Source organism: Mesorhizobium sp. M1403, from assembly GCF_040317695.1.
Lineage (GTDB): Bacteria > Pseudomonadota > Alphaproteobacteria > Rhizobiales > Rhizobiaceae > Mesorhizobium.
In genome coordinates this window covers 1-114,249 of record NZ_JAMYKY010000013.1, presented here as the reverse complement: position 1 = coordinate 114,249, position 114,249 = coordinate 1, and the positions used below count along the sequence as shown (strand labels likewise).

Annotated in this window: 105 protein-coding genes, 2 tRNA genes and 1 pseudogene (1 of these 108 only partly in view); 45 read left to right on the top strand and 63 right to left on the bottom strand. The window is 62.5% G+C overall.

Annotation, left to right across the window (positions count from 1 at the left end):
- The 3 genes in view from speB to NKH01_RS20890 are tightly spaced (at most 22 nt apart) and all read left to right on the top strand, a layout consistent with a single transcriptional unit that may run on beyond the window.
- Positions 1-772: the 3' portion of an agmatinase gene (gene speB, locus NKH01_RS20900; RefSeq protein WP_352481211.1), read on the top strand. The gene continues 236 nt to the left of window position 1, outside the view; 772 of the gene's 1,008 nt are visible here — the last part of the coding sequence; its start codon lies beyond the left edge, outside the window; it ends in the stop codon at positions 770-772.
- Between the two features lie 22 nt (positions 773-794).
- The gene (argC, locus tag NKH01_RS20895) at positions 795-1,721 is read left to right on the top strand and encodes an N-acetyl-gamma-glutamyl-phosphate reductase (RefSeq protein ID WP_352587776.1); all 927 of its coding nucleotides are present in this window, start codon (positions 795-797) and stop codon (positions 1,719-1,721) included.
- A complete protein-coding gene (locus tag NKH01_RS20890; RefSeq protein ID WP_352481213.1) occupies positions 1,722-2,561 on the top strand; it encodes an aminoglycoside phosphotransferase family protein in 840 nt (279 codons plus the stop codon).
- Here NKH01_RS20890 and NKH01_RS20885 read toward each other — a convergent pair.
- Positions 2,551-3,645, bottom strand: coding sequence for a COX15/CtaA family protein (locus NKH01_RS20885; RefSeq protein WP_352481214.1), 1,095 nt, complete (start codon positions 3,643-3,645; stop codon positions 2,551-2,553). The two genes, NKH01_RS20890 and NKH01_RS20885, sit on opposite strands and share 11 nt — an antisense overlap.
- Positions 3,646-3,796: 151 nt before the next feature.
- Here NKH01_RS20885 and NKH01_RS20880 point away from each other — a divergent pair, with 151 nt between their 5' ends.
- Positions 3,797-4,024, top strand: coding sequence for a DUF2842 domain-containing protein (locus NKH01_RS20880; protein WP_352465564.1), 228 nt, complete (start codon positions 3,797-3,799; stop codon positions 4,022-4,024).
- Here the strand turns inward: NKH01_RS20880 and NKH01_RS20875 are convergent.
- Positions 4,021-5,079, bottom strand: coding sequence for a polysaccharide deacetylase family protein (locus NKH01_RS20875; protein ID WP_353022144.1), 1,059 nt, complete (start codon positions 5,077-5,079; stop codon positions 4,021-4,023). The genes NKH01_RS20880 and NKH01_RS20875 overlap by 4 nt on opposite strands.
- Positions 5,080-5,168: 89 nt before the next feature.
- Here NKH01_RS20875 and NKH01_RS20870 point away from each other — a divergent pair, with 89 nt between their 5' ends.
- Positions 5,169-6,398, top strand: coding sequence for a GNAT family N-acetyltransferase (locus tag NKH01_RS20870; protein ID WP_352895308.1), 1,230 nt, complete (start codon positions 5,169-5,171; stop codon positions 6,396-6,398).
- A 21-nt stretch (positions 6,399-6,419) separates the two neighbouring features.
- On the opposite strand, the gene NKH01_RS20865 is transcribed toward NKH01_RS20870, so the two are convergent.
- Positions 6,420-8,675, bottom strand: a complete 2,256-nt coding sequence (locus NKH01_RS20865; protein ID WP_353022143.1) for a GumC family protein — start codon at positions 8,673-8,675, stop codon at positions 6,420-6,422.
- A gap of 255 nt (positions 8,676-8,930) precedes the next feature.
- Here NKH01_RS20865 and NKH01_RS20860 point away from each other — a divergent pair, with 255 nt between their 5' ends.
- From NKH01_RS20860 to NKH01_RS20840, 5 genes are all read left to right on the top strand, one after another.
- Positions 8,931-9,494: a polysaccharide biosynthesis/export family protein gene (locus NKH01_RS20860; protein ID WP_023717305.1), complete on the top strand. Its 564-nt coding sequence runs from the start codon at positions 8,931-8,933 to the stop codon at positions 9,492-9,494.
- Between the two features lie 12 nt (positions 9,495-9,506).
- Entirely contained in the window at positions 9,507-10,631 is a 1,125-nt protein-coding gene (locus tag NKH01_RS20855; RefSeq protein ID WP_023717304.1) for a glycosyltransferase family 4 protein, read from the top strand.
- A gap of 123 nt (positions 10,632-10,754) precedes the next feature.
- Positions 10,755-12,290, top strand: coding sequence for an undecaprenyl-phosphate glucose phosphotransferase (locus tag NKH01_RS20850; protein ID WP_353022142.1), 1,536 nt, complete (start codon positions 10,755-10,757; stop codon positions 12,288-12,290).
- On the top strand, positions 12,287-13,576 hold the full coding sequence (locus NKH01_RS20845) for an O-antigen ligase family protein (RefSeq protein ID WP_353022140.1): 1,290 nt from the start codon (positions 12,287-12,289) through the stop codon (positions 13,574-13,576). Before NKH01_RS20850 ends, NKH01_RS20845 begins: the two co-directional genes overlap by 4 nt.
- A 36-nt stretch (positions 13,577-13,612) precedes the next feature.
- Positions 13,613-13,689: transfer RNA gene (locus tag NKH01_RS20840), tRNA-Pro, on the top strand.
- 713 nt (positions 13,690-14,402) lie between these two features.
- Here NKH01_RS20840 and NKH01_RS20835 read toward each other — a convergent pair.
- A complete protein-coding gene (locus NKH01_RS20835) occupies positions 14,403-14,702 on the bottom strand; it encodes a DUF1236 domain-containing protein (RefSeq protein WP_023717301.1) in 300 nt (99 codons plus the stop codon).
- Positions 14,703-15,202: 500 nt separating this feature from the next.
- On the opposite strand from NKH01_RS20835, the gene NKH01_RS20830 reads away from it, so the two are divergent.
- Both NKH01_RS20830 and NKH01_RS20825 read left to right on the top strand, forming a co-directional pair.
- Entirely contained in the window at positions 15,203-15,436 is a 234-nt protein-coding gene (locus tag NKH01_RS20830; protein ID WP_031193496.1) for a hypothetical protein, read from the top strand.
- Positions 15,437-15,589: 153 nt separating this feature from the next.
- Positions 15,590-15,784 carry a hypothetical protein gene (locus tag NKH01_RS20825; RefSeq protein WP_023717300.1) on the top strand — a complete coding sequence of 65 codons (195 nt, stop codon included), beginning with the start codon at positions 15,590-15,592 and terminating at the stop codon, positions 15,782-15,784.
- Positions 15,785-15,822: 38 nt separating this feature from the next.
- Here the strand turns inward: NKH01_RS20825 and NKH01_RS20820 are convergent, their stop codons facing one another.
- Together NKH01_RS20820 and NKH01_RS20815 are read right to left on the bottom strand one after the other, a co-directional pair.
- On the bottom strand, positions 15,823-16,281 hold the full coding sequence (locus NKH01_RS20820) for a YbaK/EbsC family protein (protein WP_023717299.1): 459 nt from the start codon (positions 16,279-16,281) through the stop codon (positions 15,823-15,825).
- A gap of 117 nt (positions 16,282-16,398) precedes the next feature.
- Positions 16,399-16,641, bottom strand: a complete 243-nt coding sequence (locus NKH01_RS20815) for a helix-turn-helix domain-containing protein (protein ID WP_502912661.1) — start codon at positions 16,639-16,641, stop codon at positions 16,399-16,401.
- A gap of 353 nt (positions 16,642-16,994) precedes the next feature.
- On the opposite strand from NKH01_RS20815, the gene NKH01_RS20810 reads away from it, so the two are divergent.
- A complete protein-coding gene (locus tag NKH01_RS20810; protein ID WP_023717295.1) occupies positions 16,995-17,186 on the top strand; it encodes a hypothetical protein in 192 nt (63 codons plus the stop codon).
- A gap of 121 nt (positions 17,187-17,307) precedes the next feature.
- On the opposite strand, the gene NKH01_RS20805 is transcribed toward NKH01_RS20810, so the two are convergent.
- The 7 genes from NKH01_RS20805 to NKH01_RS20775 form a co-directional block, all read right to left on the bottom strand.
- Positions 17,308-17,640, bottom strand: coding sequence for a hypothetical protein (locus NKH01_RS20805; RefSeq protein WP_352815971.1), 333 nt, complete (start codon positions 17,638-17,640; stop codon positions 17,308-17,310).
- A gap of 75 nt (positions 17,641-17,715) precedes the next feature.
- Complete coding sequence (locus NKH01_RS20800; protein ID WP_023717293.1) at positions 17,716-18,258, bottom strand: MerR family transcriptional regulator; 543 nt, start codon at positions 18,256-18,258, stop codon at positions 17,716-17,718.
- Positions 18,259-18,505: 247 nt separating this feature from the next.
- The gene (locus NKH01_RS20795; RefSeq protein ID WP_023717292.1) at positions 18,506-18,829 is read right to left on the bottom strand and encodes an integration host factor subunit alpha; all 324 of its coding nucleotides are present in this window, start codon (positions 18,827-18,829) and stop codon (positions 18,506-18,508) included.
- Between the two features lie 104 nt (positions 18,830-18,933).
- Entirely contained in the window at positions 18,934-19,905 is a 972-nt protein-coding gene (locus NKH01_RS20790) for a beta-ketoacyl-ACP synthase III (RefSeq protein WP_353022138.1), read from the bottom strand.
- 9 nt (positions 19,906-19,914) lie between these two features.
- A complete protein-coding gene (gene plsX, locus NKH01_RS20785; RefSeq protein WP_353022137.1) occupies positions 19,915-20,985 on the bottom strand; it encodes a phosphate acyltransferase PlsX in 1,071 nt (356 codons plus the stop codon).
- Between the two features lie 123 nt (positions 20,986-21,108).
- Complete coding sequence (locus tag NKH01_RS20780) at positions 21,109-21,657, bottom strand: YceD family protein (RefSeq protein WP_023717289.1); 549 nt, start codon at positions 21,655-21,657, stop codon at positions 21,109-21,111.
- 22 nt (positions 21,658-21,679) lie between these two features.
- Complete coding sequence (locus NKH01_RS20775; protein ID WP_023717288.1) at positions 21,680-22,237, bottom strand: ubiquinol-cytochrome C chaperone family protein; 558 nt, start codon at positions 22,235-22,237, stop codon at positions 21,680-21,682.
- Between the two features lie 114 nt (positions 22,238-22,351).
- Between NKH01_RS20775 and NKH01_RS20770 the strand changes: the two genes are divergently transcribed.
- Complete coding sequence (locus tag NKH01_RS20770) at positions 22,352-22,885, top strand: outer membrane protein assembly factor BamE (protein ID WP_353022136.1); 534 nt, start codon at positions 22,352-22,354, stop codon at positions 22,883-22,885.
- A 118-nt stretch (positions 22,886-23,003) separates the two neighbouring features.
- Here the strand turns inward: NKH01_RS20770 and NKH01_RS20765 are convergent, their stop codons facing one another.
- Positions 23,004-25,145 (bottom strand): sodium-translocating pyrophosphatase, encoded by a 2,142-nt coding sequence (locus tag NKH01_RS20765; RefSeq protein ID WP_353022135.1) that lies wholly within the window; start codon positions 25,143-25,145, stop codon positions 23,004-23,006.
- A 253-nt stretch (positions 25,146-25,398) separates the two neighbouring features.
- Positions 25,399-25,899, bottom strand: a complete 501-nt coding sequence (locus NKH01_RS20760) for a DUF2165 family protein (RefSeq protein ID WP_352587782.1) — start codon at positions 25,897-25,899, stop codon at positions 25,399-25,401.
- Positions 25,900-25,978: 79 nt separating this feature from the next.
- Here NKH01_RS20760 and NKH01_RS20755 point away from each other — a divergent pair, with 79 nt between their 5' ends.
- Complete coding sequence (locus NKH01_RS20755; protein WP_023717284.1) at positions 25,979-26,212, top strand: hypothetical protein; 234 nt, start codon at positions 25,979-25,981, stop codon at positions 26,210-26,212.
- 25 nt (positions 26,213-26,237) lie between these two features.
- Here the strand turns inward: NKH01_RS20755 and NKH01_RS20750 are convergent, their stop codons facing one another.
- The 16 genes from NKH01_RS20750 to NKH01_RS20675 all read right to left on the bottom strand — a co-directional run bounded on the left by NKH01_RS20750 (position 26,238) and on the right by NKH01_RS20675 (position 41,022).
- Entirely contained in the window at positions 26,238-26,987 is a 750-nt protein-coding gene (locus NKH01_RS20750) for an ABC transporter permease (protein WP_353022133.1), read from the bottom strand.
- Positions 26,984-27,922 carry an ABC transporter ATP-binding protein gene (locus NKH01_RS20745; RefSeq protein WP_353022132.1) on the bottom strand — a complete coding sequence of 313 codons (939 nt, stop codon included), beginning with the start codon at positions 27,920-27,922 and terminating at the stop codon, positions 26,984-26,986. The genes NKH01_RS20750 and NKH01_RS20745 overlap by 4 nt, the downstream gene beginning before the upstream one ends.
- A 5-nt stretch (positions 27,923-27,927) precedes the next feature.
- Positions 27,928-29,094: an ABC transporter permease gene (locus NKH01_RS20740; RefSeq protein WP_353022130.1), complete on the bottom strand. Its 1,167-nt coding sequence runs from the start codon at positions 29,092-29,094 to the stop codon at positions 27,928-27,930.
- A gap of 42 nt (positions 29,095-29,136) precedes the next feature.
- Positions 29,137-30,048, bottom strand: coding sequence for a glycine betaine ABC transporter substrate-binding protein OsmF (osmF, locus tag NKH01_RS20735; RefSeq protein ID WP_352845113.1), 912 nt, complete (start codon positions 30,046-30,048; stop codon positions 29,137-29,139).
- A gap of 159 nt (positions 30,049-30,207) precedes the next feature.
- The gene (locus NKH01_RS20730) at positions 30,208-31,425 is read right to left on the bottom strand and encodes an MFS transporter (RefSeq protein WP_353022128.1); all 1,218 of its coding nucleotides are present in this window, start codon (positions 31,423-31,425) and stop codon (positions 30,208-30,210) included.
- The gene (gene nusB, locus NKH01_RS20725) at positions 31,422-31,922 is read right to left on the bottom strand and encodes a transcription antitermination factor NusB (RefSeq protein WP_023717279.1); all 501 of its coding nucleotides are present in this window, start codon (positions 31,920-31,922) and stop codon (positions 31,422-31,424) included. The genes NKH01_RS20730 and nusB overlap by 4 nt, the downstream gene beginning before the upstream one ends.
- Positions 31,919-32,413: a 6,7-dimethyl-8-ribityllumazine synthase gene (gene ribH, locus NKH01_RS20720; protein WP_023717278.1), complete on the bottom strand. Its 495-nt coding sequence runs from the start codon at positions 32,411-32,413 to the stop codon at positions 31,919-31,921. Before ribH ends, nusB begins: the two co-directional genes overlap by 4 nt.
- Before the next feature lie 130 nt (positions 32,414-32,543).
- Positions 32,544-33,161: a riboflavin synthase gene (locus NKH01_RS20715; RefSeq protein WP_353022125.1), complete on the bottom strand. Its 618-nt coding sequence runs from the start codon at positions 33,159-33,161 to the stop codon at positions 32,544-32,546.
- 30 nt (positions 33,162-33,191) lie between these two features.
- Positions 33,192-34,322, bottom strand: coding sequence for a bifunctional diaminohydroxyphosphoribosylaminopyrimidine deaminase/5-amino-6-(5-phosphoribosylamino)uracil reductase RibD (gene ribD / locus NKH01_RS20710; protein WP_023717276.1), 1,131 nt, complete (start codon positions 34,320-34,322; stop codon positions 33,192-33,194).
- Positions 34,323-34,324: 2 nt separating this feature from the next.
- Positions 34,325-34,834 (bottom strand): transcriptional regulator NrdR, encoded by a 510-nt coding sequence (gene nrdR / locus NKH01_RS20705; protein WP_352481231.1) that lies wholly within the window; start codon positions 34,832-34,834, stop codon positions 34,325-34,327.
- A 153-nt stretch (positions 34,835-34,987) separates the two neighbouring features.
- On the bottom strand, positions 34,988-35,566 hold the full coding sequence (locus tag NKH01_RS20700; RefSeq protein WP_352481232.1) for an invasion associated locus B family protein: 579 nt from the start codon (positions 35,564-35,566) through the stop codon (positions 34,988-34,990).
- A gap of 68 nt (positions 35,567-35,634) precedes the next feature.
- The gene (gene glyA, locus NKH01_RS20695) at positions 35,635-36,948 is read right to left on the bottom strand and encodes a serine hydroxymethyltransferase (protein ID WP_352845118.1); all 1,314 of its coding nucleotides are present in this window, start codon (positions 36,946-36,948) and stop codon (positions 35,635-35,637) included.
- Between the two features lie 300 nt (positions 36,949-37,248).
- Positions 37,249-38,502 (bottom strand): L,D-transpeptidase family protein, encoded by a 1,254-nt coding sequence (locus NKH01_RS20690; RefSeq protein WP_353022122.1) that lies wholly within the window; start codon positions 38,500-38,502, stop codon positions 37,249-37,251.
- Positions 38,503-38,840: 338 nt separating this feature from the next.
- Positions 38,841-39,356: a transcriptional regulator LdtR gene (ldtR, locus tag NKH01_RS20685; protein ID WP_023674486.1), complete on the bottom strand. Its 516-nt coding sequence runs from the start codon at positions 39,354-39,356 to the stop codon at positions 38,841-38,843.
- Positions 39,357-39,559: 203 nt separating this feature from the next.
- Positions 39,560-39,982: a DUF6163 family protein gene (locus NKH01_RS20680; RefSeq protein WP_023717270.1), complete on the bottom strand. Its 423-nt coding sequence runs from the start codon at positions 39,980-39,982 to the stop codon at positions 39,560-39,562.
- Positions 39,979-41,022 (bottom strand): enoyl-CoA hydratase/isomerase family protein, encoded by a 1,044-nt coding sequence (locus NKH01_RS20675; RefSeq protein WP_353022119.1) that lies wholly within the window; start codon positions 41,020-41,022, stop codon positions 39,979-39,981. Before NKH01_RS20675 ends, NKH01_RS20680 begins: the two co-directional genes overlap by 4 nt.
- On the opposite strand from NKH01_RS20675, the gene NKH01_RS20670 reads away from it, so the two are divergent.
- The 3 genes from NKH01_RS20670 (at position 40,961) to NKH01_RS20660 (ending at position 44,206) form a co-directional block, all read left to right on the top strand.
- Positions 40,961-42,040, top strand: coding sequence for a DUF2066 domain-containing protein (locus NKH01_RS20670; RefSeq protein ID WP_353022118.1), 1,080 nt, complete (start codon positions 40,961-40,963; stop codon positions 42,038-42,040). The genes NKH01_RS20675 and NKH01_RS20670 overlap by 62 nt on opposite strands.
- Positions 42,041-42,127: 87 nt before the next feature.
- Positions 42,128-43,159, top strand: a complete 1,032-nt coding sequence (gene hemB, locus NKH01_RS20665; protein ID WP_023717267.1) for a porphobilinogen synthase — start codon at positions 42,128-42,130, stop codon at positions 43,157-43,159.
- Between the two features lie 399 nt (positions 43,160-43,558).
- Positions 43,559-44,206, top strand: coding sequence for a dihydrofolate reductase family protein (locus NKH01_RS20660; protein WP_353022116.1), 648 nt, complete (start codon positions 43,559-43,561; stop codon positions 44,204-44,206).
- Between the two features lie 284 nt (positions 44,207-44,490).
- Here the strand turns inward: NKH01_RS20660 and ppk2 are convergent, their stop codons facing one another.
- Positions 44,491-45,411 (bottom strand): polyphosphate kinase 2, encoded by a 921-nt coding sequence (gene ppk2, locus NKH01_RS20655; protein ID WP_352491852.1) that lies wholly within the window; start codon positions 45,409-45,411, stop codon positions 44,491-44,493.
- A gap of 280 nt (positions 45,412-45,691) precedes the next feature.
- Between ppk2 and NKH01_RS20650 the strand changes: the two genes are divergently transcribed.
- Both NKH01_RS20650 and NKH01_RS20645 read left to right on the top strand, forming a co-directional pair.
- Complete coding sequence (locus NKH01_RS20650) at positions 45,692-46,735, top strand: aldo/keto reductase (RefSeq protein ID WP_023717264.1); 1,044 nt, start codon at positions 45,692-45,694, stop codon at positions 46,733-46,735.
- A 123-nt stretch (positions 46,736-46,858) separates the two neighbouring features.
- A complete protein-coding gene (locus NKH01_RS20645) occupies positions 46,859-47,017 on the top strand; it encodes a hypothetical protein (RefSeq protein ID WP_292656176.1) in 159 nt (52 codons plus the stop codon).
- A gap of 52 nt (positions 47,018-47,069) precedes the next feature.
- Here the strand turns inward: NKH01_RS20645 and NKH01_RS20640 are convergent, their stop codons facing one another.
- Positions 47,070-47,327, bottom strand: a complete 258-nt coding sequence (locus tag NKH01_RS20640; protein WP_023674477.1) for a DUF982 domain-containing protein — start codon at positions 47,325-47,327, stop codon at positions 47,070-47,072.
- Positions 47,328-47,423: 96 nt separating this feature from the next.
- On the bottom strand, positions 47,424-48,086 hold the full coding sequence (locus tag NKH01_RS20635; protein ID WP_023717262.1) for a GntR family transcriptional regulator: 663 nt from the start codon (positions 48,084-48,086) through the stop codon (positions 47,424-47,426).
- Between the two features lie 180 nt (positions 48,087-48,266).
- Between NKH01_RS20635 and NKH01_RS20630 the strand changes: the two genes are divergently transcribed.
- Positions 48,267-49,526 carry a multidrug efflux MFS transporter gene (locus NKH01_RS20630; protein ID WP_352495299.1) on the top strand — a complete coding sequence of 420 codons (1,260 nt, stop codon included), beginning with the start codon at positions 48,267-48,269 and terminating at the stop codon, positions 49,524-49,526.
- Positions 49,527-49,579: 53 nt separating this feature from the next.
- A complete protein-coding gene (locus tag NKH01_RS20625; protein WP_352845125.1) occupies positions 49,580-49,951 on the top strand; it encodes a DUF423 domain-containing protein in 372 nt (123 codons plus the stop codon).
- 51 nt (positions 49,952-50,002) lie between these two features.
- Here the strand turns inward: NKH01_RS20625 and NKH01_RS20620 are convergent, their stop codons facing one another.
- The gene (locus NKH01_RS20620; RefSeq protein WP_353022113.1) at positions 50,003-50,146 is read right to left on the bottom strand and encodes a hypothetical protein; all 144 of its coding nucleotides are present in this window, start codon (positions 50,144-50,146) and stop codon (positions 50,003-50,005) included.
- Positions 50,147-50,210: 64 nt separating this feature from the next.
- A complete protein-coding gene (locus tag NKH01_RS20615) occupies positions 50,211-50,354 on the bottom strand; it encodes a hypothetical protein (RefSeq protein ID WP_353022111.1) in 144 nt (47 codons plus the stop codon).
- A gap of 164 nt (positions 50,355-50,518) precedes the next feature.
- On the opposite strand from NKH01_RS20615, the gene NKH01_RS20610 reads away from it, so the two are divergent.
- Positions 50,519-51,601, top strand: a complete 1,083-nt coding sequence (locus NKH01_RS20610; protein WP_352640053.1) for a LacI family DNA-binding transcriptional regulator — start codon at positions 50,519-50,521, stop codon at positions 51,599-51,601.
- A gap of 24 nt (positions 51,602-51,625) precedes the next feature.
- Here NKH01_RS20610 and NKH01_RS20605 read toward each other — a convergent pair whose 3' ends face one another.
- Positions 51,626-52,801, bottom strand: coding sequence for an OpgC family protein (locus NKH01_RS20605; RefSeq protein WP_352640052.1), 1,176 nt, complete (start codon positions 52,799-52,801; stop codon positions 51,626-51,628).
- 28 nt (positions 52,802-52,829) lie between these two features.
- Here NKH01_RS20605 and NKH01_RS20600 point away from each other — a divergent pair, with 28 nt between their 5' ends.
- A complete protein-coding gene (locus NKH01_RS20600) occupies positions 52,830-53,681 on the top strand; it encodes an alpha/beta hydrolase (protein WP_353022109.1) in 852 nt (283 codons plus the stop codon).
- 9 nt (positions 53,682-53,690) lie between these two features.
- Here the strand turns inward: NKH01_RS20600 and sthA are convergent, their stop codons facing one another.
- The gene (gene sthA / locus NKH01_RS20595; protein ID WP_352845133.1) at positions 53,691-55,079 is read right to left on the bottom strand and encodes a Si-specific NAD(P)(+) transhydrogenase; all 1,389 of its coding nucleotides are present in this window, start codon (positions 55,077-55,079) and stop codon (positions 53,691-53,693) included.
- Here sthA and NKH01_RS20590 point away from each other — a divergent pair.
- From NKH01_RS20590 to NKH01_RS20575, 4 genes are all read left to right on the top strand, one after another.
- A complete protein-coding gene (locus tag NKH01_RS20590; RefSeq protein ID WP_353022107.1) occupies positions 55,078-55,263 on the top strand; it encodes a hypothetical protein in 186 nt (61 codons plus the stop codon). The genes sthA and NKH01_RS20590 overlap by 2 nt on opposite strands.
- A gap of 26 nt (positions 55,264-55,289) precedes the next feature.
- Positions 55,290-55,760: an RDD family protein gene (locus tag NKH01_RS20585; protein WP_352789619.1), complete on the top strand. Its 471-nt coding sequence runs from the start codon at positions 55,290-55,292 to the stop codon at positions 55,758-55,760.
- Between the two features lie 136 nt (positions 55,761-55,896).
- Entirely contained in the window at positions 55,897-56,661 is a 765-nt protein-coding gene (locus NKH01_RS20580) for an arginyltransferase (RefSeq protein ID WP_023717252.1), read from the top strand.
- 122 nt (positions 56,662-56,783) lie between these two features.
- Positions 56,784-57,680 carry a DMT family transporter gene (locus tag NKH01_RS20575; protein ID WP_023717251.1) on the top strand — a complete coding sequence of 299 codons (897 nt, stop codon included), beginning with the start codon at positions 56,784-56,786 and terminating at the stop codon, positions 57,678-57,680.
- Here the strand turns inward: NKH01_RS20575 and NKH01_RS20570 are convergent.
- Both NKH01_RS20570 and parC read right to left on the bottom strand, forming a co-directional pair.
- A complete protein-coding gene (locus tag NKH01_RS20570; RefSeq protein ID WP_353022104.1) occupies positions 57,668-58,888 on the bottom strand; it encodes an AI-2E family transporter in 1,221 nt (406 codons plus the stop codon). The two genes, NKH01_RS20575 and NKH01_RS20570, sit on opposite strands and share 13 nt — an antisense overlap.
- A 303-nt stretch (positions 58,889-59,191) precedes the next feature.
- Entirely contained in the window at positions 59,192-61,444 is a 2,253-nt protein-coding gene (gene parC, locus NKH01_RS20565; protein ID WP_353022101.1) for a DNA topoisomerase IV subunit A, read from the bottom strand.
- A gap of 367 nt (positions 61,445-61,811) precedes the next feature.
- Between parC and NKH01_RS20560 the strand changes: the two genes are divergently transcribed.
- Complete coding sequence (locus NKH01_RS20560) at positions 61,812-63,005, top strand: aq_1923 C-terminal domain (RefSeq protein WP_352587811.1); 1,194 nt, start codon at positions 61,812-61,814, stop codon at positions 63,003-63,005.
- 75 nt (positions 63,006-63,080) lie between these two features.
- Here the strand turns inward: NKH01_RS20560 and aspS are convergent, their stop codons facing one another.
- From aspS to NKH01_RS20540, 4 genes are all read right to left on the bottom strand, one after another.
- On the bottom strand, positions 63,081-64,871 hold the full coding sequence (aspS, locus tag NKH01_RS20555; protein WP_353022185.1) for an aspartate--tRNA ligase: 1,791 nt from the start codon (positions 64,869-64,871) through the stop codon (positions 63,081-63,083).
- 212 nt (positions 64,872-65,083) lie between these two features.
- The gene (locus NKH01_RS20550; RefSeq protein ID WP_353022183.1) at positions 65,084-65,908 is read right to left on the bottom strand and encodes a carbohydrate ABC transporter permease; all 825 of its coding nucleotides are present in this window, start codon (positions 65,906-65,908) and stop codon (positions 65,084-65,086) included.
- Between the two features lie 19 nt (positions 65,909-65,927).
- Positions 65,928-66,800 (bottom strand): carbohydrate ABC transporter permease, encoded by an 873-nt coding sequence (locus NKH01_RS20545; RefSeq protein WP_353022181.1) that lies wholly within the window; start codon positions 66,798-66,800, stop codon positions 65,928-65,930.
- A gap of 68 nt (positions 66,801-66,868) precedes the next feature.
- The gene (locus NKH01_RS20540; protein WP_353022098.1) at positions 66,869-68,137 is read right to left on the bottom strand and encodes an ABC transporter substrate-binding protein; all 1,269 of its coding nucleotides are present in this window, start codon (positions 68,135-68,137) and stop codon (positions 66,869-66,871) included.
- A 281-nt stretch (positions 68,138-68,418) separates the two neighbouring features.
- Here NKH01_RS20540 and NKH01_RS20535 point away from each other — a divergent pair, with 281 nt between their 5' ends.
- Entirely contained in the window at positions 68,419-69,681 is a 1,263-nt protein-coding gene (locus tag NKH01_RS20535) for an MFS transporter (protein WP_352845138.1), read from the top strand.
- Between the two features lie 57 nt (positions 69,682-69,738).
- A complete protein-coding gene (rnd, locus tag NKH01_RS20530; protein ID WP_023717241.1) occupies positions 69,739-70,890 on the top strand; it encodes a ribonuclease D in 1,152 nt (383 codons plus the stop codon).
- A gap of 12 nt (positions 70,891-70,902) precedes the next feature.
- On the opposite strand, the gene NKH01_RS20525 is transcribed toward rnd, so the two are convergent.
- Genes NKH01_RS20525 through guaB form a run of 3 tightly spaced genes read right to left on the bottom strand, consistent with a single transcriptional unit; the run spans position 70,903 to position 73,424 of the window.
- Positions 70,903-71,322, bottom strand: a complete 420-nt coding sequence (locus tag NKH01_RS20525) for an MAPEG family protein (RefSeq protein WP_023717240.1) — start codon at positions 71,320-71,322, stop codon at positions 70,903-70,905.
- A 28-nt stretch (positions 71,323-71,350) separates the two neighbouring features.
- Positions 71,351-71,890, bottom strand: coding sequence for a hypothetical protein (locus tag NKH01_RS20520; RefSeq protein ID WP_353022180.1), 540 nt, complete (start codon positions 71,888-71,890; stop codon positions 71,351-71,353).
- Between the two features lie 31 nt (positions 71,891-71,921).
- On the bottom strand, positions 71,922-73,424 hold the full coding sequence (gene guaB / locus NKH01_RS20515) for an IMP dehydrogenase (RefSeq protein ID WP_352458563.1): 1,503 nt from the start codon (positions 73,422-73,424) through the stop codon (positions 71,922-71,924).
- Between the two features lie 296 nt (positions 73,425-73,720).
- Between guaB and NKH01_RS20510 the strand changes: the two genes are divergently transcribed.
- A complete protein-coding gene (locus NKH01_RS20510) occupies positions 73,721-75,142 on the top strand; it encodes an MFS transporter (RefSeq protein WP_023717237.1) in 1,422 nt (473 codons plus the stop codon).
- A gap of 211 nt (positions 75,143-75,353) precedes the next feature.
- On the opposite strand, the gene NKH01_RS20505 is transcribed toward NKH01_RS20510, so the two are convergent.
- Both NKH01_RS20505 and NKH01_RS20500 read right to left on the bottom strand, forming a co-directional pair.
- Positions 75,354-76,064 carry an RlmE family RNA methyltransferase gene (locus NKH01_RS20505; protein ID WP_352587820.1) on the bottom strand — a complete coding sequence of 237 codons (711 nt, stop codon included), beginning with the start codon at positions 76,062-76,064 and terminating at the stop codon, positions 75,354-75,356.
- 58 nt (positions 76,065-76,122) lie between these two features.
- Positions 76,123-77,523: a Ppx/GppA phosphatase family protein gene (locus tag NKH01_RS20500; protein ID WP_353022093.1), complete on the bottom strand. Its 1,401-nt coding sequence runs from the start codon at positions 77,521-77,523 to the stop codon at positions 76,123-76,125.
- Positions 77,524-77,820: 297 nt separating this feature from the next.
- Between NKH01_RS20500 and NKH01_RS20495 the strand changes: the two genes are divergently transcribed.
- Positions 77,821-78,753 carry a lysylphosphatidylglycerol synthase domain-containing protein gene (locus NKH01_RS20495; RefSeq protein WP_353022090.1) on the top strand — a complete coding sequence of 311 codons (933 nt, stop codon included), beginning with the start codon at positions 77,821-77,823 and terminating at the stop codon, positions 78,751-78,753.
- 118 nt (positions 78,754-78,871) lie between these two features.
- Positions 78,872-78,945: transfer RNA gene (locus tag NKH01_RS20490), tRNA-Gln, on the top strand.
- 749 nt (positions 78,946-79,694) lie between these two features.
- Here NKH01_RS20490 and NKH01_RS20485 read toward each other — a convergent pair.
- From NKH01_RS20485 to NKH01_RS20475, 3 genes are all read right to left on the bottom strand, one after another.
- Positions 79,695-80,654 (bottom strand): hypothetical protein, encoded by a 960-nt coding sequence (locus NKH01_RS20485; RefSeq protein WP_353022088.1) that lies wholly within the window; start codon positions 80,652-80,654, stop codon positions 79,695-79,697.
- 67 nt (positions 80,655-80,721) lie between these two features.
- Positions 80,722-81,072: a hypothetical protein gene (locus NKH01_RS20480; protein ID WP_353022084.1), complete on the bottom strand. Its 351-nt coding sequence runs from the start codon at positions 81,070-81,072 to the stop codon at positions 80,722-80,724.
- A gap of 187 nt (positions 81,073-81,259) precedes the next feature.
- Positions 81,260-81,538 (bottom strand): hypothetical protein, encoded by a 279-nt coding sequence (locus NKH01_RS20475; RefSeq protein WP_353022081.1) that lies wholly within the window; start codon positions 81,536-81,538, stop codon positions 81,260-81,262.
- A 205-nt stretch (positions 81,539-81,743) separates the two neighbouring features.
- Here NKH01_RS20475 and NKH01_RS20470 point away from each other — a divergent pair, with 205 nt between their 5' ends.
- Positions 81,744-82,166 (top strand): CBS domain-containing protein, encoded by a 423-nt coding sequence (locus NKH01_RS20470; RefSeq protein ID WP_353022078.1) that lies wholly within the window; start codon positions 81,744-81,746, stop codon positions 82,164-82,166.
- Between the two features lie 1,358 nt (positions 82,167-83,524).
- On the opposite strand, the gene NKH01_RS20465 is transcribed toward NKH01_RS20470, so the two are convergent.
- Both NKH01_RS20465 and NKH01_RS20460 read right to left on the bottom strand, forming a co-directional pair.
- Positions 83,525-84,016: an acyl-homoserine-lactone synthase gene (locus NKH01_RS20465; RefSeq protein ID WP_353022179.1), complete on the bottom strand. Its 492-nt coding sequence runs from the start codon at positions 84,014-84,016 to the stop codon at positions 83,525-83,527.
- A gap of 260 nt (positions 84,017-84,276) precedes the next feature.
- Positions 84,277-84,999 carry a LuxR family transcriptional regulator gene (locus NKH01_RS20460; RefSeq protein ID WP_353022076.1) on the bottom strand — a complete coding sequence of 241 codons (723 nt, stop codon included), beginning with the start codon at positions 84,997-84,999 and terminating at the stop codon, positions 84,277-84,279.
- Positions 85,000-85,148: 149 nt separating this feature from the next.
- Between NKH01_RS20460 and NKH01_RS20455 the strand changes: the two genes are divergently transcribed.
- Genes NKH01_RS20455 through NKH01_RS20445 form a run of 3 tightly spaced genes read left to right on the top strand, consistent with a single transcriptional unit; the run spans position 85,149 to position 87,888 of the window.
- Entirely contained in the window at positions 85,149-85,796 is a 648-nt protein-coding gene (locus NKH01_RS20455) for a cysteine hydrolase family protein (RefSeq protein WP_353022073.1), read from the top strand.
- Positions 85,793-87,112, top strand: coding sequence for a type I glutamate--ammonia ligase (locus NKH01_RS20450; protein WP_353022068.1), 1,320 nt, complete (start codon positions 85,793-85,795; stop codon positions 87,110-87,112). The genes NKH01_RS20455 and NKH01_RS20450 overlap by 4 nt, the downstream gene beginning before the upstream one ends.
- Positions 87,112-87,888, top strand: a complete 777-nt coding sequence (locus NKH01_RS20445; RefSeq protein ID WP_353022065.1) for an N-formylglutamate amidohydrolase — start codon at positions 87,112-87,114, stop codon at positions 87,886-87,888. The genes NKH01_RS20450 and NKH01_RS20445 overlap by 1 nt, the downstream gene beginning before the upstream one ends.
- Positions 87,889-87,951: 63 nt before the next feature.
- On the opposite strand, the gene NKH01_RS20440 is transcribed toward NKH01_RS20445, so the two are convergent.
- On the bottom strand, positions 87,952-88,734 hold the full coding sequence (locus tag NKH01_RS20440; protein WP_353022062.1) for a hypothetical protein: 783 nt from the start codon (positions 88,732-88,734) through the stop codon (positions 87,952-87,954).
- 149 nt (positions 88,735-88,883) lie between these two features.
- Between NKH01_RS20440 and NKH01_RS20435 the strand changes: the two genes are divergently transcribed.
- From NKH01_RS20435 to NKH01_RS20410, 6 genes are read left to right on the top strand one after another with little or no spacing between them, the layout of a single operon-like run.
- Positions 88,884-89,510 carry a DUF4129 domain-containing protein gene (locus tag NKH01_RS20435; protein ID WP_352587875.1) on the top strand — a complete coding sequence of 209 codons (627 nt, stop codon included), beginning with the start codon at positions 88,884-88,886 and terminating at the stop codon, positions 89,508-89,510.
- A complete protein-coding gene (locus tag NKH01_RS20430; protein WP_353022059.1) occupies positions 89,507-90,706 on the top strand; it encodes a DUF4350 domain-containing protein in 1,200 nt (399 codons plus the stop codon). The genes NKH01_RS20435 and NKH01_RS20430 overlap by 4 nt, the downstream gene beginning before the upstream one ends.
- Positions 90,693-91,649 (top strand): AAA family ATPase, encoded by a 957-nt coding sequence (locus NKH01_RS20425; protein ID WP_353022057.1) that lies wholly within the window; start codon positions 90,693-90,695, stop codon positions 91,647-91,649. Before NKH01_RS20430 ends, NKH01_RS20425 begins: the two co-directional genes overlap by 14 nt.
- On the top strand, positions 91,646-92,956 hold the full coding sequence (locus tag NKH01_RS20420) for a DUF58 domain-containing protein (RefSeq protein ID WP_353022055.1): 1,311 nt from the start codon (positions 91,646-91,648) through the stop codon (positions 92,954-92,956). Before NKH01_RS20425 ends, NKH01_RS20420 begins: the two co-directional genes overlap by 4 nt.
- A complete protein-coding gene (locus NKH01_RS20415; RefSeq protein ID WP_353022052.1) occupies positions 92,953-93,984 on the top strand; it encodes a stage II sporulation protein M in 1,032 nt (343 codons plus the stop codon). Before NKH01_RS20420 ends, NKH01_RS20415 begins: the two co-directional genes overlap by 4 nt.
- On the top strand, positions 93,971-94,837 hold the full coding sequence (locus NKH01_RS20410; protein ID WP_353022049.1) for an RDD family protein: 867 nt from the start codon (positions 93,971-93,973) through the stop codon (positions 94,835-94,837). The genes NKH01_RS20415 and NKH01_RS20410 overlap by 14 nt, the downstream gene beginning before the upstream one ends.
- 750 nt (positions 94,838-95,587) lie before the next feature.
- Here the strand turns inward: NKH01_RS20410 and NKH01_RS20405 are convergent.
- A complete protein-coding gene (locus NKH01_RS20405; protein ID WP_023674428.1) occupies positions 95,588-96,274 on the bottom strand; it encodes a D-lyxose/D-mannose family sugar isomerase in 687 nt (228 codons plus the stop codon).
- 145 nt (positions 96,275-96,419) lie between these two features.
- Here NKH01_RS20405 and NKH01_RS20400 point away from each other — a divergent pair.
- A pseudogene (locus tag NKH01_RS20400) lies at positions 96,420-97,477 on the top strand (D-TA family PLP-dependent enzyme).
- Positions 97,478-97,714: 237 nt separating this feature from the next.
- Here NKH01_RS20400 and NKH01_RS20395 read toward each other — a convergent pair.
- The 7 genes from NKH01_RS20395 to hutG form a co-directional block, all read right to left on the bottom strand.
- Positions 97,715-98,479: a heme ABC transporter permease gene (locus NKH01_RS20395; RefSeq protein ID WP_353022046.1), complete on the bottom strand. Its 765-nt coding sequence runs from the start codon at positions 98,477-98,479 to the stop codon at positions 97,715-97,717.
- A 263-nt stretch (positions 98,480-98,742) separates the two neighbouring features.
- Positions 98,743-99,405 carry a glutathione S-transferase family protein gene (locus NKH01_RS20390; RefSeq protein ID WP_352588442.1) on the bottom strand — a complete coding sequence of 221 codons (663 nt, stop codon included), beginning with the start codon at positions 99,403-99,405 and terminating at the stop codon, positions 98,743-98,745.
- A gap of 597 nt (positions 99,406-100,002) precedes the next feature.
- Positions 100,003-101,772 carry a glucan ABC transporter ATP-binding protein/ permease gene (locus tag NKH01_RS20385; protein WP_353022044.1) on the bottom strand — a complete coding sequence of 590 codons (1,770 nt, stop codon included), beginning with the start codon at positions 101,770-101,772 and terminating at the stop codon, positions 100,003-100,005.
- Between the two features lie 364 nt (positions 101,773-102,136).
- Positions 102,137-110,707: a glycoside hydrolase family 94 protein gene (locus NKH01_RS20380; RefSeq protein ID WP_353022041.1), complete on the bottom strand. Its 8,571-nt coding sequence runs from the start codon at positions 110,705-110,707 to the stop codon at positions 102,137-102,139.
- A 268-nt stretch (positions 110,708-110,975) separates the two neighbouring features.
- Positions 110,976-111,563 (bottom strand): HutD/Ves family protein, encoded by a 588-nt coding sequence (locus NKH01_RS20375; RefSeq protein WP_352791654.1) that lies wholly within the window; start codon positions 111,561-111,563, stop codon positions 110,976-110,978.
- A gap of 8 nt (positions 111,564-111,571) precedes the next feature.
- On the bottom strand, positions 111,572-113,242 hold the full coding sequence (hutU, locus tag NKH01_RS20370; protein WP_352791652.1) for a urocanate hydratase: 1,671 nt from the start codon (positions 113,240-113,242) through the stop codon (positions 111,572-111,574).
- 32 nt (positions 113,243-113,274) lie between these two features.
- Positions 113,275-114,084 carry an N-formylglutamate deformylase gene (gene hutG, locus NKH01_RS20365; protein ID WP_352895297.1) on the bottom strand — a complete coding sequence of 270 codons (810 nt, stop codon included), beginning with the start codon at positions 114,082-114,084 and terminating at the stop codon, positions 113,275-113,277.
- Between the last annotated feature and the right edge of the window lie 165 nt (positions 114,085-114,249).

Sequence of the window (114,249 nt, the reverse complement as noted above, 5' to 3'; positions counted from 1 at the left end):
GCAATATCCGTTTTCGCGCGACCTGTTCGAACAGCTTGCCGTGGTCGATTTTGGCGATTGCCTGCTCGACAGCGGCAATCACCAGAAGACCCCTGCCACGATCGAACGCGAAGCGGCGAGGATCCTGAAATCCGGCGCCTTTCTGCTATCGCTCGGCGGTGACCATTTCGTCACCTGGCCGCTGCTCAAGGCGCATGCCGCCATCTACGGCCCGCTGGCCCTGGTGCAGTTCGACGCTCATCAGGACACCTGGCCCGACGACGGCAAGCGCATCGATCACGGCTCCTTCGTCGGCCGTGCGGTCAAGGAGGGCATCATCGACCCCGACCGGTCGATCCAGATCGGCATCCGCACCCACGCGCCCGATACGTTCGGCATCAAGATCCTGTATGGCCATGAAGTGGAGGAAATGCGGGCGTCCGACATCGCCTATGCCATCGTCGACCGTACGGGCGGCAAGAAGACCTACGTCACTTTCGACATCGATTGCCTGGATCCGGCTTTTGCGCCCGGCACCGGAACGCCGGTAGCGGGAGGCCCGTCTTCGGCAAAGATCCTGTCGGTGCTGCGCCAGATCAACCAGGTCGATATCGTCGGCGCCGACGTCGTCGAGGTTGCGCCAGCCTATGATCACGCCGATATAACGGCAATTGCCGGCTCGATGGTGGCCATGCACTATCTCGGGCTGCTGGCGGAACGAAAGGCCCGGCTCGAGGAAATGAACCAGGGCAATCACAGCGTTGCCGGATTGAATCAGGCAAGCGGCATATAGCTAACAGGAATTTTGGCAGGCAATGAAACCGAAAATCTTCATCGACGGCGAGCACGGCACCACCGGTCTGCAGATCAGGGCGCTGCTTGCCGAGCGCGGCGACCTGGAAATCATCTCCATCCCGACTGAGCGCCGCAAGGAAACGGCAGCGCGCGCCGAGTTCCTCAATGCCGCCGATGTCGCGATCCTCTGCCTACCGGACGCGGCAGCCAAGGAAAGCGTTTCGCTGATCGCCAATGACACCACCAAGGTGATCGACGCCTCGACGGCACATCGCGTCGCCGAGGGCTGGGAATATGGTTTCGCCGAAATGGACAAGGACCAGGCGAAGAAGATCGCTTCGGCGAAGCGCGTCGCCAATCCGGGCTGCTGGCCGCAAGGACCGATCGCGACGCTGCGGCCGCTGGTTGCGGCGGGGCTGTTGCCAGCCGATTTTCCGGTCACCGTCAACGGCATTTCTGGCTATTCCGGCGGCGGCCGGCCGATGATCGAGGATTATGTCGCCAAGGGCGAGGATGCGTCGGAATTCCTGCCCTACGGGCTGACGCTGCAGCACAAGCACGTGCCGGAGCTCAGGACCTATGCCAGGCTTTCGCACGATCCGATCATGCAGCCGGCAGTCGGCAATTTCGCGCAAGGCATGATCACGGTAGTGCCGCTGCAACTCGGCGGTCTCGACCATGTACCGACCGGCGCTGAGCTTCACGCGGCGATCGCCGACCATTTTGCTTCCATTGATCGTGGCGTGGTCGAGGTGGCGCCGTATCTGCATCAGGAACGCATGCCTGACATCGATCCGGAGATCTACAACGGCACCAACCGGATGAAGCTCTATGTCTTTGCCAATGACGACAGGGCGCAGGCGCTGCTGCTTGCCGTCTACGACAATCTCGGCAAGGGTGCCTCGGGTGCAGCCGTGCAGAACATGGATCTGATGCTCGGCCTCTGAATGGATGCGCCGGCATTTCCGAAGCGCTGGAAGGTCGGCGCGCCCGAACTCATCGCCGAAACCTTCAGCAGCCGCATCTGGAAGGTTGCTCGCGAGGACGACTCACCGGCAATCGTCAAGGATCTAAAGCCTTTCGACGATGTCGAGGACGAGTTGCGTGGCGAGCATTTCCTCGCCTGGCGACGCGGCGAAGGCGCGGTGCGGCTGCTCGGCCGCGACGGCCACCGCATGCTGCTCGAATACGCCGGCGACAGGATGCTGTCACACCATCTTGCCGAACAAGGCGACAATGCCGCCACCGCGATCGCGGCCGAGGTAATGGCAAGACTGGTCTCGCCGTCGAAGCACCCTGCCCCGCCGGATCTCCAGCCGTTGCGGACCCGGTTCTCCAGCCTGTTCAAAAAGGCCAAGGCCGATCGCGCCGCCGGCGAAAAGAGCCTGTATGTCGAAGCAGCCGAAATCGCGGAACGGCTGCTGTCCAATCCGCATGACGTGCGGCCGCTGCATGGCGACCTGCACCACGACAACGTCATGCACGGTCCGCGCGGCTGGCTGGCGATCGACCCGAAGGGCGTTCTCGGCGACCCCGGCTTCGACGCGGCCAACATGTTCTACAACCCACTTGACCGAGACGATCTTTGCCTCGATCCGCGGCGGATCCGCCATATGGCGCAAGTCTTTGCCGCAACGCTCGGCCAGTCGCCGCCCGCGATACTGGACCACGCCATCGCCTATGGCTGCCTGTCGGCTGCATGGCACCATGAAGATCGCAATGCGGTCGACGAGGACCGCGAGGTGGCGATCGCCATGGCGATCCGGACGGAGCGGCTCAGCCTCTGAGAGCAATCTCGTGGGGCAGCGGATAAGCGCCCTTGGTGCCGCGCCAGTGCGCGGCGGCAAAACCCAGCAGGAACAGCGCGAATGCCTGATGCGTCAGGGCCATGTGCAGCGGCACATGCATCAATAGGGTGCCGATGCCGATCGACGCCTGCACCACGACAATCAGGAACAGCAGCGTCGCGCGTCGGGCATGCGTCGTGTCCGGCAGACGCCGGCGTGTCGCAATCATGTGCCAGAGCGCGACTGCGAAGATCGTGTAGGCGCCGACCCGGTGGATGAACTGCACCGTCTTCGGGTTTTCGAAGAAATTGCGCCATGCCGGCTCGAGCAGCAGCAGGTCGCCGGGGACCAGTTTGCCGTCCATCAGCGGCCAGGTGTTGTAGCTCAAGCCGGCGTCGAGCCCTGCGACCAGCCCGCCGAGATAGATCTGGACCAGCGCCAGCAGCACCAGAAAGCCGGCCAGACGTTGCGTCGATCGGTCGGCGGCCGGTTCTGAGTGTGGGGCCAATCCGCGTGCGACCACCATGGTCGCCGTGAAGATCAGCGCCGCCAGCGTCAGATGCGTCGCCAGCCGGTATTGGCTGACCGAAACCCGGTCGGCCAACCCGGACGCCACCATCCACCAGCCTATCGCGCCCTGCAGGGCGCCGAGAAGGAGGATGCCCGACAATTTCGTGCCGAGGCCGCGCTCGATGCGGCGCGTCGCCCAGAAGAACAGCAACGGCAGGGCGAAGACCACGCCGACACTACGCGCCAGGACGCGGTGCACCCACTCCCACCAGAAGATCGACTTGAACGCCTCGATGCTCATGCCCTTGTTGAGTTCGGCATATTGCGGGATCTGCTGGTAGCGCAGGAACTCCTCCTGCCACTCGGCATCATTGAGCGGCGGGATGACGCCGTGAATCGGCTGCCATTCGGTGATCGACAGGCCGGAATCGGTGAGCCTCGTAGCGCCGCCGACCACCACCAGCGCAAACAGCACGAGGAGCACGACATAGAGCCAACCACGTACCAGCGCGCGGTTGCGAAGGTCGCGATCGCGGGCTGCGAAAGGCGCGGCATCGGATATGGCAGCAGCCATGGCTTTGTCCCGGCAGTTGAAGTCGCGGATTGGTGAACCATCGCAACCCGGCTTGCAAGACCGGACAGCGCGGCACGCCGTCGCGCCGTTTCTGGCGGCTTGCGCGCATCGGCTGTTCGGCCTAAGCGATAGCGATCAACGAGATCGCGCCGTGCCCATTCGCCTGAAAAAGCTGATCGGAAGCTTCCTGCTGGTAGTGCTGGTCGTCGTCTATGCGCTGGTCGCCTCGATCGTGGCGGTCGCCCAATTGTCACAGTCCGGGCCACTGGCGCATTTCATCTTCTTCCTGCTGAGCGGGCTTTTGTGGGTGCTGCCGGCGATGGGCATCATCAAATGGCTGATCCTGGAGCCGCGGCCGAAGAGCCGAGGCAACAGTTAGATCGTCACCACCGTCTTGCCGGCATTGGCCAGCGGCGTCGTCACGCCCGACAACATTGTTCGGATGTGGGCGACGCTCTGATAGCGGCCATTGACCGAAATACGAGGCAGGGCATGCAGGAACCCGGCATGCTCGGCGCGGAGTATGCCGTGGCGGGTCGTCACCGCCGAGGCATAGCCGGCATCGCGGACAAGGCCCACTTCGCGACGGCCGACGGCGCTGACATAACCGTAGGGATAGGCGAAATGGCGCGGCTCCTCGCCGAGTTTGGCCTGCAATATGCGCTTGACGTCGCCGATCTCATGCCGCGCGTCGCTCTCGGAAAGCCGCTTCAGATTGCAATGATTGACGCTATGCGCTCCGATCGTCACCAGCGGGTGCGCGGCCATGGTGCGGAGCTCGTCCCAGTTCATCAGCGTGTTCGGGCGCGAACCGCCCAACTCGATGCCGTTCGAACGCGCCAGATCGCGCAACACCGCATGCTGGTCCTGCTCGCGCACCTTCAGCGTCAGATGAGCGTGCAGGCGCGCATTGGCCTGGACCTTTTTTCCCGGGTTCGAGCAATCGATCGTCACCGGGCCGTCCGGCGTCGTCAGCGTCAGGCGATCGCGCGCATTGACGATGTCCTCGACCACGTCCCACCACAAATCGGCAGCGCCGTCGATCAGTCCCGGCGCGACGTAGATGGTGATCGGCGCGCCGTGCTTCTCCAGCACCGGCAGCGCCTCGGTCATGTTGTCTCGATAGGCGTCGTCGGCGGTGATCGTCGCGAACTGGCCGTCCTTGTCGCCAGCCTTGATGCGCTCGATCGCCTCGTCCAGAGTAACGAACCTGTAGCCGTTCGCCGTCATGTCGGCGATCACGATGTCGAGGAACCCAGGCGCGATGTTCAAGTGACGGTTGACGCCGTTCGGCTTTTCCGGCGTCGCGGTGACCCGATGCAGCATCAGGATGGCGCCAAGGCCGCCGATGAACGGCTTGGCCAGCGGCGCAAGACCGGAATAGCGGGCGAGATTGAGCGCCAGTTTGCGGATTGCCTCGCCCCCGTCGATCATTCATTCACCTTTTGCGCCTAAGCTCATCAAGCATGGAATGCGCCTGCGCGGACCCCCAATCGCGACGAATACGCCCTAAGGATTGAGGTATGGTTGACGCCACCGCGTCATTTGACGGCAATCGGCTGGCAAGCAGCGAGGCGTCGCCGTGTGCCTTGCCGGCCGGCAACGCCGGCCTGTCGACCTCGGTTGCCGATAGTGCGGCGCTGGCGGCGTACGCCGAATTCTGCCGTTCGGCGCTTTTTGCCCCGGCGCAGAGCGCAGGCTGGATCCTGAACTGGGCCGCACATACCGGCGCCGACGTTGTCGTTGCGACGCTGCGCGCGGACGACAGGCCGGTTTTCTCGTTGGCGCTGGAGGTCACCCACAGCGGGGCATTCCGCATCGCCCGCTTTATGGGCGGCCGCCATGCCAACGGCAATTTTGCCGCCTCCGACCCGCAATGGCTGGCGAATGCCGATATCGCGGCGATCCGCTCTATGCTGGCCGCGATTGCCAAGGCGCGGCGCGACATCGATCTTGTCGCGCTAGAGCGGCTGCTGCCTGATCTCGACGGCGTTGCCAACCCGCTCTCCGCCTTGCCGCATTTTTCGAGCCCCAATCTGTCGCTGGCCGCCGGTCTTGTCGGAGGGTTTGATGCACTGCTCACCCGGGTGAGCGGCAAGCGCAGGCGCAAGAAGCATCGCTCGCAGGCGCGCAAGTTCGAGGCCGTCGGCAGCTATCGTCGCATCGAGGCGAGGACTGCGGACGAGGTGAACAGGCTGCTCGACGCCTTTTTCGAGATGAAGGAATTCCGCTTCCGCAAGATGGGCATCGTCAATGTTTTCGGTGAAGCGGAGGTACGCGCTTTTTTCCGCTCGCTGTTTGCCGAAGCGCTTCAAGAGGAAAACCCGTGCTTCGTGCTGCATGGGCTGGAAGTCGCCGGCAAGCTTCGTGCGGTCACCGGGTCGAGCCGCTCGGGCAAGCGGCTGATCTGCGAATTCGGGGCGATCGCCGAGGACGACCTCGCACACACCAGCCCGGGCGACTTCCTGTTCTTCGAGAACATCCAGGAAGCCTGCGAAACGGGTTTTGAAATCTATGATTTCTCAGTCGGCGACGAACCCTACAAGCGATTGTGGTGCGATGTCGAAACGCAGCATTTCGAAGTGCTGGTTCCGCTGACGCTGAAGGGCCGCGCGCTGGCGCTTGCGCTCAGGCACGGCGCAAGCCTGAAAGCATTCATCAAGCACAGCCCAATGGTCTGGAAGCTGACCAAGCTGCTGCGCCGCAAGGCTGTGGGACAGACAGCACCGGCCGCAGGCGAAGACGACAGCTGATTTCGATTTGAGAAAACTGCCTCAGGCGGCCGAGCGCCGCCCCGGCATTGGCCCCGGCGCCACATGGCCGATTGGCGTGACCAGCGTCAGGTCGGGATAGCCGCTCTCGATGAGCGCGACTGCGGCTTGCGTCACCTCGTCGTCCGGCTCCAGCATGGAGAGCAGCACCTCGGTGCCCTCGCCCACTAGGCGGCTGATGCCTTGCGCGTCCGCTGGTCCGCATTCGACAACGACCAGGTCATAGGCGGTGGTCAGCGACTGCATGATGATCGGCAGCCGGTCGGCGGCGCGCATGGCACGGACCGGATCGGCTGTGCCGACGGGAATCACGTGGCAGTCCGAATAGAGATCGGGGTGGATCACATCGCTGAACTGCGCTTGCGAGGCGAGCAGATCGGTGATGCCCGGAAACAGCCCGCTGTCCAGCATCGGCCGCGAGGCAGCACCCGAAGCGGTGAGATCAAGCAGCAGCACGCGTAGCCCGGCGTCAGAGACTGCGCGCGCCACCAGCACCGCCGAGGCAGCCGCCTCGTCGCCTTCCGGCGACACGAATATGGCGCGGGCGGCACCGGTGGCGATCAGTTTTTCCGCGGCCTTGTCGATGTCGACCTCACCGAGGGTGGAACGTGCCGGTTCAATGTCTGCAGCAGCCATCTCAGAGTACTCCGGTTCGATTTTCTCGGCAGCCGCTTCCGCCACCGCGACGGGTTCCGGCTCCAGTTTGGTTTCAGTGACACTGTTGTCGGACTCACCGAGCTGGTCGATCTCGGCGACTGCCGGTTCGGGCCGGGCAACCGGCGGGCCGGGCTCGGCCACTACGCGTTCGGCTTGGACAGCCGGCATCGCAACCTGCTCGATGCGTTCGAAATGGGCACCGGCGGCCGGACGCATGGCGCGGCCGGAAAACAGTTCCTGCAGCAACGTGACGATCGCCATGAGGAGCAACGAGCCGACAAAGGCCGCACCGACAATCGGACCAATCTTGGGGAAATAGGGTTCGGTCGGCGCCCGGGCCTCCGAAAATAGGCGAGCGTCGACAGGCAGGTAGTTACGATCCTTGCGTGCGGCCGCCTGGAGATAGCTGGACGAGTAGAGATCGAGTTGCTGGCGCTTGGTCGCGGCATCGCGCTGCAGGGCATCGAGTTCCACCTGCTCTTCGCCGGCGCGGGCGGACGCCGCCTTCAGGGTGTTGACGTCGGCCACGAGTTGAGCCTCTCGTGCCTTCGCCGTCTCGGCCTGCGCCATCAGACCCTTCATGATCTTTTCCGCTTCGTTGCGGATCTGGCGGTCGAGATCGGCGAGCTGCGACTTCAGCGCACGGATGCGCGGATGATTGTCGAGCAAGGTGGTGGAAAGGTCGGCGATGTTGTTCTTGAGTTCGACTTGCCGCTCGCGCAGGCGCTGGATCAGGTCGGAAGACAACACCTCTGGAACGGCATCCAGCGAGCCGCCATTGCGCAACGCCCTGCGCACGCTGTCAGCGGTCGCTTCCGCCGAAGCGCGGTTGGCGCGCACCCGTGATAGTTCGCTCGACAATTCGGACAGCTGCTGGGTGGCAAGCACCGAATTGTTGCCGCCCATCAAAAGATCGGACTGGGCACGGAATGCGGCAACCTTGGCTTCCGCCTCCTTCACTCGATTCTGCAGATCCGCGATTTCCGGCGCCAGAAAGTCGGTGGCGGCGGAATTCGATTCGAGCCTGGCGTTGCCCTTGGAGGCGATATAGGCGTTTGCAATGGCGTTCGGGATCGCGGCGGCAAGCTGTGGATCCTCTGACGAGAACTCGATAGCGATCGCGCGGGTTTTTTCAACGCCATAGACGTTGAGCTTGTCATGCATTGCGTCCAGCACGCGCTCTTCCAGCGGAATCTCGAAGGGATCGCTTTTCAAGCCAACGAGGACAAGGGTGCGGCTCAGCGCCGACATCTTCAGCGCCTCGTCGAATTCGGGCAATTTCGCGAGGTTGAGCTTCGCCGCCACCTGTTTGAGGATGTCAGGGGACGAAATGATCTGGACCTCGGTGGCCACAGCCTCTTCGTCGGGAATCGACCGCTCGTTGCCGTTGCCACCGGCTGGCCGCGTGAACTCCGATTCTCGAGGCCCGATCTCCAGCTTGGCCGCCGCCTTGTATTCGGGCGTTGCAAGCCAGGCGAGCGCAAAGGCCAGGCCGGTTACAATCAGCGCGACGACAAGGATGCGCAGCCAGTTTCGCGCCAGGCTGGCGAAAAGCTGCCTGAGATCGACGTCGACATCTGCGGCCGCGGATTGAACGGACATGCATCCCTGCTCCGGTACTGAGTCAGCATGCACCGTAAACAACTATGGTAACTCAGCCGTTAATAACGCGGTAAGCACCTGTTAGGCTCTACTAACAAGCCGCAAACAAGAGGCTGAAAACCATCTGCATTTGTCGATCGGGCCCGCATCGGCCGCGCGCCTTTACCGGCCATTAACCCTAACAGGATGATAACCGAGCTCGATCGTTAAGGTTTGCCGCAGAGTCGCCGGCTATTCAAAGGTACGTGTCCGCTCATGAAAAGCACTGCTCCCCTTTTCCGCGCGCTGCTTGCCGTATCGATGCTTTCGGGCTGCTCAAGCTACCGGCCGACGCCGGCCGCCTTCCATGAAGTGCTCGACCAGCCCTATCGCCTCGGTGCCGGCGACCGCGTCCGCGTCACCGTGTTCGAGCAGGAAGGATTGACCAACACCTACAGCGTCGACCAATCCGGCTATCTCTCGCTGCCGCTCGTCGGCAACGTGCCGGCGCGCGGCCACACCGCCCAGCAACTCGAGGGCGAGATCGCCGAGAAACTGCGCCAGGGCTATTTGCGCGATCCTGACGTTTCGGTCGAAATCGATCGCTACCGGCCGATCTTCGTCATGGGTGAAGTGGGCGCGGCGGGCCAATATTCCTACGTTCCGGGCCTGACCGTGCAGAAAGCCATCGCCATCGCCGGCGGCTTCACGCCACGCGCCAACCAGGAAAGCGTCGACATTACCCGCGACATCAACGGCAAGGTTATAACCGGACGCGTGGTGACCTCCGACCCACTGTTGCCCGGCGATACAGTCTATGTTCGCGAACGCCTGTTTTGATGTGCTGACCAAGTGGCGGACACACTCAGGATCGTCCACTGCTTTCGCTCACCCGTCGGAGGCATCTTCCGGCATGTGCGCGACCTGACCGAGGCTCAGGTCGCCGCCGGCCATGCCGTCGGCATCGTCTGCGATTCGACGACTGGCGGCGATTTCGAGGAACGGCTGTTCGAACAGATGAAAGGCAGCCTGGCGCTCGGCATTCATCGCACACCGATGCAGCGGCATGTCGGGCCAGGCGATCTCGCTTCGGCCCGACGCACCTATAGGATCATAAAAGAATTGCGGCCGGACGTGCTGCACGGGCATGGCGCCAAAGGTGGCGCCTATGCCCGTCTGTTCGGCTCATTGTTGCGGGTATCCAGGTCTCGCGTAGCCCGCCTTTATTCGCCGCATGGCGGCTCACTGCACTATGACGAAACCACGGCGATGGGGAAGCTGTTCTTCGCGCTCGAACGCTTCATGGCTCGCTTCACCGATTGCCTGCTGTTTGTTTCCGATTATGAGCGGCGGACTTATCGCAGGAAGGTCGGCGAGCCGCCCATTCCGAACGCTCTCGTCCACAACGGCCTGCGCGCCGCCGAGTTCGAGCCGGTGCAGACCGAGCACAATGCCGTTGACCTCCTCTATATCGGCATGATGCGCGACCTCAAGGGCCCGGACATCTTCATCGATGCACTGGGGCGAGCCGCAACACGGCTCGGTCGCCCATTGAAAGCGCTGATGGTCGGCGACGGCGACGACCTGCCGCGCTATCGCGCCCAGGTAGATCAGCTCGGCCTCGAGGTCAGCTTCCTGCCGCCGATGCCAGCCAGGCTCGCCTTCACGCTGGCCAAGCTGGTCGTCGTTCCCTCGCGCGCGGAAGCCATGCCTTATATCGTTCTGGAAACGCTTGCCGCCGGGAAGCCGCTAATCGCGACGTCGGTCGGGGGCATACCGGAAATCTTCGACACCGGCTCCCCTGCCCTGATCCGGCCCGACCCGCGCGAACTTGGCGACAAGATAAGTGCCGCTCTGGCCGATCTCGACGCCTACAAAGGCCTGATGCCCGGTGCCGCCGACCTCAAGGCACGCTTCGGCGCCGATGTAATGGCCGCCGAAATCGAAAAGGCCTATTTCGCCGCGCTCAAACAGTAGAGCAACTGATATCCACTCGGCTGCAAAAGGCCCCCGGTGAAAGCGTCTCCAAAGCCATCTGTTGTTTCAAGGGTTTCTTAGCTCTCTTTTGCTATTCACCTGAGGGAAACCTACGGACGCCCCATGAACGAAATCGACCCCGCGCGCCGTTTTTCGCTAGACGCGGTGCGCAAATTCGACGCCCCTGCCGAGAACAACACGGCCGGCGGCATGAACGACGTTGCCCGCCAGGTCGCCTCGCAATACCGGCGCGATACGATGTCGCCGATAATGGTCAGCGGCGTCCTGCGCATGGTGGAATTCGCGCTGCTGTTGGTGTCGGGTCTTGCCGTCTATTTCTACTATGTCGGCTTTTTCAACTATCTTGCCTGGCAATACTCGCTGACGATCGCCGCCACCTCGTTCCTCGCGGTCGTTCTGCTCGACGTCACGGACTGCTACCAGATTGTCGCGCTGATGCGGCCGATCGCCAATTTCGGCCGCCTCCTGCTGGTCTGGGCCGGAACCTTCGCCTTGATGGCGCTCACCGCCTTCACCATGAAAATGTCGGAAGACTATTCGCGCCTGCTCCTCGGCACGTGGTTCGTTATTGGCTTCGTGCTGATCCTGGGTCTCCGGCTGGTGATGTCGAAGCTGATCCGGCGCTGGGCGCGCGACGGGCGGATGGAGCGCCGCGCCGTCATCGTCGGCGGCGGCAAGGCGGCGGAGGTACTGATCCGCTCGGTCGAAAAGCAGCCCTACAACGACATCCGCATCTGCGGCATCTTCGACGATCGTGGTGACAAGCGTTCGCCGCCGGTTGTCGCCGGCTATCCCAAGCTCGGCACGATTTCCGAGCTCATCGAATTTGCCCGCATCGCGCGCATCGACATGCTGATCGTTTCGCTGCCGCTGACCGCCGAATCGCGCGTGCTGCAATTGTTGAAGAAGCTGTGGGTGCTGCCGGTCGACATCCGGCTGTCGGCGCATTCGAACGCGTTGCAGTTCAGGCCGCGCGCGTATTCATACATCGGCTCGGTGCCGATGCTCGATATCTTCGACAAGCCTATCAACGACTGGGATTCGGTCGCGAAACGCGCCTTCGACATCGTCTTTTCGATCATCGGCATCATCGTGTTCTCGCCGGTGATGCTGGCGACCGCGATCGCGATCAAACTCGACAGCAAGGGGCCGGTGCTGTTCCACCAGAAGCGGCACGGCTTCAACAACGAGATCATCGACGTCTACAAGTTCCGGTCGATGTACACCGACAAGGCGGACCCGACCGCGACGCAGACCGTGACCAAGAACGATCCGCGCGTCACCCGCGTCGGCCGGTTCATCCGCAAGACCTCGATCGACGAATTGCCGCAGTTCTTCAATTCGCTGTTCGGTTCGCTGTCGCTGGTCGGGCCGCGCCCGCACGCCATTGCCGCGCAGTCTCACAACCTCCTCTACAATGAGGTGGTCGACGGCTATTTCGCCCGCCACAAGGTCAAACCCGGCGTGACCGGCTGGGCTCAGATCAATGGCTGGCGCGGCGAGATGGACACCAACGAGAAGATCCGCATGCGCACGGAATACGACCTCTATTACATCGAGAACTGGTCGCTGTTGTTCGACCTGAGAATCCTGTTCCTGACGCCGATCCGCCTGCTCAACACGGAAAATGCGTATTGAGCGCGACGGCCTACGAATTGCCGGCGGCGGTGGTCAACGCCAAGCTCATTGCGCTGATTGCGTCAGGGGCGGTTTTCCTCGGCGTCTTCCTGTCCGGTTTCGTCATTGCCGAACCGGCGCCGTACGACCTCTATATGATCGGGCTGATCGTGGTGTGGCCCTTGTTCGGCATGCGCATACAGCGCGCGGCGGTGCCACTTCTGGTGCTGCTGATGATCATGAACATCGGCGGAATGATCTCGATGACGCAGATGTCGGACCTCGCCGCCACGCCGCTCTATCTCGCCGTCTCGCTGTTCCTGACCCTCACCGCGGTTTTCTTCGCTTCCGTAACGGCCGTCCAGCCCAGTCTCTACCGCGTGATCTTCGTCGCTTATGTCGTGTCGGCAGTGCTGACTTCGCTGGTCGGCATAGCCGGCTATTTCCATGCCTTTCCAGGAGCGGAGATCTTCACCAAATACGACCGTGCCGCCGGCGCCTTCCAGGACCCGAACGTGTTCGGGCCGTTCCTGGTGCTGCCGGGCATCTACCTGCTCTATCTGCTGCTTACCGGCTCGATCGCGCGCATGCCTCTATTGGCGGTGCCGCTGCTGATCATCACCGCCGGCATCTTCTTTTCTTTTTCGCGCGGCGCCTGGGGCATGTTCGCCGTTTCGGCGATCCTGCTGACCGGGGCCTTGTTCCTGCAGAGCGCCAGCGGCAAATTCCGGCTGCGCGTCGTCGTCATGACCATCGCCGCCGTCGGACTGCTGGTCATTGCGACGATCGTCATCCTGCAACTGCCGGGCGTGGCGGAGATGTTCTCGAATCGCGCGCAACTCGAACAAAGCTACGACACCGCCCGCCTCGGCCGCTTCGCCCGCTACACGATCGGCTTTCAGATGGCGCTGGAGCATCCGTTCGGCATCGGCCCGCTCGTATTCGGCAAGATGTTCGGCGAGGACACGCACGACATCTGGCTGAAGATGCTGATGGATTACGGGTGGCTCGGCTTCGTGTCGTTCCTGACGCTGACGTGCTGGACGATCGCCGCCGGCTTCCGCATTCTGCTGCGCGACCGGCCCTGGCAGCCTTATCTACTATGCGCCTATGTCGCCTTCATCGGCAATATCGGGCTCGGCACCTTCATCGACATCGACCACTGGCGGCATGTCTACCTGCTGCTCGGCCTGATCTGGGGCGCCATCGCGCTGGAATACCGCCATCAGTGGCAGTTGCGGGCGGCGCGGCGACCGGCAATCTCCGTTGCTGTTGCTTCAGGCCGGACAGCAGCCGAATTCGGTTGACCGGACCCAGTCTATCACGATACATCGCGACCGGTCCGGAGTGTAGCGCAGCCCGGTAGCGCACTTGACTGGGGGTCAAGGGGTCGTCGGTTCGAATCCGGCCACTCCGACCATTAAATCCAAAGGCTTAGCCAGTTCCCCCAACTGGCCATACAGAATAGCCGCATTGCAGCCAGCGCAACACGATTTCGACCAAGGGCTTCGCTCGCCAGGTCAATGTGGAATAGCCCAAACCAGCATGCAAAAAGCTCGCGCCTTCCGGGAGAAGGACGCGGGCAGATCGGTGCAACCCGATCTGGCAGCAATTCTTATGAGGAGGGACTTGCTGCGTTGAGATGAACCGTCGCGCCGGCCGGGTTGTTCCATCGAGGAAATAAAAACCCGCCGCACATGAAGTACGGCGGGGCCGATCAAGCGCTGTTGCACCAGGCGGGGGACTCGGGTGGGCGGGCTTGCCAGGTGCGCGCGGATCAAGTCGACATTAGGCGCATGAGCGGTAGCGCGTCCACCAACCGGCGGTTGGAACTAACTGGTTCAACGCCGGCGGCCGGCTTGGCCTGAAACTTTTTCAGGGCGGCAGCGACGGGGTCAGGAAAGTCGAGCAAGCGCAACGTGCCCGGCCCTCGTTGCTTGCGGGAATGCCGGAAGGATCAATGGCAGCAAGCATGAAGAACCCAACCTGGATGCTGGCGGCCTGGGAACGAAACGTGGCAGCTCACCCCGCCGGTTTCCGTGAGGACGCGAGCGCATCGTCCGCTACCGCGATTGGCGGCTGAACGCAAACAAGCCCGCCGCTTTTTCGGCACGGCGGGCTTCAGGCAGAAAATCAATCGTAGATCTTAACAATTTTGCGGGTACCTGGATCAACCAGGACGGTTCGTCCCTCGACGACTACATAGCGGTACTGAACGTCCGGCACTTCGTAAAGCTCGACTGTGTCGGGCAGAGCGGTGCCAATGTTGAGCTCAACACCGGGAAGGCTCAGGGATGCTACCGGCTTCTTCTTTACATACTCCCGGATCACCGTGTCTTGCTCAGGCTGAATGATGACGTCCTGAGCAGCGGCGGTTCCGATACCTACGAAAAGAAAGATTCCTGTCGCAGCAGATAAAAGTTGCTTTCCCATATAGCAATCCTCCAGCGAGGCAACCTTCCGCTACGGTGCTTGATGCTTCCGTGCGGGGCTACTTACCTAAACGAGCCGAAAGACTTGTTGTTCCGCTGGCGGTGGGCGAACTCCGGTGCCATGGCCATGAGGCCGCCTACAAACAAGCACCTGCTCAAGGCTTAGTTTCTTCCCGGGGAGGAGCTTTTGGGTCAGGACAATCAGGATAGGGCAATTCTTCACACGGAGAGGGCCTGTCGCCAACGCTGCCATAATGTTCCACGAGTTTTGCGAAACCGTAGGCGAAGGCGAAAAGAAGCATTAGGACAACCGCTATACGGACGGCCATACCCGTATTGTAGCAGGATCCTCCCATTGGAGCGCGGGCGGCGTTTTTAATACGTTCGAATGTTGAGTTCGAAAAAGGTTGGCTCTAGTTGAATTGCCGTCGTCCGCAGTTGTAAGGGCGAGCGGACGCTTCGAAGATGACACGCCCTTTCGGCCTTTTCGGGAGAGATGCAATGTCGCTTCAAGGAGCTACCTGTCCTGCCGAGCTGACCATGTTGGCCAAAGCACTTGATGCCCGATGCCGTGAACTAGGCCTCGCTGACGGCGATCCAGGCAGAGAAGTGCTCGGCCGCAGGGTGATGGATTTGTTCGAAAGTGGTCAGCTCAGCGCCGAAGATTTGAGACTGGCTCTGAGCGGCGAGATTTTTTACGCCAAAAATCCTCCGGCCGGAGGCAGTGGGTTTTGATACGGCAAGCGGCTATCCGCGCAACCATTTGAATTATTGGTCCAGCGTAGGCTTCCGTGCACGCAAGGGCGCGCGTGAACAAATGTGATTTTGCGGTCGGTGCCAGACGGGCTAATCTTCCCAACGAATATCCAATGAAAGAGGAGAATGATCATGAAGACATTCCTCGCAACAGCCGCCGCACTGACCCTGTCCATATCCGCTGCCTCTGCGGATTGCCCCGCGCATTCAAAGGTCCAGGCATCGGTCGACACGCAGACGAGGACAGCGAGCGTCGAGAAGGCCGATATGTCGACAGCCGCGGACGCTCAGACGATCAAGAAAGAAGAGCCACAGAAGACCGAATAGCGGTAACGCTCACCGGATCCCACGACCCGGATAAAGGGCTACTGGCAGACATCCACCCACTCGGCGTCGACGAGTTCGGCCATGCGTTGCGGGCTGAGCCGGACGGCGGCGTTCGTCGCGCCTGCGGCGGGGACGACCTCGTCAAAGGCGCGCAGCGAGACGTCGCAGTACACCGGGAGCGGTGCCGGTAGGCCGAACGGGCACACCCCACCGACGGGATGACCGGTCGCGGCGAGCACCTGCTCGGCATCCAGCATTCGCGCCTTGCCGCCGAACCGGTCCTTGAATTTGCGATTGTCCAGCCTGGAGATGCCGCTGGCCACGATCAGCATCGTCTGGTCGCCGGCGCGCAGGCAGATCGTCTTGGCAATCTGCGCCGGCGCTACGCCATGCGCTTCGGCAGCCAGAGGCACCGTCGCCGAGCTGGCTTGCGTAACGATGACGTCGATTTCGGGCGCGTGGGCGACGAAGAAAGCGCGAACGGATTCGAGGCTCATCTCCGGCGATTTCCGTCTCGCGTCGCCGTGGCGGCCGGCAAGTCCGCTACGTGGCCGGAAACGAAGCTCGCCAGGGCAACCCATGGCGAGCTCGTCGAATAAACGCATGGCACGCCGCTACGACACGGACCGCCTTTTCGCAGGCAACACGGCTTCGTCGAACAGAGCGCTTTCCGGAAGCTGAAGCGCGGAGGCAATACGCCGACGTTTCGAAGGATCGGCATCCTTGCCGCTTTCGATGTCGGCAATTTCATAGGCTGCCAGCCCGCACGCCAGGGACAGCTCTTCGATGCTGTATCCACGGGCTTCCCGGGCGGTTCGGACGGCACTGCGTTCAGGCGTAACCGCGCTCGCCGCCAATTCGGAGTAAGGTTCGCGTTTTGCTATTTGGGGCATTGGCAACTCCGTGGGATGAAAGAGTTAGATCAAATCATGTTGTTGCCTGAGACGATCGGGAGAATGCCCGCTCGCCGGTGATTTGCCAAGCATCAAAGATAGCGTCACGGCATCGTGAACCGACGCCGGAATGAATGGCGGATGCCGGCGCGCTCATATCTGGCTTGATCGTCGGCAGACACAGTTCGGAAACAAAATTCTACAGGCCGGAAAAACTGCCGAAAAACTCCAAGGCGATAGTCCTGACCGCAGTGCTCGAGTCACCGACCTGAATCGGTGACGCTCAAATTCGCCCTGCGCAAAAAGGAAACGATGTCATGAAGAAGTCTCTTCTCTCCGCCCTTGGACTTGCAATCGCACTTGCCCTTTCGATGCCGATCATCGGCGCGAGCAGCGCGAGTGCAGCGACGATGCACACCACCGTCAAGAAGCATCACCGCCATCACTACCATCACCGCGTCCACCACTATCGCCATCATCACAAGAAGGTCGTGGCGAAGAAGTACTGAAAACGCCTTGGGACAGACAGCCGGCAAGCAGGCGTTCTTGGTCTTTGATCAAGGGCGGCCAGCTTGCCGGGTTTGCCGCGTCGACGAAATGGCGGCGGTCCCGCTGACCACCGCATTTCCTCTACCTTGAACGCGCTCGCGGCGCTTTTTGCTGCCGGCCACCGAGGAAGAGACTGGCGACCAGCCCGACCAGAACCAGCCCGACAGCGGCCGCCGTCGCCGGGTGATCACGGGCGGTCTTCTCGATCGCCCGACCTTGCCTTCTGATTGCCGGCAAGGTGTCGCCGAGACGCTCGGCGATATCCGAATAATAGTCCGACGCGGTATCGCGACCGTCTTCGTAATAGGCGCCGCCCCGCTTCAACACGGCTTTCTTCAAAGTGGCCAGTTCCCTGGTCAGGGCGGCGACCTGCTTGTTCAGATCGGTCTCGGAGATGCTCGAAAGCGATGCCATGACGTGGTTCCTTCATCTGCAGAAGGAAGCCTAACGCATGACCCTGAAGACCGTTCCGATCAGTCCCGGCGGGCTCTAGCGAACCTGATCGAGCAGGCGCTTGCATTCCAGCAGGTCGAACAGCGCCTCCTGCAGCAATGCGCGATTGTCACGGGAAAGTTTTGACGTGTCCGGCGGAACCGGGCCTTCCTCGTCGGTCTTGCCGATGCCGAAAAAACGACGGCTGGGTTTCACCCTCGGTTGGCCGACCAGCATCTCGTCGTCCGGGCCGCGCGGCTGCGCCGCTTGCGTCAGCGGTACCGCGTCAGCCTGCCGGCGCTGCGAGATCGCCTCGACCGCCGCCATGTCGCCATTGCCGACGGCGATCAAAAACTGGTTGCCGTTCTCGCGCAACAGCTTCTGTACGCCCTTGATCGTATAGCCCTGATCGTAGAGCATGTGGCGAATGCCCTTGATCAGCTCGACGTCCTGCGGCCGGTAGTAGCGGCGGCCGCCGCCGCGCTTCATCGGCTTGATCTGGTTGAAACGCGTCTCCCAGAAGCGCAGCACGTGCTGCGGCAAATCCAGATCCTCCGCGACCTCGCTGATGGTGCGGAAAGCATCGGGGCTCTTGTCCATGGGCGAATCCTCACGCTAGAGCATGATCGCGAAAGGCGGGGACCGGTTTTTGGGCAACATCACGGTAAAACAAAGAGAGCAGCTTTTCCGTCCACCGGGGCGGATCACACCCAAATACCGATCCGGCCTGCCGAATCGCATCTTATTTCAGCGGTTTATGAAACAATATTCAAGCCCGGCGTAAAAGCAGGCTTCGTTTTTCAACCGAAGCCTGAAGCATGGATTCTCGGCAAGGGAGATCGGGAATCTACTTGCTGCCCTTGGCCTTGCTGTTTTGATGGGAGCGCAGGATGCGGTTCTTCAGCACGTTCGATGACTTGAAGGTCATCACCCGGCGCGGCAGGATCGGCACTTCCTCACCGGTCTTGGGATTGCGCCCGATGCGTTCGTTCTTGGAACGGACATGGAAGGTCGCGAAGGACGACAGTTTCACCGTCTCACCGCGAACGATCGCCTCGCAGATCTCATTCAGCACCGCCTCGACAAGCTCGGCCGATTCAGTACGCGACAGCCCAACCTTGCGGTAAACGGCTTCGGCGAGGTCGGCGCGCGTAAGTGTCTTTCCCCCCATACGAACCGTCCCATCAGCTCAAAAAATAAAATCGATACAAGCAACGGCAGAACCTAAGTAATTGATCCGTCAAGGTCAAGGACCCGAACCCGTTAGTTCGGCACTTACCAACGCAGCAGGACGGCGCCCCAGGTGAAGCCGCCGCCCATCGCCTCAAGCAGCACCAGGTCACCCTTTTTGATGCGGCCGTCGGCGACGGCCGCGGATAGTGCCAGCGGCACGGAAGCAGCCGATGTGTTACCGTGCAAATCGACGGTCACCACCACCTTCCGCTCCTCTATCCCGAGCTTTTTGGCCGAAGCATCAATAATTCGTTTATTGGCTTGATGCGGCACGAACCAGTCGAGATCAGCGGCGCTGATGCCGGCCTGTGCGAACGTCGCCTCGATGACGTCGGTGATCATGCCGACCGCATGCTTGAACACTTCGCGGCCTTCCATCCTGAGGTGCCCGACCGTTCCGGTAGTCGACGGCCCACCGTCGACAAAAAGCTTGTCCTTGTGGATGCCGTCGGAGCGCAGGCTGGCCGCCAGAACGCCTCGGTCGGCGATGCCGCCTGCCCCCGTGCCTGCTTCCAGCACTATCGCGCCGGCGCCGTCGCCGAACAAAACGCAGGTCGAGCGGTCGTTCCAGTCGAGAATGCGCGAAAACGTTTCCGAGCCGATCACCAGCACCCGTCTGGCCAAGCCGCCGCGGATATAGAGGTCGGCGGTCGTCACCGCATAGACAAAACCCGAGCAGACCGCCTGCAGGTCGAAGGCAAAACCGTGGTGCATGCCGAGCCGGTTCTGGATCTCGACTGCGGTCGCGGGAAAGGTGTTGTTGGGCGTCGAGGTCGCCAGCACGATCAGGTCGATGTCGTCAGCCGTCAGGCCGGCGCTGTCGAGGGCTGCGCGCGCTGCCGCCTCACCCAGAGAGGCCGTCGTCTCGTCGTCGGCCGCAATGTGGCGCTGGCGAATACCGGTACGCTGGACGATCCATTCGTCCGAGGTCTCGACCATGCCTTCAAAATCGGCATTCTTCATAATGCGGCGGGGCAGCGCGGCGCCCGTGCCGCCCACGACTGATCTGATCAATGCTCTTTCCTATTCCTTTGCGTCGATGACGACGTCGGATTTCCGGATTGTCTGGGCATTCGGATTGCGGGCATGGAACAGGTCGAGATCGGCCTCGATGCGGTCAAGCAGATTGTTGCGCACCATGTCGTAGCCGAGCTCGATCGCCGCAGCGAAGCCATCCGAATCAGCCCCGCCATGGCTTTTCACCACGATGCCGTTCAATCCCAGGAAGACGCCGCCATTGGAGCGGCCGACATCCATCTTCTCGCGCAGGCGATCGAAGGCGGTCTTGGCGAAGATATAGCCGATCCTGGCCATCAGTGTCCGGTTCATCGCGGCGCGCAGGTAGCCGGCGATCTGCCTGACCGTGCCTTCCGCCGTCTTGAGCGCGATATTGCCGGCAAATCCTTCGGTAACGACGACGTCGACACTGCCCTTGCCGATGTCGTCACCCTCGACAAAGCCATGGTAGTTCATCGAGGCCATGTTGGCCTCGCGCAGCATACGGCCTGCTTCCTTGACCTCCTCCTGACCCTTGATCTCCTCGACGCCGACATTGAGCAGGCCGACGCTCGGCCGTTCGATGCCGAAAACCGAGCGCGCCATGCCGGTACCCAGAATGGCAAAATCAACCAGTTGATGCGCATCCGCACCGATGGTTGCGCCGACGTCCAGCACCACGCTTTCGCCGCGCAATGTCGGCCAGAGCGCCGCAATCGCCGGGCGGTCGATGGTCGCCATGGTGCGAAGGCAGAATCTGGACATCGCCATCAGTGCGCCGGTATTGCCAGCCGAGATGCAGGCGTCCGCCGTGCCTGCCTTGACCGCTTCGACGGCTTTCCACATCGATGACTTCCAGCGGCCATGGCGCAGTGCCTGGCTCGGCTTGTCGTCCATCCGGACCGCGATCTCGCAGTGGATGAACTCGCTCACCTCCGCTAGCTTGGGGAATTTGGCGAGTTCAGGCCTTACCGCTTCTTCGCGCCCATAGATGACGAAGCGTATGTCCGGACGGCGGGTGGCGACAGTCATGAGCGCCGGGATGACCACGCTTGGCCCGTAATCGCCGCCCATGGCATCGATGGAAATCCTGATCACGCGGTGTTCATCTCACGGTTGCTTGGCCAGCGGGCTTGCCAAGGTACGGGGCTCGCGAAGGTTCGGCGAAAATAACGGTTTTGGGCTGCCGCACAACCAACTTTTCTCAAATTGGGTCAGCCATCAGGATTTTCCCAGCAGTGATCTGAGCTTTTGCTGGAATTCATTCTCCACAGGCTCGGCATCGCCGGCGGCCTCCAGCGACACACCCGGCTTGCGCGGATAGGGATCGATCGCCAAGCCAAAGAACTGTTCGGCAAGCGCCCCGACGTCGATCGCGTCGCCGGAAAAGGTTTCCGGGCTGTCCGGCCCTTCGGCGTCGAGCAGGATCTCACCGCCACCGTCGAAACCTTGCCGCCCGAGCTTGGATTGTTCCGGCAGGAACAGCGCCTCGACCGGCTCGTCGATATGCGCCTCGACCGGGTCGAGAGTGACGATGCAGGCCTGCGTTATATCGGCCTCGACATGGCCGCTGACTTTCACCCCATTGCGCTTCCACGGCTCGATCAGAAGTTCGGCGCGATAGTTCTCGACCGAAAGCAGCTCATGCTCGACGGCCAGTATGGCGCGCTGCCCGGCGTCGGCATCGATCACCACCGGCAGCCCTTTTTGCGGCATCCGGGCGACATTTGCCAGGAATGACACTGGGCTGTGGGTATCAGGATGTTTCATCTTCGCCTCCACTTCGCCGCCTTCATTCGGCCTGCCTTCGCTCAGAGTTGGCCACTGGAAATGCCACCGTGCCGGAAACGATCGATTCGGTCGGCTGTTGCGTGAGTTGCCTTGATGCATCGGCGGCATACAGTGCCAGTTGCGACGCTTGCGGCCAGGCGCCGGCATCCGGCCTGACATTGCGGGAAAGGGCGGCGGCAAGCGCATCATGGTCATTTCGTTTCAGCGCATCGTCATAGGCGGCGGTACGGCCATAGAACATCTTCGCCAGTTTCCGCATTCGCTTCGGCACGCCGACGTCGCCAATGCCCAATTCCCGCAACGAATGTTCGACATCCATGAAGAACTCGTCGATCAGCACCTGCGCAACCTCTGCCGCAGCACCGCCCTCGCCGCGCAACCGGTGCTGGAACAGGAACATGTGCAACGACAGCATCTCGAAGCGGCCGAGCGGCGTGTCCGGCACGTTCCAGGCGGAATAAAACACCGGTTGCCGCGCCGCCGCCACGATTTGTGCGTAAAGCGCCTCGGTGATGGCGCGGTTGGCGTGACGTTCGCGGCCAAAGAGGCGCTGGAACATTTGAGGGTGGTCTCCCGGGACCGTTTGTTGAAGTGGCCTTGTTGCATCGGCAAGCAAGCTGGTTTACCGGTTTTGCGGCCCAGCGCAAGTTGCGGCCAGCTTATGGAGTTGTAGTTGCGCGCGCTGAAATTCAAGTCGACTTTCCTGCCTAGGCCCGCCGGTGCGGTTTCGCTGCTGGTGATCGCTGCGGCGCTTTCCGCCTGCAATTCCTCCAAGATGATCGGCGATCTCAATCCGAGCGAGACGCTGACGCAGGGCTACGTCATCGACCAGCAGGCGATCGACCTGGTGCCGGTCGGCTCGAGCCGCGAACAGGTGCTGCTGGCGCTCGGCACTCCCTCGACGAAGGCGACCTTCGACAACGAGGCCTTTTATTACATTTCGCAGACGCGCAAGCGCTATGTCGCCTTCGACAAGCCGCGGCTAGTCGACCAGCATGTGCTGGCGGTCTATTTTGGCGATGACGGGCGCGTCACCCAGATCGCCAATTACGGCCTGAAGGACGGCAAGGTGTTCGACTTCATCTCGCGCACCACGCCGACCGGCGGCAAGGACCAGAACTTCCTCAGTCAGATCATCAGTGGCGCCAGCAAGCTGACGCCTGGTGTTCCGGGCGCCAGCGGCGGTAGTTCGCTCGGCGGCACCTGATTCACTCGACGGTGTCGGCTTTTTTTCTTTTCGCTTCCCCGTAAGCGGCACATCTCAGGCAATGAAAAACCCGCGGGAGCGATCCCGCGGGTTTCGTCTTGAGCCGTGGCGACCGAGCTTAGCCGTGCGCGAGCACGGCCAATAGCAGCAGCGCGACGATGTTGGTGATCTTGATCGCCGGGTTGACTGCCGGCCCTGCAGTATCCTTGTAGGGATCGCCGACCGTGTCGCCGGTCACCGAGGCCTTGTGTGCTTCGGAGCCCTTGAGGTGCTTGATCCCGTCCTTGTCGACGAAACCATCTTCGAACGACTTCTTGGCGTTGTCCCAGGCACCGCCGCCGGAGGTCATCGAGATGGCAACGAAAAGGCCGTTGACGATGACGCCGAGCAGCGAGGCGCCGAGCGCGGCAAAGGCGGATGCCTTCGAACCGGAGATCAGGAGGACGCCGAAATAGACCACCAGCGGCGCCAGAACCGGCAGCAATGATGGAACGATCATCTCCCGGATCGCTGCCTTGGTCAGAAGGTCGACGGCGCGCGCATAGTTCGGCTTCGAGGTGCCGGCCATGATGCCCGGATCCTCGCGGAACTGCTTGCGCACCTCCTCGACGATAGCACCGGCGGCGCGGCCGACGGCGGTCATGGCGATGCCGCCGAACAGATACGGGATCAGGCCGCCGAAGATCAGGCCGGCGACGACATAAGGATTGGAGAGGTCGAAGGAGACGTCGCCCATGCCCTGGAAGTAGGGGTATTTGTCGCTATTGGCGGCAAAGAACTTCAGGTCGTTAGAGTAGGCCGCAAACAGCACCAGCGCGCCGAGGCCGGCCGACCCGATGGCGTAGCCCTTGGTTACCGCTTTGGTGGTGTTGCCGACAGCGTCGAGCGCGTCGGTGGACTGGCGCACTTCCTTGGGCAGGCCGGCCATTTCGGCAATGCCGCCGGCATTGTCGGTGACTGGGCCGAAGGCATCGAGCGCGACGATCATGCCGGCGAGGCCAAGCATCGTCGTCACCGCGATCGCCGTGCCGTAGAGGCCGGCGAGCTGGTATGTCGAGATGATGCCGCCGACGATGACGATCGCCGGCAACGCCGTCGCTTCGAGCGAGACCGCCAGGCCCTGGATGACGTTGGTGCCGTGACCGGTGACCGAGGCCTGGGCGATGGAGTTCACCGGACGCTTGTTGGTGCCGGTATAATATTCGGTGATCACCACGATGAGGCCTGTCACCACAAGGCCGACCAGGCCGCAGATGAACAGGTTCGTGCCGGTGATGGCCATGCCGGCGACGGTGCCGATCTCACCCCAGCCGATGCATGCCGAAGTGGCGACGGCAAGGCCGACAATTGACAGCAGGCCGGTGACGATCAGGCCCTTGTAGAGAGCGCCCATGATCGAGCCGCTGGAACCGAGCTTGACGAAGAAGGTGCCGGCGATCGAGGTGAGAATGCAGGCGCCGCAGATGGCCAGCGGATAGAGCATGGTCGCGCCGAGAACGACGGTGCCACCGAAAAAGATGGCGGCAAGGACCATGGTGGCGACCACGGTCACCGCATAGGTCTCGAACAGATCGGCGGCCATGCCGGCGCAATCGCCGACATTGTCGCCGACATTGTCGGCGATGGTGGCCGGATTGCGTGGATCGTCTTCGGGAATGCCGGCTTCAACCTTGCCGACGAGATCGCCGCCGACGTCGGCGCCCTTGGTGAAGATGCCGCCGCCGAGACGAGCGAAGATCGAAATCAGCGAGGCGCCGAAGCCAAGCGAAACCAACGAGTCGATGACGACACGGTCATCGGGCTGAAGGCCCATGAACTGGGTGAGGATCAGGTAATAGATCGATACGCCAAGCAGGGCCAGGCCAGCAACCAGCATGCCAGTGATGGCGCCCGACTTGAAGGCGATCTCGAGGCCGGCAGCGAGGCTGTTGGACGCCGCCTGCGCGGTGCGCACATTGGCGCGCACCGAGACGTGCATACCGATGAAGCCAGCGGCGCCCGATAGAACGGCGCCGATCAGGAAGCCGATGGCGGCGGTGATCGAAAGCAGCCACCAGGCGAGCAGCAGGACCACGACGCCGACGATGGCGATGGTGGTGTACTGGCGCGCCAGATAGGCTTGCGCGCCTTCGCGGATGGCCGCGGAAATTTCCTGCATGCGTGCATTGCCCTGATCGGCCGCGAGGACCGAACGTGTCGCCCAGATGGCGTAAAGGACTGAAAGCAGACCGCAGGCGATGACAGCTGAAAGTATGGTCATTGCCGAATTTTCCTCGATTGGTGGCCCAAAAGAACCCCTCCCCGGGCCGTTGAGACAGGGGACGAATTTTCCGCAACCGGAATCCGTCCCTTCGCAGCGGCTTATGCGAAACAGGGCTCGGAACGTCAAGATATTGTTCGGTTTTTGTCCGGTTTTCGCTCAAAAGATCCCGGGTTTCATCCAAAAGGCTGGACGGCAGCGCGCCTGTCGACACTGCCATCCGATTAGATCGATTGAAATCGGCGAACGGCCGTCAAACTTTGCGCGGGTCGCCGTCCGGCTGGACGACGAAGATCAGCACCACCAGCATTGTCATGTAGAATTTGAACGCCGCCTCCTGACCATTCCATGTCGAAGACTGCCACATGGCAAACCACTCGCCGCCAACGACCATGAAGCCGAAATACCAAACGAGGAAACCCATGGTGGCGGCTATGATGGCGAACTTCTTGGCATCGTTGAATGCCTGTCCGCTGGCGTTGCGCGCCTGCCAGAGTCGCCAGGCGGCGACTAGGTAGAGCAAGCAGGTCAGCGCCTCGCCAATGATGATCAGCCAGTAGCCCGCCGTCCACAGCGACGGGTTGGTGATCGAGCGGTACATCAGGGCGTTGCCGGGAAAGGTCGTGTCCATGCTCAGCACATGCTGGACAAAGGCGAAGTTTGAGCCGTAATCGGTGATGTTGCCGAAGGCGACAAGGAAGGCGAAAGCCGCCAGACACAAACACATGACGATCTTGGAGAAACGCGCGGTCATGGCAAGAACTCCTGCTGAAAGATCGGGGCATCGCACTCATCAATCGCCGAGTCCCGAAGATCGCGCAACGGGGGGACCAGTGATCATAGTGCTCACGACTGTCGCGAGACATTATGCCGGGAAGCAGGACATTGCCGCGATTCTCGAAACTCTCGATCTCGACAGCTATTGCGCGGTGGGCGACTTAGTCTCTGTGGTTAGAGCCGGCACACAGCACGATTTCGCCATCATCCGCCGCCGCTGGATCGCCAGCGAGACGGGCACCACGCTCGAACTGACGCTCGATCATCCGGCGCGTTCGAGTGGCCGTTGAAAGAAGCGAACTTTGCCCCGAGGGGCTACTCCACCTCGCGCCCCATGCGCCGGCCCGTGTAGCGCTCGATCGCCGACACCCCGTCATAGATCAGCACGGCAAGGGCGGCGACGATCAGGCCGCCCTGCAGGATGAAGGCGAGGTTGTTCGACAGCAGGCCGGCGATGATCACCTCGCCCAATGTCCTCGCCGCCACTGTCGAGCCGATGGTCGCGGTGGCGAGGCTGATCACCACCGACAGCCGGATACCGCCGAGGATGATCGGCGCGCTGAGCGGCAGTTCGACCTTGACCAGCCTTTGCCAGCCGGTCATGCCGGCGCCACGCGCCGCCTCGACGACATTGGCCGGCAGCGTCGTCAGGCCGGTCAGCGCGTTCTCGAAGATCGGCAGCAGGCCATAGAGAAACAACGCAATCAGCGTCGGCTTTTCGCCGAAGCCGACGGCCGGCACGGCAAGCGCCAGCACCGCCACCGGCGGAAAGGTCTGGCCGATATTGACCAGGCTGCGCGACAGCGGCAGGAATTCGGCGCCGGCTGGCCTGGTGACCAGAATGGCGAGCGCGACCGCAACGATCGTCGCGGCAACCGTTGCGATCAGGACGGTCCGCAGATGCAGCAGCGTCAACGTCAAAAGGCTGCCCTGATTGTAGATTACCGGCGCGTTGTTCTCTGTCAGCGGCTTCAGCAGCGGTTCGAACCAGCCGGGATTGGTGACGAAGGCAATAAGCAGCACCACCAGGGCAAGCCTGAGCAGTGATGGAAGCCAGGCTTTCATGCCGGCCTCGCCGCGCGTTTAACCAGCCCATCCACAGTGACGCGGCCAAGCGATTTGCCATCAGTATCTTTCACCGGCAGTGCCGGGCGGCCCGACCACAGGAGTTCGGCCAACGCGTCGCGTTGGCTGGCATCACCGGGGATCGCCTCGCCTTCGGCCGTGCCTTTTTCCACCGCGTCGCGCACCCGGCCAAGCGATAACAGCCGGAACGGTTTTTCGCTGGCGCCAACCAGGGTCTCGACAAACGCGCTGGCCGGTTTCGCCAGTATCTCGGCCGGCGCGGCATATTGCACTACTTTGCCGCCGTCCATCACCGCGATCTTGTCGCCCATGTGAACGGCCTCTTCCATGTCATGGGTGACTAGGATGATGGTGGTGCCGAAGCGCTTCTGGATCGCCAGCAGATCCTCCTGCGCCTTGTTGCGGATGATTGGATCGAGCGCGCCGAACGGCTCATCCATCAACAGCACGTTGGGTTCCGCGGCAAGCGCCCGGGCGACGCCGACGCGCTGCTGCTGGCCGCCGGAAAGCTCATGCGGATAGCGTGGCCCGTAGGCTTGCGGGTCGAGCTGATATAGCGTCATCAGCTCGTCGACGCGGGCTTTGATGCGGTTGGCGTCCCAGCCGAGCAATACCGGCACAGTGGCGATGTTCTGTGCCACCGTGCGATGCGGAAACAGACCGTGGCCCTGGATGGCATAGCCGATGCTGCGACGCAGCTCATAATCAGGCACCGAGCGGTTGTCGACGCCGTCGAGCTTGATCACGCCCGATGTCGGCTCGACCAGCCGGTTGATCATGCGAAGCAGCGTCGTCTTGCCGGAGCCGGAGGTGCCGACGATGACGGCGATGCTGCGCGCCTCGATTACTATCGACACGTCGTCGACCACTGTCGTCTCGCCGTAGCGCTTGGTGATGCCTTCGATCTCGATCATGCCGTTTAAACCCTGCGCTTGCTGGCGCTCATTTCGATCACTGCATCGAGGATGATGGCGGCGGCGAAGGCCAGCGCCACCGTCGGCACGGCACCGAGCAGCACCAGGTCCATCGCCGTCTGGCCGACTCCCTGGAATACGAATACGCCAAAGCCGCCGCCGCCGATCAGCGCGGCAATGGTGGCGAGGCCGATATTCTGCACCAGCACGATGCGAATGCCGGTGAGGATCACCGGGAAAGCCAGCGGAAACTCGACGCCGAACAGCCGCTGGGGGTCGGTCATGCCCATGCCGCGCGCTGCGTCGTTGGCGGCACGCGGCACACCGGCAAGGCCGACCACGGTGTTGGCCACCACCGGCAGCAGTGAATAGAGGAACAGGGCGACGAAAGCCGGCGCAGTGCCGATGCCGCGAATGCCGAGCGCGGCAGCACCCGGCACATGCGAAGCGACCCAGCCGAGCGGTGCTATCAAGAGGCCGAACAGCGCGATCGAAGGAATGGTCTGAATGATGTTCAGCACGTTGAGCACGCCGGCCCGCAATTTCTCGACGCGGTGGCAGAGGATGCCGAGCGGCAGGCCGATAATCACTGCTGCCGCCAGCGAACCCAGCGCCAGCGTCACGTGCTTGGAGCCTTCCGCCCAAAAACTATCGGCGCGATTGAAATATTCCTTGAGGATCGACAGGCTGTTCCAGCTCCCCGAGACCAGCAGCAGGCCGATCGCCGCTGCGGCGACAACAAGCACGCCGACCCGTGCCTGCGGCGACAGGTTCAGCCTTGTAAGCACGTCGGCGAGCAGAAGCGTGAAGGCGAAGATAAACAGCCAGAAGCCCGAAGCCGGCGAGATACGGGCGAAGGTGTTGCCGGCGGGCGTCAGGAAGCTGCCGGCAACGCCGATCAGCAGCGCCAGCGCCGCAAGTGCAACCACACTGGCGGCGAGGCGCAGAGCAAGCGGCGTTTTCAGCAATGCAATGAGCGCCGCTGCGACAACAATCGCCATCAATAGCGGACCGACCGCCGCAGGCAAAGATTCGAGGATCGAGCGCGCCTCGCCGGGTACGATGCGATTGGCGCGGAACGTGGCGAATGGTGCCGCAAAAGCCGCATAGGCTGAGATCGCCGCGATAACCACGCCGAGCTTGTCAAACCGGATGCGCACGCCCTCCCCCATCGGCCGATCCGCGCACCTCGAAAGCGGCGCGCCGGAATCGCCTTACTTGAGGAAGCCGTTCTTTTTCAAAAAGTCTTCGGCGACGCCCTTGACCGGTTCGCCGCCAACCTGGACGCGGCCATTCAACTCCTGCAGCGTGACGAGATCGAGCTTGGCGAAGACCGGCTTCAGCAGCGTCTCGATTTCCGGGTGCTCCTTCAGCACCGCCTCGCGGATGATCGGCGCCGGCTGGTAGACCGGCTGCACACCCTTGTCGTCCTCAAGCACGACGAGGCCGGAGGGCGCGATGCCGCCGTCGGTGCCGTAGACCATGGCCGCGTTGGCGCCGTTGGTCTGGTTGGCCGCAGCGGCAATGGTCGCCGCCGTATCGCCGCCCGACAGCGTGATCAACTGGTCCGGCTTCAGCGTAAAGCCATAGGTCTTCTGGAAAGCGGGCAGCGCGGCCGCCGAATTGACGAACTCGGCGGACGCCGCCAGCACCACCTTGCCGCCGCCCGAGACATATTTGCCGAAGTCGGAAAGGGTGACGAGCTTGTTGGTATCGGCGACCTCCTTACCCAGGGCGATCGCCCAGGTGTTGTTAGCCGGTGACGGGGACAGCCAGACGATCTTGTTGGCGTCGTAATCGAGCTTCTTGGCAGTCTCGTAGGCCTTAGCGGCATCCTTCCACACCGGATCGTCGGCCTTCTCGAAGAAGAATGCGGCGTTGCCGGTGTATTCCGGATAGATGTCGATCTCGCCGGCCGTAATTGCCTTGCGTACCACAGGCGTGCCGCCGAGTTGGATGCGGTCGGTGGTCTGGATATTATTGGCGTTCAGCACCAGCTGGATGATGTTGCCGAGCACGCCGCCCTCGGTGTCGATCTTCGACGACACCACCACCTGGGCACTCGCCGAGGCCACCGTGATGCCGAGCGCCAGCACGGTGCCGGCCAGAACCTTGATTGAAAACATCTCACAAATCCCTTGCTGTGAACCGGAATATGGCTGCCGCATATGAGCATGGCTTCGATGCCCCGTCGGGGTACACGGTTTCATAAGAAGGGTGATGGACGCAATAATTTTGTTCGGATTTGGGTGAATCCGCTGTTGTCTCGTCCCGACAGCGTGGCGTCAGCTGGCCGCACGCAAGCCCGTCATCTTCAACACGCCCAGTGCCACGAAGCACAGCGCGACGACCGGAAAAATCATCCAGTTCAGCATCTCCCAGCCCCAGGCATTGTAGACCGCGCCCGACATCAGCGAGGCGAAGGCGACGGAGCCGAACAGGACGAAATCGTGGAACCCCTGGACCTTGCCTTTTTCGGATGGCTGGTAGCTGTCAGCCACCATGGCGGTGGCGCCGATGAAGCTGAAGTTCCAGCCGAGGCCGAGCAGGATCAGCGTTGTCCAGAACTGCCACAGTGCCAACCCCGACAGCGCGATTATACCGCAGCCAATGAGCAGCACCAGGCCGATGGCCACGATCCGCTCCGCGCCAAAACGATAAATCAGCGACCCCGTGAAGAAGCTCGGCGCGAACATCGCCATCACATGCCAGGAAATGCCGAGCGTGGCGTCGTCGGTCGAAAGGCCGCAGCCGACCATGGCCAGCGGCGCGCCGGTCATGACGAAGCTCATCAGCGCGTAGCTGCCGATGGCGCAAAACAGCGCCGCGACGAAGCGCGGCCTGGTGACGATTTCTAAGAGCGGCCGGGCGTCGCTGTCGGCGATTTCCACCTTCTCGGTGGCCTTGGCTGGGATGCGCAATAAAGAGAGGATGGCGGCGCCAACCGCCGCCAGCACCAGGATGGACGCAAACGAGCCGGCAAACTTCACCGGCGAGAACAGGTCGCCGGTGAAAATGACGATCTGCGGCCCAAGTATGGCGGTGACGATGCCGCCGGCCAGCACGAAGGAGATGGCGCGCGCCTTGAATTCAGGCGGAGCATTGTCGGCGGCGGCAAAGCGGAATTGCTGGACAAAGGCACCGCCGATCCCGATCACGGCAAGGCCGAAAGCGAACAGCCAGAAGCTGGCATGAAACAGCGCCAACGTAGCGACCAGCCCGCCAAGCGCTGTGACCGCAGTGCCGGTCATGAAGCCGTCGCGCTGGCCGAGCCGGCGGATGATCGCCGCGGCCGGCAGGGAACCGAGCGCCACGCCGACATTGAAGCCGGTGATCGGCGCGGTTGCCAGCGACTTGTCGGCTTCGAGGAGGTACTGCCCGGCCAGTCCGCCCATGGAAATGGCGATGGGTGCCGCCGAACCGATGATCGCCTGCGAGGCTGCGAGGATGAAAGCGGTGCGACGCGCTTCCTTGCCGGCCTCAACGACGACGATAGCAGTCATGAGGCGTCCTTGCCGCGGCCCTCGCCACGCACGCGGCGCGACACGCGATCAAGCACCGCATTGACCAGTTTCGGCTCGTCTTCTTCGTAAAATGCCTTGGCGATGTCGACATATTCGGAGACGATGACCGCCACCGGCACGTCCTCGCGTTTCATCAATTCGTAGACGCCGGCACGCAATATGGCGCGCAACGTCGAATCGAGCCTCGACAGCGGCCAGTCCTCGGTCAGCGCCTGGCGGATAATCGGATCGATGGTCTTCTGGTGCTCGACAACGCCGGCAAGAATGGCGCGAAACCATTGCGCATCGGCCTCGCGATAGAGCGCGCCGTCGACTTCCTTGCCGAGCCTGAACGCCTCGTATTCGGCGGTGATCTCAAACACGCCGCTGCCGGCGACATCCATCTGGTAGAGCGCCTGCACAGCCGCCAGGCGGGCAGCACCGCGCTTGTTGGCATGGCGAACCGCAGGCTGGCCGGGCGAAGCGGGTTCGCTCACGTTCGCTCTCCCAGTTGTTCCTTTAGGGCGATCATGGTCAGCGCCGCACGCGCCGCAAAGCCGCCCTTGTCGCCTTCGGAGCGCCTGGCCCGTGTCCAGGCCTGTTCGTCGTTTTCGGTGGTCAGGATGCCATTGCCGATGCAGACTGAATCCTGCACGGACAAGTCCATCAGGGCACGGCTGGATTCATTGGCGACGATATCGAAATGATAGGTGTCGCCGCGGACCACCGTGCCGAGGGCGACGAAACCGTCATAGCTCGTCCCGCCTTCGGAAGCACCGTCGAGCGCGAAGGAAATCACCGCCGGGATTTCGAGCGAGCCCGGAACGGTGACGACATCGTATGTCGCGCCCGCTTCGTCGAGCGCGCTGGTCGCGCCTTCGAGCAACGCGTCCGCAAGGTCGTCGTGAAAGCGCGCCTCGATGACAAGAAGGTGGGCCTTCTTCTTCGGACGGATGAACGCTTTGCCGTGTTGGGATGTGCCAGCCATAGATGTCTCCGGGGATCGCCGGTGACTTAGGCCGAAGCCGGTTTGATCGCAAGCGGAAGATTGCTGAAGGAACGTTCAAGGCCAACCCGGTGGCGGCCGCATCAGGGAATGGACTTTATGGGCGATCGCCTCAAAGTCCCTCTTTGGCCGCCTCCACCAGTCGCGCCGCGTAGCGGGCCATGGTGTCGATCTCGAGGTTGACGCGGTCGCCGACCTGGCGTTCGCCCCAGGTGGTGACCGTCAGCGAGTGGTGGATCAATAGCACGTCGAAGCGGGTGCCTTCGACCTTGTTGACGGTGAGCGAAGTGCCGTCGAGCGCGACGGAACCCTTGGGGGCGATGAATTTGGCAAGCTCGCGCGGTGCTTCCAGGGTAAAGCGAACGGCGTCACCCTCTTCCTTGCGGGCCACGATCTCGGCCATTCCGTCGACATGGCCTGACACGATATGGCCGCCAAGCTCGTCGCCGATCTTCAGCGCCCGCTCCAGGTTGATGCGCGTGCCGGATTTCCAGCCCATCGCGGTCGTCAGCCTGAGTGCTTCTTCCCAGGCCTCGACTTCGAACCAGCGTGCGTTCGCGCCGTCTTCCGGCAATCCCGTTACCGTCAGGCAGACGCCGCCGCACGAAATTGAAGCGCCAATGGCAATGGCCTGCGGATCGTAGGCGGTGTCGATGCGCAAACCGACGCCTTCCCTGAGCGGCTTCACGGCGGCGACGGTGCCGACATCGGTGACGATTCCAGTGAACATTACTTTGGCCCAGTGAACATCAGTTCGGTCCTAAATGTCTCTTGTCCATTCGGCATATGTGTCTTCGCCGAAACGCATGTCGCGCAATTTGCGAAATCCCGGCGGGATATGGTTGGCATCTATCGGCGATGCAATGCCGTCCTCGCCGATCGCATCCGGCCCCTGAAACAGCACGATGCGATCGACGAGTTGTTCGTCGAGGAACGCCTTGGCCACCTTGGCGCCGCCCTCGACCAGCACGCTCGCCATGCCCAGCGCCGCCAGATCCTCGAGCAGTTCCGGCAGCGCAATATCGCCTTCATACGTCTCAGTGCCGATGAAGCGCACTCCGGTGCGTTCGAGCGCGGCCCGCCGACGTGGATCGGCCTCGGCACACGCGGCGACATAGAGCGGGACCCGGTCGACGCCGGAAACCAGCTTCGAGGTCTCCGGCAGCCTGATCTGGCGGTCGAGCACGATGCGCGCCGGCGAACGGTTCTCAAGTCCCGGCAGCCGCACCGTCAGCGCCGGATCGTCCTCCAGCGCGGTGCCGATGCCGATCAATATGCCGTCCGCTTCGGCGCGCATCAGATAGACTTCGCGCCGCGCGATATCGCCGGTAATGGAGACCTGCCCCTCGCCTTTCACGCCGATCTTATTGTCGCTCGAAAGCGCAAGCTTCAGAATCACTTCCGGGCGTTTTTTCAGAGATCGAATCAAATAGCCGGCCATCTGCTCCGCGGCCTTGGCCGCCAGCACTTTTTCCATCACCTCGACGCCCGCGGCACGCAAGATGGCGTAGCCCTTGCCGGAAACACGCGGGTCCGGATCGCTGGCAGCGCCAACCACCCGCGCCACGCCGGCGCTGACCAGCGCATTGGCGCAAGGCGGCGTGCGGCCGTGATGGGCGCAAGGCTCCAGCGTTACATAGGCGGTGGCGCCTTGCGCCAGCTCACCGGCCTCGGCCAGCGCCTCGGTTTCGGCATGCGGCCGGCCGCCGACGGCCGTGACGCCGCTGCCGACGATCATTGGCCCGTCGCCGTCATCGCGTACGATGAGCGTGCCGACGGAAGGATTGGTCGACGTCCGGCCGGCATTTTTGCGCGACAGCCTGAGGGCTGCCGCCATATAGCGGCGATCGAGGACCTCTTGCTTCGCCGTGCTGCGCTCGGACCCTGCCATGCTCAGCCGGCGTCCTCTTCGCTCTTCAGCTCTCCGCCCCTGGGCTCGTCACTTTTGAGCTCGTCGCCTTTGAGCTCGCCCAACACGTCGTGGAAATCCTTGGCCTCGCGGAAATTGCGGTAGACGGAGGCAAAGCGCACATAGGCGACATCGTCGAGCGACTTAAGCGCCTCCATGACCAGCCGGCCGACTTCGCCGGAGGCGACCTCGGTCTCGCCCGAGCTTTCCAGCTGGCGCACTATGCCGGTCACCGCGCGGTCGATGCGCTCCGGGTCGACGTTACGCTTGCGTACCGCAATCTCGACCGAGCGCAGCAGCTTGTCGCGGTCGAACGGCACCTTGCGTCCCGACTTCTTCACCACGACGAGATCGCGCAATTGGACGCGCTCGAAAGTGGTGAAGCGGCCGCCGCAATCCGGGCAGACGCGCCGCCTGCGGATCGCCGCGCCGTCTTCGGCGGGGCGCGAATCCTTCACCTGCGTATCTTCGGACTGGCAGTAGGGACAGCGCATGGAGAGCCTTCGGTTCGCGATTCTCGTGGAGCGAAAGGCTTAGAGGTTTTTGCCACGATGGCAAAGTATGGCCGATGACCGATCGCGTCTCAGAGATAGCGAGGCACGAGGAAAATTGCGAGAGCGGCAATCAGTTGGACGGCAATCCGCCAATCAGGGAGCGACGTCGCCGGTCGGGAAGCCGCAGGACGTGCCGAGATAGCGATAGGCCTTGGTGAAGCCGTCCATCGATATGGTCGCGACCGGCTTGTCGGCGAAGCTGACATCGAGGGCGCTGGTACGGCGCATGGCACGCAGTATGGCGAGGGTTGTCTCGGGCTTGTTGTTCACTATCCACTGGCCGTCGGCGATAAGATGAAAACCAGCCTTGATCTTGTCGTTGACGTCGCGGAACACCGCCGGGATGTTGTCGCCCTTAGGCAAGTCACCGTTTCTCACGGCGATGATGAGGCTCGGATAGCCCTCGGGCGGCAGTACGTCGCCATTCGAGATGGCTAGCGTAAGGGTGCCGCTGGTGCCGTTTGCGTCGAAAAAGACCGTCGAGGCGGCGCAGGTCTTGCGCACATCCTCACCGGTGTTGACCTCGTCCACCGTGGTGGACCACCTGCCGAAGGTCTCTGTCTTGGGTGCTGCCGGGGTCGGCTCGGTCTGTGCCAAGGCGAGGCCGGACAGCTGCAAGATAGCCGATGCCAGCAAGGCACCAAAGCCGGCGAAACGGAAAGTTGGCATCATTGAGCTTCTCCGCAGGTGCCTTGCTGTCGCACCGGGATTGTCCCGCACATGGAGGTCACTAGCGTCGGTCAACCAAGATACGGATAAAGCGGAAAACGATCCGTCAATGCCGCCACCTTGGCCTTCACGGCTGCCTCGACGGCCGCATTGCCCTCATCGGAATTGGCGACCTTCAGTCCATCCAGCACTTCGGTGATCAGCTTGCCGATCTCACGGAACTCGGCCTGGCCGAAGCCGCGTGTGGTGCCGGCCGGCGTGCCGAGCCGAACGCCCGAGGTGACGAAAGGCTTTTCCGGATCGAAGGGGATGCCGTTCTTGTTGCAGGTGATGTTGGCGCGGCCAAGGGCAGCTTCGGCGCGCTTGCCGGTGGCGTTCTTGGGACGCAGATCGACCAGCATCAGATGATTGTCGGTGCCGCCGGAGACAATGTCGAGACCGGTTTCCTGCAGGCTGGAGGCCAGCGCCTTGGCATTGGCAACGACGCTCTCCGCGTAGATCTTGAAGCTCGGCTTCAGCGCTTCGCCCAGAGCCACCGCCTTGGCGGCGATGACATGCATCAGCGGTCCGCCCTGCAGGCCGGGGAAGACGGCCGAGTTCATCTTCTTGGCAATGTCCTCGTCATTGCAAAGGATCATGCCGCCGCGCGGGCCGCGCAGCGATTTGTGCGTCGTGGTGGTGACCACGTGGGCGTGCGGCAGCGGCGACGGATGCATGCCGCCGGCGACCAGGCCGGCGATGTGGGCCATGTCGACCATCAGATAGGCACCGATCGAGTCGGCGATCTCGCGAAAACGCTCCCAGTCCCAGACGCGTGAATAGGCGGTGCCGCCGGCCAGGATCAATTTCGGCTTGGTCTCATGGGCGGTCTTCTCGATCGCATCCATGTCGAGCAGATGATCTTCCCTGCGCACGCCATAGGAGACAACCTTGAACCATTTGCCGCTCATATTGACAGGCGAGCCATGCGTCAGGTGGCCGCCGGAATTGAGGTCGAGGCCCATGAAGGTGTCGCCGGGCTGCAGCAACGCCAGGAACACCGCCTGGTTCATCTGGCTGCCGGAATTCGGCTGGACGTTGGCGAAGTTGCAGCCGAACAGCTTTTTCGCGCGTTCGATGGCCAGTTCCTCGGCGACATCGACGAATTGGCAGCCGCCATAGTAGCGCTTGCCCGGATAGCCCTCGGCATATTTGTTGGTCATGATCGACCCTTGCGCCTCGAGCACGGCGCGCGAGACGATGTTTTCCGAGGCAATCAGCTCGATCTCATGGCGCTGGCGGCCGAGTTCGTTGCGGATGGCGCCGAAAATCTCGGGGTCGGCATCGGCAAGCGTGGTTTCGAAGAAGGATTCGAATTTGTTCGACACTGCCGCTGCTGTTGCCATGGGCTGAAATCCTCAAGGTTCGGGGTCTGTCGCGCCATTAACACAGTTGCTTTCGGCCCGCCACGTTTGCTGCGCGAAATTTGCTGGCCGGATTGCGCCAGAGAGACTGGCGGCCTCTATTTCCTTGCCTGCCGACCCTTCAGCAGGGCCTCGGTGAGCGTGATCTCGGTGAACAGCGCCGCGTGGTTTGCATATGGTCCGTGGAGAACCGATTTTCGGAATCATGCGCAAAGCTCAGAGCGCGACGGCAACAAAAAAGGCCGCCCCTTCCGGCGGCCTTTTGCAAATGAACTCAGCTGCTTAGAGCGCGGATGTGATCTGCAGCTCGTTGGCCCCGTCGAGGCCGTAAATGTCGTCGCGGAACTGCACCACGCCCGGCCCCGTCGACCAGGCCGAGATGTAGAGGAAATAGACCGCCACCGGATTGGTGACCTGCACCGGGACGTTCTCGCCGCTCTTGATCGCCGCCTCGAAGTGCTGGCGATTCCAGCCCGGCGTATCGCGCAGAATCCAGGTGACGAGGTCGCGCACATTCTGGACGCGCACGCAGCCCGATGAATCGAAGCGCATCATCTTGCCAAACAGGCTCTGCTGCGGCGTGTCGTGCATGTAGACGCCGTCCGGGCTGGGGAAATTGATCTTGACCGAGGCCATGGCGTTGCCAGCGCCCGGATCCTGGCGGAAGCGGTACTTCTCGGCGTCGTCGGTCGACCAGTCGACGGTCAGCGGATCAACCTCGCTGCCATCCGGCGCGAACAGACGGATGTGGCTGTCCTTGAGATAGTTGGGGTCCTTCCGCATCAGCGGAATGATGTCCTTGCGCACGATCGAGACCGGCGCGTTCCAGTAGGGATTGACGATGATCTCGTTGATCTTGGAATTGACGATCGGCGTCTGCCGGTCGATTTTGCCGACGATTGCGGTATGGCGCAGCACGACGCGATCGTTCTCAACGGCTTCGATCTGGGCGCCCGGGATGTCGACCAGCACGTAACGGTTGCCCAGCGTGCCGGCGCGCTCGCGCAGCCGCTGCAGATTGGTCTGCAACTGGCCGAGCCGAATTGGCGCCGAAACATTCATCGCGGCATAAGAATATTGGCCCAGCGTCCCGTCGGCAGGCAGGCCATGGCGCGCCTGGAAGCGCTTGACCGCGGAGTCGACGTAGGAATCGAAGGCTGTCGAAATGCCGGCGCTCTCCGCCAGATCGCCCGCAATCATCAGACGCTTGCGCAGCGGGACCACGTCGGGATCGTCGACGCCGAGCTGCAATTTCTTGGTGTCGGGAACCGGCTCCCAGCCGCCCTGGGCGACAATGTTCTGGTATTGCGCGACCGCCTGCTCGGTAAACGAAACGGTCTGCAGGCTGAAGATCGGCAGCGTCGAGGCCACCTTGCCGCCCTGGCTGGGGCGGGCGTCGAACTGGTCGTCCCAATTGCCGCGGGCCGAGGATTTCAGGATATCTCCGATCACATCCTGCGCACTGGCACGGCCGGCGACCATAGCGGCTGCGAGCGCGGAGGCTCCTGAAAGGAAGAAACGGCGGCTGGTTCTCATGGACGGTCCAGACATTCTTGCTACAATTCAACCTACCGGGCGGTCTCGCCCGCACTCTAGAGTTGGCTTCTTAACAATTAGCCAACCATGGCCCGCATCACTTCGGTGTAAAAACACATGGGAAGTGATTTGAGCACAGGACAAATGCACGGCTTTGGCCCCAGCATCACCCGCATCTTCGGTTCCACTGGAATATGGCGGCAACGTGGCTGTTGCTCGAATTTGGATCGGCCGGCCTGACGAAACGGAAAGACCGGTGCTTTTCGGCACCGGCCTTTGGTCCGCTCCGCGGCAGCGCTCCCGTGGTCCAGCTTCGGATTTTTATGCGGCGGGTGCGACTACATCCGGTAAGCGATGGTATCGTTCCAGAACCGGTCCAGCCGCTGCAGGGCGCGATTCATCTGCTTGAACTCTTCGGTGTTGATGCCGCCGACCTGCTCGATCGAGCCGACATGGCGCTCATATAGGCCGGCGACGACCTCCGCCACCTCATTGCCCTTCGGCGTCAGCGAAACCCGCACCGAACGGCGGTCGATGCGCGAGCGCTGGTGGTTGATGAAGCCGAGATCGACCAGCTTCTTCAGATTGTAGGAGACATTCGAGCCGAGATAATAGCCGCGCGAGCGCAGCTCGCCGGCCGTCAACTCCGAATTGCCGATGTTGAACAGGAGCAGCGCCTGGATGGCGTTGATATCGGAGCGGCCGTTGCGGTCGAATTCGTCCTTGATCACGTCAAGCAGACGGCGGTGTAGCCGCTCGACCAGCTGCAGCGATTCCATGTACAGCGAACGGATCGCCTCGCGGCGGTCATCGGATACGTTGGCGGTCTTCGCCGCCGGACGCGAATTGATCATTGTCTTTGCCTCTCGTTTGTCGCCCGGTGATTTTTTGTTCTTCACCTTGATCGCGACACTATCGAATACTCATAAAATTCGACTTAAACGCCAAGGCTAACAAGAGCTTACCGGTAAGGGGTTTCGAAAGAGGCTTAACGGACGGTCACCCGAGCAAGGATAATTAACCTAAAGATTTAGCCACCGATCCTTGACCGGAATTGCTATCGCCGGGCCTGCCGCTTCTGGATCCAGATCACCACGCGGAATACGATGTAGAGCAGCGCCACCGCAAGATGCGAGGCGACGATCAGCAGCCGGTGGCCGAACAGCTCGGGGAAGCCGGCATACATGACCGTCTCGGTCACCGCGCAGATGAACCAGATCACCGGCCCCCAGGACGCCAGCATCCACAGGCCGGCGGCGGCGAATGGAAAAAACACCGCCAGCACCACCGCCGCCACCTGCCAGTGCACCGGCATCAGGTCGAAGCGCCATAAGGGGCCGGGGTAAAAGCCGATCAGCCGGATCCAGTACAAGATGCCGAACAGCAGGCAGTAGCCGGCGATGACGCGCTGGAACCAGGCGAAGATGACCTCGACCGTCGAGGGCTGCAGCACCACGCGTCTCGAGGCGGCCTCGCTCACAACTTCAGTTCCCGTTCGCCGAGCGGTGCGAAATAGGCATCGACGTCGACGGCGCTGACCTTATCGATGCCTGCCGGCCGCCATTGCGGCGTCGAGCCCTTGTCGATGATGGCAGCACGGATGCCTTCATAGAAGTCGTGCCCGGCAAGCATGCGGTTGAGGATACGGAACTCCATTTTCATGCACTCGTCCATCGACAACGTCTGCCCGGCTCTGATCTGGCGCCAGGCGACATGCAGGCTGGTCGGCGACCGGGTGCGGATGGTGGCCAGCGTCTTTGCCGCGAACTCGTCGGCAGTGGCTGCCCGCTCCAGGCTGGCGACGATATCGGCCAGCGACGGCTGCGCGAAATGCCTGGCGATGACTTCCAGCGTCGGCCTGTCGGTCTCGCGTTTGGCCGGGACGAAGCAGCCGCGCAGCACCGATTCCGGGTCGCCGCTTGCCGCCAGCCGGTCGAGAAAGCCAGCTTGATCCTCCGCCCTGATCGTATGCGTGGCCAGGCCCGACCACAAAGCATCGCCATGGCGGATGCGGTTGCCGGTCAGCGCCAGATACATGCCGAAGCTGCCGCCGAGATCCGGCAACAGATGGCTGGCGCCGACATCCGGGAAAAAGCCAATGCCGACCTCGGGCATGGCGAACTGGGCGTTCTCGGTCAGCACCCGCTGCGAGCCATGGAAGGAGATGCCGACGCCGCCGCCCATGACGATGCCGTCGATCAGCGCGACATAGGGTTTTTTGAAACGGGCGATACGGGCGTTCAGCCGGTATTCGTCGGCGAAGAAATCGACCGGAGGCTTTCCTGCCCGGCCGGCCTCGTAGATATGAAGGATGTCGCCGCCTGCCGAAAACGCCCTGCCCTCGGCCTTGACGACAACGACGTCAACGCCGTCGTCACGCTCCCAGCTGCGCAGCGCCTTGTCCAGCGCTTTGACCATGCGGTGGGTCACGGCATTGAGCGCCTGCGGCCGCGTCAGCGTGACGACGCCGGCCCTGCCCAATCTTTCGAAGCGAATCTCGTCGCCTCCGCCAAAATCCATCGCCAGAGAATCCCTCCCCGCGCCCGCCGGGAGTGAAGTGCTAAAGCGTGGCGCATGGCCGCGTCAATGGCGGGCACGCCAGCGCAGCCTCTGGCCCGGACCGGAAGCCGGTGCTAACAATCGACGGCTAGAGGCAGTAATGACGAAAAAGTCATGGCAGGCGCGTTGCAACGCGGCACCGACGGGGACGTCGTCTATGATTCGATTTTCGCGCCTTGCACTGGTGGCAATCGGGTTAGTCTGCACCTGCCTGGCTGGCCATCCGGCCTTGGCGACAAGCCTCGCCGAACTCTACCAGTCGCAAACCATCGTCAATGGCCAGGGAGAAGAACATCGTCAGGCCGGCTTCAAGGTCTGCCTCGACAAAGTGCTGGTGCGGGTATCCGGCGACCAGCGCCTGCCGGCGAAACCTCAGATGACAGCACTGCGCGACAAGGCCGGCAGCTTCGTCAGCAGCTTCCGCTACCGCGATCGCATGGAAGGTATTCCAAACCATGATGATCAAGGCACGTACGACCGGCCGCACGATCTCACTTGCCAGTACACGCCGCCGGTGATCGATAAAGTGCTTGCTGAGCTCGGCAGCAAGCCGTGGCTCGGCGAGCGGCCGATCATCTCGGTACTGCTGGCTGTGCAAGATGCACGCCAGCATTTTGTCTTGGCGAGCGACGGAGACGAAAGCCCCTATATGGCAGAGTCCTTTCAATCGGCAGCCGGACCGTTGGCGATGAAGATCGTCATTCCAAGCAAGGCCGCTCTGGTAAAAACCGGGGCGATTTTCGAACAGGTGCGTGCGCTCTCACCCGAATTGCTTGCGAGAACTGTCGGCAACCAAGAGCTCTTGGCCGGCAGCCTAGTCTGGAGCGACAAGGAGTTGGGCTGGATCGCCGATTGGCGGCTTGCCATGGCCGGCAAGACCTACAAGTGGCAAGTGCGCGGCGTCAACTTCGACGAGGCATTCCGCGTCGCCATGCGGGGTGCTGCGCAGATCCTGTCAGGCAATGGCCAACCAGAATAGCGCCCGACAGGACCGCTGGCACAATCGTGTCGCATTGGTCAGCAGCGGGGGCTCGTGGTAAAAGTCGCCCGATCCGGAGTTTTGGCGATGAACAAATTCACCCCTGCAAAGCCTGCCGGCGCGCGCAGCGTCGACGAGATCACCGGCAGCCGGCGGCTGCGGCGCATGCGCAAGGCCGATTGGTCGCGCCGCCTTGTCCAGGAGAACCGGCTCTCGGTCGACGATCTGATCTGGCCGATCTTTGTCGTCGACGGCAGACAAGTGCGCGAACCGATCGCCGCCATGCCCGGCGTCTTCCGCCTGTCGCTCGACCTCGCCGTCAAGGAGGCTGAGCGCGCGGCTAAGCTTGGCATTCCGGCGATCGCCACTTTCCCCAATGTCGAGCTCGGCCTGCGCGATCAGACCGGTTCGCACATCCTCGATCCGGAAAACATCATCAACCGCGCCACCCGCGCCATCAAGCGCGCGGTGCCGGAGATCGGCATCATCACCGACGCGGCGCTGGACCCGTTCACCTCGCATGGCCATGACGGCATCTTGCGCGACGGCATTATCGTCAACGATGAAACGGTGGAGCAGGTGACGGCAGCAGCCGTCATCCAGGCGGCGGCAGGGGCCGACATCATCGCCCCCTCGGACATGATGGACGGCCGGATCGGTGCCATCCGCGATGCGCTGGACGCCAATGGGTTTCAGGATGTAGCGATCATGTCCTATGCGACCAAGTTCGCATCCGCCTTTTACGGCCCCTACCGCGAGGCGGTCGGCACCGCCGGCCTGCTCAAGGGCGACAAGAAGACCTATTACATCGATCACGCCAATTCCGACGAAGCGGTGCGCGAGGCCGAGCAGGATCTCGCCGAGGGCGCCGACATGCTGATGGTCAAGCCCGGCCTGCCCTATCTCGACATCATCCGCCGGCTGAAGGACGAGTTGCAGATGCCGACCTTTGCCTATCAAGTGTCGGGCGAATATTCGATGATCAAGGCCGCCGCCGCCAATGGCTGGATCGACGGGGAAAAGGCGATGCTTGAATCGCTTCTCGCCTTCAAGCGCGCCGGCTGCGACGGCATCCTGACCTATTTCGCGCCGGAAGTGGCTGAGATGCTGAAGGGGTGATGCGCCTCCGTAGCGCCCACATCGAGTAACGTTCCTTCGTCCAAAGCGCGACATGGCCACCGCAGGGCAATCGCTTCAGGTTTGCGCTGCCCCTCATTGCCCTGCCGGGCATTTCTCCTCGTATAGTGACGGGGAGAAAGACGCGTTCGCAAAAGATTTCGCCAATCTCCAGCGTTGCAAAAACATCGCCGAGGTTGCGGCCAGCCCCTTCGCCCCGTCACTATACGGGGAGAAGGTGCCGGCAGGCGGATGAGGGACGGCGCCAACATTGAGATTGGTCATTCCAACATGATTTGGAAGCGATTGCCCCGGCGATTCAAAAAACCGCTTGCAAAATGCAATCAGTTAAGCTAACCCGATAACTGCTGCATCGCACAATTGGTTATCGAGGAGGCTCTCATGTCCAAACTTCGCGTCAAGGCTTTCACCCTGTCGATCGACGGCTTCGGCGCCGGTCCCGACCAAGACCTCAAGAACCCGCTGGGTGTTGGCGGCGAAGCCCTGCACGAATGGATGTTCGGCACCCGCACCTTCCGAAAGATGGTCCTCGGCAAGGATGGCGGGACCACGGACACTGACGAGATGTTCGCGGCGCGCAGCTTCGAGAATGTCGGCGCATGGATCCTCGGCCGCAACATGTTCGGGCCGATCCGCGGCGAGTGGCCTGACGAGAGCTGGAAAGGCTGGTGGGGAGACAATCCGCCATACCACGTGCCGGTCTTCGTGCTGACGCACCATCAGCGGGATCCCATTGTCATGGAGGGCGGCACGACCTTCTATTTCGTGACCGACGGCATCCACTCAGCGCTGGAGAAGGCGAAAGCAGCGGCTGACGGCAAGGATGTACGGCTGGGCGGTGGCGTTTCTACGATCCGGCAGTATCTCAAGGAAAAGCTCATCGACGAGATGCATCTGGCGATCTCACCTGTCCTGCTCGGCGCAGGCGAGAGCCTTTTTGCCGGCATCGACATGCCCAAGCTCGGCTACCGCTGCAGCGAGCAGGTCGCGACGCCGAAGGCCACGCATGTCATCATCGAGCGCGATTAGGAAGTAGCGTGGGCGTTTTTGTCTGCGCTATTGGCGAACCCTTTGGTGCAGCCCCTTTCTCCCCGTCACTATACGGGGAGAAATGCCCGGCAGGGCAATGAGGGGCGGCGCAAGCGATCAAAGATTACGCTGCCGGACAATACCACCGAGGGCAATATGACGTCAGAATAAGTTTAGTCCACGAAGTGATTTGAGCGGGTTCAATTGTCGAGGTTGGCGCCGCCCCCTCATCCGCCTGCCAGCACCTTCTCCCCGTATAGTGACGGGGAGAAGGAGGCCCAGCCTCAATACTTCTCCGGCACGTACAGTTCGCGCGGCAGCACCTGGCGCTCGTATTCGGGATTGAAGACGCGCTCGGGCAGTGTGATCTCCTCGTGCGGCACCTCCTCATAGGGCATTTGCTTGAGGAGATGGTCGATGCAATTCAGCCGCGCCCGCTTCTTGTCGTTGCCCTCGACGATGAACCAGGGAGCTTCCGGGATGTTGGTGCGGGCAAAGGTTTCTTCCTTGGCCTTTGTGTACTGTTCCCAGCGCACGCGCGACTGGAGGTCCATCGGCGACAGTTTCCATTGCTTCATCGGGTCATGGATGCGCATCAAAAAGCGCATCTGCTGCTCCTCATCGGTGATCGAAAACCAGTATTTGACAAGCGTAATGCCTGAGCGGACGAGCATGCGTTCGAAATCCGGCACGTCGCGAAAGAACTCCTCGACCTGATCCGGCTGGGCAAAGCCCATCACCCGCTCGACGCCGGAGCGGTTGTACCAGGAGCGGTCGAACAGCACGATCTCACCGCCGGCCGGCAGATGCGGAACGTAGCGCTGGAAATACCATTGCGACTTCTCGCGCTCGGTCGGCGCCGGTAGTGCTACGACGCGGCAGATGCGCGGATTGAGCCGCTGGGTGATGCGCTTTATGACGCCACCCTTGCCCGCCGAGTCGCGGCCCTCGAATACCACGACGAGCTTCTTCTTGTGATAGGCGACCCAGGACTGCAGCTTGATCAATTCGGATTGCAGCGTGATCAGATCGCGAAAATATTGCAGGCGGTCGATCGATGGCGGATGCGCATTCTTATAGATCTTGGCGATCTCCATCGACAGCGCCGGCTCAGAGATTTCCAGCTCATAATCTTCGTCGAGCGTGTCGGCGAGTTCCGCTTCCAGCCAGTCCCTGGCCGGGGAATTCTGTTTTATCTCGGTCATTTGCGCTGCTCCGCTTACAGGCCGTGTCGGCCGCTGTCAGGCGCTCTGCCGCCCGGCCCGGCGGCCGGAAATCGAAGTGCTGAACCGATGTTAGTATAGGCCGGCAATGACGGTTTTATTGCAGCCGCTGTTGTGCTGGCTGCGCGTCCAATCCGTAAGATGTGATCGATGTTGCCCTGCAACACGGGCGACAAGCGGAACGAATTATCCTACAAATGCCCGGTTCATTCAGGGCTGTCGTTTGAAACGCCCTTTCCCGATAAAATCATGAGGATACGACATGGAATACCGCACTCTCGGCCGTTCCGGGCTGAAGGTTTCGACGCTGACCATGGGCACCATGACGTTCGGCGGCGGCGGCGCGTTTTCGGCGGTCGGCAAGACCGACCTCGACGAGGCGCGCCGGATGATCGACCTTTGCATCGATGCCGGCATCAACGTCATCGACACCGCCAACGTTTATTCGAACGGGGTGTCAGAGGAGATCATCGGCGAGGCGCTCGGCGGCAAGCGCAAGGGCGACGTGTTGATCGCCTCCAAGGCGCGCATGCGGATCGGCAAAGGCCCCAATGATGAAGGCCTGTCGCGCTATCATCTGATCCGCGAATGCGAGAGGAGCCTGAAGCGCCTCAGGACCGATGTCATCGACATCTATTTCCTGCACGAGTGGGATGGCCTGACACCGCTCGAGGAAACCATCGCCGCGCTCGACACGCTGGTCGCGCAGGGCAAGGTCCGCTATGTCGGCTGTTCCAATTATTCCGGCTGGCAGGTGATGAAGGGGCTCGGTATCAGTGACCGTCATCACCAGCCGCGCTTCGTCACCCAGCAGATCCACTACACGCTGGAAGCCCGCGAGGCCGAGTATGAATTGTTGCCGATCTCGGTCGACCAGGGGCTCGGCGTGCTGGTCTGGAGCCCGCTCGCCGGCGGATTGCTGTCCGGCAAATATCACCGTGACCAGCCGACCGCCCGCCAGCTCAGCGGCTGGTCGGAACCGCCGATCCGCGACGAGGACCGGCTGTGGCGGATCGTCGACGTGCTGATCGATATCGGCAAGAACCACGGCGTGTCGGCAGCGCAGGTGGCGCTTGCCTGGTTGCTTGGCCGGCCCGCCGTCAGTTCGCTGGTGATCGGCGGACGAACCGAAGCGCATTTCAAGGACAATATCGCTGCTGCAAGCCTGGTGCTCGGCGATGAGGAGCGCACACGCCTCGACGTGGTCAGCAGGCCGCCCGTGCTCTATCCCTACTGGCACCAGCAATTCACGGCAAAGGACCGGTTCGGGCCCGCCGATCTCGTCCTCGACCGGGACGGCGCCTGAAAAAACGCCCTGAAGCGGGGCTCCCCGGACTGCGACGAGATATGGAGCCGATCGTGCCTTGCGGTGTTGTGTTTGTGGCCCAATGCTCCTAGGCAAAGGCCAAGCACAATGAAAGGAAACGATATGGCACGAGCACCGAACTACGGTCAGGAACGCAAGGAACGCGACCGGCAGAAGGCTGCCAAGAAGGCGGAAAAGCAGGCTGCCAAGGTCGCGGCCAAGGAGCGCTCGAAGCCCGAGGGCGAAAGCGAGTCCCAAACCAACACCGAAACGGCCGAGTGATGATATCAGGCCTGTCAGGCGGCCCGGGTCTCGATCAAGTCCCCGCTATGCCTCAGGCCGGCGCCTTGTCGCTGACGAAGACGTTCACTTCGCGGGCGGCGGCAATGAAGGCCCGTCTTGCGTTCATGGCCGGCTTGTCGCCGGCAAGCGCATCATGACAGGCTTGCAGCGCTTCGCGGTGCTTGGGGCTGCGCTTGCCGGGCCAATTGTTGAGGAGGTAGTCGGAAGCCTCGCGGGCCGTACGCAAGAGCTGATTGCTTCCCGCCGCGCCCTTGACGGTCACGGGTGTGTCAAATCGGTTGTTTTCCATCGCCGCTCTTACGCCATCGGCATTTGCGAAGCGAGACCGAAAGTAGCTTTCTTCGCTCATCTGCCTTTTTCGTGATCAATGGCCGCCGATCCTCACTCAAGCGACGACGGCAAATCCCCTGGCGCGCAGGCCGCGCCGGTCGTTGCGCAACGACGTCACCAGCCGGTCGCGGCTGCCGTCGATATGAGATGAAAGCAGGCAGGCGGCCCCGTCGGCATCGCCGGCCCGCACCGCCGACAGAATGTCATGGTGTTCGGCCCAGGCACGGCCAAGCGCTGCCTCGTCGCGAACCTCGAGCCAGCGGGCGCGCGACAGGCGCGTCATCGCATCACGAACCGCTCTGAACAGGAACTCGTTGCCTGACAGGCGCGCCAGCTCGATATGAAAATCCATGCCGACACGATGCCATTCCTCGCGCGGCGTCTGGTCGTCGCAGGAATCGAGCATCGCCTCGATGATTTCGACGGCACCCCTGTCCTGCAAGGCACAAGTCAGCCTGACTGCCGCGACCTCGACCGCCTCGCGATAGACGGCGATCTGCTCCAGCTCGGCAAGATTGATGGGCGAGACCGTCCAGCCGCGGCCGTCGCGGCAGATCAGGCCTTCGGTCTCGAGCCGCAGCAACGCCGCCCTGACCGGCGTGCGCGAGGCGCCGAAGCGGCTTTCGACCCAGCGCTCCGTCAGCCGCTCGCCGGGACCGATCTCGAGCCCGAGGATCATCTCGCGAAGCTGCTTTTCGACGTTCTGCATCTGCGACATTGGCGTTCCGTTTGTTGGAGCCGGTTCATTGGCCTTCTGTTCACCGGCCATTACTGGCGATCACTTTGCAGGGACCGCATTGACAGCGACCAGCCTTGCGTCCATGACGGATACCAGTTTGGTATCCCAAAATGGTATCCACAGCAAGTTCTCATACGAGATGGCCGGACAGGACAGGACATGCCGCAAGACGCCACCCTCGCCGTGCAAGGCACGCACAACGTCCACTGGCGTCGCAATCTCGCCGTGTGTTTTGCCGGCTCGTTCAGCACACTCGCAGCGATGACGCTGCTGTTGCCGTTCCTGCCGCTCTACGTCGAACAGCTGGGCGCCGAGGGCCATGCGGCGATCGTGCAGTGGTCGGGCATCGCCTACGGCGCCACTTTCCTTGCTGCCGCGCTGGTCGCACCCCTGTGGGGGCGGTTAGGCGACCGCTACGGCCGCAAACTGATGCTGGTGCGCGCCAGTTTCGGCATGGCGCTGTGCATGTCGCTGACCGGCATGGTGCAGACTGTCTGGCAATTGGTGTTCTTGCGCCTGCTGATCGGCTTTGCCGGCGGCTATTCTTCGGGCTCGACCATCCTGGTTGCCATGCAGACGCCGAAGGATCGCTCCGGCTGGGCGCTGGGCGTGCTGTCGGCCGGAATCACGGCCGGTGCCCTGGTCGGCCCGCTGCTCGGCGGCGCGCTGCCGCCGCTGATTGGCATCCGCGCCACATTCCTGCTCGCCGGCGGCGTCATTTTCCTGGCCTTTCTGGCAACCACCTTGCTGATCAAGGAGGCCCCTCGCCCGGTTGCCGCCAAGGCCGCGTCAGAAGAAAAGGCGAAAGGCGGCTGGTCGCAAATTCCCGACAAGCGCCCCGTCGTCGCCATGCTGGCGACCGGGACGCTGTTGAGTTTCGCCACCATGTCGATCGAGCCGATCATCACCGTCTATGTCCAGCAGCTCATCGAAGATCCGAGCCAGGTCACGCTGGTCTCCGGCATCGTCATGTCGGCGGCAGCGCTCGGCGCCATCCTGTCGGCGTCGCGGCTCGGCAAGCTCGCCGACCGTATCGGCCACTGGAACGTCATCGTTGCCGCGCTCGCAGTCTCGGCGCTGCTCCTGATCCCGCAGGCCTTCGTCACGCAAGGCTGGCAGCTCGTCGGCCTGCGTTTCCTGATGGGCGTGGCGCTTGGCGGTCTTTTGCCCTGCATCACCAGCGTCATCCGCCACAATGTGCCCGACGGCGTCGGCGGTAATGTGCTGGGCTTGTCGATCTCGGCGCAATATGTCGGTCAGGTCGCCGGACCGCTGCTCGGCGGCTTCGTTGGTGGCCATTTCGGCATGCGCGCGGTGTTTCTCGGCACATCCGTGCTGATGGCAGGCGGAGCGGCCTATAACTGGCTGGTCCAGTCGCGCCGCGAACGCGACATGCTGGCGGAAGCCGGCAAATCCTGACACGGTTCGCAGCGCTATCTCAGGCGGTCGCCAGCAATTACGGAGGCGTGGAAATGAGCACGGATGAACACGCGGCAGGCGGCCGCATTCTGATATTTGCCGGCGGCCTATGCGGCGCAACCGGCGTGGTGCTTTCGGCGGCGTCGGCACATCTCGGCGGCGCTTTCGTCGGCACGGCCGCGTCCTTCCTGCTCATGCATGCGCCGGTCTTCCTTGTCGTCGGGCTGCTCGGAGGAAATATCATCCTGCGAAGCGGAAGCCTCATCCTCCTCGTCGGGCTTCTGCTGTTCTCGGGAGATCTCCTCGCTCGCGACTTCCTTGGCTCGCGGCTGTTCCCGATGTCGGCGCCGATCGGCGGCACCTTGCTGATCGGCGGCTGGCTGGTGATGGCCGCCTCGGCGCTGGTGCGTCCGCGCCGCCATTGATGCGGCAACCAATGGCGGCCGCCCTCGATCCACGAGCTCTGTCTTGCCAGCTCAGTCTCGCGGACGTTCGGGCCGGACTTGGCCGTCGCGTTTGGTGGTCTTGACCACACGCCGTCGCTCCGGCCGTTCGGTGGCCGGCGAGATGCCCCAATGATTGCGATAGATGTCTTCGAACAGATGCTTGATCGGGTGCATGGCTTAATCTCCTCTAGCTTATTTGAATCGATCCAAGCAGCATGCGCAAAAAATACGCTGCCGATCAGCTCCGCTTGCGTCGCGTCAGGAAACGCAGGTCGCGAATCCACGGACCGGTCCTGTCGCGCCGCTTCCGGGCCTCCGCGCTGGAGCGGATGCTCCAGTCGTTCTGGTAAATGTCCTCGAACAGATAATTGACGGGGTGCATGGCACTCTCCTCTTGTATCGATCCAACCTGCGGACGAAAGCGCGCTTGGATCGATTCAAAGAATACGCGCCGCACCATAAATGTCAAGCAAAAATTTGAATCGATCCAAGGAAGGTGTTAGGTAATTGGCGATACTGTTGGACCGGAGTCCCGGAGACAAACAAATGGCATCACTCACCGAAGGCAGCAGGAGGCCCATCCGGCTGGCCGACATCGCCAAAGCCGCGGGCGTATCACACGGCACTGCCTCCAATGTCTTCAGCCGTCCCGAAATCGTGCGCGAGGAAGTCCGCGAGCGGGTCAAGGCGGCGGCCGAGGCGCTGGGCTATGCCGGCCCCGATCCAAAGGGCCGCCTGCTGCGTGCCGGCAAGGTCAATGCGATCGGCGTCGCCACCACCGAGCCGCTGTCCTATTTCTTTGACGACCCCTTTGCTCGCGTGATGATGGCCGGCATCTCGGAGGCATGCGACGCCACCGGCGCGGGAATTGCCCTGGTGTCAGCTGGCAACGAGGAAAAACTTGCCTGGAACATCCAGAGCGCCCTGGTCGACGGCTTCATCCTGTTCTGCATCGAGGGCGGTCCGCGCCTCGTCGAGCTGACGCGCGAACGAAAGCTGCCCTTCGTTGCGCTCGAGTTCGGCTCGCAGGACGACACGGTCTCGGCGATCAGTATCGACAATGTTGCCGGCGGCCGGCTCGCGGCGCACCATCTGGCGGTACTTGGACATCGCCGCTTCGCCGTGTTGTCGCTGGCCTTCGCCGACGACAGCACCGGTCTTGTCTCGCCCGAGCAGGTCCGGACAGCGTCGTATACCGGAACCCGTGACCGCCTCCTCGGCTATTTCGAAGAGCTTTCCAGGTTCGGTGTCGACACCGCCAAGGTGCCGGTCTACGAGACCGAAAACGACAAGGCGAGCACAAGGGCTGGTCTCGAAACCATCTTCGCCTCGGCGGAACCGCCGACCGCCATCCTGGCGATGTCGGACCGGATCGCAATGGTGGCATTGGAATGGCTCAACGCACGGGGCATCGCGGTTCCCCGCGATGTTTCCGTCGTCGGCTTCGACGGCGTGCCTGAAGCCGCAATTTGCGAGCCTCCGCTCACCACCATCGCCCAGCCGATCGCCGAGATCGGCCGCCGGGCAGCGCGAAGAATCCTCGACTTCGACGGCACGGTGCGGCGAGAAACGCTCGACGTCGAACTTGTCGTCAGGGCATCGTCCGGACCGCCGCCGAGCATAGCTTGAGGCCGGCAGATCGAGCGTCCAGGTTTATCGGTTCGCTTGCGCGGCCATCGGCCCAATTTCAAAGGACGAGCGGGCCGCCTCGTTGCGGACCGGCTTGCCCTTTCCGGACCAGCCGATGGCAGACAGCCACTCCAGATAGAAGGCGAGCGCGAACTGCATGGCGATGCCGGCGGCGAGCAGCAGACTGTCATAGGCAATGCCGCCCGGGTTGATCAGCTTCATCACTTGCGCCGCCATGGCAATCACCGTTCCGGCAATGAAAACCGGCAACGAGCGTTTGCCCAATATGGCGAGCGGATTGTCACGACCGGTGCGGAACAGGTTCGAGACGGAAGGCAAGGCGACGACCAGGTAGCTCATCGCCAGGATGTGCAGCAGTCGCGGCAACGACAGGAATGTCTTGTCGAAACCGGTCAGCACCACCGGCAGGTCGAGCCATGACACATGCCCCCACAGCGGGCTGTGCACCCAGACGAGCGCCGTGAGCACATAGGCGGCGGCGGCGCCGACCAGCCAGCGATTGACCGGGATGGTGCCGCCGCGCCGCACATGCAACACGCTGGCCATGCCGATATTGAACAGCAATTGCCATGACAGCGGATTGAGGAACCAGAACCCGGGCTCCGGGTAGTTCGGTGGCGCGATCTGGTAGATTCCGGCAAGCAGCCAAAGGGCTGCGGATACGGCAAGCGCCGCCAGTGGCCGATAGCTGATGAACAGCAGGAAGGCCGGCGCCATCAACAGCAGCGCTGCATAGACCGGCAGTATGTTGTTGTAACCGAGCTGATGGCCGAGCGTGACGATGCCGACCAGGACTTGTGGCGGGTTTCTGACGAGCGGCTCGATGTTGATCAGCGTCAGAAGGTCCGGCCGTTTCGCAAACACCGCCGCCGCGCAGAAGATAGCCATGACCACCATCGTCGTGACGATGTGGGTGACATAGAGCACGCCGGCGCGGCGCCACATTTTCAGCGTTGCAATCAGCCGGTTTCCCGGCTGGAATTTGGTGCCGTAGGCGAGAGCGACGGACATGCCGGAGATCAGCACGAAGGCCTCGGCCGCATCCGAAAACCCGAAATTCTTGTAGGTCAGGGTTTCGAAAACGGTGCCCGGCACATGGTCGATGAATATGGTCAGGAGGGCGAGAGCCCGGAACACGTCAATACGCGTATCGCGTTCCGGCGAAACTGGCATGGTCATCGATAAAAGGCCTTAAAGCTGGTTGTTCATGCCGGCATGCGACCACCCGGCGCACACTGCTTCGATCCCTCCCGCGAGGGGATTATATCGGCAAAGAAACGGACTGAAATGCGCCCGGTTCAATCAACTTTCGCGGAGCTTGAAAATATTTCGTTTTGAAGCCGGCAAATTAACGAAAGTAACGCGAAATCAAAAGGATGTGACTATGGCCGAGGAGAGCCTCGAAGACGGTATTTTGCAGGAAAATTCAGGCTTTTTCTACCGGCTCCATCGACCCGCCAATTTACCCGGTGACTGGCTGTTCCTGCAGCATGGATCGGGAGTCGATGAGACGACCTTGCTGCCGCTTGGTCGGCAAATCGCGCCGCATGCGGCGCTGGTTGCGGTCCGTGGCCGCATCCCTCAGGAGGGCGGGTTCCGCTGGTTCACACGAATCACCCCGACGCGTTTCGAACAGACGAGCATCCGTGCGGAGGCGGACGCATTCGCGGGCTTTGTCGACGGCATCGCGAAGCGCCACCGCTTCGATCTCAGCCGCGCGACCTTTGTCGGTTATTCGAACGGCGCCAATCTGGTCTCAAGCGTCATGCTGCTGCATCCGGGCCTGATCGAGCGCGCCGCATTGCTGCGTCCGATGCCGGTGCTTGACGAGGTGCCGCCGGCCGACCTGTCGAAGGCGCGGGCGTTGATCATCGCCGGCGCCGCCGACCTGACCTATGCGCCATTCGCGCCGGTGTTGGCCGCCCTGCTGAGTTCGCATGGCGCCAAGGTCGAGACCCACACCATTGCCTCCGGCCATGAAATCGGCGATCCGGACGCCGAGATCGTCAGGCAATGGCTGGCGGATCCTGCGGTCGCCGTTGCAACGTCAGATCGATGAGCCTCGAAGCTATCCTCGCCCCATGCGGTTCCAGGCGTCCAGCCCGGCGATCTTGTAGGCTTCGGCCAGCGTCGGATAGTTGAAGGTGTTGTTGACGAAGAAGTCGACGGTGCCGCCGAGATTGATGACCGCCTGGCCAATGTGGATGAGTTCGGTCGCGCCCTCGCCGACGATATGGGCGCCGAGCAGACGGCGTGTTTCGATCGAGAACAGAAGCTTCAGGAAGCCGGTATTGACGCCCATGATGTGGCCGCGCGATGTCTCGCGAAACCGCGCCACGCCGACCTCGTAGGCAGCACCACTCTCGCGCACCTGCTCCTCCGACTGGCCGACGGTGGAGATTTCCGGCACGGCGTAGATGCCGTAGGGAAAGGTTTCGGGCGGCGGCGGCAACGGCACGCCAAACGCGTGGCAAGCGGCCACCCTGCCCTGCTCCATCGAGGTCGAGGCCAGGCTCGGAAAACCGATGACGTCGCCGGCGGCATAGATGTTGGACGCGCTGGTCTGGAAGGTCTGCGGATCGACCTTGATGCGGCCTCTGGAATCGGACTCGATGCCGACCGCTTCCAAGCCCAGGCTGCCGACATTGCCGGTACGCCCGGCAGCATAAAGCACCATCTCGGAACGTATGGTGCGGCCGTCTGCCAGCATCACCTCGGCATAATCGGGTTTGGAGGCGATCTCCTTGACGGCGCTGCCTAAGCGGATGGTCATGCCGCGGTCGCGCATCTGATGGATGAAGTCGTCGACGATCTCGCGGTCGACGAAATCCAATATGGTATTGCGCGGCTCGACCAGCGTCACCGGCACGTCGAGCGCCGAAAAGATCGTCGCATATTCGACGCCGATGACGCCGGCGCCGATCACCGTCAGCGTGCGCGGCAGCCGGTCGAGCTCCAGCATCTCGTCACTGTCGAATATCCGTGTCTTGTCGAACGGCACGTCGCGCGGCCGGTGCGGCCGTGTGCCGACCGCGATCAGCGCATGGGCGAAGCCAACCTCGCTGTAGTCGCCGGTGTCGGTGGTCAGGCTGACCTTGTTGGGGCCAAGGAATTTTACCGCGGCGCGAGCGCTCTTGACCGTGTTGCGCATGAACTGGTGCTGCAGCACCTCGACCTCGTGGTCGAGCGTCTTGTGCAGGCGCTCGACCAGATCGCCGACCGAAATGTCCTGCTTGACCCGGTAGCCGCGTCCATAAAAGCCGCGCTCACGCCAGCCCGAGAGGTTGAGCACCGTCTCGCGCAACGTCTTCGACGGTATGGTGCCAGTGTGTACCGACACGCCGCCAAGACGACGACCTCTGTCGACCACCAGCACCGACTTGCCGAGCTTGGCCGACTGCACCGCGGCGCGGCGCCCGGATGGGCCGCTGCCGATGACCAGCATGTCGTAGTCCATGTCGCCCCATCCCCTCGGCTCGGCACCTTTTGTTGCGCCGCAGCAAGCTAACGCTATCCGCGCCATGAATTCAACAAGTCAGACGGCGGCCGGGCACTCCGTCACCATCTACGGCGGCGAATGGTTCGATCTTGATTCCACCGCGAACCTTCACCATTTCATCAATACGCGGCCCGTGCATTAACCCGGGTTCGATTACGAGGAAATGACATGAACGCTCGCGTTCTCGACGGCGAAATCATCACCAGCAGGCTCGAAGACGTCCGCGCCTATGAGGGCGTGCGCACGCGGCGCATTCTCGCCTTCGTCATCGATTATTTCATCGTCGCGCTGCTCACCATTCCTTTCGCGATCCTGGTGTTCTTGTTTGGGCTGTTGACGCTCGGCCTCGGCTGGATGCTGTTTTCCATTCTCGTGCCGGCCGTCGCCATCCTCTACATCTGGAACACGCTCGGCAGTAAAGATCAGGCCACCGCCGGCATGAAGATGATGGGCATCCGGCTCGACCGGCTCGACGGCAGCCGCATCGACGGGTTGACTGCCGTCGTCCATTCGGTGTTGTTTTGGGCCGGCAATGTCATCCTCTCGCCGCTGGTCCTGCTGGTGAGCCTGTTTTCCGACCGCAAGCGCACGCTGCACGACCTGCTGCTCGGCACGGTCGTCAGCCGCAGCGGCCGCTGAGCGGCTTTGAAGCGCGGCCGCAGCCTTTGCGCACAAAAGTGAAGACGTCCATTCACACAGGCTTTCACAATCCTGTTGAATTTTTCGGCGTCCGCGCCAAAGGTAGAGCGATTCGCAGGAGTGTTTCCAAGGCTCGATGACGCAGCACCCGACCCAGTCGCCACAGTTCTTTCTGACCGCGCCCTCGCCGTGTCCCTATCTCGAGGGCCAGTTCGAGCGCAAGGTGTTCACCCACCTGGTCGGCGACAAGGCCCCCGAGATGAACGATCTGTTGACGCAGGGCGGGTTCAGGCGGTCGCAGAACATCGCCTACAGGCCGGCTTGCGAGACCTGCCGCGCCTGCGTGTCGGTGCGCATCCTGGCGCAGGAGTTCACCGCCAGCCGCAACATGAAACGCGTCATACAGCATAATTCGGATCTGGTCGGCGCCATGCACGACGCCGAACCCTCCACCGAGCAGTATTCGCTGTTCCGCAGCTATCTCGACGCCCGCCACCGCCGTGGCGGCATGTCCGATATGACCGTGCTCGACTACGCCATGATGGTCGAGGATACCCATGTCGACACCAAGGTCATCGAATACCGTCGCCGCGGACCTGACAGCTTCATCACCGGCAAGGGTCAGGGCGAACTGATCGCCGTGGCGCTCACCGACAAGATGGCCGATGGCCTGTCGATGGTCTATTCCTACTTCAACCCGGATTTCGAGGACCGTTCCCTCGGCACCTTCATGATCCTCGACCACATCGCCCGCGCCAGGGCGATGGGCCTGCCCCATGTCTACCTGGGCTACTGGGTCAACGGCTCGCGCAAGATGAATTATAAGATGCGCTTCCAGCCGCAGGAGCATCTCGGCCCGAAAGGCTGGGAACGCTACAATCACGAAGCGGTTTCGCGCTGATTTCCGCTTTCGGTATTCACCCTTAAATTGTTTCGAGGAGGATGCCGCTGGGCTTCCGGCCGATCGGCGGAAGACCGGGCGGGTCAATTTTGCGCCTCCAAGCCTATCGCGAGAATTGCTGCATGTCTTCCCACAACGACCACCAGAGAGGCCTTCTGATCACCGCCATCGGCGGGTTGACGCTGACCGTCGACATTCCGCTGATCCGGCTCGCCGACGGCGAGGCATGGACGATCCTGCTCTTGCGCACCGGCACGACCTTCGTCGCCACGCTCGTCATCTGGGCCATCTGGCGCTCGCTGAGCGCAAAGGCACCGCAGCTTATCCCGGGCTGGTCAGGGCTCATCGTTGCCGCCCTCTACGGACTCGGCTCGATCGCCTTCATCACCGGCGTCTACAACACCTCGACCGCCAACCTCGTTTTCATCCTGGCCTTCACCACCATGTTCGCGGCCCTTTTGTCGTGGCTATTCCTGAAGGAGAGGCCACAGCCCCTGACGGTCGCAGCGCTGGCATTGATGATCGCCGGCGTCGTGATGATTGTCGGTGATTCCGTCGGAACCGGGCATCTCTTCGGCGACCTGATGGCACTATGCTCCGCCTTCATGATCGCCGCGGCCATCACCATCTCGCGCGCCAGCGGCAAGGATATGGGCTTCACCGCGCTGATCGGAGTCGTGCTGCCACTGGCCATCGCCGCCCTGATGGTTTCCAAGGTGGGTTTTCACGTCAACGCACCGTGGTGGATCGTCTTCAACGGCGCCGTCATCATGCCGATCTCGTTCTTCTGCCTCGCCAACGGTCCGAAATACATTTCCGGGCCGGAAGTGGCGATGTTCTACCTGTTAGAAACCGTGCTGGCGCCGGTCTGGGTGTGGATGATCTTCGCCGAGACCCCGTCGCGCAACAGCCTGATCGGCGGCACGATCCTCATCGTCACCTTGATCGGCCATTCGCTCTGGCAGTTGCACGAGGGGCGTAAGCGCCGCGCCACGCTCGCCGTCAGTCACCCGGCCTGATTCTTTTTCGCGGCGGCGCGTTCGGCGACAATTTCGATCTGCGGCGGTGCATCTTCCTGCTCCGCCGGTTCGGCGGCAGCGAGTTCATCGGTCAGCTCCACCTCGCGCAGCCATTCGCGCCAGATCGCGACCAGCAGGGCCATCAGCACCGGGCCGATGAACAGGCCGAGAAAGCCCATTGTCTTGACGCCGCCGATCAGGCCGAAGAAAGTCGGCAGGAAGGGCAGCTTTATCGGCCCGCCAACCAGCTTCGGGCGCAATGTCTTGTCGACGACGAAGAGTTCGACGGCGCCCCAGATGAACAGCGCCAGGCCGGCCATCGGCGAGCCGCTGGCGGCGAGATAAATCGAGACCAGCGTGAACGACAGCGGCGCGCCGCCGGGGATCAGCGCCATGATGCCGGTCAGTGCGCCGAGCGTCACCGGCGACGGCACGCCGGCCAACCAGTAAGCGATGCCCAGCACCAGCCCTTCGCCGATGGCGATAACCGTCATGCCGGTGACGGTCGAGGAGATCGTCGCCGGCACCACGCGTGAGATCCGTTCCCATCTGGCCGGCAGGATGCGTTCGCCGAGGCAATCGACCTGCCCGGCGAAATGCTCGCCGTCGCGATAGGCGAAGAACAGCGCGATCATCATGAACAGCAGCGTCAGCAAAAGGCCGAAGGCGCTGCCGCCGGCGGCAAGCACGCCGCGATAGATGCTGCCGATATTGGCGCCGCTGATCAGCTGGATCAGTTCGCCGATACCGCCTGGATGGCCAACGTTGACCGTCCATTGTTCATTGAACCATTCGCCTACCACAGGCAGCGTGGCGATCCAGTGCGGCGTCGGCGCGCCATAGCGGTTGGTCTCGATCGCCCAGCCGACCCATTCGCGCACCTCGTTGATGGCGTAGGTGCCGGCAAGCGCGATCGGCACCACCAGGAAGGTCAGGATGAACAGGATCGCAAGCGTCGCGGCGATCGTGCGGTTGCCGCCGACGCCGGCGAGCAGCCGCCGATAGAGCGGCCAGCTGGCGAAAGCGATCACCAGGGCGGCAAGGACCGGGAACAGGAAGCCGTGGAAGAAATAAACGCCGGCGGCGACGATCAGCACCAGGAGCCAGCGCGCCGCCGACAGCGGCGGAATGACAGCGGCCCTGAGCGGCGTCGACAGGCCAAACAGGCGCTGCTGCCGCTCCGGCTTCTGTATCCTGACCTCCTTCAAGCGACTACCTCCCCAACGCCCCGTGTCGTCCAGATGCGTTATCCCCGCGATTTCCCATGGCGAAGCTTATGCACTGATATAGTGCAGCAATCGTGACGGCATTCCAATTTGGTCGAAAGGAGCCCGAAACAAAAAACCCGCCTTGGCAGGCGGGTCGTCGGTGCGAATCAGCACCATAGCGAAATTAGTGGCATAGCTGCCGGCACAAAGCAAGAACAAAATGCGCCGCCGGGCACGAAAACACGAATTCCCTTTCACCACCTCGCCTGACCGCCCCCCGAAAGGTCATGCTCCTTCGCGCGCCTACCCGAACTTGCCCGTGCGCGGAAAGCCCTTTGGCACCATGCGGCCGGCCGAGGCGCGGGCGCCGATCCATTCGGCAAGCTCGTCACGCGATTTGGTGAAGGTGCGATCTGCCGAATCCTGCCAGGACAGGCCGCTTGCGAGCGTGAAGGTCTTGAGGTCGAGGACACCGCCATCCTTGTATTTCTGCAGGCGCACGCCCTTGCCGCGTCCCATCTCCGGGATCTCGGCCAGCGGGAACACCAGCATCTTGCGGTTCTCGCCGACAATGGCGAGATGGTCGCCGGCGACAGTCACGCAGCGCTGGGCCTCGTCGGGCGCCTTGACATTCATCACCTGCTTGCCCTTGCGGGTGTTGGCGACGACCTCCTCTTCCTGCACGATGAAACCGTTGCCGTCATGCGAAACCAGCAGCAGCTTGCGCTTGGGATCATGGACGAAGGCGGTGACGATATCCTGGTCGTTGTCCATGTCGACGATGATGCGGATCGGCTCACCATGGCCACGCCCACCCGGCAGCCGGTCGGCGCCGATCGTGTAGAACTTGCCGCCGGTGGTGAAGACCAGCACCTTGTCGGTCGTCTGGGCATGGAAGGCGAGCTTGAGGCTGTCGCCTTCCTTGAAGGTCAGGGCCGAGTGATCGGTCAGATGACCTTTCATGGCCCTCAGCCAGCCCTTTTCCGATACGACGACGGTGACCGGCTCGCGCTCGATCATGGCGTGGGCGATATCGGTCAGGTCATGTTCGGGTGCATCTGCGAACTCGGTCCGGCGCTTGCCGATCTCGGTCTCGGGCCCATATTTCTGGCGAACATTGGCGACTTCCCACTTGATCGTCGCCCACTGCTTGGCGTCGGACGCAAGTAGCGCCTCGATCTGCTTCTTCTCGCCGGTCAGGCCGTTGAATTCCTCACGAATCTCGAATTCCTCGAGCTTGCGCAGCGCCCTCAGCCGCATGTTGAGGATGGCTTCGGCCTGGGTGTCGGTGAGTGACCAGCGGGCCATCATCACCTGCTTGGGCTCGTCCTCCTCGCGGATGATCCTGATCACCTCGTCGATGTTGAGGTAGGCGATCAGATAGCCGGCGAGGATCTCCAGCCGCCTCTCGATCTCGCCGAGACGGTGCTTGGAGCGGCGGATCAAGACGTCGCGGCGGTGCTCAAGCCACTCCTTGAGCACGCCTTTCAGCGACAGCACGTTCGGCACCTTGCCGCGCGACAACACGTTCATGTTGAGCGGAAAGCGGCTTTCGAGCTCGGTCAGCTTGAACAGCGATTCCATCATGATGCCGGGATCGACCGAGCGGCTCTTCGGCACCAGCACGACGCGGATGTCCTCGGCGCTCTCGTCGCGGATATCCTCGAGCAACGGAAGCTTGCGCGCAATCAAGAGCTCGGCGATCTTTTCGATCAGCCTGGCCTTCTGGACGCCGTAGGGGATCTCGGTGACGACTATGTTCCAGGTGCCCCTGCCCTGGTCCTCCTGGCTCCATTTCGCCCTGACGCGAAAGCCGCCGCGACCCGTTTCGTAGGCTTCGAGGATCGAGGCTCGGCTGTCGACGATGATGCCGCCGGTCGGGAAATCCGGACCTTGCACGAAGTCCATCAGCTTGGTGACGGGCGCATCCGGATGATCGATCAGGTGAAGCGCGGCGTCGCAAAGCTCGGCCGCATTGTGCGGCGGGATCGAGGTCGCCATGCCGACGGCGATGCCGGACGAGCCGTTGGCAAGCAGGTTCGGGAAGGCGCCGGGCAGCACGGCCGGCTCCTCGTCTTCCTCGTTGTAGGTCGGGCGGAAATCGACCGCGTTCTCGGTGATGCCTTCCAGCAGCAGCGTCGACACGTCGGTCATGCGCGCTTCGGTGTAGCGCATGGCGGCGGCGTTATCGCCGTCGATATTGCCGAAATTGCCCTGCCCGTCGACCAGCGGGTAGCGCATCGAAAAATCCTGCGCCAACCGCACCAATGCGTCGTAGATCGACTGGTCGCCATGTGGATGGAACTTGCCCATCACCTCGCCGACGATGCGGGCGCATTTGGCAAAGCCCTGGTCGGGGTTGAGCCGCAACAAGCGCATGGCATGCATTATGCGGCGATGCACCGGCTTCAACCCGTCGCGCACGTCCGGCAGCGCCCGGTGCATGATGGTCGACAGCGCGTAGGCGAGATAGCGCTCTTCCAGCGCCTTCTTCAGATCGACCGGCTCGATATTGTCGCCGCCGCCAGTTTCAGGCGGCAAAAGCCTTTTTCCCATGGGCTGGCACTAGCCGAGCGGGTGATTCGCGGCAAGAGGCGCCGGCATACGTCCTCTTAAAGCGCGTCGCGTTCGACCGGCCTTATGCGCCCGCTTTAGGTCCTTGTTTTGATCCATGTCGCGCAAAACCGCTGCACACTTTTGCGCGACCTGCATTGTGCAACAGGAATTGGAAGCGTCGCGACGCCGGCCAACATCAATCCGTTACATCCGGCTTCTATCGCAAGCCTGATGGATCGGGTTTGCCTTTGGCCGCGATTTTCGACCATTGTGCCGAGGCCCGCCTTTTTCCGGTCCAGTTCGTCGCTGAATGGTGACGACGCGACGATTTGAAAAGAATTTCAGGACACTCTCAGGGGAGCTCTCGATGACGATCAGACACTCGACACTTATTAAAAGACTGGCTTTTTCGACCTTTTTGCTGACGCTGCCGCTGAATGCGGCGTTCGCGCAGGATACCGCGGTTGCCGACCGGCTGAAGGCTGCCCTCGCCGCCCAGGGCGTCGACCTCTCCTGGACCGGAGTAACCGGCGACACCTCCAGCATGGTTCTGCAAGGCGTAGCGGTCAAACCGGCGGCCGAAAAGGAGGCGCTCAAGATCGGCGACGTCAAGCTCGAAGGCGTGACCGAAGCCAATGGCGGCTATCAAATCGCGACCGTATCGACTTCGCCGTTCGAACACAGCGAAGATGGCGTCACGCTCAATCTCAGCCCCTTCGTCATCCACGACATGACGGTTCCGGCCGAAGGCGCAAGCGGCCCGCTGGGCTCGCTGATGATCTACAAATCGGCCGAGCTCGACAACATGACCGTCAAGGTCGCCGACAAGACTGCCTTCTCGATGGACGGGCTTGCCATCGCAATCACGCCGCCGGCCGACGGCAAGGCCATGGCGTTCTCCGGCACCACGGAAAAGTTCACTGCCGACCTGACGCTGGTCGAAGATCCGAAGTCCAAGGAAGTCATCAACGCGCTCGGCTACCAAAACATATCGGGCAATCTTGAGATGGAAGGCACCTGGCAGCCTACCGACGGCAAGATGGATTTGTCGAAATACGAAATTTCGGTCGACAATGCCGGCACGCTCGGCATGACCTTCAATCTCGGCGGCTACACGCTGGATGTCATCAAATCGATGCAGGACATGCAGAAGAAGATGGCAGCGCAGCCCGAAGGCGCCGACAATTCGGCGCAAGGCATGGCCATGCTCGGGCTGCTGCAGCAGCTATCGTTCAACAGCGCCTCGATCCGCTTCGACGACGATTCGCTGACCAAGAAGGTGCTCGATTATGCCGGCAAGCAGCAAGGCATGTCCGGCAAGGACATCGCCAACCAGGCCAAGGCGATCGTGCCCTTCGGCATGGCGCAGCTCAACAATCCGGAACTGACGGCGCAGGTTTCGGCCGCGGTCAACAAGTTCCTCGACGATCCGCAAAGCATCGAGGTCTCGGCCGAGCCGCCGGCAGCGGTGCCGTTCGCGCTGATCATGGCGGGCGCCATGTCCAACCCGCTCGACCTGCCGAAGACGCTCGGCGTGACGGTTACGGCGAACGAAGACTGACCGAGCTTCCAAGCAAAAGCCCGGCAGCGATGCCGGGCTTTTTTATGAATCCACAGGACTTGTTCGGAGCGTTTCCTAAACCTCTTTCTTCGTCGCCACGACGCGCAGCGACAATTCGCGAAGCTGCTGCGGGCTGGCTTCCGACGGTGCGTTCATCAACAGGTCGTAGGCCTGCTGGTTCATCGGGAACATGGTCACTTCGCGCAGGTTCCTGGCGCCGACCAGAAGCATGACGACACGGTCGATGCCGGCCGCCATGCCGCCATGCGGCGGCGCGCCATACTGGAAGGCACGGTAAAGGCCGCCGAAGCGTTCCTCGACGGTTGCGCGGTCCAGCCCGACCGTTTCGAACGCCTTGACCATGGTTTCCGGCAGATGGTTGCGAATGCCGCCTGAGGCGATCTCGAAACCGTTGCAGACCATGTCGTACTGGAACGCCTTGATGCCGAGCAGATCCTCGCCGTTAAGCGCATCGATGCCACCTTGCGGCATCGAGAACGGATTGTGCGCGAAGTCGATCTTCTTCTCCTCCTCGTTCCATTCGAAGAACGGGAAGTCGACAATCCAGCACAATTCGAAGCGATCACGGTCGACAAGGTTGAGCTCCTCGCCGGCGCGGGTGCGCGCCGCACCCGCGAAGGAGACGAATTTCTTCGGGTCGCCGGCGACGAAGAAAGCGGCATCGCCATCGGCGAGGCCGAGCTGGAGGCGAATCGCCTCGGTGCGCTCCTCGCCGATGTTCTTGGCCAGCGGCCCGGCGCCTTCAAGCTTCTCGCCCTCCTTGCGCCAGAAGATGTAGCCGAGGCCGGGCTGGCCCTCGCCTTGCGCCCATGAGTTCATGCGGTCGCAGAAGGCGCGCGAACCGCCGGTCTTGGCCGGAATGGCCCAGACCTCGGCCTTCGGATCGTTGGCAAGGATGTTGGCAAATACCTTGAAGCCGGAATCGCGAAAATGATCGGAGACGGCTTGCATCTCGATCGGGTTGCGCAGGTCCGGCTTGTCGGTGCCGTATTTGCGCATGGCGACATCATAGGCGATGCGCGGAAACTTCTGCGTCACCGGCTTGCCGGCGGCAAAGGTCTCGAACACGCCCCGCATCACCGGCTCCATGGTGGTGAACACGTCCTCCTGCTCGACGAAGCTCATCTCAACGTCGAGCTGGTAGAATTCACCCGGCAGACGGTCGGCGCGCGGGTCCTCGTCGCGAAAGCACGGCGCAATCTGGAAATAGCGGTCGAAGCCGGACACCATGATCAGCTGCTTGTACTGCTGGGGGGCCTGCGGCAGCGCGTAGAAAGTGCCGGGGTGAATGCGCGACGGCACCAGAAAGTCGCGCGCCCCTTCCGGCGACGAGGCGGTCAGGATCGGCGTCGAGAATTCGGTGAAGCCGACCTCGCCCATCAGCTTGCGCATCTCGGCGATGATTTTCGTCCGCGCGACGATGTTCTTGTGCAGCGTGTCGCGCCGCAGATCGAGAAAGCGGTATTTGAGGCGGATGTCCTCCGGATAATCCGGCTCGCCGAAGACCGGCAGCGGCAATTCCCTGGCCGCCGACAGAACCTCGATCTCGCGCGCGAAAATCTCGATCTCGCCGGTCGGCAAATTAGGGTTCACGGTGTCGGCGAGGCGCGCCTTGACCTCGCCGTCGACGCGGACGACCCATTCGCCGCGCAGGGTCTCGGCAATCTTGAAGGCGGGCGAATCCGGATCGGCGACGATCTGCGTCAGGCCGTAATGGTCGCGCAAATCGATGAACAGCAGGCCGCCATGGTCGCGCACGCGATGCACCCAGCCCGACAGGCGAACGGCGGAGCCGACGTCGCTCTTTCTCAACTGGGCACAGGTATGGCTGCGGTAACGATGCATTGTCATTGCTAGGTCCGGATGTTGGTTGCGGCCAAAGCACGATGGCCCGGCCTGAAAATTTGCGCGAAAAGCACATGAGAGTGTGCATTTGTCAAGGCAAGCGGCGCCCGGGACGAGTTCGCGTTCTTCCCGCCCCTGTCCCACCGGCATCAATTTATGCCAGAGGCGTTAATCCGAGTTCGCTGCTCTGTCCAGCAGTTCAATTATGCACCTCATCCCTTGACCCCGCCTGCGGTGAGGCCGGAGATGATCTTGCGCTGGAAGATCAGGACGAGGATGACGAGCGGCACGGTGACGATCACCGATGCGGCCATGATGTTGCCCCACGGGATCTCGAACTGCGAGCTGCCGGAGAGCAGCGCGATGGCGACCGGCACGGTTCGCTGCTCGTTATTGGAGGTAAACGTAAGCGCGAACAGAAATTCGTTCCACGCACCGATGAAGGCGAGAAGCCCGGTGGTCGCCAGCGCCGGCCACATCAGCGGCAGGAAAACGCGGCTGATGATGATCCAGGGCGTGGCGCCGTCGAGGATCGCCGCTTCCTCCAGCTCGATCGGCAGGTCGCGAACGAAGGCGGTGAGCACCCAGACGGTGAACGGCAAGGTGAAGATCATGTAGGACAAGATCAGCGCGAACGGCGAATTGTAGAGGCCGAAGGCCCGGATCAGCTCGAAAAGCCCGGCAAGCACCGCCAATTGCGGGAACATAGAGACGGACAGGATAATGAGGAGCAGAACCGAGCGGCCGCGGAAGCGGATGCGCGCCAGGGCATAGGCGGCGGTGACGCCGAGGAACAGCGAAATGACGACAACGGCGCTCGAGATGACCAGCGAGTTCACGAGGTTACGCAGGAAGGTCCCCTCGGTGAAAACGGTCTGGTAATTGCTGAAGGTGATCGTCTTCGGCCAATAGTCGATCTGGAAGAGCGCCGTCCCTGATTTCAGGCTGGTGACGATGGCGTAGTAAAACGGGAATACCGCGACGACGACAATAACGGCGACGAGGAGGTAGAAAGCCGTGCGCTTGACGATCCACATGGTCAGCAGCCCCACATGATCAATAGTCCTTGTCCAGTCTTATCCGGCCGAGCCACAGAACGAGCATGGTCAGCAGAGCGAGGATGAGGAAGAGCAGCGTCGAGGCGGCGGAGCCGTAGGCAAACTTGTCGAACTCAAACAGGCTCTCGCGGGCAAACACCGACATCGACTTGGTGTGGATGTTGTTTGGCGTGAGCACGTAGATCAGGTCGAAGATGCGCAGCGCATCGAGACCGCGGAAGATCATGGCCACCATCAACGCCGGCCGGATGAGCGGCAAGGTGATCTTCCAGAAAACTTTCCACGCGCCGACGCCGTCGAGCTTGGCGACCTCGTACATTTCTTGTGGAAGCATCTGGAGGCCGGCGAGAATGAGAAGCGCCATGAACGGGGTCGCCTTCCAGATGTCGACAATGAGGATGGCGACCATGGCCGTGTCGGCGCTAGCCGTCCAGGCGATCTTGGTGCCGATCAGGCCGAGCTTGAGAAGGACGTCGTTGATGATGCCGAACTGGTCGTTGAGCATCCACTGCCACATTTTCGCCGAGACGATCGTCGGGATGGCCCAAGGGATTAGAATCGCGGCGCGCACGATGCCGCGGCCGCGAAACTTGGTGTTGAGCACCAGCGCGACGATCATGCCGAGCACCGTCTCGCAGGTTACCGAAATCACCGCGAAGCGCACCGTATTCCAGACGGCGCGCCACCAGACCGGATCGGCGAGCAGCCCGTCATAGATGACGCGGCCGCTCGGCATTTGCAGGATGGAGAAATAATTGGCGAAGCCAACCCAGTGACGGGCTTCCAGGTCGGCGAGCGAGGCATCGGTGAAGCCGAAATAGATCGTGCGCATCAACGGCCAGCCGGCAACGGCGGCGAGCACGATGAGCATCGGGGCAAGCAGCAGCCATGCCGAGCGCACACGCTGACGCGCCAGCAGCGAGCCTGAGCACGGCGAGGTCACCAGGCGGTGCCCTTGAGCCTGGTCAAGGAGAACTCCAGATCGGCGAGGTTGTCGGCGGCCGTGCCCTCGCCGGACATGGTGTTGTGGACGGCGGTCCAGAACTCGCTCGATGCCTCATTGTACCTGGTCTTGGCCTGAGCCGAGGGACGCGGCACCGCGTTGAGGACGACTTCCTTCCAGCGCGGGATAACCGGCTGGGCGCTGGCGATGTCGGCATCGTCATAGAGCGCCTGAATGGTCGGCAGATATGCCCCCTTCAAGGCGCGGTACTTCTGCATCTGAGGCGAAGCGATCCATTTGACCAGCTCGACGGCTGCGGCCGGGTTCTTCGAATATTTGGAAACCGCAAGATTCCAGCCGCCAAGCGTTGCTGCCGGGCGGGCGCCCTCACCCGACCCGGACGGCAGCGTCGTCACCTCGAACTTGCCCTTGATGGGGGAGCTTTCGCTGTTGCCAAGCGCATAGGCGTAGGGCCAGTTGCGCATGAAGACGGCGTTGCCGGTCTGCCAGACACCGCGCGACTCTTCTTCCTGATAGGCCAGAATGCCGGGAGGCGAGATGGTTCCCACCCAGCTCCTCGCCATTTCCAGCGCCGCGGCTGCTTGCGGGTTATTGATGGAGATCGTGCCGTCCGGCTCGATGATCTGACCACCGCCGTTCGACTTCACCCATTCGAGTGCATCGCAGGTCAGTCCCTCATAGGCGTTGCCCTGGAAAACGAAGCCCCACATGTCCTTGTTGCCGCCCTCGCGTTCCTTGTCCATGACAAGCTTGGCAGTATCGGCAAGCTCGGCCCAGTTGGTCGGGACCTTGGCGCCGTATTTGTCGAGGAGATCCTTGCGGTAATAGAGCGCCGGAGCGTCGGTGAATATCGGCAAGGCGACGAGCTTGCCGTCGACGGTCTGCGATTTGATGATCGATGGGAAATGAGCGCCGACGACATCCTTGGTCGCCGCGGTCAGGTCGACGAGCTGCTTTGCAAGCTGGGGAGCCCAGATGACGTCCGTCTGATAGACGTCGACGTCGCTGTTTCCAGCCGCAAGCCAGAGCCTGTATTGACTAAACTGATCGGTCCCCGAGGGCGGCACCGGAACCACGCTAACCTTGTTGCCGGTCTTCTTCTCGTATTGATCGAGTATCTCGCGAAGGATTCTCTGGCCGTTGCCGGTATCGCCCGACACCATGGCGAGGTCGACAGCCCGCGCCGGCCCGGCCGCCAGAACTGCGGCCACGGCAAATCCAGCAAATGCGGGATGAAACTTCATGATGACGGATCTCCCTTTGGAGCTTCAGGCAGCAGCAGAAACGGACGTCGATGCCCGACACCGTCCTCAGCACACCGGCAGCTCACAAGACGCGCATTCGCCCACCAGCACTGAACTACAAAGATACGCCTTGGGTTCCCAACACGGAGCATCCGGCGCGACGCGGTAGCGCAAGTTCCCAAGGCAACCTATGGCCCTGCCTGGCCCCAACGCCTCCGGGAATTGCCGCTGGCATTGGCGAAGGCGATGGTTCAAGAAGGATCAACGACAGGCTTTCCTTCATGTCCTCCATCCGCCCGCTGATCCCGCTCCTGATCGCCGCCGGCATCCTGCTCGGCGGCAACGGCCTGCAGAGCACTTTGATTGCGCTGCGTGGTGCGCAGGAGGGTTTTCCCGCTTCCTTTATCGGTCTGATGGGCACGTTCTATTTCGCCGGCTTTTTGCTCGGCTGCCTTGCCGTCACCCGCATCATGAAGTCCGTCGGCCATGTGCGCGCCTTTTCCGCGCTGGCGGCGATCGCCTCGGCGGGAACGCTGCTGCTGGTTCTGGTCATCGATCCGGTGATGTGGTGCGCCGTGCGCTTTGCCGGCGGGTTCTGCTTTGCCGGCCTGTTCACCATCATGGAAGCCTGGCTGAATTCCGGCGTCACCAACACCGACCGGGCGCGGGTGCTTGCCATTTACCGCATGGTCGACATCGGTTCGGTGACGGGCGCCCAATTCCTGATCCCGATCTTCGGCGCTGGCGGCTTTGCCATCTTCGCCATCATGTCGATGATGATCACCGTGTCGCTGGTGCCGGTTTCGCTCGGCGACCGCTCCAACCCGACGCCGCCGGAAGACGTCAAACTCGATTTGGCACGCGTCTGGCGCATCTCGCCGCTTGGCTGCTTCGGCTGCATCGCCGTCGGCGTGACCAACAGCGCCTTCCGCACCCTGTCGCCGGTCTATGCCGAGCAGATCGGCATGTCGGTCGCCGACGTCGTCACCTTCGTCAGCGTCGGCATTTTCGGCGGCGCCATCATCCAATATCCGCTTGGCTATCTCTCCGACCGCTGGGACCGGCGCTCGGTGCTGCTGATGACGACGTGCTGTGCGATGGTGGCGGCACTGGCGCTGGCGTTCGTGGCAGGCGGCAGCCCGTTCCTCAACTTCCTGCTCGTCTTTATCTTCGGCTGCTTTGCCATGCCGCTCTATTCGTTGTCGGCGGCGCATTCCAACGACCGCGCCGACAAGGGCGAGTTTGTGCTGATCAACGCAGCCTTGATGCTGTTTTATTCCTTCGGCGCCATTGGCGGCCCCTTCGCAGCCTCGACGGTGATGCAATATTTCGGGCCGAGCGCGCTGTTCGTGTTCAGCGCCACCGTCTATGCGATCTTCGTGGCGGTCATCCTTTTCCGGATGCGGGCGCGCTCTGCTGTGCCGGCGAGCCATCGCAGCCGTTTTACGGCGCTGTTGCGCACATCGACGGTTTTTGCCCGGTTGGCGAAGCGGAATGCCGATCCCGATGAACCCGCAAAGCCCGATAAAGGTGCTTGCGCTTGACGAAAGCGCGCGCGGCTGAAATTGAAAGAGACCCTATCCCTTGCCAAAAGCGATTTGATGCACGTCATCACCACCCAGAACGAACTCGAGACCGTTATTGCCGCTTTCGAAAAGGCGGAATTCGTCACCGTCGATACTGAATTCATTCGCGAAACGACCTTCTGGCCGATCCTGTGCCTGATCCAGATGGCAGCGCCCGGGGTGACGGCGCTGATCGATCCGCTGTCGCCCGACATCGACCTGAAACCGTTCTTCAGGCTGATGGCCAACGAGGCGATCGTCAAAGTCTTCCATGCGGCGCGACAGGACATCGAAATCATTGTGCATCTCGGCGATCTGGTGCCGCATCCGGTGTTCGACACCCAGGTCGCGGCGATGGTCTGCGGCTTCGGCGACAGCGTCTCCTACGACCAGCTGGTGCAGCGCATCACCGGCGCGCGGCTCGACAAGTCGTCGCGTTTCACCGACTGGCGCCATCGTCCGCTGTCCGAAAAGCAGCTCGACTACGCGCTCGCCGACGTCACCCATCTGATCGAAGTCTACAAGCACCTCAGCGCCGAGTTGGTGCGGGAAAACCGCGCCCACTGGCTGAACGAGGAGATGGACGTGCTGACCTCGCGCGAGACCTACGATCCGCATCCCGAGGATGCCTGGAAGCGGCTCAAGATGCGGCTGCGCAAGCCACAGGAACTGGCGATCGTGCAGGCGGTGGCCGCCTGGCGCGAACGCGAAGCGCGCGAGCGCGACGTGCCCCGCGGCCGGGTGCTCAAGGACGATGCGATCTACGAAGTAGCGCAGCAGGCGCCGCGCGATACGGCGGCGCTGAGCAAGCTGCGTACCACGCCGAAGGGCTGGGAGCGCTCGTCGACGGCGACGGCACTGCTTGGCGCAGTCAACGCTGCCCTGGCGCTGCCCAGGGAAGAGATGCCGAAGCTGCCGAAGAGCTTCCAGCCGCCGGAGGGGTCGAGCGCCGCGGCGGAGTTGCTGAAGGTGCTGCTGCGGATCGTTGCCGAAAAGGAAGGTGTCGCATCGAAGGTACTCGCCTCCAGTGACGACATCGATCGCATCGCTGCAGAGGGCGAGGACGCCGATGTGCCGGCATTGCAAGGCTGGCGGCGCGCCGTCTTTGGCGAGGCCGCGCTCAGGCTGGTGCGCGGTGAACTCGCGATCAGGTTCGACAAGCGCAAGATCGCGGTGTTCGATTTGTAGGCTTGAGCTTGCTCAGACCAAGCCGAGCAGATGCAGCGCCAGCCATATCCAGCCAAGTGCGAGAACTACCGCGCCTACGTAGAATGCCCTGCTGCGCAGGATTAGCCGATTGCTGGTCAAGTGGACCGATGCGTGAAGATAGCGGGAGACCACAAAGATCCACATCAGCGCCAAGGTCAGATAATTGACGCCATTGGTCACGTGCAGCGTCAGGCATAAGACGTAGAAAAGCACCGGCAGTTCGAACTGGTTGCTCAGATTGTTGGCGACGGTGATGCTGGAACCAGGCTCCGTCGAGCGCGTCTTGAACTGGCCGGTCTTGGCTTCGCCCGACCTGACCGCACCATAGCGGCGCCGGCCCATTACGACATAGACGATATAGACCAGCAGCACCTGCGCCAGCATCGGCCAGAAGATCGCGGTCTGGTTCAAGACGCCCCCTGTCGTTGTCACCCAGCCTTCAAGGCCGTTTCTGAGCCATCAGAGTGAAAGCCGCAATGACGGTCACCGGCACCGCCAGAAGCGCGAATTTGGTGACGATCAGCGCCGAGGCAAAGGATAGCGAATCCGGATTGGCAGACAGGAAATCGGACAAAAGACGAGCCACGGCGATGTTCTGGGCATAGTCGGCGAGCGTGTAGGGCAGCACCAGCACAGCTGCGAATATCGACTGGGTTTGCGCAGGCAATTCACGGAAATTCCTCAGCCGCCGGCCCGTTGCCAGGATCAGGCTGACCATCGTCAGCGACAGCAGCGCCGGAAACAGCAGGTCGAAGGTCAGGTAATGCCAGACGAGAATGATCTCGCTGCCACGCCGGCCGAGCGCCGTCAGCCAGGCCATGCCCTCATCCGGAGTGAAACCGGCATAGCGCATGTCGAGCGAGGGCAGACCGCCGCTCAATTGGCGAAAATAGAGGAACTCCATCGCCGTCATGATGATGAAAATCGCCACGGTGGCGAAACAGAGTGCGGCGGCGTGGCGCGACAGCCGCAGGATCATCGCCGCCAGATTGCGCCAAGGCGCATGGCGATCATGCTCCGCCAGGATAATTCGGGCTTTCGCGGGTAATCGTGACGTCATGGGCGTGGCTTTCACGAAGTCCGGCATTGGATATCCGCACAAAAGTGGCGCGCTCGCGGAAATCGGCAAGGTCGCGGCCACCGACATAACCCATAGCGGCTTTCAGGCCGCCCGCAAGCTGGTGCAGCACGCCAGACACAGGTCCTTTGTACGGCACCTGCCCTTCGATGCCTTCCGGGACCAGTTTCAGCGTGTCGCGCACCTCGGCCTGGAAGTAGCGATCGGCGGAGCCGCGCGCCATCGCGCCGACCGAGCCCATGCCGCGATAGGCTTTGAAGGAGCGGCCCTGGTGCAGATAGACCTCGCCCGGGCTCTCGTCGGTGCCGGCCAGCAACGAACCGATCATCGCCGCGCTGGCGCCGGCGGCCAGCGCCTTGGCCAGATCGCCCGAATATTTGATGCCGCCATCTGCAATGACCGAGACACCCGATTTTTGCGCCGTCTCGACCGCCGACATGATTGCCGAGAGCTGCGGCACGCCGACGCCGGCGACGATGCGGGTGGTGCAGATGGAGCCCGGCCCGATGCCGACCTTGACCGCGTCGGCGCCAGCATCGATCAGCGCCAGCGTGCCTTCCGCTGTGGCGACGTTGCCGGCCAGGATGCGAACCGAGTTGGAAAGCTTCTTGGCCCGCGTCACCGCATCCAGGACGCGCTGCGAATGACCGTGCGCGGTGTCGATCACCAGAAGGTCGACGCCGGCGTCGATGAGGCGCTCGGCCCGCTCGAAACCGTCATCGCCGACGCTGGTGGCGGCGGCGGCGCGCAAGCGTCCCTGCGCATCCTTGGTGGCGTGCGGGTTGAGCTGCGACTTCTCGATGTCCTTGACCGTGATCAGCCCGACGCAATTGCCGTCCCGATCGACCACAACCAGCTTCTCGATGCGGTGCTGATGGAGCAGCCGCTTGGCCTCGTCCTGATCGACGTTCTCCTTGACGGTGATCAGGTTCTCGCGGGTCATCAGCTCATAGACCTTCTGCGCCGGGTCGGAGGCGAAGCGGACGTCGCGGTTGGTCAGGATGCCGACCAGCCGGCCGACCGTGTGGCCGCCGGTGCCGCCGTTCTCGACCACCGGAATGCCCGAAATGCTGTAGGTGCGCATCAGACCCAGCGCATCGGCGAGCGTCGCCTCGGGACCGATGGTGACGGGGTTGACCACCATGCCGGATTCGAATTTCTTCACCTGCCGCACCTGCTCGGCCTGTTCGGCCGGCGAGAAATTGCGGTGGATGACGCCGATGCCGCCGGCCTGGGCCATGGCGATGGCAAGCCGCGCCTCGGTGACCGTGTCCATGGCGGCCGACAGGATCGGCACGTTGAGGTCGATGTCGCCGGCGATGCGGGTGCGGATGTCGGTCTCGCCGGGCATGACTTCGGAATGACCGGGCTGCAACAGCACGTCGTCAAAGGTCAGCGCCAATGCGCCGGTGGACGTCTCGATGATTTTTGCCATGGCCAGCCCTCGGAATGCAGGAAAGGCGCTCGCCCTGGATGGACAGCGCCGACTCGTCTTCTTCCCTTTCAGGATTGGCGCTGGCTCGTAACACGTCCCGTCGCCGTTGAAAAGCCGATGGTTGTGTAGTGGCGACGATGCATTTTGCCCCAGGTGCTGCGCACGACTTGCGGTCGCACAAACGTGACAGCAAATTAATGCGACATCCGGGCCAAGGCGTGATAACCGCCCTACGTGTCGGTTTGGCCCCAAGGCCGGCAAGCAATAGCGACGCACATTTCAAGGCCGGATCCATCGTGAACCGCACCATTCCGCTTATTCTGGCGGTCGCTCTATTCATGGAAAACATGGATTCGACCGTCATTGCGACATCGTTGCCGGCGATCGCCATCGACATCCACACCAGCCCGATCGCGCTCAAGCTGGCGCTGACCGCCTATCTGGTATCCCTGGCGATCTTCATTCCGATCAGCGGCTGGATGGCCGACCGCTTCGGCGCCAAGAATGTCTTCCGCGCCGCGATCGCCGTGTTCATCATCGGTTCGGTCGCCTGCGCCATGTCCAATTCGTTGCCGGCTTTCGTGGTCTCACGCTTCCTGCAAGGCATTGGCGGCGCCATGATGACGCCGGTCGGACGCCTGGTGCTGGTACGCGCCACGCCGAAAAGCGAACTCGTCGCCGCCATGTCGTGGCTGACCGTCCCGGCTCTGGTCGGCCCCCTGGTCGGTCCACCGGTCGGCGGCTTCATCACAACCTATTTCACCTGGCACTGGATTTTTCTGATCAATGTACCGATCGGGCTGATCGGGATCTGGCTGGCCACGCGTTTCCTGCCGAAGACCGACGCCGCGCAGACGCCGCCGCTCGATTTCATTGGTTTCGTGCTGAGCGGGCTGGCGGCATCGGGCATTGTGTTCGGCCTGTCGGTGGTCAGCCTGCCGGCCCTGCCGCCGGCTGCCGGCTTTATCACCGTTGCCGTCGGGCTGGCATCGGCGGTGCTTTATCTGCTGCACGCGCGCCACGCCAAGAATCCGCTGCTGGCGCTCGAGCTGTTTCGCAATCGGGTGTTCCGCTCATCGGTGCTCGGCGGCGGACTGTTCCGCATCGGCATTGGTGCCGTACCTTTTCTTTTGCCGCTGATGTTCCAGATCGGTTTCGGGCTGACGCCGTTCCAGTCCGGCATGATCACCTTCGTCTCGGCAATCGGCGCCATAGGCATGAAATTCGTCACTGCCCTGATCTTCAGGGTCGCGGGCTTCCGCCGTGTGCTGATTTCAGGCTCGCTCGTCGCGGCCGCGTCCATCGCCGTCAACGGCCTGTTCACACCCGACACACCCTATGGGCTGATCCTCGCCATGCTGCTCGCCGGGGGCTTCATCCGTTCGATGTTCTTCACCGGCATCAACGCGCTTGCCTATGCCGAGATTTCAGCAGCCGACACCAGCAAGGCGACGCCGATCACCGCGGTGTTCCAGCAGTTGGCAATCGCGCTCGGTGTGGCGCTGGCCGGCGGCATCCTGGAAGTGTCGACCAAGATCCATGGCGGCCCACTGACGCTGAGCGACTTCCACACCGCCTTCTTCATCGTAGCGGCGATGTCGGCGGCAGCCTCGCTGTCGTTCATGCGGCTGGCGCCGGACGCCGGCAATGCCGTGTCGGGACATGGCCGACTGACACCGCCGAAGACGCTGGAGCCGGTGAGCCCGCCGGGGAGTTGACCTTTGCTCGTGCTTACGGACGCCGGAGGCGCCCCCCTCTGTCCTGCCGGACATCTCCCCCACGTGGGGGGAGATCGGACGTGACATCGGCTTTCGCCAATATTCAACGTTGCAGGATTAGACAGCGCGCCGAAGCTGCCAATCTCCCCCCTCGTGGGGGAGATGTCCGGCAGGACAGAGGGGGGCGCGAAGGATCGCTACAGAGCGATTTTCACGCCGCGCCGTTTCCGCCTTTAAAATCCTTCGCCAACAAATACAGCTCCACCGACTCATCGCGCGAGGCCGGCGGCTTGACGTGATGGACCGAGCGGAAATTCCGCTTCAGCCTCGCCAGCAATTCGTTTTCGGCGCCGCCCTGAAAGGTCTTGGCGAGGAAGTGGCCGCCCGGCTTCAGTACCGACAGCGCGAAATCGGCCGCCACCTCGCAAAGATACATGGTGCGGATGTGGTCGGTCCGCTTGTGGCCGGTGGTGGGTGCGGCCATGTCGGAGAGCACGATGTCGGGCTGGCCGCCCAGCGCCTCGGCCAGCTTCTGCGGCGCCTGAGGATCGAGGAAATCCATCAGCAGCACCGGCGCGCCCGGCACCGCGTCCATCTCCAAATAGTCGATGCCGACGACGTTCGGGTGTTCCGCGGTAGATTTCGTACGTGCGGCAGCGACCTGGCACCAGCCGCCGGGTGCCGCACCAAGGTCGATCACCTTCATGCCTGGCTTGAGCAAATGGTGCTTGTCGTCGATCTCGATCAGCTTGTAGGCGGCGCGCGAGCGATAGCCGTCGGCCTTCGAGCGCTGGACATAGGGATCGTTGATGTGGCGCTGCAGCCAGCGGCGCGACGATTCCTTCAAGCCGCTTTTCTTCTTGATCTTCGTCTTCAGCACGCGAATGCCGGCGGAGCTCGGTCTTTCCGGTTTCTTGGTCATTGCTTTATTGCCTGTTTGAGCATGATCTTGTCCGAAAACCGGCAGCCACTTTTCGGGATCATGCTCTGCCCCGCCCGCTGTTTCGCCAGACGCCGTCATCGGCCATCAATTCGCTCAATATGCCTTCGCGCAAGCCGCGGTCGGCGACACGCAGCCGCTCCGACGGCCAGACGGCACGTATCGCCTCCAATATGGCGCAGCCGGCCAGAACCAGGTCGGCGCGGTCGGCGCCGATGCAAGGATTGGCGACGCGTTGCTGGAAATCCCAGCCGACCAGCTTTTCGACCATGCGATCAACGCTGTCCCGATCCATCCACAGCCCGTCGACGCGGCGCCGGTCGTAGCGTTCGAGATCGAGATGGACGCCGGCCAGCGTCGTCACCGTGCCCGACGTGCCGAGCAAATGGAATTTCGGGCTGGACAGGAGGTGGCTCAGTCGGTCGCGCCCGTCGAAGGCGCGCAGCCGCATTGCGACATCCTCGACCATGGCGCCAAAGATATCGCGCGTCACCGTGCGGCCGCCAAAACGCTCGGCCAGCGAGACGACGCCGACCGGCAGCGACGTCCACGACACGATATGGTTGGCAAGCCTTGGTGAGCGCTGACCGGTGAGGTCGATCAGCGCGATTTCGGACGAGCCGCCGCCGATGTCGAACAGCACGACGCCTTGCGTATCGCGCTCGACCAGCGAGCCGCAGCCCGACACCGCCAGCCGCGCCTCGGTCTGGCGGTCGATGATCTCGAGCTTCAGGCCGGCCTCGCGCTCGACGCGCTCGAGGAACTCGACGCCGTTGGCGGCGGTGCGGCAGGCCTCGGTGGCGATCAGCCTGGCCTTCCTGACCTTGCGGTTGCGCAATTTGTCACCGCAAATCTTCAGCGCCTCGACCGCGCGGTCCATTGCTGCGTCGCCGAGCCGGCCATTGGCGGTAAGGCCCTCGCCCAGCCTGACGATGCGCGAGAATGCATCGATGACGCGGAACTGGCCATGACGCGTCGGCACCGCGACCAGCAGGCGGCAATTGTTGGTGCCGAGATCTAGCGCGGCAAACACCGGCAATTCCTGCAGCGGTGGCGGCGTGCGGGCACCTTGCCCAGGCCTTGGCGACGTTGCCGGGGCTGAGGGCGGAGGCACGTAAGCCGCGGGCTGGGGCGGACGCGCGGCCGGGGTCTCGCCGGCGGCGGGCACCGAAGCGCCGACCGCCAGCGGACGAGCCTCGTCGCGTGCGAAAACCTTGCGCCCGCGCCGGCGCTTGCGCCGCTTCTTGGGTTTGCCGTTCTGATGCGGGCCGTTCTGACCCTTGTGATCGTGGGACGTGTCGCCAGCCTGTCCATTGCCGGACCGGGGCTGCACCTGACGGCCGTAGCGTCCGGTGGATGGGCTTGCCTGGCCGGACGGCGTCGGCAAACCCCTGGACACGCCCACTTCCGGCGCGCCAGCGCCGGCGTCGTGGTCTTCCACTGTCGTTCCTTCCGGCGCCGCGCGAACCGAGACCGGACGCAGCAGGCGCTTTTACATGTTCAAGTTGCGGCCAGACTATCAGCGCCGGGCCGGATCACCAAGAGTGCTCGCGGCGAATTTTGCCGGCGGCGTTGTCTCGCCCTTGCCCTCGGCGGAGGATGGCGCGCCTTCCCGGTTGAATAGCCGGCTTCAATGAGGCATTTCTGAAATGGAGGGGTGAAACATTCGGGACAGCGGGCGGTTTTCCTGCTGCGAACCGGAAAACGGGTACGGGCTGCAACGCATGATCGTCACGCCATGAACTGGAGGCGCTATTTCTGGCCCGTCATCGGCATCGCCGCGGTGGTGTTCTCGCTGTGGCTGTTGCTGCACGAATTGCGCGGCATCTCGCTCGACGACGTCTGGGACGGCATAGTCGCCATCCCGGCTCGTGGCTGGGTGCTCGCGGCGCTGAGCTCGGTCATCGCCTATGCCTCGCTCGCCGGTTACGACCACATCGCGCTTCTGCATATCGGCAAGAAAGTCTCGTGGCTGTTCGTCACCTTCTGCTCGTTCACCACCTACGCGCTGTCGCACAATATCGGCGGCTCGGTGTTTTCCGGCGCGGTGATCCGCTACCGCGCCTATGGCACCAAGGGCCTGACCGGCCAGGATGTCGGCATTCTGGTGGCGATCTGCTGGATCACCTTCGTGCTGTCGACGCTGTTCGTCTCAGGCATCGTCCTGCTGCTCGAGCCCGAGGTGATCGACCGTTTTTCCGGCACGCCGCATCACAAGCTGTCGCAAGCGGCGGGGCTCGCCATGCTGCTCGTCGTGGCGGCCTATGTCTTCGGCAGCTGGCTGCATCTCAGGCCGCTGAGGATCGGCAGCTTTCAGCTGCACTATCCGGCGCTGCCGATCGTCGCGCGGCAATTGCTGGTCGGCCCGATCGAGCTCCTGGCGGCGGCGGCGATCATCTTCTTTGCCCTGCCCGCCGCCGGCAATCCCGGCTATTTCGTCGTGCTCGGCGTCTTCCTGGTGTCGTTCTCGATCGCGCAGATCTCGCATGCGCCAGGCGGGCTCGGCGTGTTCGAGGTCGTGTTCTTGGCCGGACTATCGCATATGGACCAGGTCGGCGTGCTGGCGGCGCTCCTGGTGTTCCGTCTGTTCTACCTGATCATCCCGCTGCTGATCGCGCTCGGCGTCGTGCTGTATTTCGAGCACTCGCAATACAGCCGCGGTGAGAAGTGAAGCGCCAAAAGCCCACGATTGAACCCAGACACAGGGTTGACTATTTTCCGGCGGCGGCTACAAGGCACGCGCGGCGACATCGTCGCCCTGCCGCGTGGTTTTCAACAGCCGCGCCAGCTGGGGAATAGGTTAACGGTAGACCCACGGACTCTGACTCCGTTAGTCCTGGTTCGAATCCAGGTTCCCCAGCCAAATTTGTTTGCGTTAATTTGTAGGTTTGCCACACACCTCAGTCGACCGGATGCGCTTGTCTTGATATGGCGGTAGCGCAATCTCTGTAAAGCCGACCCGTCAATCAGTGGCCGAAAGGGCTCGTGTTAAAAGGGGAACTCGGATGCGTGCCCGTTCGGCTTTCTTCCTCGCACCCATCGCTCCGGCCATACTGCCTGGCTACAATCTGCACTTACATCGCCCTGAGACGGTCGCAATATCAGGTTTCATTTTCGTCTGCCTTGTATTCTACGTCCTGGAAATAGCGGTCGGGATACCCACTTTCTATTTCCTTGCGCGGCAGCGGTGGCAGTATTTTTGGGCTTACACGGTGGTTGGATTTCTTAGAGTTTTTATTTCGATATTTGTTCTTTGCCTCATCCGATGGAACGAAACATACGCCATTGGCCCAGTTCTCTATGCCTGCGCCTACGTGGGAATATTCGGTGGCTGTACAGGCTTGATTTTCTGGCTTCTGGCACGACCAGACAAGGCACTCCGGAAGCACGAGCCATTAGTGGCATAACGGGAATTGTCTGCCGCGTCGCCGATGTCGCGGTTTTCGATGCGCCCGTGGGGCCGAGAGCATCGCCGGGCAAATCGGCAAAGCCGTGAAACCGGAAAACGAGGCAGGCGGCGAAAAGAAAATAGCACTGTCACGGTAATCCGCACGGCGGTGATGATCAGGCGGGCGTCGGGGCGGATTTGCAGCGCCAAACTCCTTCTGTGCCCTAACCTATCCGGTGCAACTGGCCACCCATATTCATCAGGTAGCCGACACGAATTTTCGGCATAGCCCTTTGCTCTTCGGGAACGTAACCAACCCCCATGGGGAAGTTTCCGAAAGGGGCGTGATTCTTGCCCGCGAGATAGAGGAGCAGCGTTTCCGTAACCGCCGTTAGGCCCTCAATCCACGCCGACATGAATGCGGCAAGATCCGTTTCCTCTAGGGGGGTCTTGGGATGAACAACTGCGATTGAAGGCGGATAAACTTTTCCGTCTGGTCTGAGCTGAAAATCCCTCGCCACGATCCGTTGATTTTCTTTACGGTGTTCGACGCAATGTCGAGCGTTGCGAACCTGATGCCCAAAGAGTGCCACAGCCTTTGCGTATGCCGTTGATGGGTCGGTCTCTCCAAAGGCTTTTGTAAAGGTTACAGCGAGATTGTCAGGAAATTTTCCTTCGGCTTTCATTTGCGGACCGTAAAAAATTTCAGCCAGGCGATATATTGCCTGAAGCGTGTGTTCCGCCTTCTGGATGAACGTATTCGCTCGAGTCTCGACCTCCGTAACGGCCGGCAATCTCGTCGGATCTTTCGACGCCTCAATATCGGCAATTCGCTTTTCTTGGTCTGCCTCAAGATGATCCAGAACCTTCTGCGCCGCCAAAAGCTGAGTCATGATTTCGGCCGACATCAACACCACTCGGTCTCTTAACTTCGCATCCGGGAAATGAGTTTTGGTAAAAAGTGCGTCCGCCGACAGCAACGTTCGGGCAACGATGTCGGATTCAGAACCGGCCTCGGCGAATAATTGCTGAGTGTTGGGAAGATTAATATTCGTGCGATCAGGATCAATTTGATCCGCAAGCCTTATTTCATGAACTGAGCTCTGCTTTATTATAAAGAGCGAATCCGTGGTCGCGACCATATTCAGGACCGCTGATCCGTCCCCCTTGCCGCCGATTGTCATTGAGAACGCGGCTTCTCGTTGTGCATCGATTGGACGCTTGGGTGGCTTACTCATTGTCACACATAGCTTACGATACCGCCGTCAGGATCAGCCCGGCGATAACCTTCACCGACAACAGCATCACAACCAGAGCCAGCAGGATCGTGCCCAGAGACATGGCGACGTTGTAGACCCATTCGCGCCTCGGATTCGACGGGTGCAAAATCGTCTGGGGAAGGAAAGTCTGAAGATAAGCCAAGATCGCCAGGCCGATGACTAGCGAACAAATCGATAGTATGTTGCTGCCGGTTTTCAGATAGCCAGCCCAAAATGCGGATAGCAGAATCAGGTATTCGAAGAACTCCAGGATGTGTTGAGCCACATCTCTCACCATCGCGGTCTTAATCGAAAACGGTGTGAAGAATTGTTGCGCTTTCATCGTCGTTCCTCAGACAAATCAGGTCGGCAAATGGAATGTCATCTGAGGTGGCGTTTTCGGTCCCACTCCAATTGCTCAATGTGCTGAGGTTCAAGCCTGACAACCCATGTGTTTCCATCACGGCGGTCGAGGGCGAAGTTCCAGGATCCCTTATCCGGGCTCGGACCGCTCATATCCTTTCCTTGAATTACGGTGACAGTGCACTTTTTACCATGTCGCCCCCGCCGCATGGTGCACCTTGCCCGCGCTCCCGGTCTGCCGCATCCCCCAGCACCTCACGGGCGAGCCAAAGTGTTTTCACGTCCGAAGACCACGTGTTCCACAAGAACTGCTCATCGAGTATTGCCGCGTCGCCGATGTCGCGGTTTTCGATGCACCCCTGGGCTGAGAGCATCGCCGGACAAATCGGCGAGCCATGAAACCCGGAAACGAGCCAGGCGGCGAAAAGAAAATAGTGCACTGTCACCGTAATCGCACCGTAATCGCTCGTGGACCGACGCGACCTGCGGCAGGTCATCCTGGCACGAAGAGCCGGGACATGATCGGCTGGAGATGGACGCATGACAACCACCGCAAAATGCGGGTCTGGATGATGACCTCTGGCAGCCAAACCCCGTCCGCGTTAGAATGGGACAGGGAGACATTCACCAACCCAGCAAGGGAGGTCCGCCATGAAAGTCAAAGACGCAATGCATAAGGGTGTCGACTGGGTCAGCCCCGAAACCGGTGTCACCGAACTGGCGAAAATGATGCGAGCCCAGGATATCGGGTCGATTCCCATCGGAGAGAACGACCGACTGATCGGAATGGTGACCGACCGCGATATTGTCTGCAAAGGACTGGCGGAGGATGGTTTCGACGGCCGCACCGCAACGGCGCGCGATGTCATGACGGCCGGCATTCACTGCTGCCGCGAAGACGACGATCTGGCCAAGGCCGTACGGCACATGGAGGAACTGAAAATCCGCAGGTTGCCGGTGATCAACAAGAATATGCGAATGGTCGGCATCCTTAGCGTCGGCGACGTCAGTCAGTCGGCACCGAAGGAAATGGTGTCCGAATACGTCAAGAGCGTTTCCGCCCACCACCACTGAAGGGCGGCTCGCCGTGCGCTAAGGCCTCAGTCTGCCGCCGCGCTGGCCACAGCGCGCCGGCAGAAATGTCCGGTCATCGAGGCCGACGCCGACATTTCATGCTACAACTCTACACAGCACTGCCGAGAAGGAGCGCCGCGACAAAATGGCGGCGTCCATAAAGCAGTCGCCCTGACCTTAATCGCAGCCGTGGCGCACCGGAAAGCCCGCCGGCTGGAGCGTCTGCAGTCGCCAGAGTGTGGGTAACTTTATGCAGCCTTCAGGTTAATCACCCGCATCACTGCGACCGCTGTTCCGTTGTTCGTAGCAGCCTCCTTCGTGCGCCCGTGCAGCCAAATAGTCAAAACACAATTGAGCAGGCCAACGCCTGGCCTGCGCGCGTTCTGGCGTGCCGCTGTCCTACACCGCCGAAGTGCTTCGCGCGTCTTGGCGGCTCGCTGCGGCTGGCTGCGCATGGCCTGCCTGCCACACCTCTTGACTGTCCGAGCGGGTTAGATACTTTTTGCTGCGTGCCTTGAGAAAAGCGGTGCCGGGCACCTTGGTCAGCCGCGTGATAACCGACGAATGGGTGAGCCCTCACGTCGAAGAGAAAGAAGAAACAGCACCAGCTCTTGGTGGCCGCTGCCTAAAGCGAAACCGAAAATGACCTAGATTGTTGATGCGACGCGGGAAATTGGCCGCTAAGGATGAATTACGGTGACAGTGCACTTTTACCATGTCGCCTCGGCCGCATGGTGCACCTTGCCCGCGCTCCCGGTCTGCCGCATCCCCCAGCACCTCACGGGCGAGCCAAAGTATTTTCACGTCCGAAGACCACGTGTTCCACAAGAACTGCTCATCGAGTATTGCCGCGTCGCCGATGTCGCGGTTTCGATGCACCCGTGGGCCAAGAGCATCGCCGGGCAAATCGGCAAAGCCGTGAAACCCGGAAAACCAGAGCAGGCGGCGACAGAAAATAGTGCACTGTCACCGTAATTCCTTCCATGGCTTCAAACAGCAAGAGGCGCGGGCGAGACCGCGCCTATTCCAACGGGGTCGCCTATTCCCTAGATTGTCGAAACTATGACTGCCGTGAAATCAGTGGGCGGAAAGACCCTTCCACTTGTATCCTGAGCCCCCTGCATAACGACGATGTATTCTTGTCCAACCTGCTTGATCCAATAGCTACTTGTTATGTATGGCACGTTATGGCAATGGGATATTACCGGGACAAAATTTCCCTTGTACTTTTCATCTATTTCAAACGATAGTATACTATCTTTCCACGATGTCACATTTTTCGAATGCTCTGCCAAATTTCCCTCTTTTATTCTGGCTGATGCAAGAATTACAGACATGATCATCCCTCCCATTCATGATTACACTTCTACCCGGTTGTGGACTAAAGATATGCTATTTTCTTGGAGAAAGGGCATTTGCGTCCCCCGCCTCGCCAACAGCGAATGCTCGATCCCCAATACCTTCCGCACACTCGCCAGTGCCGCCTCATTCACCTCGATATACGCGACGATGTACCATTCGCCGTTTTCTTCCCTGGCCATGCCCATCGGCTCGGCCCGCCATTTGAGCGCGCCATGGTGGGGCATGAAGTAGGTTTCCTGGACGCCGCCGACGGCGCTGAGGCCCTCGTCTAGAGCGTATTCCATCACCGCGCAGCACAGCTGCGTCAGCGTTCCCCTCAGTCCGGCAGTTCGCTTGTCGGGAACGACGAATGTGCGGGTCCATTCGGCCCAATCGGGACGTCTTGGGACGCCCGATTTTTCGCACATGTGAGAAAAAACCTCCGAGACCATGTGCGGCTCGCTCGTTGGGATCAATCGAGCCGAAGTCACTACGCGATCGTCTTCAATGCCCAGCAGGTATGTCGCCGCGTCTGTATCGAATTGATCCAGTTCGCGACCATCCGGGCTCGGAGGGCGCCAGCGTTTTTATGCACGAAGAAGTCGTGCCGCCGGCGCAGAAATTCGTCGAATTCGTTTTCGTAGAGATGCTTGTTATGCGCGTTGACTACGTGGGCCGTTATCATGGCGCGATCCCCCGATCGTTCTCGCGGCGGATATTTGCAGCCTCGCTAATGTACGTCACCTGTCCGATGGGACAGTTGACGCGTTTAGGGGTGGATCAGGCGCCGGCGCACTGCCTCGACGACCGCCTGCGTGGTCGTTGCGACGCCAAAAGCCTCACGGGCCCTTGTCGAATGCCATTTGACCGTTCGCTCGGTCAGACCGAGGATTTGGGATGTTTCCGACGAGGTCTTGCCGGCTGCGGCCCACAACAGCACCTCTTTTTCGCGGTCGGTCAGCATGCCTTCATCGTCATCATTGTCATCCGCCAAGGCCTGGATCGACATGCCGGCATAGACCGCCATGGTCACCAGTTGCACCTGATGGCGTGGCGAGAGATTGCAGGACTTCGCGGAAGAGGCAAACGACAGCACGGATTGCCAATGGTGAATGCTGAGCATCGGTACAGCGAAGCCGCTCCAGATCCCGAACTCCGTTGCCTCGCCGGCGACGCGTCGTGAACCTTCCGTATCCGACCACTTTGCCGGTACTTCGGACCAAAGGAACGGCTTCAGGGTCTTTGCCGAGTAAATGCAAACACCATCAACCGCGGCATGCTCGGCTTCGACATAGCGTTCGAACCAGCCGGCCGGCCAGCCATTCAGTTCAACCATCGGCGCAAGTTTCTGGCCACTGAGCGGCACACCGCTCAGGATAAGATGCTCGAAGCCGAGATTCCTCACGGTTTCAAGAAGGTCGCTCAGCAGCGGCCCGGTGGCTGTATGTTTCCTGCAGCGTTCGACAAAGTCGAACACGTCTGAATCGATCATCACAGAGACCCCCGTCCCCCATGCCGGAAAGCAGTGTACCTTAAATTAGCGACTTCGAATATCCCAATAAGCGCGTCCGGCACGCAAGACGGGTGGACCAAAGTCAGCTAAATCAGCCAGATTGCGATCACCCACACAGGACCCCAAGCATGACGCCACCACTGCCGAAACGAAACGAGCCGTTCCGGGCCGGCGAAACCGCACTGCTGCTGGTCGACATGCAGCGCGTCTGGCTGGAGCCCGGCGCCGATCCGGCGCATCCGGAGCGTGGTCCCGATCACTATTTCTACCGGCAGACGGCGTCGCAAACGATCCCCCACCAGGAGCGCCTGCTGGCGGCGGCGCGGGCCAACGGCGTCGAGGTGATCCACACCATCATCCAGAGCCTGACCCAAGATGGCCGCGACCGCTCGCTCGACCACAAGCTGACGCCGATCCATATCGCGCCGAGCCGGCCGGAGGGCCTGCCGGTGCCGTCGCTGGCGCCGGTCGGCGACGAGATCATGCTGCCGAAGACATCGTCGGGCGTCTTCAACTCAACCAACATCGACTATGTCCTGAAAAACCTCGGCGTGCGTTACCTGATCGTCGCCGGCATTATGACCGACCAGTGCGTCGACATGGCGGTGCGCGATGCCGCCGATCGCGGCTACCTCGTCACCTGCGTATCGGACGCTTGCGCCGCCGCCTCGCAGGAGCGCCATGATGGCGCGCTCGAGGCGTTCGGCGGCTATTGCTGGATCGCCGACACCGCCATCATTACTGCCCGTTTCGAAGCCTTGGGAAAAGCTACATGACATCGACCGTCGAACCGCTCGTTGCCGTCGTCACCACCGACCTTTCGGCGATCATGCGCGGCCGCTCCGTCGTCGAAAGCAAGCTGCAGAAGATCGCCGCGACCGGCGTCGGCTGGCTGCAGGCCAATCTGTCGCTGACGCCCTTCAATTCCATCGTCGACCCCAATCCCTGGGGCTCGTCCGGCGATGTGCGGCTCATTCCCGATCTCAACGCGCGGTTTCGCACGGCGCTGACCGGATCGCCGACACCGTTCGACATGGTCGCCGGCAACATCGTCGAACTGGACGGCAGCCCGTGGGTCGGCTGTACGCGGACCATGCTGAGCGATGCGCTGGCGGAGTTGAAGGCGGCGACCGGGCTTTCCGTCATCGCCGCGTTCGAGCATGAATTCCATATCGAGGGCGACTTTGGGCCGGCTCATTCGATGTCGTTGGCCGCATTGCGCCGCGCCGATCCGTTTGCCGCCAATCTGATGGCGGCGCTAGCGGAAGCCGGCGTCGCGCCCGAAGTGGTGATCGCCGAATTCGGCACCGACCAATTCGAGGTGACATGCGAGCCAGCCGATGCGCTCGCCGCGGCCGATCGCGCGGTCGCCATCCGTGAGATCACGCGCGAAGTCGCGCGATGTGCCGGCTGGCGGGCGAGCTTCGCGCCCAAGACCGCGCCGGATGCCGTCGGCAACGGCGTCCACATCCATTTCAGTTTCGTCGACGAGGCCGGCAAGCCGGCGACCTACGATCCGGCCCAGCCGGGCGGTCTTTCCAGCCGGACCGCTTCGTTCTGCGCCGGCGTGCTGCGCCATTTGCCCGCGATCACCGCCATGACGGCGGCGAGCGTGTCGTCCTACTACCGGCTGAAGCCGCATAGCTGGAGTTCGTCCTACACCTGGCTTGCCGACCGCGACCGCGAAGCGTCCTTACGCATCTGCCCGACGGTGACCATCGGCGGGCGCGATCCGGCGCGGCAGTACAACATCGAATACCGGGCAGCAGACGCCACCGGCAATCCCTATTTGTCGCTGGCGGCGATCGTCCGGGCCGGGCTGGAAGGGCTGAAGGCCAAGCTGCCGGCGCCGCCGCTGGTCACCGGCGACCCGACGCAGATGAGCGCCGCCGAACGCAAGAAGCTTGGCCTCGTGCGGCTGCCGGAAACGCTGCCGGCGGCGCTCGACGCGCTCCTCGCCGACAAGACCGTGACCGGATGGTTCGCGCCGGTGTTCGTCGAGACCTTTGTCGGCCTCAAGCGGCATGAGAGCGGGCGGCTCGCCGGTCTGGACCCAGTGGCGGTCTGCGACCTCTACCGGACGCTATATTGATGGCTGAGCAGCTTGCTAGCGCCATCCTACCGGAAGGTTGGCCTCCAGCGGTCGAAGCAATCAACGAAACGGGGCGTTCCGATATCGTTTTGATATGCGAGCACGCGTCCAATCATATTCCGGCCGAGTATGCGCGGCTCGGTCTCGACAGCAGCCATTTGCAGCGCCATATCGCCTGGGATATCGGCGCCGCCGAAGTTACCCGCGCTCTGTCGAAGCTGCTCGATGCTCCGGCTTTCCTCAGCTCCTATTCGCGGCTTTTGATCGATCTCAACCGGCCGCTTGGTTCCAGCGGCAGCATTCCGGTGCTATCTGAGGACACCGGCATCCCCGGCAATGTCGGCCTCGATCCGGAGGAACGAAGCCGGCGCGCCGAAATCCTGTTCGCGCCGTTTCACGACCGCGTGGCCGCCCATCTCGACGACCGGGCGAGGCAGGGCAGAGCGACGCGGATCGCGGCGATTCACTCCTTCACGCCGGTCTACCTCAGTGTTGGCAGGCCCTGGCACGCCGGCGTGCTTTACGATCGGGCAGTCGATTTCGGCCAGGCAGTGCTTGCCGGCCTGCGCGCCGACAGTGCGCTCAACGCCGCGGCAAACGAGCCCTATGTGATCAGCCGCGACGGCGACTATGCCATACCGGTCCATGGCGACGATCGCGGCATTCCCGCAATCCTCATCGAGATCAGGCAGGATTTGCTGGCGGGCCGCTCCGGCATCGAGGAATGGGCGAAGCGGCTGGCCACAGCGTTACCGGCGCAGACAAAGGCTTTGTGAACAAGCTCGGCTCAGTAGCGCAATGCGAGAGCCGAGCCGTCGGTGAAAAGCCTCCACCCGTCCTCAGGAGAAGATTTGCGACAGTTCTTCGACGCTGGTGCCTTCCTTGACCTGACGCAGCTCGACATAGCTGACCGCCGTGGCCACCGACAGCACCATCGACAGTACGGTCGACACCAAGGCTGCCGCCACATCGGCAATGATCCCACCCAACATGACGATGACTGCCAGCATCACCCACTGGATGACCATCGCGATGATCATCAGGATCAGGAAGAGGCCAAATAGCGGCCAGCGGTTGCCCTTGGTCAGGACGCGGCTGCGAGACATCGAACCGAACACGCCAAGCCGCTCCTGGATCAGAACCGGCACCGCCACGCACCATCCGAGCCACAAGATGATGCCGGGAACCAGCAAGGCTATCGACGCCAGGCCCGCACCCAGGGCGACGAGCAGGCCAATACCAAGGGTCGGCAGCAAATTGCGAATGGCTATCTGAATGCAGTCGCCAAAGGTCGGCCGCTTGCCGTTCAAGTCCTCGATCGTCGCCCGCACCAGCGCCGACTGGAGCAGCAGCGCGAAAACGAAGGATAGCAATCCCGCAATAACCGCAATCCATGAATTCCGAAACATCATCGAGGGATCGGCCGCGGCGCCGGGGTCGCCCTGCAGAACCGCATCTAGTTGCGGTTGGCTCCACAGCCGAAGAATAATCGCCGGCAAGCCTGAAAACAGCAGCGCGAGCCCAAGGCACAGGCCGATGTTGCGGCCGATCACGGCGAAGCTGTTGTTGAACACTCTGCCGATCTCGAATTTCTCAGGCCGTTCCAATGTCGTTGAAGCCATGATTTCCCCCGTGTTTCGCCGTAACAGTATCACGGCGCCCTAATAGCAATTCTGCCAAGATTAACCGTGGGCGTCCAGCCCACTTGCAATTCTTGTGCTGCATTGTCAGTGTCGGCTGGGAACTGCAGGTTGCAGGGGAGCGGGTGACGGTGGCACAGCCAGGCACAGCGGAAGCCGAATGGCTGACCAATCTGCACAAGCAGCTGATCGCCGATGAGTCGATCCAGTTCGACCTGCCGGCCTATGTGCCGCCCCAGCCGCCCGACTGGCTGAAGCCGCTGCTCGATCTTTTGTCATCGCTCGGTCCCTACATGATCTATCTGTTCTGGGGGGCGGTGATATCGGGCGCCGCAATCATCCTGCTTTTGGTCTTCCTCGAGGTGAAAGGCATCGCCTGGCGGCTGCCGTGGCAGCGCGCGCGGCCCGAGGCCGAGGCCGAAGAGACCTGGCGCCCCGACGCCGGCGCCGCGCAGATCCTGCTGTCGGAAGCCGACACGCTGGCCGCGCGCGGCGACTATGACGAAGCGGTTCACCTTTTGCTTCGGCGCAGCGTCGCCGATATTGCTGGCCGGCTGCCGGACTTCCTGCGCCCGTCGCTCACCGCGCGCGACATCGCCAATGCCCCTTCCCTGCCGGGAAGGGCACGCCATGCCTTTACCGAGATCGCCCGCATTGTCGAGGCCGCGCTGTTCGCGCGCCGGCCGGTCGGCGCGGAAGGCTGGCGGCAAGCACGCGGCGCCTATGAACGTTTCGCCTTCCGGGATGCCTGGACGTGAGCGCACCGGCGGTCGAGGCGCAGGAGCCGTTCAATCGAAAGACACTGTTTTGGGGGATTTTCGCCAGCCTGCTTGCGGCTGCCGGTTTCTTCCTGCTGTCCACCTATGCCCCCGATTTCCGGCAACCCGGCAATGGCGGCGCCACGCCGCTGTCGAAAAGCGGCGTCGGCTACGCCGGTCTGGCGGAATGGCTGAAGCTGACCGGCGAACCGCCCTTCATGGCGCGGACCGAGGACGATCTCGGCACCGACATGCTGCTGATCGTCACCATCTCGCCCGACAGCGATCCGGAGGCTCTCGACCACATCCTCAACCTTCGTCAGGACCAGAACACGCTCTTCGTGCTGCCCAAATGGCAGATCCTGCCGCTGCAGGAGCACGAAGGCTGGAATATGAAATTCGGGCGATTGCCCGGTTCGGTGGTGAACGAATGGCTTGGCCGGATCGCCGATGCAAAGATCGGTGCTGGCCAGAGTACGCCAAAGCAACTCGACATCGAGGGCCAGCTCGTCAACACCCCGCACGAATTGCAGTGGGTAGCGGACGAACACCCGGTCATTGCAGCCGGCAAAGGCCAGGCCGTCCTGACGCAAGTGGAGAACAAGCCGTTCTATATCCTGACCGACCCCGACCTGATCAACAACGCCGCCCTCAAGGATCCCGACAAGGCGGCAGCCGCGCTCGGGCTGATCGCCTTGCTCCAGCCGGACGACGGGCCGGTGATGTTCGATCTGACGCTGCACGGCGCGGGGCGGAAGTATGATCTGGCCAAGCTTCTGGTCGAGCCGCCCTTCCTGGCGCTGACACTGACGATCCTGGTCGCTGCGGCGCTGGCGTTCCTGCATGGCCTCGGCCGATTCGGCCCGCCGCGTGCCGACCAGCGTGCAATTGCTTTCGGCAAGCGTGCGCTGGTCGATACGACGGCGATGCTCATGCGGCGTGCCGGCCGGCTGGACGAGCTGGGAAGCCGCTATGCGGCCTTGATGCGGGTGCGCGCCGGCGCGCTGCTCGGGGCACCGCAAGGGTTGCAAGGCACAGCGCTCGACCACTGGCTCGACTCTCGCGATAAGGAGCAAGCTGGCGGCTTCACGATGCGCTCGCAAGCCGCCGGCGAGGCCAAGAACTTGGCGCAGATGCAACAGGCAGCTGAGCGGCTGCACGACTGGACAGCAAGGAGGCTCGGTGAACGTCGATGATGTGAAGGCCCTGGCGACACGGATCAGGGAAGAAGTGGCCAAGGCGATTACCGGGCAGCACGATACGGTCGACCTGATGCTGACCGCCTTGTTTGCAGGCGGGCATATCCTGCTCGAAGGCCCTCCCGGCACGGCCAAGACAATGACCGCGCGCTGCTTCGCCCAAGCGCTTGGGGTCGCCTACGGGCGGATCCAGTTCACACCGGACCTGATGCCCGGCGACATCGTCGGGTCGAACATCTACAACTTCCAGACCGGGCAGTTCACGCTGACGCGCGGCCCGATCTTCTGCGATCTCCTGCTTGCCGACGAAATCAACCGCACGCCACCCAAGACGCAAGCCGCACTGCTCGAGGCGATGCAGGAACATGCGGTCACGTTCGACGGCACCACGCATTCGCTCGGCCGCAACTTCATGGTCGTCGCGACCCAGAATCCGATCGAGCACCAGGGCGTCTACCCCCTGCCCGAGGCACAGCTCGACCGCTTCCTGTTCAAGCACCGCGTCAGCTATCCCGGCCCCGAGGAAGAACGGGCCATCATCGTCTATCACGGCGGCGGCTCCGCCTCGCACGACATCGCGCAATATGGCATCGAGGCGCAGACGGACCGCGAGACGCTGCAGGAGGCACTTGCAACCGTCGGCTCCGTCACCCTCGTCGACGATGTCGTCGGCTATATAGCGGCGCTGGTTCGGGCTACGCGCGAAAATGCCGATCTGGAAGTGGGGGCCAGCCCGCGCGCGGGCGCCATGCTGGCGCGGGCGGCGCGTGCCCGGGCGGCGCTCGACGGACGCGCCTATGTGATCCCCGACGACGTCAAGGCGCTGGCAGTGCCGGCGCTGCGCCACCGCGTCATCCTTTCGCCTGCCGCCCAGATCGATGGCCGCCTGGTCGAGCAGATCGTCTCCGACCTGGTCGACCAGACGGAAGCACCACGTTGATCTATCCCAGCGGCCGAGCAGTGTGGGCAGCAGCGGCCGGCGCGGTGCCGGCCTTCCTGGTCGCGCTGGCACTGCCGTCGTTCTGGTATCTGGGATTGCTGTGGAGCTGCCTGCTGCTTGCCTTCCTGGCGGTGGATGCCGCGGCCGGACGCGGGCGGGCATCGCTGAATGCCAGCATCGATGCGCCGCAGCAGGTCGGTGTCGGCGGCGACTTCAGCGTACAAATTGCCGCCCGTCATTCGGGGCGGCCGCGCATCGCGGAGGCTCGCGTCGGCCACGATGCGCGTCTGGCGCCGGTGAGCGACAGCGGTGGGACATTGCTGCCAACCCCCGGAGGCGGGTCGCTCGACCTTCGCTTCCAGGCGCTGCGGCGTGGGATCGCCAGCTTCGACCGTCTTTGGGTGCGCTGGCGCGGGCCGTTCGGGCTGGTCTGGAACCAGGTCGTGCTGCCGGTGGAAAGCAAGGTTGCGGTGCTGCCCGACGTCAGCAGCGCCCGCGGCGAGGCGATCACGCTGCTGCAACATGCGGCGCGTGCCGAAGGCCATGCGCAGCGCCGCGCTGGTCAAGGCCGCGAGTTCGACGCGCTCAAGGATTACCAGCCGGGCATGGGCCGGCGGATGATCGACTGGAAGCGCAGCGCCCGCCACGGCAAGCTTTTGGCGCGCGAGTTCCGCATCGAGGAGAACAACAATATCGTGCTGGCCATCGATAGCGGACGCCTGATGTGCGAGCCCGTCGACGGTGTGCCGAAGGTGGACCGGGCGGTGACGGCCGCCCTGCTGTCGGCATTCATCGCGCTGAAGGGCGGCGACATGGTCAGCCTGTTCGGCTTCGATGCACGGCCGCGCGTTTCGAGCGGCGCGGTACGCGGCCCCGCCAGCTTTGCGATGATCCAGAAACGGGCCGCGGAGATCGACTATTCCAGTGAAGAGACCAACTTCACCTTGGCGCTGACGACGCTGGCGGCGCGGCTCGACCGCCGTTCGCTGGTCATCGTCTTCACCGATTTCGTCGATCCGATCAGTGCCGAATTGATGCTGCGCACCGTGGGCCGGCTCACCGAACGGCATCTCGTGCTGTTCATGCTGATGAAGGACACCGAACTGGAGGGCCTGGCCGACATGCCGCCACGCTCCGGCGAGGACGTTGCCCGCGCGGTCGTTGCCGGAGGGCTCTTGCGCGAAAGGCAGGTCGTCATCGGCCGGCTGCGGCTGCTCGGGGCGCATGTCATCGAAGCCAACCACAACCGGCTGGGTCCCGCGCTGGTCGAGCGTTATCTGCAGTTCAAGCAGGAGGATCTGTTGTGACGGCGCCAGTACCCGGCAGTGCGGTACGTGGCGACGCGGTACGCCAGTCGTTGGCCAGCTTTCGCCGCGAGCGCGAGGCCGACTGGAAAGCATTCGAGGCACTGCTGGCGCGTGTCGAGAAGCGTGCGCCGCGCACGCTTTCCGAAGAGGAGCTGCTGTCGCTGCCCCTACTCTATCGATCGGCGCTGTCTTCCCTTTCGGTGGCGCGGGCGACCTCGCTCGACAACGCGCTGGTCGCCTATCTCGAAGCGCTGTCGCTGCGCGGTTATTTCTATCTCTATGGCGCACGCCGCGGGCTGCGGCAGCGCCTCGCCGATTTCTTCCTGCACGACTGGCCCGAAGCCATTCGCGACCTGTGGCGCGAGACATTGGTTTCGGTCGCGCTGATGGTGATCGGCATTGGTGCAGGCGCCTGGCTGGTGGCATCCGACAAGAGCTGGTTCGACGCGATCATCCCGTCCAGCCTGGCAGGGGGCCGCGGTCCAGATGCTTCGGCCGAACTGCTGCGCAGCATGCTTTATGATGGCGACAATGGCTTTCTCTCAGGCTTTGCCGTCTATCTGTTCACGCACAACGTCCAGGTCGCGATCCTGGCCTTCGCCCTCGGCTTTGCCTTCGCCGTGCCGACGGTACTGCTGATGCTGTTCAACGGCTGCATGATCGGCGCGTTGTTCCAAGTCTATTGGTCCAAGGGGCTCGGCATGGAGCTCGGCGGCTGGCTGGCCATCCACGGCACCACCGAATTGTTCGCAATCGCTTTGGCCGGCGCGGCCGGCATGCGCATCGGCACCAGCATCGCTTTTCCCGGCGAATTGACACGCATGGCGGCAGCGGCTCGTGCCGGACGCATCGCCGCGAATGCTATGGTCGGGGTCTCGGTCATGCTGCTGTTTGCCGGGCTGCTCGAGGGCATTGGCAGGCAGACCATCACCAGCGACGTCACGCGCTACGCCATTGGCGGTGGCATGCTGGCGCTGTGGATCGGTTACTTCTACCTGTTCCGGGTGGTGCGGCATGGCGATCGGTAGACGCGCCGCCTTTGCGGCTATACGGCCGCTGATCACGCCCGAGGGCGTCGATCTTCGGATAAAGCTGGCCGACGCCGGCACGCGGGCTGCCGCCTTCCTCCTCGACTTCGTGTTCATCGCGGTGGCTGCAATCGTGATCACGATCGTCGCACTGTTCGGGGTGGGAGGCCTTGGCAGCGAGGGGTTTCAGCCGCTCTTCGTCGTCTGGATCATCCTGATCTTCTTTCTGCGCAACGCCTACTTCATCGTCTTCGAAGCGGGCCGGCGCGCGGCTACGCCCGGCAAGCGGATCGTCGGCATCCGGGTCGCATCGCGCAGCGGAGACGGCCTGTCGATCGACCAGGTCATCGCCCGCAACCTGATGCGCGAGATCGAAGTGTTCCTGCCGCTGTCGATCATCGTCGGACGCAGCGGCACCGACCTTGCCGACACGCTGACGACGGTGTTCGGACTGGTGTGGACGCTGCTGTTTGCCTTGTTTCCGCTCTTCAATCGAGACCGCATGCGGATCGGCGACCTGTTGGCGGGGACCTGGGTGGTCGAGGCACCGAAGCGCGCCTTGCTGGAAGATCTGTCGGCCCGGCAGGATGCCGGCACTGGCGCGTTCCGATTCAGCCACGCCCAGCTCGACGCCTACGGAATTGCCGAACTCCACAAGCTGGAGGAAGTGCTGCGCCGCGACGACTATTTCGCGTTGCGGACGGTGGCCGAAACGATCGGACGCAAGATCGGTGCGGCGCCACAAGCCCATGACGCGCGGGCGTTCCTGACGGCCTACTACGGGGAGTTGCGGGCACATCTCGAACGCAAGCTCCTGCTGGGCAACCGCAGGGAAAACAAGCACCAGCGTTAGATCAGGCGTGGGAATGCACGAAAAGCGTGCGCAGCAGCCCATTGCCACCGAAGATTGATGCTTGACCGGTGCCATCTTCTCCCGCAAATTCAGTCTCGCGGGGTTGAAATGCCTATCCGTCCGAGGGTGCTCGTGTTCCCTATCCTCTGGAAGTCGCAAGCGGATGTTGCAAGAAAACTCCTCGAGAGTTCCAGGTTCTACGGAAATCAAGCTGCAAGGAGACTTCCTTGGCCACTTTCGTCACTCAATCCACTTTCCAACGAGCTGGCAGCCAAATGGTGTGGTTTTGGAAGCTCGGAACAGGCGATGCCTACTGGGGATACTCGGTACGTGCGGCGGTCGTCCTTCGCACGGCCACTTTGCGCTGGGAAAGCCTGTATACCTACATCGACGAGTCAGGCCAGACCGAGGTAATACAGACGAACGTATCAGACGATATGCAAATAAGATTCGCGGCCATAAGTTCTCCCTGAGGAGCCAAGCCATGCCAATAGCGCTTCACGCGGTATACGATTCCCGAGGCGTCATCATTGCCGCCTCACGAGTCGATCCTGACGATGACAAGTCGGCCCCGGCGCCAATCCCACAGCCCGGCGAGGGCAATTACTACGCGCTAATCCCGCTTGACGAGGCCCACGTCAAAATGCCGCTGGATCAGCTGTGCACAACGACTCGGGTCGACTTGCGACAGAAGCGGCTGATTGCCGAGGACCTTCACTCTCGAGCGTAAGTGTTCCTCGCCACCCTGCCCTATCCCACCCACTTCTCGTAGTCGGACACCAACAGGTGCAGCGGTGCTGTGTCCTCGTCGATGTCTGCGAAGCGGCCGATTGGTTCGCGAAAGACATTGTCGGTGAGATCGTCGTTGACCGTCGAAACCTCGCCGATCAGCACGTCCTTGCCTTCCGCCCAGAAGGCGTGCCAGACGCCCGGCAGCAGCGTCACGCTCTGGCCTGGGTCGAGCTTCAGCAGCCCACCCGCAGGCAGCCTGTGGATGGTTCCGTCGACAGGCACCGATACTTCGGCCTTCGGATCGATGCCGCCATCGCGATCATGCATGAACAGCTCTAGCACCAGCTTGCCGCCACCACGGTTGATGATGTCCTCGGCCTTGATGTTGTGGCGGTGCATCGGCGACAGCTGGTCCTTGCGCGAGATCATGATCTTCTCGGCATAGAGCATGCCCATGCCCTTCTTCATGTCCTCGTAGCGGCCGTTGCGGACGGTGAACAGGAACAGGCCGAGCTCGTCGAACTTCTCCTGGCCATAATCGGTGATGTCCCAGCCGAGCCGGGAGGAGAAGATCGCCGACGAATCCTGCCGGCGCGCCTTCATCTCTTCGGGGCTCCAGTAGGCGAAGGGCGGCATGATGTAGCCGAACGAGCGGATGAAGGCGTCGGCGTCGCGGATGATGTCGTTGATGGCGGAGCGTTTCATGATCGTGGTTCCTTCCCGTCGCTTTGCGAGCGCTAACGCAATAGCCGAACGTCAATTCGGTGTCGATGCAAACTGCTGTCGCTGGCCCCATGACATGCGGTCCGATCAGGGCCATAAGGTCAACCAATTTTCCGATGGTGAGACCATGCGCAGCATAGACGACCTCGATACGCCGGCGATCCTGATCGATGCCGGCCGCGCCGAAGCCAACATCGCGCGGGCGCAGGCCCATGCCGACCGGCACGGGCTGAAACTCCGGCCGCACATCAAGACCCACAAACTGCCCTACTGGGCAAAAAAGCAGATCGCGGCCGGCGCCGTCGGCATCACTTGCCAGAAGATCGGCGTGGCCGAAATCATGGCCGACGCCGGCCTGACCGACATCTTTCTGCCCTACATATCCTCGGGCGGGCGAAGCTGGAGCGCCTCAAGGCGCTGCACGGCCGCGTAACACTGTCGGTGACAACGGACAGCATGGACACGCTGATGGGACTTGCCGCCACCTTTACCGATCCCGGCCACCGCCTGCCGGTGCTGGTCGAATGCGACACCGGCATGGGCCGCTGCGGTGTGCAGTCGGCCGGCGAGGCAGTCGCGCTGGCGAGCGAGATCGACAAGGTCCGGGGGCTCGTCTTCGGCGGCTTGATGACCTACCCGGGGGCGGGCCGCGCCGCAGAGACCGAGGCGTGGCTCGCCGATGCGCAGCAAGCACTTGCCGCATCCGGCCTTGCCTGCGAGCGTATCTCCAGCGGCGGCACGCCCGACATGTGGCGCTCGGGCGAGCATTCCGTCGTTACCGAATACCGGCCTGGCACCTACATCTATCTCGACCGCTACCAAGTCGCCAAAGGCGTCGGCAGCCTCGACGATTGCGCGCTGACGGTGCTGTCGACGGTGGTCAGCCGTCCAACGCCGACACGCGCCATCCTCGACGCCGGCAGCAAGGCGCTGTCCAGCGACACGCTGGGGCTCGCCGATTTCGGCGAGCTGCTGGGCATTTCAGGCGCAAGGGTGACCAGCCTCAGCGAAGAGCACGGCAATGTCACGCTTTCGGGCGGCGCCGAGCTTGGCATCGGCGAGCGCGTGCGCGTCGTGCCCGACCATTGCTGCGTCGTCACCAATCTGTTCGACGAGGTGCATCTGATTGAAGGCGAGAAAGTGATCGAGACGCTGCCGGTCAAGGCGCGCGGGCGTATGGGGTGAACCAGCCCGGAGAGCGTGCGGAGGCTTTAATGTATAGAATCGGACGCCGGAGGGACAGCACCCCCTCTGTCCTGCCGGACATCTCCCCCGCAAGGGGGGAGATTGGCAGCTCCGCCGCCCGCACCCACTTTGATACGTTGGTAATTGGCGAAAGCAGAAGCAACATCCGATCTCCCCCCTTGCGGGGGAGATGTCCGGCAGGACAGAGGGGGGTGGGAAGAAACTCGACGGATAAGATCAGCCGGGTTGCCGTTCAGCTTGCCTTGCCGCGACGCGGCGCATCGAAATGACACGGCGGCGGCGGATCTCGGTGCGCATTGCCATCAGATGCAGCGCGAAGAACAGCACGGTGAAGCCGAGTGCCATCACCAGTAAGGGCCACAACAGGCTTGGATCGATGGTCGGCCCGCCAAGCCGGAACACCGAAGCCGGCTGATGCAGCGTGTTCCACCAGTCGACCGAAAATTTGATGATCGGAATGTTGATGAAGCCGACCAGGGTGATGATGGCGGCGGCCCAGGCGGCGCGCCCGGCATCGTCGAGCGCTCGGGTCAGCGCGATGATGCCGAGATACATCAGGAACAGGATGAAGACCGAGGTCAGCCGCGCGTCCCACACCCACCAGGTGCCCCACATCGGCTTGCCCCAGATCGAACCGGTGATCAGCGCAAGGGCGGTGAAGACGGCGCCGATGGGTGCCGCCGATTTCAGCGCCACTTCGGCCAGCGGATGGCGCCAGACCAGCGTGCCAAGCGCCGAGACCGCCATCAGCGTGTAGCACATCATGGCAAGCCAGGCGAAAGGCACGTGGATATACATGATGCGCACGGTGATGCCTTGCTGGAAATCCTCAGGCGCCGTGAAGCTCATATAGAGACCGACAGCGAGGATGATGGCGGCCACGCTCGCCAACCACGGCACGACCTTGTCGACCAGCCCGACGAACCGCGTCGGGTTGGCAAGGTCCATCCAGCCGGAGAGGCGTGAAGTCGTGTCGCTCATGCGGCTTTACATAGACCGCCGGCGGAGTTGCGGCAACCACGGCGCCGGCGGTCTCTCCTTCTCCCCTTTGTGGGAGAAGGTGGATCGGCGCGTGGCTCCGAGCCGGATGACGGCTCATGTCGAGCCTGAATCAGAACTCATCGCAATATGAAAGCCGCCAGTCGGTAAGCAACCCGATCGGGGCGTTTGATCGCGCCGAAGTTGACGCCAAAAGCGGTCAAGCTGGAAGCGTCGAGCATTGGTCAAACGCTCAGCGGCAGACTTCAAACCTGCTGTCGGCAGTTGGTTGATGGGGCGTTGATCGCAAATTGCGAGGCGAAAGCCCGGATATAGGCGGGCCGTGCTTCCCCGCGCGCTACATAGGCAGCCAAGTTTTGATATTCGTCCAAAATGCCTGACATTCTTAGTCGCAGCAGCACTGATACCATCAATAGATCGCCCGCGCTGAACGCATCATCGAGCCAATCGGCGACGCCCAAGTGAGCCGAGAGTTTGTCCAGCCGAGCGCGAACACGGTCTTTTACCAACGGCAAGCGCTCCTCGCTCCAAGGCTTGTCACCTTCGAATATTCTTGCCGTCGTTAATTCGAGGATCGGCGGCTCGACGGTGTTAAGTGCGGCAAACATCCACGTGATCGCGCGTGCGCGGGCATCGCGATCCTTCGGCAGCAGGCCCGCATGCTGCTCGGCAAGATGAAAGACGATCGAGCCGGTCTCGAACAGCGAGAGAGAACCTTCCTCATAGGTGGGGATCTGGCCGAAAGGATGGATTGCCAGATGGTCAGGCGCCTTCATCCCTGCGAAGGAAACAAGACGAACCTCATAAGGCTGACCCACTTCTTCGAGCGCCCAGCGAACGCGCGTATCGCGCGCCAGTCCCTTGCCGCCATCGGGTGATCGTTCAAATGCTGTGATAGTGATTGTCATCGTATCCGTTTCTTTGCTTGGGCAAATTTCTTCGGCTTCCTATCCTGATGACGAATGGGCCTCCCCGAAATCGACATCGGTCTTGAACTATTTCATTGCTGGGCGCCGCTTCCGACCAGAGGTCGTGATAGCGCGATGGGCCAATTCGGTGAGGCTGCGCGTAGGGGCTGCCTTGTTCCATCGACCGCTTTTGCGAGCTTGCGCCCTGAACGCAGACCGAGGCCCTTCCGGTCAATCCCGATTTACGGGTTCACATCCTGATCTGCAGTGCGCTTACATCTCCATTTTTGGATGAAGATTTTGCGCCAAGCTGGAGTTGCGGGATCTGAACGCCGTCTGCGACACAATTATCGCCTAGGTCCGCGATGAGAGCTTGCAGCCGTGGCGGTGACGCGGTCTCCCCTTCTCCCCAGTGGGAGAAGGTGGATTGGCGCGCAGCGCCGAGACGGATGAGGGATGCTGGACGGAGTGAGGCGCTACTCGGTGCGCCGCAGTCTGGATTTTGGATGAAGGTGTGCGCCAAGCTGGAGCGCACCTCATCCGTCGCCTACGGTGACACCTTCTCCCACAACAACGGGAGAAGGAGGCCCGTGCCACTCAGGCGGCTTCGTTCACCGGATGGCTGAGGCGGCGAACCTCCTCGTCGTTGAGCAGGCCGCCGGCACGCAGCAGGCTGGCGAAGCGGCCGTTGCGCAGCGACAGTTCGGTGAACCCGCCCATCTCGACCACCCGGCCCTTGTCCATGAACACGACCAGATCGGCATCGCGAACGGTGGTCAGGCGGTGGGCGATGATGAAGGTGGTGCGGCCGCGCCGCAATTCGTCGATGGCGTCCTTGACGCGGTCTTCCGTCTCGACGTCGAGCGCGCTGGTCGCCTCGTCGAGAACCAGGATGGGCGCGTCCTTCAGCACGGCGCGGGCAATCGCGATGCGCTGGCGCTCGCCACCGGACAGCTGTCCGCCGCGTTCGCCGACGACCGTGTCGTAGCCTTCGCTCTTCGACAGGATGAAATCCTGCGCGGCGGCGGCGTTGGCAGCGGCATGGACCTCGTCATAGGTCGCCTCCGCACGGCCGACGCGGATGTTGTCCTCGATCGAGCGGTTGAGCAGGCCGGCATCCTGGAACACGGTGGCGATCGAATGGCGCAGCGACTTGCGGGTCACCGTGCGGGTGTCGATGCCATCGATCAGGATACGGCCGCCGGACGGCGTGAAGACGCGCTGCAGAAGGTTGATGAGCGTCGTCTTGCCGGCGCCCGTCGGGCCGACGATGGCGACGGTCTGGCCGGCCTGGACCTCGAACGACGCGTCGTCGACGCCCTGCCCGGAATTGCCGAATTCGAAGCAGACATTCTCGAAACGCACATGACCCGTGACGTTGACGAGGTCGCGCAGCCCGTCGGGCTCGGCGGCATCGGAAGCGGAGTCCTCGAGATGATAGAATTCCTCGAGCTTGGCGCGTGCCTCGGAAATCTGGTTGGCGAAAGCCGACATCTGGTCGAGCCGGGCAATCAGCAGCGTGGCAAAGCCGGTAAAGGCGATGACGTCGCCGATGCGCAACTGGCCGTGCGTCACCAGATAGGCGCCAATCAAGAGCACCACCATCATCGAAATCGTCGACGACAGCCGGTGCAGCGCGTTGGCCATCGCCCACCAGTCGAGCACCGGGTTCTGCGCGTCGAGCAGGTTCTTGACGTAGCGCTTGAGCGCCTCGGTCTCGTGGCCGATGCGGTTGTAGCTCTGCAGGACGGCGACGTTGCTGACCGAGTCGGTCACATGCGCAAACACCTTGTGGTAATGCCGCTCTACGGCCGCCTGGCCTTCCTTGGTGCGCCGCATCACCAGCCGTCCGATGCCGACATAGAGTGCGCCAAGCGCCAGCAGCACCATCGACATGCGGATATCCATGCTGAGCGCCGTCGGCACCAGCAAAACCAGCGCGACCGCGGTCGACAGATGCTGCCGCATGAATTCGAGCCAGAGGCTGAACAGGGTCTCGACCGCGCGCAGGAGCGTGTGCAGGGAATTGGAGGTGCCGCGCAGATGATGCCAGGCTAGCGGCATGGTGATCACGCGCTCGAACGACTGGCAAAGAACCTCGCTGCGCCGCTGGTGGGCAAAGCGGTCGGCGCCGCGCGCCACCAGCACGAAGGCGATGATGTTGAACGCGCCGAGGCCGGCCCACATTGCCAGCGTCGAAAATACCGAGCCGCGGTCCGAAATGGCATCGATCACCCGGCCGAACATGATCGGCTCGAGAATGGCGATAATGGCAAGCGCGACATTCGCCCCGCAGATAAACGCAACGCGTTTCCTGTCGGCAGCGAGATAACCAAGGGCTCGCCAGTAGATTTGCAGAAGTGACACTTCAGCTACTCCGCCAATTATTTATGGTGCAGTGCGTCATTTTTTGACTCGTATCGGTTGACGCGTGGCAAAACAATGCTCGTCTACCTCTTCCGTTCCCATTCCGCGAACAAAAGATGACGACGCTTCGAAATTTGCCGTGATCGTCTAACAGTTTGAGATAAAAGGTGAAATGTCAGCGTTGCGGCAAAATCATGGCAGCTGGAAAGCACTGCCACAATTTTAATCAGCAAGACCCCGGGCACGACGTCTAAAGTCGTGTGCAGGCATTCAGCAAGGTCAAACGCAAATATAACCGGTAGAGGCACTTGGAGCGCCCGTGCGTTCCCTGGGGAAGCGCAAGGGACGCTCCAAGCCCTTGAATCTAGGCCGGTATTCTGACGATCACCTCGGCATTGTCTCCGGCTTTTGGCTCGAAGGACGAAGATTTGGTCTTCGTGCCATTCACTTCAAGTGAGATGGCCCGGGCCTTTTTGTCGCGGACGACGCGTACCTTGATCTCGGCGCCCAGCATCTTCAGGGTCGCCGAATAACCGTCCCAATGGCTGGGAAGTCTCGGCGTGAATTGAATGCGCTGTCCGCGACGCTCGATGCCGAGAATGCTCTCGACCGCCGCGCGATAAAGCCAGCCCGCCGACCCGGTATACCAGGTCCAGCCGCCGCGGCCGCCCTTGTCCTGCCCGGAATAAACATCGGCCGCGACGACGTAAGGTTCCACCCGGTAGCGCTCTGCCGCGGCTTCATCGAGCGCATGGTTGACCGGATTGAGCATCGAAAGGCAACGGTAGGCATCGTCGGTGCGCCCCATCTCGGCGAGCGCAATGACGAACCATGTCGCCGCGTGCGTGTATTGGCCGCCGTTTTCACGGACCCCCGGCGGATAACTCTTGATGTAGCCCGGGTCCTTCTCCGTCCTCGAGAATGGCGGGGTGAACAGCTTGACGATCTTGAGCTCGTCGTCGACGAGCGTTTTCAGCGCCTGTCCCATTGCCGTCGTCGACCGCGCCGGGTCGCCCTCGCCCGAAAGCACGCTCCAGGACTGGGCGATCGAGTCGATCTTGCACTCGTCCGATTTGCGCGAGCCGAGCGGCGTGCCGTCGTCGAAGCTGCCGCGCCGATACCACTCGCCATCCCAGGCGGTGCTTTCCAGCGCCCGCTTCAGCACCTCGGCGTGCTTTGTCCAGGCCTGCGCGCGCTTGGCATCTCGCTCCGCCTTGGCGACAGCAGCAAAGTCGCCCAGCGTCTTCAGCAGGAACCAGCCCAGCCACACGCTCTCGCCCTTGCCGTGCTCGCCGACGCGGTTCATGCCGTCGTTCCAGTCGCCGCCGAGGATCAGCGGCAGCCCGGCCGGGCTGCTGCGCTTGACGGCAAGATCGAGCGCCCGCGCGCAATGGTCATAGAGCGAGGCTGTCTTCTTCGAGATTTCCGGGATGAAGAAAGCATCGTGCTCGCCTTCGCCCAGCGCCTGCCCCTCGATGAAGGGCAATTGCTCCTTCAGGATCGCGGTATCGCCCGTCACCAGCAGGTAGCGCGCCGTGGCGTGGGCCAGCCAGACCACGTCGTCCGAGATCATGGTGCGAACGCCTGCCTCTGTGCGCGGCAGCCACCAATGCTGCACGTCGCCTTCGGGAAATTGCCGCCGCGCCGCATTGAGGATCTGATCACGCGCCAGCTTGGGGTCATGCGCCAGCAAGGCCAAGGTGTCCTGCAGTTGATCGCGGAAGCCGAAGGCACCGCTTGCCTGATAGAACGCAGAGCGGGCACGGATGCGGCAGGCCAGGCTCTGATAGGGCAGCCAGTGATTGACCATGGCGTCGAGTGCCTTGTCCGGCGTCTCGACCTGGATGGTGTCGAGAAAGCCGCGCCACGTGCGCTCATTGTCGGCCAGCCGCTGATCGAAATCCCTGGAGCGATGGGCCTGCACCAGCGCGCTGGCCTCCTCGGGCGAGGCCGCGTCACCGAGCAGCCAGAGCAGCGTGACGTCGCCGCCGGCAGCGATGTCGATGTCGCGTGCGATGGCCGCGCAGGGATCGTCGCCGGCCTCGACACGGCCCGACAGGCCGGCGCCGCTCAGCACGGCATGCGGAAACTCGCTGGTGCCCAGCCTGCCGATGAATTCGCCGCGGTCGGCGGTGACCGAATGCACCGCACCGTCGGCGGCCAGAAAGGCGATCCGTTCGCCAAAATCGAGCCCATAGGGATTTTGCGCCAGCAGGGCGCCGGTCGCGGCATCCCGGGACGGAACGATGCTTGCCGCGGTGCGCGAACGATGGCCGCCAAGAACCCATTCCGCATAGGCGTAGACGCGTAGCCGCATCGGCGCCGAACCCGAATTCTGGATGCGCAGCCGCGATATCTTCACCGGATCGACGGGATCGACGACATGGGTCAGGTCCATCGACAGCGGCCCGCGCTTTGAACGGAACGTCGAGAAACCCTGCCCGTGCCAGGTTTCGTAGGTCATTGTCGGGTCACGCACCACGGCAGCCAGCGGCGAGAACGCTTTGCCACTGGCATGATCGTAGATATAGATAGCCTCGCCCGGCCGGTTGGTGACCGGATCGTTCGACCACGGCGTCAACTGATAGTCGCGGCTGTTGCGGCTCCAGGTGAAGGCAGCGCCTTCAGCCGATATGTGGAAACCGAACGATGGGTTGGAGATGACGTTGATCCACGGTTGCGGCGTCGTGCGCCGGCCGGCAAGACGCACGACGTAGTGGCGTCCGCCGCCGTCGAAGCCGCCGAAACCGTTCCATTGGTCGAGCCCGCTGCCGTCGACGCGGGCCTCGACCAGTGCCTGGGCGGCAAACGCTTGCGCCGTCGGCACCGGCAAGGACGGCTCGCGAAGCGCTGCAAGGTCTGCCGGCTGGAGGGCGGCGTCTCGCGCCTGCAGTGCCGCGGCCTCGGCGCGCTCGATCTGGTCGAAGATGGTGCCGTTACGCGTATGCAGCACCACCCGGGCGACGGCGAGCAAAGTCCTGTAGGTCGTTTCCTCCATCAGATCGCGGCGCACCGCGAAGATGTGCTGGCGGGGTCCAAGCTCCTTGCCGCGCAACCGGCTGTTTTCGCACAGCGTCTCGACCGCGCGCTGCAAGTCCTGCACGTATGACGAAGCCTGCTCGTTGACGACAACAAAATCGATCATCATGCCGCGGGCGCGCATGTATTCCTGGAAGCGAAGCGCCTGGGCGACGATCTCCAGATCGGCGACATCGGCGATCCTGACCAGGAAAATCGGAAAATCGCCAGATATGCTGGTCGGCCACAGGCTGGACTGCCTGCCGAGCCCGGAGGCTATGGATTCGCCGGGAAGGCGCAGGAACGGATCGGGATATATCAGGTAGCGCGCCAGCTTCTGCACATTGGCGGCGTCGGACAGGCTGAGGCCGAGGTGACGGGTTTGCACCTGCGAGCGCGTCCAGGCGAGCATCGCCTGGCGGGAGAAGCTTTCGGGATGGTCGAGCCGTGCGATAGCGGCATCCAATTCGGCGCGATCGGCGCCGACGACGGTCCAGAACGTCAGCGAAATCTTCTTGTTGGCCGGCACGCGCACCTGCCGGCGAAGCGAGGCGATCGGATCCAGGGTGAAGCCGGAATGGCCGCCAAGCTTGGCGCCGGGATCAAAGGCAGCCGCGTCCGTGATGGTGCGGCCGCGACCGATGAAGGAGCGCCTGTCGGTTTCCGCCTCGGCATCACGCGCCGATCCAGACGGATCGGTGACGAAATGCACCATGGTGACATCGGGCTCGTCCTTTTCGCGCTTGCGCCTGGTGGCGAAGATCGCGCCGTTGTTCGGCGCGATCTCGGTTTCCACGAACATCTTCGAAAAGGCCGGATGCGCATTGTCCGAGGGCTCGGAGCCCAGCACCAGTTCGGCATACGAAGTCACTTCGATGTGCCGGTCGGCGGCGCCGTCATTGTAGAGCGTTACCCGCCGGCCCTCGCCATTGCCTTCCGAGATGACGATGCACTCGACCTCCGAACGCAGCGACCCAATCGATTTGACGAAGCTCGCCTTGTCGTCGGAAAACAGCGTCTGCACACGCTCGTCGGCGGCGCGCTTCGGCTCGGCGGTGGCCGACCACCAGTCGCCATTGCTGGCGTCGCGCAGGAAAATGTAGGAACCAAGGCGGTCCTCGGTCGGATCCGGCTGCCAGCGCGTGACGGCAAGTTCGCCCCAGCGGCTGTAGCCCGAGCCAGTGGCGGTAGCCATGACCGAGTAGCGGCCGTTGGACATGACACTGGTCGAGCGCAGCGCCCTGAGCGGATCGAGCACGATGCGCGTATCCGGGCTCTCGAGCTCGGTCTCGTCCTTGGAGCGCTCGTCGGCCTCGGTCCTGACGGTCGCCGTCGGGATGTCGCGCGGCGCCCTTTCCTGCAAGAGCAATTCGGCCGACTCGATCACCGGATCGCTGTGGAAGCGGTCGCGCAGGCGCCCTTCGAAGATCGCATCGGCAACGGCGGCGATCGACATGCCCGAGTGGTGGGCCATGTAGTTCAGCACGACGGCGTGGTCGGTACCCTCGGGGACGCGTTGCGGCGTGAAATCCACCGCGTCGTAAAAGCCATGCCGGCCCAGTGCGCCCAGCCGCCTCAGCCTGGCCAAGTTCTGCACGGATTCATGCGGCGTGAACTGCGCTGCCAGCACGGTCGCGTAGGGCGCGATCACCGTGTTTTGGCCAAGGCCGCGCTTCAGCCCGAGCCCGGGCACGCCGAAATTGGTGTACTGATAGGTCAGTTCGCGGTCGCGGGCGTTGTAGGCCGCTTCCGAAATCCCCCACGGAACGTTCTTCGACCGGCCATACTGGATCTGGCGCTTGATGATGAGCTTGCTGGTCTGGTTGAGAATGCTGCCTTGCGGCTCCTTCATCACCAGCGGCGGCATCAGATACTCGAACATCGAGCCGGACCAGGACATCAGCGCGCCCTGGAAGCCGATCTCGACGATCGGCCGGCCGAGCCGGAACCAGTGCTCGGTCGGCAAATCGCCCTTGGCGATGGCGAACAGGCTGGTCAGCCGCGCTTCGGAGGCCAAAAGGTCGTAGCAGCTTTCGTCGAGCTGATGCTCTTCGACCCGGTAACCGATCGACAAGAGCTTGCGTTCGGGCCGCATCAGGAACGAGAAATCCATCTCGAAGGCGAAACGGCGCGTGCGCTCGCGCAAGGTCAGAAGCTTAGCCCGCAATGCCGCGACGGCGTTTTCGTCGCTGTGCGCGTCGTGGACATGCGCCTCGCAGGTGGCTTCGAGCCTGGCCGCCCAATCGGCGATGGTGTCGCTCTGGGTCGATGCGGCCTCGGTGTGGATGGCTGTCGCGAGCTTGCGTATCTCGCCGGCCAGGACGGCCAGGTTGATAGTGCGGATCGACGCCATCTCCGGCTGCGCCTTGATCAATTCCACCGCCCGCCGCATGCCGTCGAGACGGTCGGCGAGCCGCTGGCGCAAGGGCCGCAATTGACGGCGGTCGTCGGGCAACTCCTCAAGGCTTTCGTCGAGGATGGTGACGGTGTCGAGGATGCCTTCGAAGTCGCCCTGCACATGCACCGACGGCGCTTCCGCCCATTCGGCGCAGGCAGCGGCCACGGCCACCAGATGGCCGGCGAGATTGCCGCTGTCGACGGCAGAAATGTACAGCGGATAGAGCGGCTTCAACGTCGTGGTGTCGTACCAGTTGAAGAGATGGCCGCGATCGCGCGGCATGCTCTCGATGGTCGACATGGTCGCGTCGATGCGGTTGACGGCGTCGGAGAGGCTGATCCAGCCGAAATCGCGTGCCGAAATCACGGACAGCAGGTAGACGCCGATATTGGTCGGCGAGGTGCGGGGCGCCACCACGGGGGCCGGGCTTTCCTGGAAATTATCCGGCGGCAGATGGTGATGCTCGGCCGTCACGAAGGTCTCGAAATAGTGCCATGTACGCCGCGCCACGGTGCGCAGCGCGTGGATATCGGCGGCCGATATGCGCAGGCGGTCCTCGGTTTCGGCCGAACGGCTGATCCAGCAGGCGATGGCGGGCGAGCCGATCCAGAACAAGGCAAAGAAGAAGGCGACGAAGGCGCCGGTGGAATCGGCCAGCACCGGCACAGCGAGGCCGACGACGCCGATGATCACCGCGCCGTACATGATGCTGTAATAGGAGCCGAGATCGTTGTCGCCGCCCTTGTGTGCCTGCGAGGCGGTGCGCCATTCGAGCAGGTTCTGGCGGCTGACGAACAGGCGGTAGAGCGTGCGGATGATCGCGTCGCCCATCATCCAGGCAAGATGCGCCATCAGCACGATCTTCAGCGCCACCAAGGCGGTACCGAAGGCAACGTCGCGCGCCAATGCCGAGAAATGGCCGCGCGGCGTCTGGTCGCCGCTCTTCGGCAGGATGGCGTTGACGATGTCGAAAGTGGGCGCCATGAACAGCGTGAGGATCAGCAGCGCCTGCCATTGCGCCGCCTGCGTGAATGGCAGCAGCGTCCAGCCGGCGATCGCGGCCATCACCCAGAAGATCGGCGTCACCGAGCGGCGCAGATTGTCCACCATCTTCCAACGCGACAGCGCCGGCACGTTTGAGCGCGGGCCGAGGATGAAGCCCAGAAGCTGCCAGTCGCCGCGTGCCCAGCGATGGTGGCGCGATGCGTCGACCGAATAGCGGGTCGGATAATCCTCAACCAGTTCGACGTCGGTGACCAAGGCCGATCGCGCCAGCGCGCCTTCGAGCAGATCGTGGCTGAGGATGGTGTTTTCCTCGATGCGGCCCTTCAGCGCCGCCTCGAAGGCGTCGACATGGTAGAGACCCTTGCCGGTGAAGGAACCGTCGCCGAAGATGTCCTGGTAGAGGTCCGACACGGCAAAGACGTACGGGTCGAGCCCGCGATTGGCGGAAAAGACACGCTGGAAGAACGACGCCTCGTCGCCACTGGTCAGCGACGCGGTGATGCGCGGCTGCAGGATAGAATAGCCTGCCGTGACTTCGCGCCGGGCCGCGTCGAAATGCGGACGGTTGAGCGGGTGGCAAAGCTTGCCGGCCAGCGCGGCGACGGCGTCGCGGGTTGTGCGGGTGTCGGCGTCCAGCGTCATGACGTGGACGACGCTCTCCGGCAAGGGCACTTCCAACGGCAGGAAGGTGGTGTCGCTGTCGCCGCGCAGCAGGAGGTTCAATTCGTGCAGCTTGCCGCGCTTGCGCTCCCAGCCCATCCAGACGCCTTGCGAGGCGTTGTAGAGCCGGCGCCGATGCAGCAGATAAAAGCGCGGCGCGCCATCCGAGGGATAGCGGGCGTTCAGTCGGGCGATTTCGGCGCGGGCGAATTCGAGGATTTCGACATCCGCCGTATCGATCTCGGTCTTCGAGTCCGGCCAGTCGGAAAGCAGCGCGAAATGGATCTCGCCCGCCGTGTTGGCGAGGTGATGCACTTCGATGTTGCGGATGTTCTCCTCGACGTCGTCGCGCGAGCCGATCAGCGACGGCACCACCACCAGCGTCCGTGCCTCGGGCGGTACACCATGCCTGAAATCATAGCCGATGAGACGCGTCGGCTTCAAAAACAGCGAGACGACGGTGTTGAAGAATGCGAGCGCGCCTTCGCTGGCCGGCACCGCGAACAGGGCCAGCATCAGGACGATCGACGGCACTGACAGGCCGAGATTGGCGAGCGCATTGCCGGAGACGACCAGAAGCAGGACCGTCAGCGCAAACACCGGCACGACGATGCCCAGCCATCCGGTCTTGCGGAACGTCCGGTTGATCGTCTTGCCGATGGTAGGCCGGTAGCCGATCGACCGCTCCAGTTCCATCCGGCGCGGACCGACCAGAAAGAAGCCGACGTCGGTGTGAGCGATCGGACCGGTTTCGGAGCCCGGCGCATCGGCAGCATGGCCGGCGAGTTCAATCGCCCGTTCGGCAACGCGAAATTCGGAAAGATCGGAACGGCGTGCCAGCTCCTCGATCGCAGTCCGGTATTGGTCGCGCGAAAAGAAATCGAGCGCCGCGAAATCGGTGCGCTCGCGCAGCAAAGTGTCGATGCGGCTGACGCCCTCGAACCACACCGTCCAGTCGATGTCATTGATGAGGCGCAGGCCGCGGATGATGTTGCCGGTGGTCACATTGCCGCTGGACAGCGTGCGGTGCTCGCTGAGGATGATTTCCTCGGCGTCGGAGCCCGTCCTTTCCAGCTCGCCCTCCAGCCATTCCAGCGCCCTGCCGGCATTTTGCGAGCCGTCGCGCAGCCGGTAGAGCAACTGGGTTGCGAAGGTGGTGTCCTGCGCATGGGCGCTGTAGCCGGAAAGTATCGTCTGCCGGTCGGCGCTGTCGTCCGTCGCCAGCACACGGTCGGCGACCTCGTTGGCGATCTGGCGCAACTCCCGCGTGCGATTGACGCGCACCGCGATCCGGCGAAGATTCTCGATCAGGACAAAGCGCAGCAGCGACGGCAGCGCCCATAGTTCGCCGATCTTCAGCGGCTCGACGGACTGGAAGCCTTCGACGATCGCCTTGAACATGGCCGACGAGACGGAACTGTCGGAATGCGCGACATAGGTCCATGCGACCGCCAACGCGCGCGGCACGCTGGATCCGTCGGACAGTTTCAGCGTCGGCAACTGGCGATAGAAGCGGCGCGGCAGGTCGCGCTTGACCTGGAAAATGGTCTCCTCGACCAGGTAGTTGTTGTCGAGCAGCCACTGTGCCGCGGGCGTGATCGTTTCGCCCCTCGCCTGGGCAGCGTTGGTGGAACGGTAGACATCGAGAATCTTCCTGGCGCTGTCGCGGATGCGCGCCTGAAAATCGAAAGGCGTCAGCCCGAACAAATCCTTGGCATCGCCATTGGCAAGGGCTGCGCCCAACGCGCGCAGCCGATCTTCCGTCAGGAAATGGGAGCGTATCGGCTCGTCGGTGACAGCCGGGAAGCTGGCGCTCGTCTTTTCGATCTGTGCGAGATTGGTCTGGATATTCATCTAAGGTTCCGTGTTGGGGACGCAGTGCGGCGTCACCGCCACGGCAATGTCCCTAAAACCGGTCCAAATGCAATTGGTTGCATCGCAACACTTGGCCGAATGTTTGTTTCCGCACCACGACAAGGTGTCGTCTTTCGACAACTTCCAGGCGAGCGCCTCCGAGCATCGTTTCGGCTTCTGATCGGCGGAAGATTCAGGCTTTTTCGTGATGCAGGGACCAGCTTACGCAATATTTGACCGGCGTCGCGATCATGTTTGGAAACAGGCGTTAATCGTTGCCGGCAATGCGATCGATGCGGATCACGAACAGCATCGCCGGCCGGACGGGATCAAGGCGCAGTTCCGGCGCTTGCGGCCCGAGCAACAGCGCATCGAGCGGCCCCAGTTGCACGGGCGCGGCGCCGGCCACCCTAAGCTCGCCGTCGAGGGACAGGATGAGTGTTTCATCGGCTCCAAACCGGATTTTCGTCGGAGCCGAAATCAACAGGCGCTCGACCTGGTGGATCGCCCGGGTCCGGCGGGTCATGACGTTGAGGTCGGTGATCGGACCGGCGATCAGCGTCGCTTGCGTTGGCACGTCGGCCGGAAAGGCAAGCGGTGCGGAAGCCTTGGTGATTTCGACCGGCGGCCGGCCAGCGATATCGAGGACCATGCCCTCGCCTTCCAGCAAGGCCAAAGTCCGGTCGACGCCGGGAAAGCCGGAAAACGGGCCGCCGCCCTCGACCAGCGCCATCGAGACGCGCCAGTCGAAATCGTCGAGCCCAGCACCTGCCGGCGAGACGGCAATCTCCGTCGTCACGCCGCCGCCGTTCTTCCACGGCATCGACCGGTATTCCGAGGCCCGAAGGATGCGCAAGGCGCGGCTCAGCCCAATATGCCGGGCAGGTTGAGCTGGTTCTCCCTGGCGCACTCGATCGCGATGTCGTAGCCGGCGTCGGCGTGACGCATGACGCCCGTCGCCGGATCGTTCCACAGAACCCGCTCAAGGCGCTTGGCCGCCTCACGCGTGCCGTCGGCGACGATAACCATGCCGGCATGCTGCGAAAAGCCCATGCCGACGCCGCCGCCATGGTGCAGCGACACCCAGGTGGCACCGGACGCGGTGTTGAGCAAGGCGTTGAGCAGCGGCCAGTCGGAGACGGCATCGGAGCCGTCCTTCATCGCCTCCGTCTCGCGGTTCGGCGAGGCGACCGAGCCGGAATCGAGGTGGTCGCGGCCGATGACCACCGGTGCCTTCAGTTCGCCGCTGGCGACCATCTCGTTGAAGGCGAGGCCGAGCCGGTGGCGGTCGCCAAGGCCAACCCAGCAGATGCGGGCCGGCAACCCTTGGAAGGCGATGCGCTCACGCGCCATGTCGAGCCAGTTGTGCAGATGGGTGTTACCAGGAGTCAGCTCGCGCACCTTGGCGTCGGTTCTGTAGATATCCTCGGGATCGCCGGAAAGTGCTGCCCAGCGGAACGGGCCGATGCCGCGGCAAAACAGCGGACGGATATAAGCCGGCACGAAACCCGGGAAGGCAAAGGCATTCTCAAACCCCTCCTCCTTCGCCACCTGGCGGATGTTGTTGCCGTAGTCGAGCGTCGGCACGCCGGCGTTCCAGAACGCCACCATCGCCTCGACATGCTCGCGCATCGACGCGCGGGCAGCCTTTTCGACCGCCTTCGGGTCGCTGGTGCGCTTCTCGCGCCATTCGGCCAGCGACCAGCCCTTGGGCAGATAGCCGTTGAGCGGGTCATGCGCCGAGGTCTGGTCGGTGACGATGTCGGGGCGTACGCCGCGCCGCACCAGTTCCGGCACGATGTCGGCGGTGTTGCCGACCAGGCCGACCGATTTCGCCTCACCGGCTTTGGTCCAGCGCTCGATCTTCTCCAGCGCCTCGTCGAGGGTGTCGGCGCGCTCATCGACATAGCGGGTGCGCAGCCGGAAATCGATGCGGTCGGGATCGCATTCGACCGCCAGGCAGCAGGCGCCGGCCATGACCGCGGCGAGCGGCTGGGCACCGCCCATGCCGCCGAGGCCGCCGGTCAGGATCCATTTGCCTTTGAGATTGCCGCCATAGTGCTGACGGCCTGCCTCGACGAAGGTCTCGTAGGTGCCCTGCACGATGCCTTGCGTGCCGATGTAGATCCATGAGCCGGCCGTCATCTGGCCGTACATCATCAGGCCTTTTCTATCGAGCTCGTTGAACTTCTCCCATGTCGCCCAGTGCGGCACGAGGTTCGAATTGGCGATCAGCACGCGCGGCGCATCGGCATGGGTGCGGAACACGCCGACCGGCTTGCCGGATTGCACCAACAGTGTCTCGTCGTCGCCAAGCGTCTTCAGCGAGGCAACGATGCGGTCGAAATCGTTCCAGGTGCGCGCCGCCCGGCCGATGCCGCCATAGACGACCAGTTCGTTGGGATTTTCGGCAACGTCCGGGTCGAGATTGTTCATCAGCATGCGCAACGGCGCTTCCGTCAGCCAGGTGCGGGCGTTGAGCTCGCTGCCGCGCGGGCTGCGCACTTCACGGATATTGTGGCGAGGATCGGTCATGATTGTCCCTTTCGAGTGAGGTGCACCGCGCGTCAGCGTTCGGCCCAGGCGATCGCGGTTTCCAGGATCTTTCTCAGCGTGACGCGGATCGGCGCCGCGAATTCGGCGTCGTAAGGCACCGGCCAGTTATCCGGTTCGCCCTTGCCTTCGGGCTCGCGCAGATAGCCACGGTTGGAGAGCTCCATCTGCAGCGCGTGGACGCCGGCTTGCGGCTGGCCGAAATGACGCGTGATCCAGCCGCCCTTGAAGCGGCCGTTGACGACAAAGCTCTCGCCGGTTTCTGCGACAATCTGCGTGACTTTCTCCTGCAACACCGGATCGGCGCTCTTGCCGTCATTGGTGCCGAGATTGAAGACCGGCAATTTGCCTTCGAACAGGCGCGGCAGCACCGAACGGATCGAGTGGCAGTCATAGACGACGATCTTCCCGTGCAAAGCGCGCAGCCTGTCGATCTCGGCCTGCAACGCGGCATGATAGGGCACGAAGAATTTTTCGCGGCGTTCGTCGATCTCAGACGGCCCCGGCTCCTCGCCTTCGCGGTAGAGCGGATCGCCGTCGAAGGTCTCGGTCGGGCAGAGCCCAGTCGTCGTCTGGCCGGGATAGAGCGAAACGCCAGACGGATCGCGGTTGACGTCGATGACAGTGCGCGAGATCGCCGTATGCACCACCGTCGCGCCAAGGCTCTCGGCGAAATCATAAAGCTTGTCGATCCACCAGTCGGCGTCACGGCGGCCGAGCCAGGGCGAGATAAGTCGGTTGTCGAGGCCGGCCAGATCGATGCCGGTATGCGGGATCGAAACCAGCAGGGGTGCCGTGCCTCGGGTGACGGTGAGCCAGGTCATGAGAAGTCTCCGCGCGTTGGAGCTCTACGGCGCCCCCCTCTGCCCTGCCGGGCATCTCCCCCACAAGGGGGGAGATTGGCAGCTGCGGCGCCTCGCTCAGTCCTGCAACGTTGGAGATTGGCGAAAGCCAGTGTAACGGCCAATCTCCCCACTCGTGGGGGAGAT

What these genes read in the sequence shown, in the direction of transcription:
- rnd (WP_023717241.1), top strand. Translation starts at nt 69,739, where the DNA reads ATGCACGTCATCACCACCCAGAACGAACTCGAGACCGTTATTGCCGCT.
- ldtR (WP_023674486.1), bottom strand. Translation starts at nt 39,356, where the DNA reads ATGATCAATTCGCGTCCGGCGGCGAAGACCGCCAACGTATCCGATGAC.
- hutG (WP_352895297.1), bottom strand. Translation starts at nt 114,084, where the DNA reads ATGACCTGGCTCACCGTCACCCGAGGCACGGCACCCCTGCTGGTTTCG.
- NKH01_RS20690 (WP_353022122.1), bottom strand. Translation starts at nt 38,502, where the DNA reads ATGAGAACCAGCCGCCGTTTCTTCCTTTCAGGAGCCTCCGCGCTCGCA.
- NKH01_RS20440 (WP_353022062.1), bottom strand. Translation starts at nt 88,734, where the DNA reads ATGGCTTCAACGACATTGGAACGGCCTGAGAAATTCGAGATCGGCAGA.
- NKH01_RS20505 (WP_352587820.1), bottom strand. Translation starts at nt 76,064, where the DNA reads ATGACCAAGAAACCGGAAAGACCGAGCTCCGCCGGCATTCGCGTGCTG.
- NKH01_RS20545 (WP_353022181.1), bottom strand. Translation starts at nt 66,800, where the DNA reads ATGCTCATCGTGCTCGCCGCCGTTGCCGGCTGGCCGTTGATGCGCACG.
- NKH01_RS20765 (WP_353022135.1), bottom strand. Translation starts at nt 25,145, where the DNA reads ATGACCATACTTTCAGCTGTCATCGCCTGCGGTCTGCTTTCAGTCCTT.
- NKH01_RS20600 (WP_353022109.1), top strand. Translation starts at nt 52,830, where the DNA reads ATGCCGGCATGCGACCACCCGGCGCACACTGCTTCGATCCCTCCCGCG.
- NKH01_RS20700 (WP_352481232.1), bottom strand. Translation starts at nt 35,566, where the DNA reads ATGATGCCAACTTTCCGTTTCGCCGGCTTTGGTGCCTTGCTGGCATCG.
- NKH01_RS20870 (WP_352895308.1), top strand. Translation starts at nt 5,169, where the DNA reads ATGGTTGACGCCACCGCGTCATTTGACGGCAATCGGCTGGCAAGCAGC.
- NKH01_RS20540 (WP_353022098.1), bottom strand. Translation starts at nt 68,137, where the DNA reads ATGAAGTTTCATCCCGCATTTGCTGGATTTGCCGTGGCCGCAGTTCTG.
- NKH01_RS20550 (WP_353022183.1), bottom strand. Translation starts at nt 65,908, where the DNA reads ATGTGGATCGTCAAGCGCACGGCTTTCTACCTCCTCGTCGCCGTTATT.
- NKH01_RS20810 (WP_023717295.1), top strand. Translation starts at nt 16,995, where the DNA reads ATGAAGAAGTCTCTTCTCTCCGCCCTTGGACTTGCAATCGCACTTGCC.
- NKH01_RS20650 (WP_023717264.1), top strand. Translation starts at nt 45,692, where the DNA reads ATGGAATACCGCACTCTCGGCCGTTCCGGGCTGAAGGTTTCGACGCTG.
- NKH01_RS20450 (WP_353022068.1), top strand. Translation starts at nt 85,793, where the DNA reads ATGACATCGACCGTCGAACCGCTCGTTGCCGTCGTCACCACCGACCTT.
- NKH01_RS20745 (WP_353022132.1), bottom strand. Translation starts at nt 27,922, where the DNA reads ATGATCGAGATCGAAGGCATCACCAAGCGCTACGGCGAGACGACAGTG.
- NKH01_RS20830 (WP_031193496.1), top strand. Translation starts at nt 15,203, where the DNA reads ATGTCGCTTCAAGGAGCTACCTGTCCTGCCGAGCTGACCATGTTGGCC.
- NKH01_RS20535 (WP_352845138.1), top strand. Translation starts at nt 68,419, where the DNA reads ATGTCCTCCATCCGCCCGCTGATCCCGCTCCTGATCGCCGCCGGCATC.
- NKH01_RS20730 (WP_353022128.1), bottom strand. Translation starts at nt 31,425, where the DNA reads ATGACTGCTATCGTCGTCGTTGAGGCCGGCAAGGAAGCGCGTCGCACC.
- NKH01_RS20875 (WP_353022144.1), bottom strand. Translation starts at nt 5,079, where the DNA reads ATGATCGACGGGGGCGAGGCAATCCGCAAACTGGCGCTCAATCTCGCC.
- parC (WP_353022101.1), bottom strand. Translation starts at nt 61,444, where the DNA reads ATGGGAAAAAGGCTTTTGCCGCCTGAAACTGGCGGCGGCGACAATATC.
- NKH01_RS20740 (WP_353022130.1), bottom strand. Translation starts at nt 29,094, where the DNA reads ATGGGGGAGGGCGTGCGCATCCGGTTTGACAAGCTCGGCGTGGTTATC.
- NKH01_RS20575 (WP_023717251.1), top strand. Translation starts at nt 56,784, where the DNA reads ATGTCTTCCCACAACGACCACCAGAGAGGCCTTCTGATCACCGCCATC.
- NKH01_RS20795 (WP_023717292.1), bottom strand. Translation starts at nt 18,829, where the DNA reads ATGGGGGGAAAGACACTTACGCGCGCCGACCTCGCCGAAGCCGTTTAC.
- NKH01_RS20470 (WP_353022078.1), top strand. Translation starts at nt 81,744, where the DNA reads ATGAAAGTCAAAGACGCAATGCATAAGGGTGTCGACTGGGTCAGCCCC.
- aspS (WP_353022185.1), bottom strand. Translation starts at nt 64,871, where the DNA reads ATGCATCGTTACCGCAGCCATACCTGTGCCCAGTTGAGAAAGAGCGAC.
- NKH01_RS20890 (WP_352481213.1), top strand. Translation starts at nt 1,722, where the DNA reads ATGGATGCGCCGGCATTTCCGAAGCGCTGGAAGGTCGGCGCGCCCGAA.
- guaB (WP_352458563.1), bottom strand. Translation starts at nt 73,424, where the DNA reads ATGGCAAAAATCATCGAGACGTCCACCGGCGCATTGGCGCTGACCTTT.
- NKH01_RS20615 (WP_353022111.1), bottom strand. Translation starts at nt 50,354, where the DNA reads ATGCACCCCGTCAATTATCTGTTCGAGGACATTTACCAGAACGACTGG.
- NKH01_RS20390 (WP_352588442.1), bottom strand. Translation starts at nt 99,405, where the DNA reads ATGACAATCACTATCACAGCATTTGAACGATCACCCGATGGCGGCAAG.
- NKH01_RS20750 (WP_353022133.1), bottom strand. Translation starts at nt 26,987, where the DNA reads ATGAAAGCCTGGCTTCCATCACTGCTCAGGCTTGCCCTGGTGGTGCTG.
- osmF (WP_352845113.1), bottom strand. Translation starts at nt 30,048, where the DNA reads ATGTTTTCAATCAAGGTTCTGGCCGGCACCGTGCTGGCGCTCGGCATC.
- NKH01_RS20590 (WP_353022107.1), top strand. Translation starts at nt 55,078, where the DNA reads ATGTCGCCCCATCCCCTCGGCTCGGCACCTTTTGTTGCGCCGCAGCAA.
- NKH01_RS20495 (WP_353022090.1), top strand. Translation starts at nt 77,821, where the DNA reads ATGAACTGGAGGCGCTATTTCTGGCCCGTCATCGGCATCGCCGCGGTG.
- ppk2 (WP_352491852.1), bottom strand. Translation starts at nt 45,411, where the DNA reads ATGACCGAGATAAAACAGAATTCCCCGGCCAGGGACTGGCTGGAAGCG.
- NKH01_RS20760 (WP_352587782.1), bottom strand. Translation starts at nt 25,899, where the DNA reads ATGACCGCGCGTTTCTCCAAGATCGTCATGTGTTTGTGTCTGGCGGCT.
- NKH01_RS20805 (WP_352815971.1), bottom strand. Translation starts at nt 17,640, where the DNA reads ATGGCATCGCTTTCGAGCATCTCCGAGACCGATCTGAACAAGCAGGTC.
- NKH01_RS20715 (WP_353022125.1), bottom strand. Translation starts at nt 33,161, where the DNA reads ATGTTCACTGGAATCGTCACCGATGTCGGCACCGTCGCCGCCGTGAAG.
- NKH01_RS20660 (WP_353022116.1), top strand. Translation starts at nt 43,559, where the DNA reads ATGTCCAAACTTCGCGTCAAGGCTTTCACCCTGTCGATCGACGGCTTC.
- NKH01_RS20820 (WP_023717299.1), bottom strand. Translation starts at nt 16,281, where the DNA reads ATGAGCCTCGAATCCGTTCGCGCTTTCTTCGTCGCCCACGCGCCCGAA.
- NKH01_RS20780 (WP_023717289.1), bottom strand. Translation starts at nt 21,657, where the DNA reads ATGAAACATCCTGATACCCACAGCCCAGTGTCATTCCTGGCAAATGTC.
- NKH01_RS20865 (WP_353022143.1), bottom strand. Translation starts at nt 8,675, where the DNA reads ATGTCCGTTCAATCCGCGGCCGCAGATGTCGACGTCGATCTCAGGCAG.
- NKH01_RS20800 (WP_023717293.1), bottom strand. Translation starts at nt 18,258, where the DNA reads ATGGACAAGAGCCCCGATGCTTTCCGCACCATCAGCGAGGTCGCGGAG.
- NKH01_RS20620 (WP_353022113.1), bottom strand. Translation starts at nt 50,146, where the DNA reads ATGCACCCGATCAAGCATCTGTTCGAAGACATCTATCGCAATCATTGG.
- ribD (WP_023717276.1), bottom strand. Translation starts at nt 34,322, where the DNA reads ATGGCAGGGTCCGAGCGCAGCACGGCGAAGCAAGAGGTCCTCGATCGC.
- NKH01_RS20640 (WP_023674477.1), bottom strand. Translation starts at nt 47,327, where the DNA reads ATGGAAAACAACCGATTTGACACACCCGTGACCGTCAAGGGCGCGGCG.
- NKH01_RS20455 (WP_353022073.1), top strand. Translation starts at nt 85,149, where the DNA reads ATGACGCCACCACTGCCGAAACGAAACGAGCCGTTCCGGGCCGGCGAA.
- NKH01_RS20395 (WP_353022046.1), bottom strand. Translation starts at nt 98,479, where the DNA reads ATGAGCGACACGACTTCACGCCTCTCCGGCTGGATGGACCTTGCCAAC.
- sthA (WP_352845133.1), bottom strand. Translation starts at nt 55,079, where the DNA reads ATGGACTACGACATGCTGGTCATCGGCAGCGGCCCATCCGGGCGCCGC.
- hemB (WP_023717267.1), top strand. Translation starts at nt 42,128, where the DNA reads ATGAACAAATTCACCCCTGCAAAGCCTGCCGGCGCGCGCAGCGTCGAC.
- NKH01_RS20635 (WP_023717262.1), bottom strand. Translation starts at nt 48,086, where the DNA reads ATGTCGCAGATGCAGAACGTCGAAAAGCAGCTTCGCGAGATGATCCTC.
- glyA (WP_352845118.1), bottom strand. Translation starts at nt 36,948, where the DNA reads ATGGCAACAGCAGCGGCAGTGTCGAACAAATTCGAATCCTTCTTCGAA.
- NKH01_RS20860 (WP_023717305.1), top strand. Translation starts at nt 8,931, where the DNA reads ATGAAAAGCACTGCTCCCCTTTTCCGCGCGCTGCTTGCCGTATCGATG.
- hutU (WP_352791652.1), bottom strand. Translation starts at nt 113,242, where the DNA reads ATGACCGATCCTCGCCACAATATCCGTGAAGTGCGCAGCCCGCGCGGC.
- NKH01_RS20460 (WP_353022076.1), bottom strand. Translation starts at nt 84,999, where the DNA reads ATGATCGATTCAGACGTGTTCGACTTTGTCGAACGCTGCAGGAAACAT.
- NKH01_RS20625 (WP_352845125.1), top strand. Translation starts at nt 49,580, where the DNA reads ATGAGCACGGATGAACACGCGGCAGGCGGCCGCATTCTGATATTTGCC.
- NKH01_RS20610 (WP_352640053.1), top strand. Translation starts at nt 50,519, where the DNA reads ATGGCATCACTCACCGAAGGCAGCAGGAGGCCCATCCGGCTGGCCGAC.
- NKH01_RS20850 (WP_353022142.1), top strand. Translation starts at nt 10,755, where the DNA reads ATGAACGAAATCGACCCCGCGCGCCGTTTTTCGCTAGACGCGGTGCGC.
- NKH01_RS20480 (WP_353022084.1), bottom strand. Translation starts at nt 81,072, where the DNA reads ATGAAAGCGCAACAATTCTTCACACCGTTTTCGATTAAGACCGCGATG.
- NKH01_RS20560 (WP_352587811.1), top strand. Translation starts at nt 61,812, where the DNA reads ATGACGATCAGACACTCGACACTTATTAAAAGACTGGCTTTTTCGACC.
- nrdR (WP_352481231.1), bottom strand. Translation starts at nt 34,834, where the DNA reads ATGCGCTGTCCCTACTGCCAGTCCGAAGATACGCAGGTGAAGGATTCG.
- NKH01_RS20630 (WP_352495299.1), top strand. Translation starts at nt 48,267, where the DNA reads ATGCCGCAAGACGCCACCCTCGCCGTGCAAGGCACGCACAACGTCCAC.
- NKH01_RS20775 (WP_023717288.1), bottom strand. Translation starts at nt 22,237, where the DNA reads ATGTTCCAGCGCCTCTTTGGCCGCGAACGTCACGCCAACCGCGCCATC.
- NKH01_RS20580 (WP_023717252.1), top strand. Translation starts at nt 55,897, where the DNA reads ATGACGCAGCACCCGACCCAGTCGCCACAGTTCTTTCTGACCGCGCCC.
- NKH01_RS20835 (WP_023717301.1), bottom strand. Translation starts at nt 14,702, where the DNA reads ATGGGAAAGCAACTTTTATCTGCTGCGACAGGAATCTTTCTTTTCGTA.
- NKH01_RS20520 (WP_353022180.1), bottom strand. Translation starts at nt 71,890, where the DNA reads ATGATCCTGCGGCTGTCGCGCCACGCCGCCGCACTCTGTTTCGCCACC.
- NKH01_RS20485 (WP_353022088.1), bottom strand. Translation starts at nt 80,654, where the DNA reads ATGACAATCGGCGGCAAGGGGGACGGATCAGCGGTCCTGAATATGGTC.
- NKH01_RS20605 (WP_352640052.1), bottom strand. Translation starts at nt 52,801, where the DNA reads ATGACCATGCCAGTTTCGCCGGAACGCGATACGCGTATTGACGTGTTC.
- NKH01_RS20445 (WP_353022065.1), top strand. Translation starts at nt 87,112, where the DNA reads ATGGCTGAGCAGCTTGCTAGCGCCATCCTACCGGAAGGTTGGCCTCCA.
- NKH01_RS20825 (WP_023717300.1), top strand. Translation starts at nt 15,590, where the DNA reads ATGAAGACATTCCTCGCAACAGCCGCCGCACTGACCCTGTCCATATCC.
- NKH01_RS20675 (WP_353022119.1), bottom strand. Translation starts at nt 41,022, where the DNA reads ATGGATTTTGGCGGAGGCGACGAGATTCGCTTCGAAAGATTGGGCAGG.
- NKH01_RS20885 (WP_352481214.1), bottom strand. Translation starts at nt 3,645, where the DNA reads ATGGCTGCTGCCATATCCGATGCCGCGCCTTTCGCAGCCCGCGATCGC.
- argC (WP_352587776.1), top strand. Translation starts at nt 795, where the DNA reads ATGAAACCGAAAATCTTCATCGACGGCGAGCACGGCACCACCGGTCTG.
- ribH (WP_023717278.1), bottom strand. Translation starts at nt 32,413, where the DNA reads ATGGCTGGCACATCCCAACACGGCAAAGCGTTCATCCGTCCGAAGAAG.
- NKH01_RS20410 (WP_353022049.1), top strand. Translation starts at nt 93,971, where the DNA reads ATGGCGATCGGTAGACGCGCCGCCTTTGCGGCTATACGGCCGCTGATC.
- NKH01_RS20405 (WP_023674428.1), bottom strand. Translation starts at nt 96,274, where the DNA reads ATGAAACGCTCCGCCATCAACGACATCATCCGCGACGCCGACGCCTTC.
- NKH01_RS20645 (WP_292656176.1), top strand. Translation starts at nt 46,859, where the DNA reads ATGGCACGAGCACCGAACTACGGTCAGGAACGCAAGGAACGCGACCGG.
- NKH01_RS20380 (WP_353022041.1), bottom strand. Translation starts at nt 110,707, where the DNA reads ATGAATATCCAGACCAATCTCGCACAGATCGAAAAGACGAGCGCCAGC.
- NKH01_RS20585 (WP_352789619.1), top strand. Translation starts at nt 55,290, where the DNA reads ATGAACGCTCGCGTTCTCGACGGCGAAATCATCACCAGCAGGCTCGAA.